Source organism: Streptomyces sp. NPDC001880, from assembly GCF_053594575.1.
In genome coordinates this window covers 1-114,073 of sequence record NZ_JBSFET010000011.1, presented here as the reverse complement: position 1 = coordinate 114,073, position 114,073 = coordinate 1, and the positions used below count along the sequence as shown (strand labels likewise).

The following is a 114,073-nucleotide window of genomic DNA, read 5'->3' as shown; positions in this document are numbered from 1 at the left end:
TCGCGACCCCGCGCGTCGTGCTGCTCTCCGGCGCCGGTGAGCGCCCCTGGGACTTCGTGACGTCCGGTGACCCGCGCACCGTGGCGGACCTGGTGAAGCCCGAGGGGCTGAAGTGGATGGCCTCCTTCGCACAGGGCATCGGCCCCACCCTGGACCTGGTCATCCCCAAGGACGCCTCGGGGCGCCTCACCACACCCACCACCCTGGTCGAGGACGCACACGCCCAGGGTCTGGTCCTGCACCCCTACACCATGCGCAACGAGAACACCTTCCTCCCCGCAGACTTCCGGCGCGGCACGGACCCCAACGCCTACGGTGACGTGTTCGGCGCGTTCCAGGCGTACTTCGCGACGGGCATCGACGGCGTCTTCTCCGACAACCCCGACACGGCCCTGCTCGCCGCGGCGGACTTCGCCGCCAAGTGACAGCCGCGTCAGCACCCGGCCGGGACGTGCCCCGGTCGGGTGGTGCTCGCCCGGTACGGCAACCGGCGGCGGGCGCGGGCGCGTCGGCCGGGGCATGACGCTTCTCGATCTTGCTCCCGCAGGCCCCGCCCCCGCCGCCGCGTCCCTGGTCCGTGCCCTGCACCCGCTGGTCAGCGCCGAGGCCATGGCCGAGGTGGCCGCCTCGGTGACGGGTGCGGCGATCGAACCGGCCGATCTCGAACAGGCCGTCTGGCTGCGGCTGCTGGAACGGCTCGCGGGGGAGGGGCCGCCGGCCGACCCGGCCCGCTGGGTGCGTGATGCCGTACGGGGAGAGGCCCGCAGGGCCCGTCGTACGGCCCGGCACGAACGTCCCTACCGCGACGACACCGCCGCGGACCCGGCCGGCTGCCCCGAACGGCTCGCCCTCGGGGCCGACGAACGCCGGGCGCTGCGGGCGGCGGTGGACCGGCTGCCCGGCAGGTGCGCCCGGCTGATGACGGCGATGCTCGCGCCCAGCGATCCGACCTACCGGGAAATCGCAGGGAAGTTGGGTATGTCACAGGGGAGTTTGGGCCCGATCCGTTCCCGTTGCCTTGGATGTCTGCGCAGAATGCTCGCGGCGGAGGTTGCTGCTCCTGAACTGCGGGGAAAGGAGCGTTAGACAACCGGTGGATCAGGTGGGCGGAGGCATGCGCGGATGGGCATGAGCGTGATCATCTCGACGGCGACGGCACAGGACGCCGAACAGATCTTGAAACTCCAGTACCTCTGCTTCCAGAGCGAGGCGGAGCTGTACGGGAACTACCGGATCGACCCGCTCGTCCAGACCCTCGACTCGCTGCACACCGAAATTGCCACCAACCTGGTGTTCGTGGCGCGGTTGGGTGACGAGGTCGTGGGTTCGGTCCGGGGAGCCATCGGCGCGGACGGCGCGGGGGAGATCGGCAGGCTCTGCGTCCACCCCCGGCTCCAGGGCCACGGACTCGGTGCCCGGCTGCTGCGGGCGGCGGAGTCGGGACTCGCCGACGAGCGGTCGGCCACCCGGTTCCGGCTGCACACCGGTCATCGCAGCGAGAGCAATCTACGGCTCTACCGGCGGGCGGGGTACGCCCCCGTGGGCAACGAGACCGGCCGGGACGGCGTCCTGATGATCCTTCTGGAGAAGGACGCCACCAAGCCCGCGTACGTGGCCAGCGCCTGAACGCCCAGGCACCGCGGCGTGCGTGCGCCAGGCCCCGCGAGCCCGGCGTGATCCAAGCGAAAGACTCTGGGGCCTGTCCGACCCTGATCCGCCGGACGGGCCCTAGGCCTTCCTCGCCCGGCGCAGCCACATCATCCCGGTGATCGGCAGGATCACCGGGATGAACAGGTACCCCATGCCGAAGTCGGACCAGACGGTGGCGTCCGCGAACGCCGACGGCTCCGCCATCGTCCAAGTACCGACGACCAGCACGCCCAGCAGTTCGGCGGCGCAGCACACCAGCGCGGTCCGGCGCGCCTTCTCGCCCCCGCGCACCAGTGAGTACGTGATGAACCCGTACACGAGCGCGGCGACGGCGGACAGCACATAGGCGAGCGGCGCCCTGCCGAAGTCCAGGATCATCTGGACGATGGAGCGGGAGGCGGCCGCGACGGTGAACACCCCGTAGAACCAGACCAGTACCCGGCCGGGACCCGTGCCGAGATCGAAGGGCTGCTTCTCGCCGGTGGCCGCCGCGGGAGTGCGTTCGGTGTCGGTCACGGTCAGTTTCCCCAGATGTCGTAGAGCCGTACTTCGAGTACGGCCAGCACGACCGCGCCCGCCGTCACCGTCACCGAACCCCACCGGGTCCGCTCGGCCAGCGACAGGAAACCGGCCGCGGGCACCGCGAAGAAGGCCCCGATCAGATACGCGATGAAGATCGTCATGCCCTGCTCGGGCCGTTCACCCCCGGAGAGCTGCACGATGCCCACCACCAGCTGGGCCAGCGCCAGCAGTGAGACCACGGCCATCCCGATGAAGTGCCAGTCCTTGGTCGGCTGATCGCGGTACGCGGCGAATCCGCACCAGGCGGAGAGGGCGAGCGCGGCCACGGCGACCGCGACCGTCAGGGCGTCAAGCATGAGCCGAGGGTATTACGGAACGAAAGGCCCCCTGTGTGCGCCCCCGCCGCCGGACCGCGGAGCGGACGGGCGGCAGGGGCGAGGGTCGTGGCATTGGCCACAGGTCGGGGCCGCTCCGGGCCGGTCGCGGATGTGGTCATCGATGCCCTCTCTGCCGTATCGGTGCAGGTCACGGGCGTGCGGGCGGAAGACGAGACGAGCGGCCGAACCGGCTCCCACCACTGTCCACGCCCGTCCGCTATTCGGACAGGCGGATCGGGTGGGACGTTACGTCTGCTTTACTCGGGGCATGACCACGACGAGCAGCCGCATCCTTGCGACCGAGGCGATCACGACGCCCGGTGCTCGTTGTATGTGTCGAATGCGCACCTTCTGAGGGTCCCCCGCTCCTCGCGCCCCGAAGCGAGACCGAGCCCAGCCGTCCGCATCCAGCGGAACGAGCCCGCCCCGGCACCGCCGCCCGGCCACCTGCCGCCCCGAGCCGTGCCGGGACCCCGCTCGGAACGTCCGATCGAAACGTCCGAATCGGTCTCATCAGACGAATGCCCCGTGCCCGGCGGACACTGCGCCGCGCACTCGACAGTGACGGAAACCCTGTGATCACCACTTCGGGCCTCACGAAGGTCTACCAGTCGCGCGGCCGGGAGGTCACCGCCCTGGACGGCGTCGACCTGCACGTCCGCGAGGGCGAGGTGTACGGCGTCATCGGACAGAGCGGCGCCGGCAAGTCCTCCCTGATCCGCTGCATCAACCTCCTGGAACGCCCCACCTCCGGCACCGTGACCGTGGCCGGCCAGGACCTCACCGCACTCGCCGGACGCGGCCGCCGGGCCGGCCGGGAACTGCGCGAGGCACGCAGCCGCATCGGCATGGTCTTCCAGCACTTCAACCTGCTGGCCTCCCGCACCGTCCAGGCCAACGTCGAACTCCCGCTGGAGATCCTCGGCGTCCCTGGGCGGGACCGCTCCCGCAAGGCCCTCGAACTCCTCGGCCTGGTGGGCCTCGCCGACAAGGCCAAGGTCTACCCCGGTCAGCTCTCCGGCGGCCAGAAGCAGCGCGTCGGCATCGCCCGCGCCCTGGCCGGCGACCCCGAGGTGCTGCTCTCCGACGAGGCGACCTCGGCCCTCGACCCCGAGACCACCCGCTCCATCCTCCAGCTGCTGCGCGACCTCAACCAGCAGCTCGGCCTGACCGTCCTGCTCATCACGCACGAGATGGACGTCGTCAAGACGATCTGCGACTCAGCCGCGCTGATGCAGAAGGGGCGCGTGGTCGAGTCCGGCACGGTCGGCGAGCTGCTCGCCACCCCCGGCTCCGAGCTGGCCCACGAACTGTTCCCCGTCGGCGGTACGGCCTCCGGCCCCGAGTGCACGGTCGTCGACGTCACCTTCCACGGCGACGCAGCCGGCCGGCCGGTGATCTCCCAGCTCTCGCGCACGTACAACATCGACATCTCGATCCTGGGTGCCGCTATGGACACCGTCGGCGGCAAGCAGATCGGCCGGATGCGCGTCGAACTGCCCGGCCGCTTCGAGGAGAACGTCGTTCCGATCGGCTTCCTGCGCGAGCAGGGCCTCCAGGCCGAGGTCGTGACGGACGACGGCCCCGCCATCCCCGTGCAGACCCTCGCCCAGCTCACCCAGGAGGTGGCGAAGTGACCTGGTCCGAAATGCAGCCGCTGCTCACCCAGGGGACCATCGACACCCTCTACATGGTGCTCTGGTCCACGGTCGTCACCGTGCTCGTGGGACTGCCGCTCGGCGTCCTGCTGGTCCTCACCGACAAGGGCGGACTGCTTCAGAACACCCCGGTGAACAAGGTCATCGGGGTGATCGTGAACATTGGCCGCTCGCTGCCGTTCATCATCCTGCTGATCGCCCTGATCCCCTTCACCACCTGGATCGTCGGCACCTTCATCGGCCCGACCGCAATGATCGTTCCGCTCTCCGTCGGCGCCATCCCGTTCTTCGCCCGGCTCGTCGAGACCGCCGTCCGCGAGGTCGACCACGGGCTCGTCGAAGCCGTCCAGTCGATGGGCGGATCCATCCCGACGATCGTCCGCAAGGTTCTGCTGCCACAGGCGCTGCCCTCGCTCGTCTCGGGCGTCACCACCACCGTCATCGTGCTCATCGGCTACTCCGCGATGGCCGGCGCGGTCGGCGGCGAAGGGCTCGGCTCCAAGGCCGTCACCTACGGATTCCAGCGCTTCGACAACCGGTTCATGCTCGTCACCGTCGCGTTGCTGATCGTCATCGTGACCGCGATCCAGCTGATCGGCGACCTGGCCGTACGTCTGCTCGCCCGCCGGGGCCGCGCCGCATCCTGAGACTTCCTCGCCGCTCGCAAGCCCGAACTCCTTGTCCGGGCGCACCACCCTCACCACCGGAAAGAGGCACTTTTCGTGCGTAAGAACATCAAGATCACCGCGGCTGCCGCCGCCACCGCCGCCATCGCCCTCGGCCTCACCGCCTGCGGCACGTCGTCCGACCCGGGCGCCAAGGGCGAGACCGGTGCCAAGGCCGACACCTCCAACGCGCTCGTCGTCGCCGCGTCCCCGACACCGCACGCCGACATCCTGGACTTCGTCAGTAAGAACCTGGCCGAGAAGGCGGGCCTCAAGCTGGAGGTCAAGGAGTTCACGGACTACGTCCTGCCGAACACCGCCACCGAGACCGGCCAGGTCGACGCCAACTTCTTCCAGCACCAGCCGTACCTCGACGACTTCAACAAGAAGAAGAGCACCCACCTCGTCCCGGTCGGCACCGTCCACCTGGAGCCCCTCGGCCTGTACTCCAAGAAGGTCAAGGATCTGAAGGACATCAAGGCCGGCCAGACCGTCGCCGTCCCCAACGACACCACCAACGAGGGCCGCGCACTCCAGCTCCTCGCCGAGAACGGCCTCATCACCCTCAAGGACGGCGTCGGCAGCAGCGCCAAGCTGAGCGACATCACCGACAAGAAGGGCCTGGAGTTCAAGGAGCTGGAGGCCGCCACCGTGCCCCGCGCCCTGAACGACGTCGACGCCGCCGTCATCAACGGCAACTACGCGATCGAGGCCGACCTCAAGCCCGCCGAGGACGCCCTCGTGCTCGAAAGGGCCGACGGCAACCCCTACGCCAACCTCATCGCCGTGAAGAAGGGCAACGAGCAGGACCCCCGCGTCCAGAAGCTCGTGAAGCTCCTGCACTCCGACGAGGTCAAGAAGTTCATCGAGGACACCTACCAGGGATCCGTCGTCCCGGCCTTCGGCACCGACGCCAAGTCCTGACACCCGTACAGCATTTGTCCGAGGAGCCCCGGGCACCCCATGCAGGGGGCGCGGGGCTCCGTCGCGCGGACCCGCCCATGCGCGGCATCGGGCCGATGCTGCATGCTGTGCCTTTAACGGTCTTCGGTATGGAGCTGCGCATGAATTCCACCTTTCCGGACATCTCCATCAGCACGGATCGGTTGGTGCTGCGCCCCTTCGACATGGCGGACGTCCCGGCGTACATCGAGATGATGAACGACGAACTCGTCACCGCCTGGACCGAGGCACCCCACCCCTACACCCAGGTCGACGCCGAACGCTGGGTCCGCAGGATCGCCCCCGCCCAGCGCACCACCGGTGACGGCATCGTCCTCGCCGTCACCGAGTTCCTCACCCAGCGGCTCGTCGGCTCGGTCCGGCTCCGCAACACCGACTGGCGCACCCTCTCCACCGAGGTCGCCTACATCACCGCCCCCTGGGCCCGCGGCGAGGGTTACGCCACCGAGTCCGTGCTGGCCGTGGCCCAGTGGCTCTTCCGCGACCAGGGCTTCGAGCGCATCGAACTGCGCACCGCCGCCGACAACACCGCCTCCCAGCAGGTCGCACAGAAGCTCGGCTGCATCAGCGAGGGCGTCCTGCGCAACGCCCGCATAGCGCGCACCCAGACAGAGGACGGCGGCTGGACCGACATCAGGACCGACCTGATCGTCTGGGGTCTGCTCCCCGAGGACCTCGAAGGCGTCGCCGAGCAGCTCGCCGACGCGGGCGGTTACGGCGCCTACAACGACTGGAACTGACCCCTCGAAGGGGTCCTGACACCCCGTTCGCACGGACCGGGTACTCTCACCCTGCCCCACCTCGCCACCATCACCGCCTGCGACAACTCCAGGAGACTGACGACAGATGGCCGATCGGGTCACCGTGATCGGCTGGGACGGCTCACCACTGACGGGAGCGGCCACGGCCGCCCTCTCCGCCGCCACGCTCGTCGCCGGAGCCGCCCACCACCTCGCACTCCCCGAAGTCCCGGCGAACGCCGAACGTATCCGCCTGGGCTCCATCGACCTGGCCGCCCGCCGGATCGCCGGCCACCGGGGCAGCGCCGTGGTCCTCGCCGACGGGGACCCCGGCTTCTTCGGCGTCGTACGCAACCTCCGCGCACCCGAGCACGGCCTGGAGGTCGAGGTCGTCCCGGCCGTGTCCTCCGTCGCCGCCGCGTTCGCCCGCGCGGGAATGCCGTGGGAGGACGCCCGGACGGTTGTCGCCCACCCCCGCACTCTGCGCCGCGCCGTCAACGTCTGCCGCGCCCACCACAAGGTCGCCGTCCTCACCTCGCCCGGCGCGGGCCCCGCCGAACTCGCCCTGCTCCTCGAAGGCGTCCACCGCACCTTCGTCATCTGCGAGGAACTCGGCACCACCCGCGAACAGGTCACCGTCGTCACGTCCGACAAGGCCGCCGACCACATGTGGCGCGACCCCAACGTGGTCATCGTCATCGGCGGCGGCCCCGAACCGCAGGCCAACGGCGCCTGGATCGCCGGCCACCACCCGGCCTACCCCCGTGGCGTACGCGGCTGGGCACTGCCCAGCGAGGCCTATCCGGGCGCCCCCGGGGGGAGCCAGGACAGCGGCGAAGGCGAGTCCCCCGGGCTGCGCGCCGCCCAACTGGCCCGCCTGGGCCCCCGGACCGGCGACCTCCTCTGGGACATCGGATCCGGCAGCGGGGCCCTGTCCGTGGAGGCCGCCCGCTTCGGCGCGGCGGTCCTGGCCGTCGACAGCGACCCGGCCGCGTGCGCGCGTACCGCGGCGGCGGCGCGGGCGTTCGGAGTCCAGCTCCAGGTGGTCGAGGGCCGGGCCCCGCATGTGCTGGAACGGCTGCCGGAACCCGATGTCGTACGGATCGGGGGCGGCGGGGTCCCCGTCGTCACCGCCGTCACCGAGCGGCGGCCGGAACGCATCGTGACCCATGCCTCGACGCGGGACGAGGCCGAGGCGCTGGGCGCCGCCCTGAGCGGAAACGGGTACACCGTCCGCTGCTCGCTCCTCCAGTCCGTCGAACTCGACACGGCCGCATGGTCGGAGCGTGAACGCTCGGTCGTGTTCCTCCTCTCGGCGCTACGCTCCGACCTCGCCCCGTGACCTGGTCGGCGCACAGCGGGAGGTAGGCTGGCCGATCGTTGCACCGCGCCCGGACGTTCGTCGCTTCGTTCGTCAATGTCCGGAAAAGGGGACCGTTTTGGCCCCCGCTGTGGTACGGCAGAACCGGGGGATGCGCGACGTGGCGCAGTCCACAGCGGGCCGTGGCGAAATGGGCTGCCGCGGCGGCGAACGGCCGAGAGAATGCATTATGTCCGCGACCGATTCGTGCCGCGCGGCGAGCCCGCTCGTTCTTGTTGACGAGCGCCGGCGTGCCGTGTTCGGGCGTCCCGGGCGAAGGGCCGAAGGAGCACTGACGATGGGCGAGGGGTACGCATGAGTGACACCGGCCAGATCCCGGGTGAGGGACTGCCGGAGAACGCAGGCACGGTGGAGCAGCCGGGCGTCGCCGCCCCGGATGCCTACGCCTACCTCGCTCCCTCCGAGCATGTCTCCGAGGACGACGACCTTCTCCTGATGCCGAGCCCGCAGGGCGCCTGGAGTGAGCCGCAGGCCGTACCGGCCCCGGGCCAGTACCCCGAGGGTGCCGCCGCCCAGGCGCCGGTGCCGGGACAGGGCGCCTACCAGGCCCCGCCCGTGGCACAGCCCTACGCCCAGCCGGCCGGCGAGACGCCCGCACAGCCCCAGGGACCCGTCCAGGTCCAGGTGCAGGAGCCCCCCGTCCAGACGCAGGTCGCGGATGCGTACGCGGCCCAGCAGGCGGTCGCGGAGCCGCTGCCCGAGACCGGCCAGGGGACTCATGAGTCCGGCGGCCGTGACTCCGGTTCGGTCGACCTGAGGGGCGTACGCATCCCGTCGCCCGCCCCGGCCCCCGCTCCTGCGGCCCAGCCCCAGGCGCCGGTGCGCCGGCCGCTGCACCGCGGCCCGGTCGCGGCCGACGGCTCGCCGTCGTACGGCGGGACGCCGACCGGCGGAGTGGTGCGTTCGCTCGCCGACCGTGGTCCCGCGGGAGCGCCCCAGGCGCAGGCCCGGCCCCAGGCCCCCGCGCGGCACGCCGGTCCGCCGACCACCGGCCCGGAGTACTTCGAGATGCCGGCCGAGGATGCGTCCGCGCTGCCCGGCCCGCAGCTCGGGGAGATCCTGCCGCAGGGCGGCAGCCCGTGGGCGGCCCAGGCACCGCAGCCGGAGGCCGCACCGGTGGCGGCAGAACCGGTCGTCGCGGAACAGGCGGAACAGGCCGTCGTGGAGCCGGTCGCTCCGGAGCCCGTCGCCGAGCCGGTTCAGGCCGCTCCGGTCGTGGAACCGGAGGCCGTGGTCGCTCCGGCAGCCGAGCCGGTACCGGCCGTGGCCGGGACGCCGGCCGAGGCCCCCGTCGAAAATCCCGCGGATGTTTCCGCCGACGCGGGGACGTCCCCCGAAGCGGTCGCGCCGCAGGACACCGCGGAAGCCGTTCCCATGGGCCAGTTCGTGCCCGTGGAGGGTTCGGTGCCGACGACTCCGCACCTGGCGCCGAATCCGGCTCCGGCGCCCGTCGCCGAGCAGCCCGTCGAGACGCAGCCCGCCACCGGCCCCGAGGCCGAGCGTGGGCCGATCGCCGTGGAGCCCGTGCAGGCACCTCAGCCGGAGATCGCGGAGGCCGGGCAGGCGGCGGAGGCCGGGGGAGCCGTCGTGCCCGCCGCGCATGCCGAGCCGGTCGAGCCCGCCGCGAACGCCGTGAACGCCGTGGCCACCGTGCCCGCCGCGCATGCCGAGCCGGTCGAGCCCGCCGCGAACGCCGTGCCCGTCGAGCCCGTCGTGAATGCCGAGCCGGTCGAGCCCGTCGCGAATGCCGAGCCGGTCGAGCCCGCCGCGAACGCCGAGCCCGCCGAGCCCGTCGTGAATGCCGAGCCCGCCGACGCTTCCACGCCGGCCCCCGTCGTCCCCGTCCCCGTTCCCGTCTCCGAGGCCGAGGTTCGGACGGTGCCCCAGCCGGAGGCCGAACAGGGCCCGGAGGTCATCGAGACCCCGGACGTCACGGTCCCCGCGGACAGCGTGGAAGCCGCCCCGCTCGCGGAGCCCGCAGCGGCGGCGACCGTGGCGACGGATGCCCCTGAGGCCGGACACATGGAATCCGTACAGCCCGAGGCACAGCCCCAGGAGCCCGCCGAGGAGCCTTCGGCCCCCGAGCGGGACGCCGTTGAAGCGGAGGCGTCCGAGGCCGACGAGGCCGCGGTCCCCGCAGGCCCGCCTGCCCCCGGCTACGACGACGCCGAGCGCGAGGCGGTGCTCCGCGTCATGCGTGAGCGCCGCGACATCCGCAACGGCTTCCGCAGCGACCCCATCCCGCACGAGGTCCTGCTCCGCGTCCTCGAAGCCGCGCACACGGCGCCCAGCGTCGGCCACTCGCAGCCCTGGGACTTCGTCGTCATCCGCTCGGCGGAGACCCGTCGCTCCATGCACGAACTGGCACAGCGTCAGCGCGACGCCTACGCCAAGTCGCTGCCCAAGGGCCGGGCCAAGCAGTTCAAGGAACTGAAGATCGAGGCCATCCTCGACACCCCGGTGAACATCGTCGTCACCGCCGACCCCACCCGCGGCGGCCGGCACACCCTGGGCCGGCACACCCAGCCGCAGATGGCCCCGTACTCCTCCGCGCTCGCCGTCGAGAACCTCTGGCTCGCCGCGCGCGCCGAGGGACTCGGTGTCGGCTGGGTCAGCTTCTTCGACGAGCGCGAGATGGTCCGCGCCCTCGGCCTGCCCGAGCACCTCGAAGTCGTCGCCTACCTGTGCGTCGGTTACGTCGACGAGTTCCCCGAGGAGCCCGAGCTGATGCAGGCGGGCTGGTCCAAGCGCCGCCCGCTGTCCTGGGTCGTCCACGAGGAGACGTACGGCCGCCGCGCCCTGCCCGGCGAGGAGCCGCACGACCTGCTGCAGGAGACCATCTCCAACATCCGTCCGCTCGACGCCAAGGCGCTCGGCGAGGCATGGGAACGCCAGAAGCGGATGACCAAGCCGGCCGGCGCGCTCGGCATGCTGGAGATCATCTCGGCGCAGTTGTCCGGGCTCTCCCGGATGTGCCCGCCGCCGATCCCGGAGCCCGCGGCCGTCGCGATCTTCGCGGGGGACCACGGGGTGCACGCCCAGGGCGTCACGGCCTGGCCGCAGGAGGTCACCGGCCAGATGGTCGCCAACTTCCTCGGCGGCGGCGCGGTCTGCAACGCCTTCGCGGCCCAGGTCGGCGCCGAGGTGTGTGTGGTCGACGTCGGCGTGGCCGTGGAGCTGCCCGCGACGCCCGGCCTCCTTCCCCGCAAGGTGCGCGCCGGAACGGCCGACTTCACCACCGGCCCCGCGCTCACCCGCGAAGAGGTGCTCGCGGCGATCGAGGTCGGCATCGAGACCGCCCGCGATCTGGTCGCGGCGGGCAACAAGGGCCTGCTCATCGGTGAGATGGGAATCGCCAACACCACGGCGTCGGCCGCGCTGATCTGTGTGTACACGGGCATGGACCCGGCCGAGGTGACCGGTCGCGGTACCGGCATCAACGACGAGATGCACGCCCGCAAGGTGGACGTGGTCCGCCGCGCCCTCGAACTCCACCAGCCCGACCCCTCCGACCCGATCGGTGTCCTGGCAGCGGTCGGTGGCCTGGAGCACGCCGCGATGGCCGGCTTCCTGCTGGGCGGCGCCTCGCTCCGTACGCCGGTCGTCCTCGACGGCGTGAGCGCGGGAGCCGCGGCCCTGGTCGCCCGGGCGATCGCCCCCGAGGCCCTGGCCGCCTGCATCGCGGGCCACCGCAGCGCCGAGCCCGGCCATGTGGCCGCGCTCAACAAGCTGGGCCTGCGCCCGCTGGTCGACCTCGACCTCCGCCTCGGCGAGGGAACGGGTGCGCTGCTGGCGCTCCCGATCGTGCAGAGCGCGGCACGCGCCATGCACGAGGTCGCGACGTTCGACTCGGCAGGCGTGACGGAGAAGTAGACCGGGGCCCGGGGGCTCTGCCCCCGAGTCCCCCGTTCCTCAAGGGGGTTGGTGACCCGGCCTCGTCGGCGTTTCAGGCGCGGGGTCGGGGGCGGAGCGCCGGTTACGGGACAGGGCGGAGCGGGGGAGGCCCACCGCAGGCGCCCACTCCCGCCACCGCAGCCCGGCCCACCCCCACCCCGTATCGTGGACCCGCGCCCCACGAAACCGCACGTCAGAGCCGCTCCACCGCCGCAGCGGCCCGTACTTCGCATCGCACGAGGAGTCCGCACCGCCATGGCCGAGCACGCCGATCACCCCGCGTACCCCGTCGGACTGCGCCTGAGCGGGCGCCGCGTCGTCGTCGTCGGCGGCGGCCAGGTCGCGCAGCGCCGCCTCCCGGCGCTCATCGCGGCGGGCGCCGACATCACCCTCGTATCGCCGTCCGCGACCCCGTCCGTCGAGGCGATGGCCGACGCCGGAGAGATCCGCTGGGAACGCCGCCAGTACCAGGACGGGGACCTTGCCGACACCTGGTACGCACTCATCGCCACCGACGACGACGCCGCGAACGACGCCGCGTCCTTTGAGGCCGAGCGCACCCGCACCTGGTGCGTGCGCAGTGACAACGCCGATGTGGCCACAGCCTGGACCCCGGCCACCGGCCGCAGCGAGGGCGTGACCGTCGCCGTCCTCTCCACCGACGCCCAGGGCCGCGACCCCCGCCACTCCGCCGCCGTCCGCGATGCCATCGTCGAGGGACTTCGCGACGGCACGATCGCCGCCCCGCAACACCGCACCCGGCCCACCCCCGGCGTCTTTCTGGTCGGCGGCGGCCCCGGCGACCCCGACCTGATCACCGTGCGCGGCCGCCGTCTCCTCGCCGAGGCCGACGTCGTCATTGCCGACCGGCTCGGCCCGCGCGATCTGCTCGACGAACTGCCGCCGCACGTCCAGGTGATCGACGCGGCGAAGATCCCGTACGGCCGCTTCATGGCGCAGGAGGCGATCAACCAGGCGCTCATCGAGCACGCCAAGGCCGGCAAGGCCGTCGTACGGCTCAAGGGGGGCGACCCGTTCGTCTTCGGCCGGGGCATGGAGGAGGCCCAGGCGCTCGCCGCCGAAGGCATTCCGTGCACCGTTGTCCCCGGCATCTCCAGCTCGATCTCCGTACCCGGCGCGGCCGGGATCCCCGTCACCCACCGCGGGGTCGCCCATGAGTTCACCGTCGTCAGCGGTCATGTCGCGCCCGACGACGAGCGTTCGCTGGTCGACTGGTCGGCGCTCGCACGACTGCGGGGCACCCTCGTGCTGCTGATGGCCGTCGACAAGATCGGCGCCATCGCGAAGGCCCTCGTCGCCCACGGCAAGTCCCCGGACACTCCGGTCGCCCTGGTCCAGGAGGGCACCACGGCATCCCAGCGTCGCGTCGACGCGACACTGGCGACCGTAGCCGAACGGGCCGCCGCCGAAGACGTACGCCCCCCGGCCGTCGTCGTCATCGGCGATGTCGTCACGGTCGGTACCGGCGCCGCACCGCTTCCCGCGGAGTAGCCGACCGGGACACCGCCCGCACCCCCGCCGAGTAACCAGCGGTAACGGATCTTCTCCCGAGCCGTTGGCACCACACACCGGACAAGGCAGTATCGAACCCGTGGCTGATCTCATCACCGTCGACGACCCCGACGACCCCCGCCTGCGCGATTACACCGGGCTGACCGATGTCGAACTCCGGCGCAGGCGGGAGCCTGCCGAGGGCCTCTTCATCGCCGAGGGCGAGAAGGTGATCAGACGCGCCAGGCATGCCGGGTACGAGATGCGGTCGATGCTGCTCTCGGCGAAGTGGGTCGACCTGATGCGGGACGTCATCGACGAGGTCCCGGCCCCGGTGTACGCGGTCAGCCCCGAGCTCGCCGAGCGCGTCACCGGCTACCACGTCCACCGCGGTGCGCTCGCCTCGATGCAGCGCAAGCCGCTGCCGACCGCCGAGGAGCTGCTGACGACGGCCCGCCGGGTGGTCGTCATGGAAGCCGTCAACGACCACACCAACATCGGGGCGATCTTCCGCAGCGCCGCCGCCCTCGGCATGGACGCCGTCCTGCTCTCCCCGGACTGCGCCGACCCGCTCTACCGGCGCTCCGTCAAGGTCTCGATGGGCGCGGTCTTCTCCGTCCCCTACGCCCGCCTCGGCACCTGGCCCAAGGACCTGGAGACCGTACGGGAAGCGGGCTTCAGGCTCCTCGCGCTGACCCCGGACGAGAAGGCGGGCAGCATCGACGAGGCGGCACCGCACCGGATGGACAAGGTGGCGCTGATGCTGGGCGCCGAGGGCGACGGGCTGTCCACCCGGGCCCTGGTAGCCGCCGACGAATGGGTACGCATCCCGATGGCGCACGGCGTCGACTCGCTGAACGTGGGAGCGGCCGCGGCGGTCGCGTTCTACGCGGTGGCATCGGGCCGCCCGGAGAACTGACCGGCTACGGGAGCTGCCGGTCCCGGTGCGGGATCTCGACCTGGGTCTGGGACCGGGTCTCGTACCGGCCCGGATCAGTGCCCAGCCCGCGGGACGGTCCCTGGCAGCCCTGGGCCGCTGCGATGCCGAGCGCCACCAGCAGCGTCACCACCACGAAGACGACGAGCCGCTGCCGCAGCAGCCGCGGATTTGCGGGCCGCAGCCCCGCCGACGTCGGACGGGTCCCGGGCCGCGTGCCCGGCCGGCCGTTCGCCCCGTTCGTACCCTGCGGACGCCTGCCGGACCGGGTGGTGCCCCGCGTCGGCTGCTGTGGACGGGGGCGCGAACCACCGGTCCGGGGCGCCCCGGACCGCGACGACGAGGACGGCCTGCTGCCCTGGGGCTGCTTCTGCTTGTGCTTCTGCTGACGGGGTGCGGGAGGTGCCGCGCGCCGCGTCTGCTGCTCGGTGTACGGACCGCCGAGGCGGCCGGTCGGCCGGTCCACTTCCTGCGCCGAACGCTGCACGGGCGGCCGGCTCTCGTGCAGCCCCTGCGCCTCCCGCGCCGCGATCTCCTTGAGCCGCATCGAGAGTTGGAGCGTGCTGGGCCGCTCCCCGGGATCCTTGGCCAGACAGGCACTCACCAACGGTGCGAGTGCGTCGTGCACATCGTGCAACTGGGGCTCCTCGTGCACCACGCGGTACAGCATCACCTCGGAACTGCCGTGCCCGAAGGGCGAATCGGCCATGGCCGCGTACGCCAGCGTGGCACCCAGCGAGAACACGTCGGTCGCGGGCGTCACGGCCGCGCCGCGCACCTGCTCGGGCGCGAGGAATCCCGGCGAGCCCACCGCCGTACCGACATGGGTGAGGGTGGAGGCCCCGGTCGCCCAGGCGATCCCGAAGTCGATGATCCGGGGGCCCTTGGGGGAGAGCAGGATGTTCGACGGCTTCAGGTCGCGGTGGACGACACCGGCCTCGTGCACCGCCACCAGGCCCTCGGAGAGCGCGGCCCCGATCGAGGCGACCTCGGCGGCCGACAGCGGTCCCTCCTCGGCCACCTTGTCGTGGAGCGAGGGCCCCGGGACGTACTGCGTGGCGAACCACGGACGGTCCGCCTCCAGGTCCGCGGCAACCAGGCGCGCCGTGCAGCCGCCGCGGATCCGCCGGGCGGCGGACACCTCGCGCGCGAACCGGGAGCGGAACTCCTGGTCCTCCGCCAGATCCGGGCGGATCACCTTCAGCGCCACCCGCTGTCCCCGTCGGTCCGAACCCAGGTAGACGACACCCATGCCGCCCGCCCCGAGCCGCCGGTGCAGCCTGAACGAGCCGACGACACGCGGGTCCTCGCGCCGGAGCCGCATCATCGCCATGTCTGCCCATCCCCGCTGCCTGGTCCGCCTGACGAGGCACAGCTTACGTACCCGGCGCCCGGGGCGCTCAGAGGCCGCGCCCTCACCGCTCGATCGATTGTCGGTGCGCGGCGCGGCCCATGACGGGGCGACGCGTCCGGAGCGGATTCCGCGCCGGACGCGTCCGGACGCCAAGGCGGTTGCGGCGAAGGGAGGTTGGAGCCGCGTCGGCCGGGCCGGCGGTACGGTGAGGATCCCGGCCGGCACGGACGCGAGCGGCCTCCACCGGCACACCGGGGCCGACGGCCGCGGACCGGGGAGCGCGGGGGTGAGCGAGGTCACGGCGGCCGCGGCCGTACGCACCGTGGGCCACGCCGTCCAACGACTCCGGCGTCGCGGTAAGTTCGCCACACCCCTCCGGGATGTCCCCGGGATCAGACGCCCGATCTCCACCCTGGGGAGTACATCCACGCCCTGCGGCTCATCCTCCGGGAGGCCCGGCAATCGGTACGCGGGCATGACGCCCCGCGCCCCGCGCCTCCCTAATGTTGAGGTCGAGCGGCGGGCGCAGCACTCGTCCCCGAGGTCACTCGCCCGCCGCCCCATAGCGAGTCAGGAGAGGAACCATGGCGGACACGGCAACGCGGACAACGATCCGCACGGGACGCAGGGTCCACGCCTCGTTCGGCAGCCGCCCGTCGTCCGGCACCCGCCACCCACTGGTGGCGACGGCCATGGTTCTTCCTCTGGCGGCCCTGCTTGTAGTTGTCTTCGGCGGCTGGGACGCAGTGGTCACACAGGCGTCGTCCGTGGGCATGATGCTGGGGCGCTGAGCGGCGCCCCGGGTCCGGAAGAGCGGTCCGGACCGGGACATCCGGCCAACAACCCCGTGGGGACGGGGGTGCGGCGGACGGCAGCGTTTGTCCGGTCAGCTGGGGAGCTGACCGGACATCGCGCTGTCCGGGCCCGTTCACGTCGTACGCTCGACGGCGGGCCCGGTGCGGACCGGCCGCCCGTACCTGTTCGCCACCGGGGGAGACCGTGACCACCGCAGTCGTACGCGCGCTGGGCGCCCTCGCCCACCGAGCCGCCCACGCCCACCCCGAGGACCCCTGCGCCTGCCCGCCCCCGACCGTGCTCGCGGACCGTGCGGACGGCACGGTGGTCCGCAGCGGGGCCGTCGTCGCCAAGGCCCATGCCCCGGGTACGGACACCCCCGGCCTGCTCACCCGCCTCAGTCTCGCGAACGATCCACGCCTCACCGGCATCCTGCTCGCCCCACTGGAACCCCGCCCCGCCGCACCTTTCGACGACCGCCCGGTCACCTTGTGGCCCCACGGCCGCCCCGTCGACCCCGGCGACCCCGACGCCGCCCCGTGGGAAGAGACCGCCGCGCTGCTGGCCGGGCTGCACCGGACCCCGGCCCCGGCCTCCCCCGCGCTCCCGCCCATGCGGGGTCCCGCGAAGGCCGCGCTAGCCGTCGCCCGGATGCGCGCTGCCCGGCCGGCCGACCCGGCCACCGCCCCTGTACTCGAAGCCTGGCACGCCCTGCCGGCCTGGGCCCGCGACGAGGCCGCCGCCCCCGCGCACCGCTCACACTTCCTCTGCCACGGCGATCTGCATCTCGGCCAGATCGTCCGCCACCCTGCCCCGCACGGACCCTGGCTGCTCATCGACGTCGACGACGCCGGTCTCGGCGACCCCGCCTGGGACCTCGCCCGCCCCGCCGCCTGGTACGCGGCCGGGATCCTGCCCCCCGAGATCTGGCTCCGCTTCCTGGACACCTATCGGGCGGCGGGCGGCCCCGCCGTACGCGCCGAGGGCGACCCCTGGCCGGAACTGGATGTGCCGGCCCGCGCCCTGACCGTTCAGGCCGCCGCGCTGGCGTTCGCCAAGTCCGCGACGGAGGACCGGACTCCGGATGAGGTGGAGCGGGCGATGATCGATGCCTGTGCCCGAATCGCATCCCTCCCGCCCGAATTGGGCGCCGAACACTCGTCGTAGGCTGAACCGACCGTCGGCGGGCATGAATTCCGGCGACGGCGACCCGACGGCGAGGAGTGAGCCGAACCATGCAGTGTCCCAAGTGCCACGCACAGATGCACACGTACAACCGCAACGGCATACAGATCGAGCAGTGCAGCGGCTGCCGGGGAATCTTCCTCGACTACGGCGAGCTGGAGTCCCTCACCCGCATCGAGGCGCAGTGGGCGCAGCAGGCTCCGCCCGCCCCGCCGGCCCCGCAGGCCTACCCGACCGCCCCGGCACCCGCCTGGGGCGCCCCGCAGCACCACGGCGGCCACTACCGGCACAAGAGCTTCGGCCGCATGCTCTTCTCGTCCTGAACGGGCCGACACCGGCGAGTGCCTGACCGCGGGCCCGGACACCTTCCGTCCGGGCCCGCGGTGCGTCCGTACCGACGTCCGTGCACCGGAGCACGACAAAGCCCCGGTCGTCGGAACGACCGGGGCTCTGACTGGTGCGCGATACTGGGATTGAACCAGTGACCTCTTCCGTGTCAGGGAAGCGCTCTCCCGCTGAGCTAATCGCGCAGGGTGAACCTGCGTGTACTGCGTGCGCGATACTGGGATTGAACCAGTGACCTCTTCCGTGTCAGGGAAGCGCTCTCCCGCTGAGCTAATCGCGCGGGGGATCCTTGCGGATCAGTGGACGATACTGGGATTGAACCAGTGACCTCTTCCGTGTCAGGGAAGCGCTCTCCCGCTGAGCTAATCGTCCTTGGAGGTGGAGACGGGATTTGAACCCGTGTAGACGGCTTTGCAGGCCGTTGCCTCGCCTCTCGGCCACTCCACCACGAGCGGGGGTTCGGGAAGATCCCCCACCTTGTGCGAGCGGACGACCAGGTTCGAACTGGCGACCTCAACCTTGGCAAGGTTGCGCTCTACCAACTGAGCTACGTCCGCTTGTCCTTCCCGGTCCGCTTGCGCGTCCCGGCGACGTGTTGAACTCTAGCGGATTCCCGGGCCAGTACAAAAACGCGTTTGTGCAGCGTGCTGAGGTGCGCTCGCCCCGGCGCAGGTCATCGCACGCCGCCCTAGACTCAACGACGTGCACGACCTAGCTCCGATGGCCCGCTTCGGCGGCCTCGTCGCGTCCGATCTGCAGGATGTGACCAGTGATCCCGCAGCCCTCGAATCGACCGGCTTCTGGGCCGTCTCCGCCGACTTCGAGGGCCGCCTCGTCTGCGCGCGTTTCGGCTCCGTGCGTACGGGGGCGGTGCCGGCCCCCGTGCCGGGCGCGTGGCACGGCCCCGCGGCAGGTGACTGGACCTCGTCGCTGGACCGCGTCGCGTACGTCGCGGGCGTGCGGCGGATCCGCGAGTACATCGCGGCGGGCGAGGTCTACCAGGCCAACCTCTGCCGGGTGCTGACCGCGCCACTGCCCGACCCGGCTGCCGCGGACGTCGACGCGCTGACCGCACTGCTCGCCCGCGGCAACCCCGCCCCGTACGCAGGCACGATTCGGCTTCCGAGGCACGGCGTGGAGATCGCCACGGCGTCGCCCGAGCTCTTCCTGAAGCGGCGTGGCCGGACCGTCGAGTCGGGACCGATCAAGGGCACCGGCCGCACCGAGGCGGACCTGCTGGAGAAGGACCACGCCGAGAACGTGATGATCGTCGACCTGGTCCGCAACGACCTGGGCCGGGTCTGCGCCACCGGATCGGTCACCGTCCCCGACCTCTGCGTGGTCGAGAAGCACCCCGGCCTGGTCCACCTCGTCTCCACCGTGCGCGGAGAGCTCGCCGAGGACGCGGGCTGGCCCGAACTCCTCGGCGCGGCGTTTCCGCCCGGCTCCGTCACCGGGGCACCCAAGTCCAGCGCCCTGCGGATCATCGAGGAGCTGGAGACCGCACCGCGCGGTCCCTACTGCGGAGGCATCGGCTGGGTCGACGCAGACCGCCGCACCGCGTCGCTCGCCGTCGGCATACGTACCTTCTGGATCGACCGCACCGGCACCGTTCCGGTCCTCCGCTTCGGTACCGGGGCCGGCATCACCTGGGGCTCCGACCCGGAACGCGAGTGGGACGAGACCGAACTCAAGGCGTCCAGACTGCTCGCTGTAGCGTCGGGCGCCCACGAAGCAACCGGAAGGACCGCGTGATGAGGATTTGGGTCAACGGCGGACTGCACGATGCCGAGGACGCCAGGGTGTCCGTGCTGGACCACGGACTCACCGTGGGGGACGGCATCTTCGAGACGGTCAAGACCGTCGACGGCAGGCCCTTCGCCCTCACCCGCCATCTCGACAGGCTGACCCGCTCCGCCCGCGGCCTCGGACTTCCCGATCCCGACCTCGACGAGGTCCGCCATGCTTGCGCCGATGTCGTCGACGCCAACCCGATGCCGCTCGGCAGGCTGCGCATCACCTACACCGGAGGACTTTCCCCGCTCGGCTCCGACCGTGGCAGGACCGGCCCGAGCCTTGTCGTCGCCCTCGGCGAGGCGGCCCGCCGTCCCGACACGACCGCGGTGATCACCGTTCCCTGGACGCGCAACGAACGCAGTGCACTGGCCGGGCTCAAGACCACTTCGTACGCCGAGAACGTCGTCGCCCTCGCCCGGGCCCACGAGCACGGCGCCTCGGAGGCGCTCTTCGCCAACACGGTCGGGCAGCTCTGCGAAGGCACCGGGTCCAATGTCTTCGTCGTTCTCGACGGACAGCTGCACACCCCGCCGGTCGCCTCCGGCTGCCTCGCCGGGATCACCCGCGCGCTGGCCGTGGAGTGGACGGGCGCGCAGGAGACCGAGCTGCCGTTCGACGTCCTGGAGCGGGCCGAGGAAATCTTCCTCACCTCCACCCTGCGCGATGTGCAGGCCGTGCACCGGGTGGACGGGCGGGAGCTGCCCGGCGGGATCGGACCGGTGACCGCCAAGGCCATGCGGATCTTCGACGAGCGGGCCGGAAGCGACCTCGACCCGTAAATCGGGGTGACGGACCGGGGTGGAGCGGATAGAACAACTGCGATGACCACCACCCTCCGGCCGAACGGGCCGATCCAGGAAGGCGCCGACGGCGCGAAGAGCCGCACGTACGACGTGTGCGACAACGGGCGGTCCGTCGGTTCCGTCGAGATAGGCACCGACGCCGCGTTCGGCAGCACCACCGGTGCGCTGCGTTCCCTGAACATCGAGGAACCGAGCCGGCGGCGGGGCCGCGGCACCATCGCCGTGCTCGCCGCCGAGGAGGTGCTGCGCGGATGGGGCTGCGGCCTGGCGCGCCTGTCGGTACCGGGGGGCAACGAGGGGGCCGGGCGCCTGGCGGCCGCACTCGGCTACACCGAACGCAGCCGCAACATGCTCAAGGACCTCGGCCCGACGGCCCCCGCTCTCCCGGACGGCGCCGAGGCGAGGGAGATGAACGCCGAGGAGTTCGCGGCCTGGCGGCGCACCAGCGTCGACACGTACGCCCAGTCCTGGATCGACCAGGGCGTCCCGGCCGAACACGCCATGCACAAGTCCCGGTCCGACCATTCCCGTAACCTGCCGGACGGGCTGGACACCGAGGGCATGTACTTCCACGTCCTCGTCGCCGGGGGCACGGTCGTCGGCCATGTGTGGGTGTCGGTGCGCGAGGGCGACGACGGCGGGACGACCGGGTTCGTCTTCGACGTCGAGGTGGACGAGGAGCACCGGGGCCGCGGACACGGGCGTGCCCTGATGCGGCTGGCGGAGCACATCACCCTGGCCGCAGGCTCCCGGCGCCTCGGACTGCACGTGTTCGCCGCCAATACGCCCGCCCTGCGGCTGTACGAGTCGCTCGGCTACCGGACGACTCAGTACAACCTGGCCAAGGACCTCTGAGGGACGGGCCGCTCAGCCCTGCTCGGCGAGCAGCCGGTCGGCGATCTCCTCGATCCGTTCGCGCAGCCCGTCCTGGCTCCTGCCGCCGTCCAGCCGCTCCTCGCCGATCACATACGTCGGGGTGCCGGTGACCCCGATCGCCTTGCCCTCGGCCTGGTCGGCGTCGACGATCAGCATGTGGCGTCCGTCGATCAGGGCGGTGTCCATCTCCTCGGCGTCCAGGCCGAGTTCCCGCGCCACCTCGACGAGCAGCGGTTCGCCGGCGCGGGCGAGATCGGCGGTACGGGCGAGCACCGCCTCGATGTACGGCCAGTCCTTGCCCTGGGCGGCGGCCTCCTCGGCGGCCTGCGCGGCAGCGTAGGCGTGCTTGTGCTTCTCCAGCGGGAAGTGGCGCAGCCGCACGTCCAGCCGGTCGCCGTACTTGGCCCGCAGGGCGTGCACATCGGTGAGGGCCTGGTGGCAGTCGGGGCACTGGAGCTCGCACCAGACGTCGAGGACGACGGGGGTCGCAGGGGTGGAATCGCTCATGCGGTCAGTCTCCCAGGGCCCGCGCGAGCCTCCCAATCGGCACCCGTCCCGCCGTGGCCCGGTACTGCCCGACGCACCGCCGATCGGCACCTGGGGAGGATCCCGGCCCTGAAATGTCCCTGATGCGGTGCCGGATCGTGGCCACCGGGCCGGTCACCGGTGCAGGATGGAAGGGACGTTTCCCCTGCGCCTGGAGGCACCGATGCTTGCCGAGACCATCTGCTCCGCGGCGTCCGCGGCGGGCCTGGGCATCGCCGCCGTCACCGCTTGGCGAAAGCGCTTCCTGGCCGCGACCCGGATCGCCGCCTACTCCCTGGTCCCGATCGCACTGGTGCTGACCGGGATCGTGGACTGGGTCGCCGGAATCGCCTTCAAACCCAGTGTCTGGCTCGGTTTCGGGCTGCTCGGGGTGGCCTGGCTGCTGTTCGCGACCACTCGCGCCATCGAGCGCCGCAGCGGCGGCACCCGCAAGGAGCGCAGGGCCGCCGCACGGGCGGCGCAGGGCGAGGCGGTCGCCCCCGCGGCCTCGGCGCCCTCGCTGGGGGCAGGGCTCCCGGAGTCCCAGGCGCGTCCGAAGGCGAAGTCCCGGCAGCAGCCCGCCGCCCCGGGCGAGGACTTCAGCGACATCGAGGCCATCCTGAAGAAGCACGGCATCTGATCTCTGTCCCCTGCCCTGTGGCCCGGAGAGCTGTCGCAGGGCGCCGTCCGTACGATGGGGACACGTCGCGGACCGGTGTGGCCGAAGCCATCAGTGGGGCAGGGCGAGTGGGGCGTGTGGCAGGGATCAAGGATGTGGCCCGGCAGGCCGGGGTCTCCGTGGGCACCGTGTCCAACGTGATCAACCGGCCCGAGGCGGTGCTGCCGGAGACCCGCGCCCGGGTGCTCGCCGCCATCGAGGAACTCGGTTACGTGCGCAGCGAGTCGGCGCGCCAGCTGAGGGCGGGCCGCAGCCGGATCATGGCCCTGCTCGTCCTCGACATGGGCAACCCCTTCTTCGTGGACGTGGCCCGTGGTGCCGAGCGCGCCGCCCGCGGGGCCGGCCTCGGCGTCATGGTCTGCAACAGCGACCAGAGCCCGGCGGAGGAGGCCGAGTACCTCGGGCTCTTCGCCGAACAGAGGGTCTGCGGAGTCCTGGTCACCCCGGCCGACGCGACCGGCCGGAACCTGGAGGCGTTCAGCCGTCACCGGATCCCCTTCGTGCTGGTGGACCGGGTGGCGCCCGGCGCGGGGACCTGTGCCGTCTCCGTCGACGACGTCCGCGGCGGCGCTCTCGCCGTGGGGCATCTGGTCTCGGCCGGGCACCGCTCGGTGGCGTACGTCAGCGGCCCGCGCGGCCTCCATCAGATCCGGGACAGGCGCGAAGGCGCGCTGTCGGCACTCGCCGACGCCGGGCTCCCGCCCGAGGTGCTCGTGGAGATTCCCACCGACCGTCTGGACGTGGCGGCGGGCCGCGATGCCGGGGCCCGGCTGCTCGGCCTCGTGCCCCGGCCGACCGCGGTGTTCTGCGCCAATGATCTGCTCGCCCTGGGGGTGCTCCAGGCGCTCTACGCGGCGGGTGTCGGGGTACCGCACGAGATCGCCATCGTCGGCTACGACGACATCGAGTTCGCCGCCGCCGCTGTCGTACCGCTCACCTCGGTTCGCCAGCCCGCGGTCGTGATGGGCAGGATGGCCGCGGAGCTCCTGCTGGAGGAGTCGGACGACGAGGAGGGCACCCATGAGCACCGCAGTGTGGTGCTCCAGCCGGAGCTCGTGGTGCGTGCCTCCAGTTCTCAGCCGCACTGAGACCGCGGAGCCGTACCGAAAATGTGGCGGCCGATCGGACGCCGGAGCGAATTCTGAGCGCCCGGTGTGGGTGAACTCCCGGTACAAGAAGGTGCGTTGATCGCCAACAGGGCCTCGGGTGAGTCATGATCGTCCCGAGATGGTGGACACCTCCCGGGGCGATGCCCCCGCAACTCCTGCCGAAGAGCCGCGCGGCTGCCTCTTCGCGCTTTCCCAGCCCCCTCTGATGATCTTCCTCGCGGTGGTCGGCAGTCTTCTGCTGATGGCCGCGTTGCATGATCTCTTCATGCTGTGAACGGTCAGCCGGCCGCTTCCTTGCGGCGGGCCCGGTACGCGGCCACATGCAGACGGTTGCCGCAGGTGCGGCTGGAGCAGTAGCGGCGGGAGCGGTTCCGGGACAGGTCGACGAAGGCGTGCCGGCAGTCCGGTGCCTCGCACCGCCGCAGCCGTTCCAGCTCGCCCGCCACCACGATGAAGGCCAGGGCCATGCCGCAGTCGGCCGCGAGGTGGTCGGCGATCGACGCGTCGGGTGCGAAGTAGTGCACATGCCAGTCGTAGCCGTCGTGATCGCTGAGCTGCGGTGTCGTGCCGGCGGCGGCGACGAGGGCGTTGACGAGCGCGGCGGCGGTCCGGGCGTCGTCCGTCGCGAAGACCTCGGCGAAGCGCATGCGTACGTCCTGTACGGCCCGCAGATCCTTCTCGTGCAGCTCGCCCACGCCGCTGATGCGATGGCGCCGCGCGAAGTCGTACAGCGCTTCGATGCCGGCGAGACCGTCGCTCCGCTCGCCTTCCGGCTGCCCGCTCGTCGGCGGTTCGCTCTCCGGTGCGGTGTTCAACAGGTCGACCACCGTGTCGAGGGCGATCCGGGTGTCGTGGGGGATCAGCACGCTTTCGCTCCCTGCCTCCGGCGGGCGGGTCTCCGCCGATGCGGGCTGACTCTACTGGCTCGCCCGGAGAGCACAGGAGCCCGAGAGGGCCTGTGAGGGGCGGGGGGAGCGGATACCGGCCACGGGTGGGCACTGTTTGGCCGGTGGGTGCCTGTCCGGGGCGTGAGCGGGGCGTCACGGGCTCCCGGGGGTGCGCGCCGACGCCGTCACCACGGTGGATTCCGTGATGACGGCGTCGTTGTCACCGTATGAGGTTTTCCGCGCGGCGCCGTCTCCCCGAGTCGGACGGCGCCGTGCAGCTCTCGGCCTGGCTCAGCTCTCGGCCAGGATGTGCGAGAGCTCCGTATCGAGGTCGAAGTGGCGATGCTCGGTGCCCGGCGGGACCGCGGCGTCGGTCCGCTTCAGGAACGACTCCAGGGCCCTCGCCGGGGCTTCGAGCAATGCCTCGCCCTCAGGGGAGCTCAGCGCGATGCAGACGACGCCCTGGCCGTGACTACGGGATGGCCAGACGCGGACGTCTCCGGTGCCGGTGGGCCGGTGCAGCCCCTCGGCAAGGAGGTCGCGGGCGAATACCCATTCGACCGTCTCCTCCGCTCCGGTATGGAAGGTGGCGTGCACGGCATACGGATCGGCCGTGTCATACCGCAGGCCCGCGGGAACAGGCAGTGAGGACTCGCTCGACACAACGAGGCGCAGGTGCAGCTCGCAGCTGACCGTGGTGTTCATAAGCGCCAGGGCCTTTCGCTCAGTGTGCGCTCGGGGATTCGCACGTCGGCGAAATCGACATGCCACCTACGGTGGCGTTGTAAACCCCTCTGACCTTTTTGTGTTCCTTCAGGTAGCTCGTACGGCGGTGTGTAACTTTCGGTTATGCGGCCATTCCGGTGATGAAGGCCGTTCCGGTAGGTTGGCTCCCATGAATGCGGAGCGTGACGCGCGGGACGGGGGCGCCGGACCGGCGGCATCGGGGTCCGGTGCGGGGGACAGGGCGGACGGCGTGACGGGTGAGGTCACCGAGGGTGTGACCAAGGAGCGAGAGCTCGGCTCCCGGGCGCCCGGGTTCATCAGGGCGTCCAGGGCGCTGCACCTGAGCTGGCAGGTCGGCGTCTTCGTCGTCGGCTTCGCCGTGGTCGTGGCGGGCGTCATCATGCTGCCGCTGCCCGGCCCCGGCTGGGTGGTGATCTTCGGCGGCATGGCGATCTGGGCGACCGAGTTCGTCTGGGCGCAGCTGGTGCTCCGCTGGACCAGGCGGAAGGTCACCGAGGCCGCCCAGCGGGCACTGGACCCCAAGGTCCGGCGGCGCAACATCATCCTCACCTCGGTCGGGCTGGTGATCATCGCGGTGCTGGTGGGGATCTATGTCTGGAAGTTCGGCATCACCATGCCGTGGAAGATCCACGAGTGACCCGGGGGTGGTCATGGGGTGCCGCTGACATGGGGTAATGTTTGGCCTGCGCCCGGGCGATTAGCTCAGTGGGAGAGCGCTTCGTTCACACCGAAGAGGTCACTGGTTCGAACCCAGTATCGCCCACCCCGGGCGGAGGGCCCGTGAGACCGTAGAGTCTCGCGGGCCCTCCGCGTTTCCCACGTTCCGTCGGCTCTTCAGGTTCCGTCCGGACATCTCGGAGATTCACAAGCGCTTTCGTGAACGATTCAATCCGGGGGCGGCCGGCGGACGGGATCCGCTAATCGAGCAGGCGTATCCGGATATCGCGGCCGGGTGGACTTCGGCGGCCACGGGAATTCCCGCAAAGGGATCGGCTGCCGGTATCCGCGGGCAATGCTCCGGCAGTTCGCGAACTCCTGCCGGGAAATGCCGAGGGAGCGGCCGTCGGCGCGAACTGCTCGATTTCTCGGGCGAGTTCACCCAGGCCGCTCCCGGGCGGTTCGTGCGACGCACCGTCAGTGCATCCGGCCCACCGTCTCCTTCAGCCGCCGTGCGTCGCGCAGTCGTTGCTCGTACGTCGCCCCGACCACCAGCAGCAGCATCCCGGCCAGCGCCGGCGGCAGCCAGCGGGGGAGTGCGCCGACGACCTGGACCACGTACGGGGCCAGTTCGTGCACGGCGTCCATGGCCAGCACCGCGCCGCCGAGCAGCAGCAGTGCCTGGAGCCGCAGCCGGGCTCCCACCAGTGTGATCACCAGGGCCGCCGCGCCGAGCAGCAGCGGGCGCGGCCAGTGCGGATCGGCCCAGGCCGCGAAGAGGCTCGGGACCAGCGTCGCCGCGAGACCCGCCCCGTACGCCGTCCACGACGACGCCTCCGGGTCGCGGCGCCGGCGCAGGACACCGACCGCCAGGGCGGGCACCGTCACCGGCAGGGTGTACGCCTCCGGGGCCGACACCCCCGAGGTCGAGAGCCGCACCCAGCTCGCCAGGACGAAGAGCGCCACAGCCAGGCATCCGGCAACCGGCCGGCGCTCGGCACGTACGGCCGTGCCTGCCGCCAGCACCCCGCTCAGCGCCAGCACCAGCGCCAGGAACGGCAGGTCCGGCACCGCCATGACCACTGCCACCGCAGCCGCCGCGGCTCCTGTCAGCTCGACCGGAAGGGCCACCGGGCGGCCCCGAAGTCGGAATCCGAGCAACACCGTCAGCCCGGGGACGAGCAGCATGAACAGTGCCGCCCGGTCCCCGGCCGGCCCCAGCGAAGCCCCGGCCGCCAGGGCGAGCACCGCCCCGCACACCACGGCTCCGCACGCCGGCACCGCCTGAGCGATCCTCAGCGCCCGTACCGCACGCACCGCCCCGGAGTCCGGCAGCGCCCGTGCGGCCCGCGCCGCGGCGCCGTCGAGGAGCACCGCGACCGCCCCGAGCGCCGCCAGCAGCACCGCGAACACCGCGTACGTCGTGGCCTCGGCCGCGAGCGAGAGGAACCCCGTGCTCACCGCGCCGGCCAGCCCGCACACCAGCGCGGTCGTCCCCACCGCGCCCGACCCGTGCTGCAGCGCCCGTACCGCCACCGCCAACGCCGCGACGGCCAGCACCGACTGCGCCAGGACGGCCGCCGCGTACGACAGCCCCAGCGACGCGGGCGACGCGGTGAGCCCCGCCCAGCAGAGGGCCACCGCGGCGGCGCCCGCCGCACCCCGCCAGGCCGCACCCGGAGAGAACACCGGCTCCGCCGCCCGTACCAGCCGGTCCCACGACCGGTGCGCCAGACCCAGCAGAGCGGCCGCCATGAGCAGCGCCACCGGGGCCCCGGCCGGGTGGGACCACGCGAGCCCCTCCGTACCGAGAGCGTCTCGGACACCGTCCGGAGCACCGGACCACACGCGGGCCAGCTGCGACACCGTACCCATCAGCGACAGGCCGACCGGCGGCGCCGCGGACAGCACCGCGGCCGCGGTCACCGCCAGCGAGGCCCACACCACGCCCTGTCCGACCGGGCGCGGCAGCGGTGCGCGCGGCGCGGCCAACAGCACCGCGCCGCACAGCAGATACACCGGCGCCGACCAGCCCCAGTCCATCCCGGCGTGCAGCACACCACCCACCGCGGCCACCGCGCACAGCCCGGCCAGCACACCGCCCGCCACCGCGAGACCCGTGGGTGCACGCCACGCCCCGGACAGCGCGAGCGCCGCGCCCGCGAGCAGCAGCGCGGCCGGCGCCAACGCCTCCGGCGCCGATCCGGCGGACACCGACTGCGACAGAGCCACCAGCAGTCCCAGCAGGCCCGTCGTCCAGCAGCCGATACATGCCGTCACCCGGACCGCGAGGCCCGGACCCCACAGCGCGATCGCGCAGTCCAGCGCCGCCGTCAGCAGCAGCGCCCAGCCGAACACCGAGGCACCCGCCCCCGCCGACCAGGCCCACAGCAACAGCGGCAGCTGAGCGCTCACCACCGCCAGCGGCAGCGGCAGCCGCAGCCTGCCGAGCAGCAGCCCGTACCCGCCCCACAGCACCGCCAGCACCGCCGAGGCGACCGCGGCGAAACCGGCGCCACCGGCCTCCGGTACCGCCACCCGGTGCAGCGCGTAGGCGTCGAGGATCATCAGTACCGACGCCAGGGCGCCGATCGACTCGGCGGTCGCGCAGAGCCCGCGGCGCAACAGCACGGCGGGAGCGGCGAGCGCCGCGAGCGTCACCACGGCGAGCACCGCCGAGCGGCCGGAGATCCCCATGTGGCCCCAGCTGACCAGGGTGAACGCGATCGCCGCGACCGTCAGCAGCAGACCGCCCAGGGTGAGCAGCACGTTCTGCGCACTGCGCGGACCGGCCTGCCCGGCAGGAGGCCCGAAGGGAGCCGCGAACGGGGCCGACGGCCCGAACGGGGCGGCCGACTGCGGCACCGGGGGTCCGGCGGGTGGCGTCAGCACACTCAGCAGCCAGGCACGGCGGACCAGCAACTGTGAGCGGCGGGCGTCCAGCCGGGCCAGTTCGTGATCGAGGAGCGCCAATTCCTCGGCGGGTGGCGGCACATGTTCCATGGACGCGAGTGTGGTGCGAGCCACAGTCTCGGACATGCGCTCGGATACTCAGTTCCCCGGCTGAGTACGCGCAGACTGGGGCCATGGACTGGAGCCACTACCGATTTGTGAGTATCTGGGACCTTCCTGCACCGCCCGACGCCGTGTACGGGATCCTCGAACGCGCCGAAGACTACCCGCGGTGGTGGCCACAGGTCCGCCAGGTCACCTCGGTCGACGGGACCAGCGGCACCACCCGCATCCGCTCCTTCCTCCCGTACGACCTCGTCATGACCGTCCGGGAACGCCGCCGCGACCCCCGGGCCGGGGTCATCGAGGCGACGCTCAGCGGCGATCTCGACGGTTGGGTCCGCTGGACGGTCACCCCGCACGGCGGCGGCAGCCGGGCCGTCTACGAGCAGGAGGTCGACGTGCGCAGGCGGCTGATGCGGCTCCTGGCGGTGCCCGGACGCCCGGTGTTCCGGGTCAATCACGCCCTGATGATGCGCGCCGGACGGCGAGGTCTCGTGGCCAGGCTGGAAGGAGTTTGAACCGGACCCGCCGGGCCCTGTATGGTTCAACCCGTTCCCGGGCGATTAGCTCAGTGGGAGAGCGCTTCGTTCACACCGAAGAGGTCACTGGTTCGAACCCAGTATCGCCCACCCGGAGGAAGCCGGTCCGTCAGCAGAATCGACGGACCGGCTTCTGTGTGTCCGGAGCGCGTGGTGTCCGGAACGTGTGCGGAAGCGGCGGCGGGCGCCGGGGCCGCGGGCTCCTGGCATCCGGTCACGCCGCGGCGGGCAGACCCGGGCGCAGTGGCCAGGCCGGATCCACCGTCTCCACCGTGCCGTTCTTCGCGAACCACGCCTGGAGTCCACGCGCCTGCGCCGCGTGCCACACGGCCTGCAGGGTGTGCAGCTCCGGCGGGGTCAGCCGTTCCAGGCGCGACGAGAACCGCCGCCCCACCGCCCGTACCAACTCCAGCGAGGCCGCCGCGTCGGCCGCCGCGTCATGGGCGCCGTCGAGCACCACGCCGTACAGCTCGCACAGATCGGTGAGGGTTCGCCGCCCCTTGCGGTAGCGGTCCAGATGCTTGTCGAGCACGCGCGGATCGAGCACGCACAGCGGGGAGTTCTGCAGATACGCCCCGAGGGACGAGGCGCGATGACGCTTCAGCTCGCGGTCCAGCAGCGTCAGGTCGAACGGCGCGTTCATCACCACCAGTGGGCGTCCGGCCGCGCACTGCTCGGCCAGCGCACGGGCTATCTCCTCCACCACAGGCGCGGGCCAGCGGCCGTTGCGCCGGAGGTGATCGTCGGTCAGACCGTGGATCTCGGTCGCCCCGACGGGCACCGGTACCCCCGGATTGACCAGCCAGCGGGTGACGCGCATCCGCCCGCCCGCCGCGTCCTGGACGACCAGGGCGGCCGAGACGATCCGGTCCCCCTCGACGTCGACTCCTGTTGTCTCGGTGTCAAATGCGGCCAGCGGCCCGTCGTACCAGTGCGTCATCCCCGAACTCCTCGTGCCCGAACGGCAGATGGTGTGATTCCCCTGCCCGGTTCGGTGATACCCGCGCCCTTTGCCGGATACGCCGTTTGCGGGGTGTCCCGTGCGGTACAACACGGGTGAGGGGAGCGGAAGTTGTCCGTCACCCGGCACCGGAGAACCGATCGGCACAGCCCGGAAGGCACACGCAGCCATGGCGCTCGCGCAGCCCGAACCGAGCGGGCTGCTGTCCCAGCGGACCGAACCGCTGCGCGGCACACTCGCAACCACCGCCTGCATGGAGACCCTCCAGGTGGGCTATCTGCACGCGGTCGCGGCCGCGGCGGGGTGCTCCCTGTCGCAGCCCTTCCCCGACAACGGCATCGACTGGCACGTCAGCCACGGAGCCCCCGGCCATGCCGTGGACGACGAGGTGACCATAAAGGTGCAGCTCAAATGCACCTACCAGATCCCGCCGCACCCGCCGGGACCGACGTTCGCCTTCACGCTCGACAACGCCCACCTCGTGAAGCTCGCCCGGACCCCCGTGTCGGTGCACAAGATCCTCGTCGTGATGATCGTGCCGCGCAGCCAGGACGACTGGCTGCGCGCCGGACACGACCGGCTCGACCTGCGGCACTGCTGCTACTGGACCAATCTGGCCGGCCACGCGGTGACGGGCCGGTACCGGACCACCGTGCGGATCCCGATCTCGCGCATCTTCGACGACCGGGCGCTCTGCGAGATCATGACCCGCGTAGGGGCGGGAGGGAGGCCCTGATGCACCGGCCGATGGACGCGTACGCCGACGGAACGATCCCGTCGGCCACCCGCCCGCACCCCGCCGAATCCGCGGGACCGTGGCCCGACGCCGCCCGGCCGCCCGGGGACATCCCCGACCCCGCCCGCGTCGACCCCTCCGTCCTCGCCGCCCTGCTGGGCCGGCACGGCTGGCAGCGCCGCGGCGGGGCGGCCGCACGCTACAGCCGCTGGACCCCGCCGGGACCACCGGCCCCGCCAGGGGGCGGGACGAGCCTCCTGGTCCCCGACACCACCGCCTTCCCCGACAGCGAGGACCTCCTCGTCGAGGCACTCACCGCGCTCGCCCGCAGCGCCGTCCCCTCCGCCCGCGAGGTCCTGGTCTCCCTCGCCGTGCCCAGCGACGAGATCCGCTGGTGGCGCGAGGTCCCCGAACCGTTCGCGGGAGCGGCGGGCGCGGCCGGCTGGACGAGGGCCGAGCGGCTGCACACCGCCGCCCGGCAGATACTGCTCGCAGGCGCCCTCGCCGTACGGGGAAGCACCGGCTACCACGGCGCCCGCCACCGCCGCAGGGCCCGGGCGGCGCTCGAAGGCATCCTCGTCGGGCCCGCTCCCGGCGGCCGTGAACTCGCCGCGTTCGTGCCGGTGGAACCGGGCCGCGCCGTCGCCGTACGCCTCTACCGGGCCCTGCACGCCACCCGCGAGGCGGTGGACTATCAGCGGGCCACCGGCGGCTTCGAAGCCTTCGACACGGCCGTCGAGGCGGGCGTCAGCCGGGAACTGACCGAGGCGGTCGTCGCGCTGGTCCGGGGCTCGGAGGGGGCGGGGATCGCTCTGGAGTGGGCACCCGCCGCAGGAACCCCCGAGGGCTGCCCGGCCCGTCCCGAGCCGGTGGAGTTCTCACCGGGCGATCTGCCCGCCCTGCGCCGGGCGGGCGCCCGCTACCTGCGGGACGAGCCCGCCATGGCGGTTCGGATCACCGGCGCCGTCGTCCGCATGCGCCGACCGGCACCGAGCGGCGCCGGGATCGTGCGGCTGCGGGTGCTGGCGGGCGCCGAGGTGCCGCACGTACGGCTGGAGCTGGACGAGGAGGCGTACCGGATCGCCGGGCACGCCCATCTGGTGGGGCTGCCGATCCGGGTGGAGGGCAGGCTGGAGAGCCGCGGCGGCTTCCGGCGGCTGACCCGGACCTCGCACGTCGTGCCCGTGCAGGTCGACGAGGCGGAGCGGGACCGGCTGATGAAGTCCCTCCAGGAGAACGTCGACCAGTTCGAGGAGGCGTGCACCGGCGAATAGGCCCGTGGGGGAGGGGCCAGCGGGGGAGCGGGCGGGATTCGTGCTCGGCCGTTTCGCAGAGGGGGCCTGCGGCTCGGTACGATTCGTATCGCACGTGCACCACGAACGCGTGCGTACCCCCTGAGTCAGGAGAGACCGGTGTCAGACGTCCGTGTGATCATCCAACGCGATTCCGAGCGGGAAGAGCGCGTGGTGACGACGGGCACTACGGCAGCCGAGCTCTTCCCCGGCGAGCGCACCGTCGTCGCCGCCCGGGTCGCCGGTGAGCTGAAGGACCTCGCGTACGCCGTCGCCGACGGCGAGGTCGTCGAGCCCGTCGAGATCTCCTCCGAGGACGGCCTGAACATCCTGCGGCACTCCACCGCGCATGTGATGGCGCAGGCCGTGCAGCAGCTCTTCCCCGAGGCCAAGCTGGGTATCGGCCCGCCGGTCAAGGACGGCTTCTACTACGACTTCGACGTCGAGAAGCCGTTCACTCCCGAGGACCTCAAGGCCATCGAGAAGAAGATGCAGGAGATCCAGAAGCGGGGGCAGAAGTTCTCCCGCCGGGTCGTGACGGACGAGGCGGCCCGCGAGGAGCTGGCGGACGAGCCGTACAAGCTGGAGCTCATCGGCATCAAGGGCTCCGCTTCCTCGGACGACGGCGCCGACGTCGAGGTGGGCGGCGGCGAGCTGACCATCTACGACAACCTCGACCCGAAGACCGGCGACCTGTGCTGGAAGGACCTCTGCAGGGGTCCGCACCTGCCGACCACCCGGTTCATCCCGGCGTTCAAGCTGATGCGCAACGCCGCGGCGTACTGGCGGGGCAGCGAGAAGAACCCGATGCTCCAGCGCATCTACGGCACCGCGTGGCCCACCAAGGACGAGCTGAAGGCCCACCTGGAGTTCCTGGAGGAGGCCGCCAAGCGCGACCACCGCAAGCTCGGCAACGAGCTGGACCTCTTCTCCTTCCCGGACGAGATCGGCCCCGGTCTCGCGGTCTTCCACCCCAAGGGCGGCATCATCCGCCGCACCATGGAGGACTACTCGCGCCGCCGCCACGAGGAGGAGGGCTACGAATTCGTCTACTCCCCCCACGCCACCAAGGGCAAGCTCTTCGAGAAGTCCGGCCACCTGGACTGGTACGCCGACGGCATGTACCCGCCCATGCAGCTCGACGACGGGGTGGACTACTACCTCAAGCCGATGAACTGCCCGATGCACAACCTGATCTTCGACGCGCGCGGCCGCTCCTACCGTGAGCTGCCGTTGCGCCTCTTCGAGTTCGGCACGGTGTACCGGTACGAGAAGTCCGGCGTGGTGCACGGCCTGACCCGCTCGCGCGGCTTCACGCAGGACGACGCGCACATCTACTGCACCAAGGAGCAGATGGCCGAGGAGCTCGACCGTACGCTCACCTTCGTCCTGAACCTGCTGCGCGACTACGGCCTGACCGACTTCTACCTGGAGCTCTCCACCAAGGACCCGGAGAAGTTCGTCGGCTCCGACGAGATCTGGGAGGAGGCCACCGAGACGCTGCGCCAGGTCGCCGAGAAGCAGGGTCTGCCGCTGGTCCCGGACCCGGGCGGCGCCGCGTTCTACGGCCCGAAGATCTCGGTGCAGTGCAAGGACGCCATCGGCCGCACCTGGCAGATGTCGACCGTGCAGCTCGACTTCAACCTCCCGGAGCGCTTCGACCTGGAGTACACCGGCCAGGACGGCACCAAGCAGCGCCCGGTCATGATCCACCGAGCCCTGTTCGGTTCCATCGAGCGCTTCTTCGCGGTGCTCCTGGAGCACTACGCCGGTGCGTTCCCGGTGTGGCTGGCCCCGGTCCAGGCGGTCGGCATCCCGATCGGCGACGCGCACATCCCCTACCTCCAGGAGTTCGCGGCCCAGGCCCGGAAGAAGGGGCTGCGGGTCGAGGTGGACGCCTCCTCCGACCGGATGCAGAAGAAGATCCGGAACCAGCAGAAGGCCAAGGTGCCTTTCATGATCATCGCGGGTGATGAGGACATGGCCAACGGCGCCGTCTCCTTCCGCTACCGGGACGGATCGCAGGAGAACGGCATCCCGGTCGAGGACGCCATCGCCAAGATCCAGAAGGCCGTCGAGGACCGCGTCCAGGTCTGACCGGCACACAGCAGGAGGCCCCCGGAGAGCTTGGGTTCCAACGGTCCTCGCAACAACCGCGAATTGCGGGAGTTGCCACGACCACCGGAACCCAAGGAGCTACTCGCTCTCCGGGGGCCTCTTCTCGTCCTCCCGGGTGAAGACCTGCACCAGCCACGACGAGAACGACCCCGTCACCGCCCCCAGCAGCGCCAGCCCGCAGGCCATCAGGCCCGAGGCCACGATCCGGCCGACAGCCGTGATCGGCACCGCGTCCCCGTACCCCACGGTCGTCAGCGTCTCGCACGCCCACCACGCCGCGTCACCGAAGGTACGGATCGACGCCCCCGGCACCTCGTGCTCCTGGTTGTACACGGTGAGCGCGGCGGAGAAGCCGAGCAGCAGGGCGGTCGCCCCGGCGTAGGCGATCACGCGGGCGTACAGGCTCAGCCGCGGCTGCTCCCGTCGGTGCTGGACCGCGGTGTAGACCCGGATCAGCCGCAGCGGCCGCAGCAGCGGAAGCATCAGCACCACCGTGTCCAGCCAGTGCACCCGCACGAAGCGCAGACCGAGGCCGCTGAGCCGGATCCGTACGGCGTAGTCCGCCGCGAAGATCAGCCAGGTGGCGCCGACCAGGGCGAGGGCGATGTCCCGCCAGGGCTCGGCGTCCGAGGGGGCGAGCACGCGGACCGCGTAGCCGAGCAGGAAGAGCAGCGAGGCGCCGAAGAGCGGCACTTCCGTGCGTTGCTCCCAGCGCCGGAGGCGAAGAGGGGCGGAGTCGGCGGACTGGTCGCTCATCACCTCAGCATCGCCGGACGCCGACGGGTGTGGCCCCGGCGACACGCCCCCCGGGAGCGAAGCAATATGCTGATCGCCATGACGAGTGAGCCGGAGCAGCAGATCGGAGTGGGGACGCCCGACGCGTTCCAGCGCCTGTGGACGCCCCATCGGATGGCGTACATCCAGGGCGAGAACAAGCCGACCGGTCCGGAGGCCGGCGACGGCTGTCCGTTCTGTGGGATCCCGTCGAATTCGGACGAGGACGGGCTCGTCGTCGCGCGTGGCAAGCATGTCTACGCCGTGCTGAATCTGTACCCGTACAACGGCGGGCATCTGATGGTGGTGCCGTACCGGCATGTCGCCGACTACACGGAGCTGGACGGCCCCGAGACCATGGAGCTGGCCGATTTCACCAAGCGGGCGATGGTGGCACTGCGGGCGGCCTCGGGGGCGCACGGCTTCAACATCGGCATGAACCAGGGCTCGGTGGCGGGGGCCGGCATCGCGGCCCATCTGCACCAGCATCTGGTGCCGCGCTGGGGTGGCGACACCAACTTCATGCCGGTGGTCGGACACACGAAGGTGCTGCCGCAGCTGCTCGCCGACACCCGCAAGATGCTGGCCGACGCCTGGCCCGTCGACTGACCGGCCGCCGCTTTTTGACGGGGCCGCCCCGGCTGCTGCTTCCTGCCGGGGCGGCCTTCACGCGTCCGGGCGGCGGCTACGCGTCGTAGACGTCGGCCTTGCGCGGGGTCGGATCCTGGACCAGGCCGCTCAGCACCATCGAGCGGTTGCTGAAGCGCTCGGTGTCGACGCCGTTCTCGTCGAGAACACGCAGGGCGGCGCTGTGGACGGCGCGCAGGACGGGAGTGGCGGCACGCATCGCGTCGTCCGCCATGAAGCGGTGTCGCCACGGCTTCTCGGCCCAGGCATGACGCAGGCCGAAGGGCTCGGGCAGGGCGATCTTGCCGCCCAGGTAGTCCAGCAGCGGTGGGTACCAGGTGAACGGGGCGCGCAGGGCGAGGCGGACGACCTCGCTGGACTCGACCAGCGGGAGCGTGATGTCACGGGTCTCCCAGAACCGGACGGTCTTGTTGACCGTCTTGGTCTTGGCCGCGGGCTTGCTCGTGAAGAGCGAGTGGACCGGCCCCAGCGCGTGTCCGGTGACCTCGATGCGCAGGGTTTCGTGGAGCACCGTGACCGTGATCATCATCGTGATGATCAACTGGCCTTCCCAGAGGGTGAACTGGACGCCCAGATAGTGCCGGTCACCGCTGCCGAACTGCTGGTGGTTGCAGATCCGCTGTATCTCGTGCGGCTTGACCTGGAAGGTGGCGACGTCCTCGCCGTCGGGGCGGGAGACCGAGTCGGCGTTCTCCCCGACGGGGGACACGATCCAGTGGGTGACCGAGGGGGTGGGGAACCCCCCGGTGTTCAGCGGGCCGCGCTCCAGCACCTTGAGCTGGTCGTGGATGGCCCGTACCAGGTCCCAGCTGCGGAACTGGTGGAACTCCTTGCCGGGCTCCTTGGGGACGAGCTCCTCGGCGAGCTGCCAGCTGCCCCAGCGGGTGCCCATGCCGAGGATTCCCTTGGGGCCCGCGTAGAACACCGAGTTGGACTGCTGCTCGGCGGACAGCTTCTCCAGGCCCTGGCGGAGCGCCTCGCGGGAGGTCTCGTTGGGGTTCTTCGGCACGGCCTCGGGGATCTTGGCGATGACGCCGCCGCCGGAGAGCAGCCCTTCCCAGCGGGCGCGCATGTCCTTGGCGGAGGACTCGGCGATCCGTTTGGCGATGAGCCAGCCGATCACGGGGGCAATGATCATCAGGCGGACATAGAGCGCCAGGAATCCGTTGAGCGGCAGCCTGATCAGGAAGATCAGCGCCACGATGCCGATGATCGGGAGCAGGGCGGCGCCCAGGCCGGAGAGAGCCTTGTCCTTGGTCTTGCCGAGGAGGTCGCGCAGACGGAACGCGAGGATCCACAGGATCATGCCGGGCAGGAAGAGGAAGCCGAACAGAGCGGTGACGGCGGTGAGTTTGGTGTCGCGGCTCTTGCGGAGGCGGGTCGCGGACAGGCAGTGCTCGACGACGGTCTGCGGGTCGGTCCCGAAGGACTGGATGAGGGCCTTGCGGGCGCCGCCCAGCATGCGTTCCTGCACGGCGCGGGAGAACGCCTCGCCGAGATTGGGCTTGAAATAGTCGGACTTGAAAAGCTTGGAACGGCCCGCCTTGACTTCGGACTTGTGCCATTCGCTGTTGGCGTCAAGGATCTTCTCCACCGGACTGTCGCGGTACGCGGCGGAGGCGAGGGCGTTCGTCGCCACCGCCTGTCCGCCCGAACCCTGGAGCGGGATCTGCGCTCCGGGAGAAAAATCGAATCCGTCGCTGGCCACTGTCGCCCCCACTCGCCGCCGAGGAACTGCTCCTGCGGCTGTTTCCCAACTGCCGTGCCCGGCACACCTTCTGAGCTGGGACCAAAGCGTATCGTCCGGATCGCTGCGCCGCCCGCCCCTGTGGACAAAGGCGGGCGGCATGGCTGGTCATGAGTCGTTCGGGTTGTTCTTCTGCTGCTCCCGGACGCGTTCGGCGAGTTGCGGGGGCATGGCTTCGTGCCGGGCGTACGCCCGGTCGAAGCGGCCGGCGCCGTGGGAGAGGGAGCGCAGGTCGACCGCATACCTGCCGATCTCCATTTCGGGTACCTCGGCCCGCACGAGGGTGCGGCCGGGGCCGGACTGCTCGGTACCGATCACTCTGCCGCGCCGCCCGGACAGATCGCTCATCACCGGCCCGACATAGTCGTCCGGGACCAGCACCTGGATCTCGGCCACGGGTTCGAGGAGTTGGATACGGGTGTCCGCGGCGGCCTCGCGCAGGGCCAGGGCGCCCGCCGTCTGGAAGGCGGCGTCGGAGGAGTCCACCGAGTGGGACTTGCCGTCCCGCAGCGTGACGCGTACGTCGACGAGCGGGTGCCCGGCAGCGACCCCGCGGGCGGCCTGGGCGCGCACGCCCTTTTCGACGGACGGGATGAACTGGCGGGGCACCGCCCCGCCGACCACCTTGTCGACGAACTCGATGCCCGAGCCCGGGGGCAGCGGCTCCACGTCGATCTCGCAGATGGCGTACTGCCCGTGGCCACCGGACTGTTTCACATGCCGCCCACGCCCGGTCGACGGGGCGGCGAAGGTCTCGCGGAGCGACACCTTGTGCGGTACGGCGTCGACCTGGACGCCGTAGCGGCTGCGCAGCCGGTCCAGCGCCACGTCCTGGTGGGCCTCGCCCAGGCACCACAGGACCACCTGGTGGGTGTCCTGATTCTGTTCGAGGCGCATGGTGGGGTCCTCGGCGACCAGCCGGGTGAGCCCCTGGGAGAGCTTGTCCTCGTCCGCCTTGCTGTGCGCCTCGATGGCGAGCGGCAGCAGCGGGTCCGGCGAGGTCCAGGGGTCCATCAGCAGTGGAAGGTCCTTGTCGGACAGGGTGTCCCCGGTCTCGGCGCTGCCCAGCTTGACGACGCAGGCCAGATCTCCGGCGATGCACTCGGTGAGGGGACGCAACTGCTTCCCGAACGGGGAGGAGAGCGCGCCGACGCGTGCTTCGGCCTCGTGGAAGGGCCGGGTCTCGTGACCGGGCTCGGTGAGGCCGTGGCCGAACACATGGACGGTCTCGTCGGGGCGCAGGGTGCCGGAGAAGACGCGTACCAGTGAGACCCGGCCCACGTACGGGTCGGAGGCCGTCTTGACCACCTCGGCGACGAGCGGGCCGTCCGGGTCGCAGGTCAGGACCGGCCGCGACGCACCGTGCAGCGGGGTGACGTCGGGGAGCGGGCGCTCCAGCGGGGTCGGGAAGCCGCCGGTGATCAGGTCCAGGAGCTCGACGGTGCCGATGCCCTGGCGTGCGTCGTCGGCGGCGGGTGCCGCGGTGAGCACGGGATGGAAGGCGCCCCGGGCGACGGCGCGCTCCAGGTCGTCGACGAGTGTCCCGACATCGATCTCGGCGCCGCCGAGATAGCGGTCCATCAGGGTCTCGTCCTCGCTCTCGGCGATGATCCCCTCGATGAGCCGGTTGCGGGCCTCCTGGAGCGTCGTCCGCCCGTCCGGGGCGGGCGGGTTCTCCTGCCGTGCGCCCGAGGAGTAGTCGAAGATCCGCTGGGTGAGGAGGCCGGTGAGGCCGGTGAGCGGGGCGTGTCCGTCGGCGCCCTCGGGGCCGAGGACGGGGAGGTAGAGCGGGAGCACGGCGTCGGGGTCCTCGCCGCCGAAGATCTCGCCGCAGATCCGGGTCATCTCGTCGAACGAGGTGCGTGCCGTGTCGAGGTGGGTGACGACGATGGCGCGCGGCATGCCGACGGCCGCGCACTCCTCCCACACGGCACGGGTGGCGCCCGCCACCGCGTCGGCCTCCTGGGCCGCCGAGACGACGAACAGGGCCGCGTCCGCCGCCCGCAGACCGGCCCTGAGCTCCCCGACGAAGTCGGCGTAGCCGGGAGTGTCCAGCAGATTGATCCGGTACCCGTCCCATTCGACGGGGACCACGGAGAGTTGTACGGAGCGTTGCCGGCGGTGCTCGATCTCGTCGTAGTCGGAGACGGTGGCACCGTCCTCGACCCGGCCGGCCCGGTTGACCGCGCCCGCCGCCTGTGCTAGGGCCTCGACGAGGGTGGTCTTTCCGGAGCCGCTGTGGCCGACCAGCACCACATTCCGTATGGATGAGGGCCGGCCGGCCGTCGCTGCCCTGCCGGCGGCCCCGGTGTGCGCGTATGCCTTGTCGCCCATGATGCGTGCCTCCCGAGTAGGGGTGCGAAGCGGAGGGAATACCGACGCGATGTGGGGAGATGTGTACGGGCACTGGGGAGCCGCCGCGGCGGCTGCGGAGGCGCCCGCGGTAATTCGAGCTTTCCACTCGGGCCAGGTCGCGTCCATACATGGCACGGCGCCGCGCGAGGCCGGGTGCCCGGACGGTGCAGTCCGGCGGGCGTGACTACGATGGGCCAGCCGGTGGCCGAAGGGGCCGCTCGGCCCACCGACCCTCGGGAAGGCCATGCTGAACAAGTACGCGCGTGCATTTTTCACGCGTGTCCTCACACCGTTCGCCGCACTGTTGCTCCGTCTCGGCGTGAGCCCTGACGCGGTCACTCTGATCGGTACGGCCGGGGTGATGGCAGGTGCGCTGGTCTTCTTCCCGATGGGGGAGTTCTTCTGGGGCACGATCGTCATCACGGTCTTCGTCTTCTCCGACCTCGTCGACGGCAACATGGCACGGCAGGCCGGTATCTCCAGCCGCTGGGGCGCCTTCCTGGACTCGACCCTGGACCGGGTCGCCGACGGAGCGATCTTCGGCGGGTTCGCGCTCTGGTACGCGGGCAACGGCGACGACAACGTGCTCTGCGCTGTCGCGATCTTCTGCCTGGCCAGCGGCCAGGTGGTCTCGTACACCAAGGCGCGCGGCGAGTCGATCGGGCTGCCGGTCGCGGTCAACGGTCTCGTCGAGCGCGCCGAGCGGCTGGTGATCTCGCTGGTCGCGGCCGGAGTCGCGGGCCTGCACAAGTTCGGGGTCCCCGGGGTCCAGGTCCTGCTGCCGATCGCGCTGTGGATCGTCGCCGTGGGCAGCCTGATCACGCTGGTGCAGCGGGTCGTGACCGTGCGTCGCGAGTCCGCGGAGGCCGACGCCGCCGAGGCCGCCGCAGCCGGCCCGGGGAGCGGGACCGCACAGTGAGCGACGACCCCGGGGAGGCGCGGACCGGACTGCGGGACCGACTGACCGATGGGCTGTACGGGCTCGGCTGGACCGCCGTCAAGAAGCTCCCAGAGCCGGTTGCCCGGACGCTCTTCCGCACCATCGCCGACCAGGTGTGGAAGCGGCGCGGCAAGAGCGTGCTGCGGCTGGAGTCGAATCTGGCACGGGTCGTGCCGGGGGCGTCACCGGCCCGGCTGGCCGAGCTCTCCAGGGCCGGCATGCGCTCGTACATGCGCTACTGGATGGAGTCGTTCCGGCTGCCCACCTGGAGCCCGGAGCGGATCAGGGCTTCCATAGAGGTGACCGACGCGCACCGGCTGACCGACGGCCTCGACACCGGCCGCGGCGTCATCCTCGCCCTGCCGCACCTGGCCAACTGGGACCTGGCGGGGGCCTGGGTCACCACCGACCTCAAGGTGCCCTTCACCACGGTCGCCGAGCGGCTCAGGCCCGAGACGCTGTACGACCGGTTCGTGGCCTACCGCGAGGGGCTCGGGATGGAGGTCCTGCCGCACAGCGGCGGCGCCGCCTTCGGCACCCTGGCGCGCCGGCTGCGTGCCGGTGGGCTGGTCTGTCTGGTCGCCGACCGCGACCTGTCCGCCTCCGGCGTCGAGGTGACGTTCTTCGGCGACACCGCGCGGATGCCCGCCGGGCCCGCGCTGCTGGCCCAGCAGACCGGTGCGCTGCTGCTGCCCGTTACGCTCGGCTACGACGACACGCCCGTGATGAAGGCGCGCGTCCATCCGCCGGTCCAGACACCCGAGTCAGGCAGCCGCACCGAGAAGACGTCCTCGATGACACAGGCGCTGGCCGATGCCTTCGCCGTCGGAATCGCCGAGAATCCGGAGGACTGGCACATGCTGCAACGGCTCTGGCTCGCCGATCTGGAGCCCCGGGAGGACACGACGTGAAGATCGGCATCGTCTGCCCGTACTCCTGGGACGTACCGGGCGGTGTGCAGTTCCACATCCGCGACCTGGCCGAGCACCTGATCCGGCTGGGGCACCAGGTGTCGGTGCTGGCGCCCGCCGACGACGAGACACCGCTGCCGCCGTACGTGGTGTCGGCGGGCCGTGCCGTGCCCGTCCCGTACAACGGCTCCGTCGCCCGGCTGAACTTCGGCTTCCTCTCGGCCGCCCGGGTGCGCCGCTGGCTGCACGACGGCACCTTCGACGTCATCCATATCCACGAGCCGACCTCGCCGTCGCTGGGGCTGCTCGCCTGCTGGGCCGCGCAGGGGCCGATCGTCGCCACCTTCCACACCTCCAACCCGCGCTCCCGGGCGATGATCGCCGCGTACCCGATCCTGCAGCCCGCGCTGGAGAAGATCAGCGCGCGGATCGCGGTGAGCGAGTACGCGCGCCGCACCCTGGTCGAGCACCTCGGCGGCGACGCGGTGGTCATTCCGAACGGGGTGGACGTCGGCTTCTTCGCCCAGGCCGAGCCCAAGCCCGAGTGGCAGTCACGAGGGGCGCGAAGCACTGTCGCGGGCGGGACGATCGGCTTCATCGGGCGCATCGACGAGCCCCGCAAGGGCCTGCCGGTCCTGATGAGGGCACTGCCCGCGATCCTCGCCGCCCGCCCGGACACCAGACTGCTGGTCGCCGGCCGGGGCGACGAGGAGGAGGCCGTCGCCTCGCTGCCCGAGGCGATGCGCAAGCGGGTCGAATTCCTCGGCATGGTGAGCGACGAGGACAAGGCGCGACTACTGCGCAGCGTCGATGTGTACGTCGCGCCCAACACGGGCGGCGAGAGCTTCGGGATCATCCTGGTCGAGGCGATGTCGGCCGGCGCCCCGGTCCTCGCCAGCGATCTGGACGCGTTCGCCCAGGTGCTGGACCTCGGCGCGGCGGGTGAACTCTTCGCCAACGAGGACGCGGACGCGCTGGCCGCGGCGGCGATCCGGCTGCTCGGCGACCCGGAGCGGCGTGCGGAGCTGCGCGAGCGCGGCGCCGCGCACGTGCGGCGGTTCGACTGGTCGACGGTCGGGGCGGACATCCTCGCGGTGTACGAGACGGTGACGGACGGTGCGGCCTCGGTGGCGGCCGACGAACGCACGGGCCTGCGCGCGCGGTTCGGCCTGGCGCGGGAGTAGCGGACCGGGGGCCGAGGTCCGGGCCCGCACCCGGACCGCCACGTCGTCGGCGCCCCGACGGTAGCCTTGCCGCCCGTGATCGAAACCCTCATCTGGATCGCCGTCGCGGTCGTCGCGATCGGCATGTACCTCAGCTGGACCGCCGGGCGGCTCGACCGGCTGCACACCCGCATCGACGCCGCACGGGCCGCCCTCGACGCGCAGCTGCTGCGCCGTGCGTCGGTCACCCAGGAGCTGGCCACGTCCGGTGTCCTCGATCCGGCCGCGTCCATCGTCCTGTACGAGGCCGCGCATGCAGCCCGCCAGGCGGAGGAGGAGCACCGCGAGGTCGCCGAGAGCGAGCTGAGCGCCGCGCTGCGGGCGGTCTTCGGTGAGACGGCACAGGTGGAGGCCGTGAAGGAGATCCCCGGCGGTGAGGAGGCGGCGTCCGAACTCGCCGCCTCCGTGCGCCGCGTCCCGATGGCCAGGCGGTTCCACAACGACGCGGTGCGCGCGGCGCGTGCGCTGCGCAGGCACCGCAAGGTGCGGTGGTTCAGGCTGGCCGGGCACGCCCCGTTCCCGCTGGCCTTCGAGATGGACGACGAACCCCCGGTGGCCCTTGCGGACCGCCCCGTCAGCTGACCGGACGGCCGTATTCGCGCGTGACGGGGGCCACATTCCGCTCCGTACGTGTTCAAAACGATCCACCGGCCTTCCATTGGCCCTTGCAGTGGCCTGTTCCCGGAGAGTTTGCTCAGCTCTGCACCAACCAGCGCTTTTCAGCAACTTTTTCTCCGAGTGAGGTCGATCCATGTCCACGCTTCCCACCACCCCGCAGTCCGCCGACTCCCCGGCCACGGGCACCGCGCGCGTCAAGCGCGGCATGGCCGAGCAGCTCAAGGGCGGCGTGATCATGGACGTCGTCAATGCCGAGCAGGCGAAGATCGCCGAGGACGCGGGCGCCGTGGCCGTCATGGCCCTGGAGCGGGTGCCGGCCGACATCCGCAAGGACGGCGGCGTGGCCCGGATGTCGGACCCGAACATGATCGAGGAGATCATCGAGGCCGTCTCCATCCCGGTGATGGCGAAGTCCCGTATCGGCCACTTCGTCGAGGCCCAGGTTCTCCAGTCCCTCGGTGTCGACTACATCGACGAGTCCGAGGTCCTCACCCCGGCCGACGAGGTCAACCACAGCGACAAGTTCGCCTTCACCACCCCGTTCGTCTGCGGCGCCACCAACCTGGGCGAGGCCCTGCGCCGGATCGCCGAGGGTGCGGCCATGATCCGCTCGAAGGGCGAGGCCGGCACCGGCAACGTCGTCGAAGCCGTCCGCCACCTTCGCCAGATCAAGAACGAGATCGCCCGCCTGCGCGGCTACGACAACAACGAGCTCTACGCCGCCGCCAAGGAGCTCCGTGCCCCGTACGAGCTGGTAAAGGAGGTCGCGGAGCTCGGCAAGCTGCCCGTCGTGCTGTTCTCCGCCGGCGGTGTCGCCACCCCCGCCGACGCCGCGCTGATGCGCCAGCTCGGCGCCGAGGGTGTCTTCGTCGGCTCCGGAATCTTCAAGTCCGGCGACCCGGCCAAGCGCGCCGCCGCGATCGTGAAGGCCACCACCTTCTACGACGACCCGAAGATCATCGCGGACGCCTCCCGGAACCTGGGCGAGGCCATGGTCGGCATCAACTGCGACACCCTGCCCGAGGCCGAGCGCTACGCCAACCGTGGCTGGTAATCACTGATGAGCGACACCCCTGTGATCGGAGTCCTGGCCCTCCAGGGCGACGTACGGGAACACCTGATCGCCCTGGCCTCGGCTGACGCCCTGGCCAGGCCGGTCCGGCGTCCCGAGGAACTCGCCGAGGTCGACGGCCTGGTCATTCCCGGTGGAGAGTCCACCACGATGTCCAAGCTGGCCTCTCTCTTCGGCATGCTGGAACCGCTGCGTGAGCGGGTGCGGGACGGAATGCCCGTCTACGGCACCTGCGCCGGAATGATTCTGCTCGCCGACAAGATCCTCGACCCGCGCTCGGGCCAGGAGACGGTGGGTGGGATCGACATGATCGTGCGCCGCAATGCCTTCGGGCGGCAGAACGAGTCCTTCGAGGCGGCCGTCGAGGTCGCCGGCATCGAGGGCGGCCCCGTGGAGGGCGTGTTCATCCGCGCCCCCTGGGTGGAGTCGGTCGGCGCGCAGGCCGAGGTGGTGGCGGAGCACGGCGGCCACATCGTCGCCGTACGTCAGGGAAACGCCCTGGCCACGTCATTCCACCCGGAATTGACCGGAGACCACCGCGTTCACGCATTGTTCGTGGACATGGTGCGCGCAGTCGGCTGACGCGATCCCGGTAGGATCTCTCGGGTTCGAATCGTTTTTGGTGACGCGAAGGAGAAGGCAGATGTCCGGCCACTCTAAATGGGCTACGACGAAGCACAAGAAGGCCGTGATTGATGCCAAGCGCGGCAAGCTCTTCGCGAAACTGATCAAGAACATCGAGGTCGCGGCCCGCACCGGCGGTGTGGACCCCGAGGGGAACCCGACCCTCGTGGACGCGATCCAGAAGGCCAAGAAGAGCTCCGTACCGAACAAGAACATCGACTCCGCGGTCAAGCGCGGTGGCGGTCTCGAAGCGGGCGGCGTCGATTACCAGACGATCATGTACGAGGGTTACGGCCCGAACGGTGTCGCGATGCTCATCGAGTGCCTCACCGACAACCGCAACCGCGCCGCCTCCGACGTGCGTGTGGCGATGACCCGCAACGGCGGCTCGATGGCCGACCCGGGTTCGGTCTCGTACCTCTTCAACCGCAAGGGCGTCGTCATCGTCCCCAAGGGCGAGCTGACCGAGGACGACGTCCTGGGTGCCGTGCTCGACGCGGGTGCCGAGGAGGTCAACGACCTCGGTGACACGTACGAGGTCGTCAGCGAGGCCACCGACATGGTCGCGGTCCGCACCGCGCTCCAGGAGGCGGGCATCGACTACGACTCCGCCGAGGCCAACTTCCTGCCCACCATGCAGGTCGAGCTGGACGAGGAAGGCGCGCGCAAGATCTTCAAGCTCATCGACGCGCTGGAGGACAGCGACGACGTGCAGAACGTCTTCGCCAACTTCGACGTCTCGGACGAGGTCATGGAGAAGGTCGACGCCTGAGCCGCGCCCAGCGCAGTCTTCACGGACGGGCCGACGGGGACACACCCCGTCGGCCCGTCGCATTGTCAGTGCGAGCCGATAGCCTGCGGGAACAGTTGACCGATCGGTAGGGAGGGGGCGTCCCATGCGGGTGCTGGGCGTGGACCCGGGGCTGACCCGGTGCGGTGTCGGCGTCGTCGAAGGCGTCGCCGGCCGCCCCCTGACCATGCTCGGCGTGGGCGTCGTCCGCACCCCGCCCGACGCGGAGCTCGGCCCCCGGCTGGTCGCCATCGAGCGCGGCATAGAGGAATGGCTCGACGAGCACCGGCCCGAATTCGTCGCCGTGGAGCGGGTGTTCAGCCAGCACAACGTCCGTACGGTCATGGGCACCGCCCAGGCCAGCGCCGTCGCCACGCTCTGCGCGTCGCGCCGCGGCATTCCCGTCGCCCTGCACACACCGAGCGAGGTCAAGGCGGCCGTCACGGGCAGCGGCCGCGCCGACAAGGCGCAGGTCGGCGCCATGGTCACCCGGCTGCTGCGGCTCGACGCCCCGCCGAAGCCGGCCGACGCGGCCGACGCCCTCGCCCTCGCCATCTGTCACATCTGGCGTGCCCCCGCCGTCAACCGCCTCCAGCAGGCACACGCGGCAGCCGCCGCGGCCGCCACCCGGCGCGTTTCCCGTACACCCGCAGTTCCCGTCCGGAAGGTCACCCGATGATCGCCTTCGTCAGCGGCCCCGTGGCCGCACTCGCCCCGACCACGGCCGTGATCGAGGTCGGCGGCATCGGCATGGCCGTCCAGTGCACGCCGAACACCCTCGCCGGCCTCCGGATCGGCCAGGAGGCCAGGCTCGCCACCTCCCTCGTGGTACGGGAGGACTCGCTGACCCTCTACGGCTTCGCCGACGACGACGAGCGGCAGGTCTTCGAGCTGCTCCAGACCGCCAGCGGGGTCGGGCCCCGGCTCGCCCAGGCCATGCTCGCCACCCACAATCCCGACGCCCTGCGCACCGCGGTCGCCACCGGCGACGAGAAGGCGCTCACCGCCGTCTCCGGCATCGGCAAGAAGGGCGCACAGAAACTCCTCCTCGAACTGAAGGACAGACTCGGCGAGCCCGTCGGCGCCCACATCGGCCGGCAGGGCATCGGCACCGCCGTCACCTCCTCCTGGCGCGATCAGCTTCAAGCAGCTCTGATCGGCCTCGGCTACGCCACCCGCGAGGCCGACGAGGCGGTCACCGCCGTCGCCCCCCAGGCCGAGGCGGCCATCGCCGAGAACGGGCAGGCCCCCGTGCCGCAGCTGCTGCGCGCCGCACTGCAGACCCTCAACCGCGCGCGCTGACCGGAGCGCGACACCCCGGGGAACACCCCGACGCCGGGCCGGGCACCGCACGGCACCGAAACACCCGAGGCGGGACAGACTGAATGAACTGGGACGAGACCGGACCCGACACCGACGAGCGGCTCGACGAGCGCCTCGTCCATGCCGACGCGGACGGCGAGGACACCGCGGTCGAGGCAGCGCTGCGGCCGAAGGACCTCGACGAATTCGTCGGCCAGGAGAAGGTGCGCGAACAGCTCGACCTGGTCCTCAAGGCGGCCCGGGCCCGCGGCGCCACCGCCGACCACGTCCTGCTCTCCGGCGCCCCCGGCCTCGGCAAGACCACCCTCTCCATGATCATCGCGGCCGAGATGGGCGCGCCGATCCGGATCACCTCCGGCCCCGCCATCCAGCACGCGGGCGATCTCGCCGCGATCCTCTCCTCCCTCCAGGAGGGCGAGGTCCTCTTCCTCGACGAGATCCACCGCATGTCGCGGCCGGCCGAGGAGATGCTCTACATGGCGATGGAGGACTTCCGGGTCGACGTCATCGTCGGCAAGGGCCCCGGCGCCACCGCCATCCCGCTGGAACTCCCGCCCTTCACCCTGGTCGGAGCCACCACCAGGGCCGGACTGCTGCCGCCGCCGCTGCGCGACCGCTTCGGCTTCACCGGCCACATGGAGTTCTACGCACCCACCGAGCTGGAACGCGTAGTTCACCGCTCCGCCCGCCTCCTCGACGTGGAGATAGACGCGGAAGGCGCCGCCGAGATCGCCGGCCGTTCCCGCGGCACCCCCCGCATCGCCAACCGGCTGCTGCGCCGCGTCCGGGACTACGCCCAGGTCAAGGCCGACGGACGGATCGACCGCCCGGTCGCCGCCGCGGCCCTCGGGGTCTACGAGGTCGACGCCCGCGGCCTCGACCGGCTCGACCGCGCGGTGCTCGCCGCCCTGCTGAAGCTCTTCGGCGGCGGACCCGTCGGGCTGTCCACCCTCGCGGTCGCCGTGGGGGAGGAGCGCGAAACCGTCGAGGAGGTCGCAGAGCCCTTCCTGGTCCGGGAAGGGCTGCTGGCCAGGACGCCGCGGGGCCGGGTCGCGACGCCTGCGGCCTGGGCCCATCTGGGTCTCGTACCTCCGCAGCAAGGCGGAAAGGGACAACAGGGCCTGTTCGGGGCGTGATGTGTCACAGGTTGACCGGAGCAGGAACCACACCGCGAGTCCGGGCGTTGTTCCATCGATGCGGACTCGCTTAGACTCCGCCGATGCCGCCCTTACAGGTCGGTGTACCCACCCCCGTAGATACAGGCCGCCTTCCAACGCGGTCGTGCGAAGGAAACTCGTCCCGTGAATCTCGTGACCCTCCTCCCCTTCATCGTGCTCATCGGGGCCATGTTCCTGATGACGCGGTCCGCCAAGAAGAAGCAGGCGGCCGCCGTCCAGATGCGCAACGAGATGCAGCCCGGCACCGGCGTCCGGACGATCGGGGGCATGTACGCCACCGTCAAGGAGGTGCACGACGACACGGTTCTCCTTGAGATCGCGCCCGGCGTCCATGCCGTCTACGCCAAGAACGCCGTCGGCGCCGTCCTCGACGACGCGGAGTACAACCGCATCGTCCATGGCGACGACGAGAGCGGCCTCGACCTCGACGGCACGGTCGTCCCCGACGACGCCTCCTCGCTGACCGAGGCCGGCACCGACGCGGACGAGGCGGACGACGCCCGGATCGACCTGGGCAAGAAGGTCGACGAGGCCGAGCCGAAGGACGCCGAGTCCGGCGAGAAGTCCGAGGGCAAGGACGACGGCGAGGCCGACGCGAAGTAGCCCACGCCCGGGGAATGCCGTGAGCCCACCGGCGTCCGGCATTCCCCGGTCCGTGCGATCTTCTGCGGGGGCGGGTCCTCACTACACTTCGTGGCCGCTCCGACGCGTACCCGGCGCGGGGCGGTTGGACAGGGAGAAACGAGAAGGTGGCAGCACCGAAGAAGAGCCGGGGGCCGGCCGGCGGTCAGGGGAGGCCGGGGCGTTCCCTGGCCCTGATCCTGATCGTCATGGTCGCGCTCACCGGCGGGATGTTCCTGGTCGATCAGCCGACCCCACGGCTGGGCATCGACCTGGCGGGCGGCACGTCCATCACGCTGGAGGCGCAGAGCGAGCCGGGGCAGGAATCGGCGATCAACAAGACCAACATGGACACGGCTGTCGAGATCATGGAGCGCCGTGTCAATGGTCTTGGTGTCTCCGAGGCCGAGGTCCAGACACAGGGCGATCGCAACATCATCGTCAACATCCCCAAGGGCACGGACTCCGCCCAGGCCCGAGAGCAGGTCGGCACCACGGCCAAGCTCTACTTCCGGCCGGTGCTGACCGTCGCCCAGGGCACGCCCACCCCGATGCCCAGCGCCTCGTCGTCCGGCAAAGCCACCCCGTCCGGCAGCCCGAGCGCCCCCACCGCGGACAAGGGGAAGACGTCGGCGACGCCCAGCGCGAGCGCCACCACCCAGGGCCGCGCGGTCACCGGCGCCCTCAAGACCGACTCCACGCCCACGCCGAAGTCGAGCACCACGCCCAAGGCCGACGGCACGCCGTCGGCATCCGCGGCCGACGAGGCCGCCGCGGCCAAGCTGCAGAAGCAGTTCGCGGCGCTCGACTGCTCCAGCAAGGCATCCCGCGCCGAGGCCGCACGGGGGGCCAAGCCCACCGACACGGTCGTCGCATGCAGCTCCGAGGGTGACGCGAAGTACGTCCTCGGCCCGTCCGAGGTGTCCGGCACCGAGGTCGACAACGCCAAGGCCGGCTTCGACCAGCAGCGCGGCATGTGGATCGTCAACATGGAGTTCACCAAGCAGGGCTCCAAGCAGTTCCAGACGATCACCAAGAAGCTCTCCGCGCAGCAGCCCCCGCAGAACCAGTTCGCCATCGCCCTGGACGGCGAGGTCGTCTCCGCACCCCAGGTGAACACCACGCTCAGCGGCAGCGCCGAGATCTCCGGCAGCTTCACCCAGCAGTCCGCCGAGGACCTGGCCAACGTGCTCTCCTACGGTGCGCTCCCGCTCTCGTTCAAGGAGCAGAGCGTCACCACGGTCACCCCCGCGCTCGGTGGCGAGCAGCTCCAGGCCGGTCTGATCGCCGGTGCCATCGGTCTGGCCCTGGTGGTCATCTACCTGGTCGCGTACTACCGGGGTCTCGCCTTCATCGCGCTCCTGAGCCTGATGGTCTCCGGTGTCCTGACCTACACGATCATGTCGCTGCTCGGCCCGGCCATCGGCTTCGCCCTCAACCTCCCGGCGGTCTGTGGCGCCATCGTGGCCATCGGCATCACCGCGGACTCCTTCATCGTGTACTTCGAGAGAATCCGCGACGAGATCCGCGACGGCCGTACGCTCCGCCCGGCCGTCGCGCGTGCCTGGCCGCGCGCCCGGCGCACCATCCTGGTCTCCGACTTCGTGTCGTTCCTCGCCGCCGCCGTGCTCTTCGTCGTCACTGTCGGCAAGGTCCAGGGTTTCGCCTTCACGCTGGGCCTCACCACCCTGCTCGACGTGGTCGTGGTGTTCCTCTTCACCAGGCCCCTCATGACGCTGATGGCCCGTAGGAAGTTCTTCGCCAGCGGTCACCCGTGGTCCGGCCTGGACCCGAAGCGGCTCGGCGCCAAGCCGCCGCTGCGCCGCTCGCGCCGTGTCCACGCCCCCACTGACCCGAAGGAGGCGTGAGATGTCGCGACTCGGCACTCTCGGCGCCCGTCTCTACCGCGGCGAGGTCGGCTACGACTTCATCGGCAAGCGCAAGATCTGGTACGGGATCTCGATCCTGATCACCATCACGGCCATCGTCGGCCTGGCGGTCAGCGGCCTGAACATGGGCATCGAGTTCAAGGGCGGCGCGGTCTTCACCACCCCGAAGACCAGCGTCACCGTCGCCGAGGCGGAAGACCTGGCCACGGAGGCCTCCGGCCACCAGGCGATCGTCCAGAAGCTCGGCAACGGCAGTCTGCGCATCCAGATCACCGAGGTCGACACCGCGAAGTCCGACGAGATCAAGGACAAGCTCGCCAAGGACCTCGACGTCCCGGCGGAGAAGATCGCCGCAGACCTGGTCGGCCCCAGCTGGGGCGAGCAGATCGCCAGCAAGGCCTGGACCGGCCTCGGCATCTTCATGGTCCTCGTGGTGATCTACCTGGCCATCGCCTTCGAATGGCGCATGGCCATCGCGGCCCTGGTCGCACTGATCCACGACATCACCATCACCGTCGGGGTCTACGCCCTGGTGGGCTTCGAGGTCACCCCGGGCACCGTGATCGGTCTGCTCACCATCCTCGGTTACTCGCTCTACGACACGGTTGTCGTCTTCGACAGCCTCAAGGAGAGCACGGTGGGGATCACCAAGCAGACCCGCTGGACGTACAGCGAGATCGCCAACCGCTCCATCAACGGCACGCTGGTCCGGTCCATCAACACCACCGTCGTGGCGCTGCTGCCGGTCGCCGGTCTGCTGTTCATCGGCGGCGGGGTTCTCGGCGCCGGCATGCTGAACGACATCTCCCTGTCGCTCTTCGTCGGCCTGGCCGCCGGTGCGTACTCCTCGATCTTCATCGCCACCCCGCTCGTCGCCGACCTCAAGGAACGCGACCCGCAGATGAAGGCCCTGAAGAAGCGGATCCTCGCCAAGCGCGCGGCAGCCGCAGCCAAGGGCGAGTCCGCCGAGGACGACCCCTCGGACGACGGCTTCCCGCAGGACGCCGCCCCCGCCGCCGCGGTCGTCGGCCAGCGCCTGCAGCCCCCCAGGGGCCACGGCCGGACCCCGGGGAAGCGCCGATGACCAGCACCACCGACAGCACCCGCGAGCTCCTGCTCAGCAGGATCCGCGACGTGCCGGACTACCCGAAGCCGGGCGTGCTGTTCAAGGACATCACCCCGCTGCTCTCGGACCCGACGGCGTTCGCGGCCCTCACCGACACACTCGCGGAGCTGTGCGTACGGCACCGCGCCACGAAGGTGGTCGGCCTGGAGGCGCGCGGCTTCATCCTGGCCGCCCCGGTCGCGGTACGGGCCGGGCTCGGCTTCGTACCCGTCCGCAAGGCGGGCAAGCTGCCCGGAGCCACGCTCAGCCAGGCGTACGAGCTGGAGTACGGCACCGCCGAGATCGAGATCCACGCGGAGGACCTGTCCGCAGACGACAGGATCATGGTCATCGACGACATCCTCGCCACCGGCGGCACCGCCGAGGCCTCGCTGGAGCTGATCCGGCGGGCCGGTGCCGAGGTCGCGGGCGTCGCGATCCTCATGGAGCTCGGCTTCCTGCCCGGACGGGCCCGGCTGGAGCAGGGCCTGCGGGGCGCGCCGCTGGAGGTTCTGATCACGGTCTGAGCAGCAGCGGCCGTACGCGGCAGCGCAGCGGATCGTACGGACAGGACGGGCACCCGGGAACAACCGGGTGCCCGTCCCGTGTTGTCAGGAGTCCCACGGTCCCCGGGGGAGGACCGGCCGCAGGGTCGATACGATGGCCTCTCCGGGTACCCGGATCCGCACGAGGAGCGCTCTTGCCAGACGAGGCCCAGCCAGTCGCCGCCCCGCAGCCCGACGAGCCCGCGGCGGCCTCAGCCACGCCCGGGAAGAAGCAGCCCGCGGACAAGCCGAAGCCCCCGGCCCCCGATCCCGGCAAGGGCCCGGACCGGGCGGGCGCCCCGGCAGCCGGGGGAGCACCCGCTTCCGCCGCACAGCCGGCCGCACCCGCCTCCGCGGCCGCGTCGGCCCCGAAGCCCCCCGCGAAGCCCGCGGCCAGGCCGGTGCCGTCGAGCGCCCCCACGACACGCTCCGGCGGTTCGTCCAACCGGGTGAGGGCCAGGCTGGCCCGCCTCGGCGTGCAGCGCTCCAGCCCGTACAACCCGGTGCTCGAACCGTTGCTGCGCATCGTCCGCAGCAACGACCCCAAGATCGAGACGGCCACACTGCGCCAGATCGAGCGGGCCTACCAGGTCGCCGAGCGCTGGCACCGCGGCCAGAAGCGCAAGAGCGGCGACCCGTACATCACGCATCCGCTCGCCGTCACGACCATCCTCGCCGAGCTGGGCATGGACCCGGCCACGCTGATGGCCGGGCTGCTGCACGACACGGTCGAGGACACCGAGTACGGCTTGGACACCCTGCGCCGGGACTTCGGCGACCAGGTCGCCCTGCTCGTCGACGGCGTCACCAAGCTGGACAAGGTCAAGTTCGGCGAGGCCGCCCAGGCCGAGACCGTACGCAAGATGGTCGTCGCCATGGCCAAGGACCCCCGGGTCCTCGTCATCAAGCTCGCCGACCGGCTGCACAACATGCGCACCATGCGCTACCTCAAGCGGGAGAAGCAGGAGAAGAAGGCCCGCGAGACGCTTGAGATCTACGCCCCGCTGGCGCACCGCCTGGGCATGAACACCATCAAGTGGGAGCTGGAGGACCTCGCCTTCGCGATCCTCTACCCCAAGATGTACGACGAGATCGTGCGTCTGGTCGCCGAGCGGGCCCCCAAGCGCGACGAATACCTCGCCATAGTGACCGACGAGGTCCAGGCCGACCTGCGCGCAGCCCGGATCAAGGCCACCGTCACGGGACGGCCGAAGCACTACTACAGCGTCTACCAGAAGATGATCGTGCGGGGCCGGGACTTCGCCGAGATCTACGACCTGGTGGGCATCAGGGTCCTCGTCGACACCGTCCGCGACTGCTACGCGGCGCTCGGCACCGTCCACGCGCGGTGGAATCCGGTCCCCGGCCGGTTCAAGGACTACATCGCGATGCCCAAGTTCAACATGTACCAGTCGCTGCACACCACGGTGATCGGTCCCAGCGGCAAGCCCGTCGAGCTGCAGATCCGCACCTTCGACATGCACCGCCGAGCCGAGTACGGCATCGCCGCGCACTGGAAGTACAAGCAGGAGGCCGTCGCGGGCGCCTCCAAGGTCCGCACCGACGTCCCCAAGAACACGGGCGGCGGCCGGAGCCAGGACACCGTCAACGACATGGCATGGCTGCGCCAGCTCCTGGACTGGCAGAAGGAGACCGAGGACCCCGGCGAGTTCCTGGAGTCGCTGCGCTTCGACCTCTCCCGCAACGAGGTCTTCGTCTTCACGCCCAAGGGCGACGTCATAGCGCTGCCCGCGGGGGCGACCCCGGTCGACTTCGCATACGCGGTGCACACGGAGGTCGGCCACCGGACGATAGGAGCACGGGTCAACGGGCGGCTCGTACCGCTCGAATCGACGCTGGACAACGGCGATCTGGTGGAGGTCTTCACCTCGAAGGCGGCCGGCGCCGGGCCCTCCCGGGACTGGCTGGGCTTCGTCAAGTCCCCCCGCGCCCGCAACAAGATCCGCGCCTGGTTCTCCAAGGAGCGCCGCGACGAGGCCATCGAGCAGGGCAAGGACGCCATCGCGCGCGCCATGCGCAAGCAGAACCTGCCGATCCAGCGCATCCTGACCGGCGACTCCCTGGTCACCCTCGCCCACGAGATGCGCTATCCCGACATCTCGTCCCTGTACGCGGCGATCGGCGAGGGTCATGTCGCGGCCGCCGGAGTCGTGCAGAAGCTGGTCCAGGCGCTCGGCGGCGAGGACGAGGCCAACGAGGACATCGCGGAGAGCTCGCCGCCCTCGCGCAGCCGCGGCAAGCGCCGGTCCAACGCCGATCCGGGCGTGGTCGTCAAGGGCGTCGAGGACGTCTGGGTCAAACTGGCCCGCTGCTGCACACCCGTCCCCGGCGACCCGATCATCGGCTTCGTCACCCGGGGCAGCGGCGTCTCCGTGCACCGCGCCGACTGTGTCAACGTCGACTCGTTGTCGCAGCAGCCGGAACGCATCCTGGACGTCGAGTGGGCGCCGACCCAGTCCTCGGTCTTCCTGGTCGCCATCCAGGTCGAGGCCCTCGACCGGTCCCGGCTGCTCTCGGACGTCACCCGCGTCCTGTCCGACCAGCACGTCAACATCCTGTCGGCGGCCGTCCAGACCTCCCGTGACCGGGTGGCCACCTCGCGCTTCACCTTCGAGATGGGCGACCCGAAGCACCTCGGCCACGTGCTGAAGGCGGTGCGGGGCGTGGAGGGCGTCTACGACGTCTACCGGGTGACCTCGGCCCGCAGGCCGTGACACAGACGAAAAGGGGCTCCCGTACGCCATGTACGGGAGCCCCTTTCCTGTGCGGTGCGTGCCTCAGGGCCTCAGCCGCCGAACTCCTCAAGGCCCTTGAGCGCCTGGTCCAGCAGCGCCTGCCGGCCCTCGAGCTCCTTGGCCAGCTTGTCGGCGCGGGCGTTGTTGCCCGAGGCGCGGGCCGTGTCGATCTGCGTACGCAGCTTGTCCACGGCCGCCTGGAGCTGACCGGTCAGGCCCTCGGCGCGCGCCCGCGCCTCGGGGTTCGTCCGCCGCCACTCCGACTCCTCGGCCTCCTGGAGCGCCCGCTCCACCGCGTGCATCCGCCCCTCGACCTTCGGGCGGGCGTCACGCGGTACGTGGCCGATGGCCTCCCAGCGCTCGTTGATGGCCCGGAACGCGGCCCTGGCCGCTTTCAGGTCCTTCACCGGCACCAGCCGCTCGGCCTCGACCGCGAGCTCCTCCTTGAGCTTGAGGTTCTCGCCCTGCTCCGCGTCCCGCTCGGCGAAGACCTCGCTGCGGGCGGCGAAGAAGACGTCCTGGGCACCGCGGAAGCGGTTCCACAGATCGTCCTCGGCCTCGCGCTGGGCGCGGCCCGCCGCCTTCCACTCCGTCATCAGGTCGCGGTAGCGGGCGGCGGTGGCCCCCCAGTCCGTGGAACCGGAGAGCGACTCCGCCTCGGTGACCAGCTTCTCCTTGGCCTTGCGGGCCTCCTCGCGCTGGGCGTCCAGCGATGCGAAGTGGGCCTTGCGGCGCTTGGAGAACGCCGAGCGGGCGTGCGAGAAGCGGTGCCACAGCTCGTCGTCGGACTTGCGGTCGAGCCGAGGCAGGCTCTTCCACGTGTCGACGAGCGCACGGAGCCGCTCGCCCGCGGAGCGCCACTGCTCGCTCTGTGCCAGCTCCTCGGCCTCGGCGACCAGCGCCTCCTTGGCGTGCTTCGCCTCGTCGGTCTGCTTCGCCTTCTGGGCCCTGCGCTCCTCACGCCGCGATTCGACCGTCGCGACGAGCGCGTCGAGCCGCTTGCGCAGCGCGTCGAGGTCACCGACGGCGTGATGCTCGTCCACCTGCAGACGCAGATGCTCGATGGCGGTCGTCGCGTCCTTCGCCGACAGGTCGGTGGTCTTCACCCGCCGTTCGAGGAGGCCGATCTCGACCACAATGCCCTCGTACTTGCGCTCGAAGTAGGCCAGAGCCTCCTCGGGGGAACCCGCCTGCCACGATCCGACGACCTGCTCGCCGTCGGCTGTCCGCACGTACACGGTGCCGGTCTCATCGACACGGCCCCACGGGTCGCTGCTCACAGCGCCTCCTCCACCTGATGCCCGCGAGAGGGTTCGCCCCTCTGGCATCGTCCACAGTTTCCTGGGGCGGGCAGCGCCCGCCCTGCACAACGCCAATCTAGGCGACCGGCCGCCCGGCTGTCCGCACTCAGCGCCGCCGAAAAAAATCCGGCCCGCGCCCGTCGTCACCGGACGGCCCGGTCAGGCCGCCCCGAGCCGGTCACGACTTGTCGACGGCGGCCTTCGAGATGTTCACTGCCTTCTTCGGCGCACCGTCGGGGGCGCCGCCCTCCGCGCCCGCCGCACCGATGTCCTTGACGGCCTTCAGCGAGGCGTCGTCCATCGTGCCGAACGGGGTGTAGGTGGGCGGCAGCTTGCTGTCCTTGTACACCAGGAAGAACTGGCTGCCACCGGTGTGCGGCTGGCCGGTGTTCGCCATCGCCACCGTGCCCGCGGGGTAGGTGACCGTGCCGTCCTGGCCGGCCTTGCCCAGCGCGGTCAGGTTCTCGTCCGGGATCGTGTAGCCGGGGCCGCCCGTGCCGTCGCCCTTGGGGTCGCCGCACTGCAGGACGAAGATGCCCTGCGTGGTGAGGCGGTGGCACTTCGTACCGTCGAAGAAGCCCTTGTCGGCCAGCGACTTGAAGGAGTTCGTGGTGCGCGGCGTCTTCCCCGCGTCCATCGTGAACGCGATGTCGCCCTGGCTCGTCTTGAGCGACATCGTGTACTCGGCCTTCTTGTCGATCTTCATCGCGGGCTCGGGCGCCTCGCTCTCCTTCGGCGACGCGCTCTCCGAAGGGCTCGCGCTCGCGGAGGCGTCCGCCTTGTCCTTCTTGCCGTCGCCGTCGAGGGCGAGATAGGAGCCCACACCGATGACCGCCACCACGGCCACCGCGGACGTGATGATGATCGTCAGCCGCCTCGTCCTGCGGCGGGCCTCCTCCCGGCGCTGCTGCTGCCGCTCGAACTTCTCCCTGGCGAGCTGCCGCCGCCGCTGATCGCTGCTGACCACCGGGTGATCTCCTTGTAGGTCGTGTGATGAGGCCTTGGCTGCCCCGTACCGTATATGGGTTAGCTGTGGAATGAGGAGCGCCGGTAGGCTCTGAACTGCCGCGACCTTCTCAGTCGCAATCCGCCGTCGGACGACCATTAAGGACGATCGTGCTCATTGCCGGGTTCCCCGCAGGGGCCTGGGGGACCAACTGTTATCTGGTCGCCCCGGCCGCAGGCGAGGAGTGCGTGATCATCGACCCGGGCCACCAGGCCGCGGCCGGAGTCGAGGAAGCGCTGAAGAAGCATCGGCTGAAGCCCGTCGCCGTCGTACTGACCCACGGCCACATCGACCATGTCGCCTCGGTCGTCCCGGTGTGCGGCGCGCACGACGTCCCCGCCTGGATCCACCCGGACGACCGGTACATGATGAGCGACCCGGAGAAGGCCCTCGGCCGCTCCATCGGGATGCCGCTCATGGGCGAGCTGACGATCGGGGAGCCGGACGACGTCAAGGAGCTGAGCGACGGCGCCCTGCTGAAGCTGGCCGGTCTGGAGTTCGGTGTCGCGCATGCGCCCGGCCATACCAAGGGGTCGGTGACGTTCAGGATGCCCGAGGCCGCGGATGTTCCGCAGATCCTCTTCTCGGGCGACCTGCTCTTCGCCGGCTCCGTCGGACGCACCGACCTGCCCGGTGGCGACCACGCCGAGCTGCTCGAGTCGCTGGCCCGTGTGTGCCTGCCGCTCGACGACTCGACCGTGGTGCTGTCCGGCCACGGCCCCCAGACGACCATCGGCCGCGAGCGCGCCTCGAATCCGTATCTGCACGGTATGGACGCGCCCCGACGAGGAATGTGACGAGAGACATCCCGTGAGCACTTTCAAGGCCCCCAAGGGCACGTACGACCTGACCCCGCCCGACTCCGCCAAGTACCTCGCGGTGCGCGAGGCCATCGCCGCGCCCCTGAAGAACTCCGGCTACGGCTATATCGAGACCCCCGGCTTCGAGGACGTCGCCCTCTTCTCGCGCGGTGTCGGTGAATCCACCGACATCGTGACCAAGGAGATGTACACCCTCACGACCAAGGGCGGTTCCCAGCTGGCACTCCGCCCCGAGGGCACCGCCTCCGTGCTCCGCGCCGCACTGGAGGCCAACCTCCACAAGCTCGGCAACCTGCCCGTGAAGCTGTGGTACTCCGGCTCGTACTACCGCTACGAGCGCCCGCAGAAGGGCCGTTACCGGCACTTCTCGCAGGTCGGTGCCGAGGCGATCGGCGCCGAGGACCCGGCGCTGGACGCCGAGCTGATCATCCTGGCCGACCAGGCGTACCGCGCGCTCGGCCTGCGGAACTTCCGCATCCTGCTCAACTCGCTGGGCGACAAGGAGTGCCGCCCCGTCTACCGGGACGCGCTCCAGGGCTTCCTGCGCGAGCTCGACCTGGACGAGGAGACCCGCCGCCGCATCGAGATCAACCCGCTTCGGGTCCTCGACGACAAGCGGCCCGAGGTGCAGAAGCAGCTGGCCGGCGCCCCGGTGCTGCGCGACTACCTCTGCGACGCCTGCAAGGCGTACCACGAGGAGGTGCGCGACCTGCTCTCCGCGGCAGGTGTGGTGTACGAGGACGACGAGAAGCTCGTCCGCGGCCTCGACTACTACACCCGCACCACCTTCGAGTTCGTCCACGACGGACTCGGCTCGCAGTCCGCGGTGGGCGGTGGCGGCCGCTACGACGGTCTGTCCGAGATGATCGGCGGACCGGCGCTCCCGTCGGTCGGGTGGGCGCTCGGCGTGGACCGTACGGTGCTCGCGCTGGAGGCGGAGGGCATCGAGCTCGAACTGCCCGCCGCCACCAGCGTCTTCGCGGTGCCGCTCGGCGAGGAGGCCCGCCGGGTGCTCTTCGGCGTCGTCACACAGCTGCGCCGCGAGGGCGTGGCTGCGGACTTCGCGTACGGGAACCGCGGCCTCAAGGGCGCGATGAAGAGCGCGAACCGGTCGGGAGCCCGCTTCACGATCGTCGCGGGCGAGCGGGACCTGGCCGAGGGCGTCGTCCAGCTCAAGGACATGGAGTCCGGTGAGCAAACGCCCGTACCCCTGAACGACGTGGCCGGGACGATCCGCGAGCGTCTGGCCTAGGTGTTCTGCCCCGGGGTGGCCGGCGGGCGGATGCCCGTTCCGCCGGTCACTTCCCGGGCAGCCATCGCGTCAACTCGGCGTGTTTGGATTCACCCTCCCGGGCGATGTTGGTGCGGGAGGTCAACGGCGGTCGGTGCGGGCCGTACCGGTGCTCGGCACCGGTACGGCCCCCTCGGCACGACTGCCGCGGCCGTGCTCCTCCCTGGCCTGTCCGGCGCCTGGATCCCGACGTCTTCGCCCTGTCCGATCCCAGGTCCGGGGCGTCGACGGCGGACAGTTGGCCCCGGCGCTTCCTCAGACCGCGTACCTCCGTCGCGAGTTCGGCCGTCGCACGAATCTCTTTCGGACTTCTGAGTTCCGGGTCGGCCGTGCGCAGACCTTGAGCACACCTTTATGTCCATCGAACAGAGGACCGGTGCCGTCGTGCGGCACAATGTCCGTGCCCAGCAGGCCACTCACTGATGGAACGGCGATATGACGACTGCAGCGGTTGACCAACCCTCCTCCGAACAGGACGAGGACGGCGGGAACAGGACCATCGGCGGCAGTCGGGCGCTGGCGCTGCTGCTGGTGATCACCGGCGCTGCCGGACTCTTCGCCGCCTGGATCATCACGATCGACAAGTTCAAGCTGCTGGAGGACCCCAACTTCACACCGGGGTGCAGCATCAACCCTGTTGTCGCGTGCGGCAACATCATGACGAGCGAGCAGGCGTCCGCCTTCGGCTTCCCGAACCCGATGCTCGGCATGGCCACCTACCCCGTGATCATCGGGATCGGACTGGCCCTGCTCGCGGGCGCCCGTTTCCGCAGCTGGTACTGGCTCGGGATGAACGCCGGCACTCTGTTCGGCGTCGGCTTCTGCACCTGGCTCCAGTACCAGTCGCTCTACGAAATCAACTCGCTCTGCCTCTGGTGCTGCCTGGCCTGGGTCGCCACGATCTTCATGTTCTGCTACGTCACCACGCACAACATCAAGCACCGGATCATTCCCGCGCCGAACTGGCTGCGCAACGGCCTGACGGAGTTCCACTGGGTTCCCCCGGTCCTGTGGACAGGCATCATCGGCATGCTGATCCTGACCCGCTGGTGGGACTTCTGGACCGGCTGACCGGATCGCCCGTCCTCCGGGGCGACCGGTCCCGGCAGGGATGTCAGCGCCGTGACATAGGCTTCAAAACGTGGAGCCCGACCTCTTTACCGCAGCCGCCGAAGACCGCCAGGAGAAGGACCCGTCCAGCAGCCCACTGGCTGTCCGGATGCGCCCGCGCACCCTCGACGAGGTCGTCGGCCAGCAGCATCTGCTCAAGCCGGGCTCGCCGCTGCGCCGCCTTGTCGGCGAGGGGAACGGCGGGCCGGCGGGCCCGTCGTCGGTGATCCTCTGGGGCCCGCCCGGCATCGGGAAGACCACCCTGGCGTACGTGGTCAGCAAGGCCACCAACAAGCGCTTCGTGGAGCTCTCCGCGATCACCGCGGGCGTCAAGGAGGTCCGCGCCGTCATCGACGGCGCCCGCCGCGCCACCGGTGGCTACGGCAAGGAGACCGTCCTCTTCCTCGACGAGATCCACCGCTTCTCCAAGGCACAGCAGGACTCCCTGCTCCCGGCCGTGGAGAACCGCTGGGTGACGCTGATCGCGGCGACCACCGAGAATCCGTATTTCTCGATCATCTCGCCCCTGCTCTCCCGCTCACTGCTGCTCACCCTGGAATCGCTGACCGACGACGATCTGCGCGGACTGCTCGGGCGCGCTCTGGCCGACGAGCGCGGGCTCGGCGGCGCGGTGACGCTGCCGGAGGAGGCCGAGGCGCATCTGCTGCGGATCGCGGGCGGCGACGCCCGCCGGGCGCTGACGGCACTGGAGGCCGCGGCCGGTGCCGCGCTGTCCAAACAGGAGAAGGAGATCAGTCTCCTGACCCTGGAGGAGACCGTCGACCGCGCGGCCGTCAAGTACGACCGGGACGGCGACCAGCACTACGACGTGGCGAGCGCGCTCATCAAGTCCATCCGCGGTTCCGACGTGGATGCCGCGCTGCACTATCTGGCCCGGATGATCGAGGCGGGGGAGGACCCCCGTTTCATCGGACGGCGGCTGATGATCTCGGCCAGCGAGGACATCGGCCTCGCCGACCCCACGGCGCTGCCCACCGCCGTGGCGGCCGCCCAGGCGGTTGCCATGATCGGTTTCCCGGAGGCGGCGCTCATCCTGAGCCATGCCACCATCGCCCTGGCCCTCGCCCCCAAGTCCAACGCGGCGACGCTTGCGATCTCCGCCGCCCAGGAGGACGTACGCAACGGGCTCGCGGGCCCCGTCCCGCCCCATCTGCGCGACGGCCACTACAAGGGCGCCGCCAAGCTGGGCCACGCCCAGGGCTATGTGTATCCGCACGACGTCCCCGGCGGGATCGCCGCCCAGCAGTACGCACCGGCCGCGGTCCGCGACAAGCACTATTACCGGCCCACGCGCTACGGCGCGGAGGCGCGCTACGCCGATGTGGTGGAGCGGGTCCGCGAGCGGCTCGGCCGCACGGCCGGCGACGGCGGCTCCGGGCCGTCCGAGAGCTGAGGGCGGGCGGCCGCCGCGTCCCCGTTCAGTGCTCCGCCGCCTCGAAGAGGGTGTACATGGCCTGGCGCAGTTCGCCGATGTCCCGCACCGGAGCGGGGAACTCGAAGCGCGCGTCGTAGCACCGCCCCCCGGCCTCGCGCAGCCGCAGCCGCAGCCCGTACCGGTCCAGCGCGAGCGGCACGACGGACGGCAGATGGGCCGGGCAGCGACCGGCCGCCCGTTCGCCCAGCAGCCCGCACAGCGAAGCCACCTGCTCGCCGTGGACCGCGTGCAGATGCTGCAGCAGCTCCGTCTCGTACCCGGCCAGTGGATCGGGCTCCGCGTCCCGGAATTCCTCCGGCCCGACCTCCTGCGCGCCCCAGAGGTCGTCGATGTACGCCTCGTTCGTCTCCAGCCGGAGCATCGTCCGGCCGGGCCCGGCCATGCCGGGTACCGTGGTGAGCCGGCCCGAGACCCACGCGCGGCCGCGGATCCGGTGCGGGACGGAGACCGGGGCGACGTCCGTGATCTCCAGCACAGCGGTCGGCCCGTCGTCCTCGGCGTGCGTCGCTGCCCGTGCGACCTGGGAATCTGCAGGGAGTTCCAGGAACAGATCCCCGTCCGGACCGACACTTCTGGTCACCGGCATCAGCCGGTCCGAGTCGGTCTCGTCCAGCCCGGGGACGAGCAGCACCGACGAGCAGGTATTCTGTACGAGAGTTCGTGTGCGCTCGGCTGCTGACGGCATCCGAGTGGTTTCAAGCCCGCTGGGACGCGGCTGACCACGATCTGATCGGTCCTCCGTCGTATCGGCACCCCGAGAGGTGTCGACGCTGTCAGTGCTGTCCGTGATGTGACTGGTGTTCCCCGGGCGAGACATGCGATCTCCTCAAGTAAGGTGAGCCTAACCTAACCTACATCGGAGGTCTGGAGAACGTGCCTAACCAGTCGCGTCCCAAGGTCAAGAAGAGCCGCGCGCTCGGCATCGCACTGACGCCGAAGGCCGTCAAGTACTTCGAGGCCCGCCCCTACCCGCCGGGCGAGCACGGCCGGGGTCGCAAGCAGAACTCGGACTACAAGGTCCGTCTGCTGGAGAAGCAGCGTCTGCGCGCCCAGTACGACATCAGCGAGCGCCAGATGGCGCGCGCGTACGACCGCGCCAAGAAGGCCGAGGGCAAGACGGGCGAGGCGCTGGTCGTCGAGCTCGAGCGCCGTCTCGACGCGCTGGTCCTGCGTTCGGGCATCGCCCGCACCATCTACCAGGCCCGTCAGATGGTCGTGCACGGTCACATCGAGGTCAACGGTGGCAAGGTCGACAAGCCGTCGTTCCGCGTCCGTCCCGACGACATCGTGATGGTCCGCGAGCGCAGCCGCGACAAGCACCCCTTCCAGGTGGCCCGCGAGGGTGGCTACGCCCCCGACGGCGAGACCCCGCGCTACCTGCAGGTGAACCTGAAGGCCCTGGCCTTCCGCCTTGACCGGGACCCGAACCGCAAGGAAATCCCCGTCATCTGCGACGAGCAGCTCGTCGTCGAGTACTACGCCCGCTGATCCGGGCGTAGCCGCTCTCACCAGCGCTCAGGCCCGCCCCTCCCGGACGTACGGGAGGCGGCGGGCCTCCGCGTTCTCCCAGCGGGCCGGTGGCGTTCCCGGCCGTCGCTCCGGAGTCTCCCGGCGGTTTGCCGGATCGCTCGCCAGAGCCCTGGCCACTGCCGCGTCCGTATCCAGTCGGCCGCCCGTGCACAGCCCCGACTCGTATCGGGCGTCGCCCAGCTCCCGCCGCGCCAGCTCCTCGCAGCGAGCCCGTGGCTGCCCGTAGTGCGTCGATCCGAACAGCGGCAGCCCCACCGACGGCCAGATCCGGTCGGCCGCCCCCTGGAGCACCGCCGCCTCCGCCGCATCGCCTTCGACGGCCGTGACCAGCGCCAGCAGCTCCAGGGCGAGCACCGTTCCGAGCAGATCGTGGAAGGTGTGGCTGATCGCCAGCGACTGCCCGAGAAGTTCCCGGGCCCGGTCCGGCCGGCCGCGCTGCAATGCCGCGAAGGCCAGCACGTACAGTGCGTACGACAGCGCCCACCGCTCCCCGTGGTCCTCGCAGATCTCCCTGACCTCTTCGCAGATGGCGGCCGCCCCGTCCAGGTCCCCGTGGAATCCGACCGCCATCGCCAGCTCGATCTGGGCCATGAGGACATTGCTGTTCAGCTCGCCGAGCTCCCGGTAGCGACGCAGCGCGTCGCCCAGCAGCTCCTGAGCCCGCGTCATGTCGTCGGTCACCAGCGCCAGACATCCCGTTCGGTGCACCGCGTACGCGAGCGCCGTGGAGTCGCCGGCCCGCTCCGCCTCGTCCCGGCACTCCTGCAGTGCGGAGACCGCACCGATCGGGTCGCCCTGGAGCACCGCCACGTACCCGAGCACCCACAGCGCCTTCAGCCGCGAGGAGTCGTACGGGGTCTCCTCCTCCAGCACGTGGTCCAGCCAGTGCCGGCCCTCCGAGAGCCGCCCGCAGCCCACCCAGAGGAACCACAGGGTGCCCGCCAGGTACTGCGCGAGATGGGCCTCGTCCGGGCTCTCCAGTGAGAACTCCATCGCCCGCCGCAGATTCGGCAGCGCGCTCTCGGCCCGGGCCGCCACATCGGCCTGCCGCGGGCTGAACCAGTCGAGCTCGCACCAGGTCGCGAGCCCCAGGTACCAGTCCCGGTGGCGGCGCCGCAGCCGGTCCGTGTCGTCGGTGGCCGCCAGCCACTCGGCGCCGTACTCCCGGACCGTGTCCAGCATCCGGTAACGGGCGCCGTGCGCCGAGTCCTCGCGCAGCACGACGGACTGCGCCAGCAGCCCCGAGAGCACATCGAGGACCGACTCGGCCGGCAGATCGGCGCCGCTGCAGATGTATTCGACGGCCTCCAGGTCGAACTGCCCGGCGAACACCGAGAGCCGCGCCCAGAGCAGTCGCTGCTCCGGGGCGCAGAGTTCGTGGCTCCAGCCGATGGCCGTGCGCAGGGTCTGGTGGCGCGCCGGCGCGCTGCGGCTCGAACCGGTCAGCAGCCGGAAGCGGTCGTCCAGGCGTTGTAGCACCTGGACGGCGGACAGGGCGCGCAGCCGCCCGGCGGCCAGTTCCAGGGCGAGCGGGATTCCGTCCAGGCGGCGGCACAGTTCGAGGGTGGTCGCGCGGTTGTCGTCGGTCAGCCGGAAGTCCGGCCGTACGGCGACGGCCCGCTCCGTGAAGAGCAGCATCGCGTCCTCGTCCGTCATCGGAGCGAGCGGGAACACGAGCTCCCCGTCCAGCTCCAGCGGCAGCCGCCCGACGGCCAGGACCCGCAGCCCCGGGGCCCGGCGCAGCAGTTCCCGTATCAGTTCGGCGCAGGCGTCCACGAGGTGTTCGAAGCCGTCGACCACCAGTAGGAGCCGGCGTCCGGCCAAGTGCTCGACGAGGGTCGTGCGGGGTGGCCTGGTGGTGTGATCGGTGAGCCCGAGGGCGTCGACCAGGGTGTGTTCCAGCAGTTCGGGGTCGTGGATGTCGGAGAGCTCGGCCATCCGGACACCGTCGCAGTACCGTTTCTCCAGAAGCGCGGCGATCCTGGAGGCGCAGCGGGTCTTGCCCACGCCGCCCACGCCGACCATGGTGACGAGCCTGGACTCGTCCAGTAGCTGAGCGAGACGGACGAGATCGTTCTCGCGTCCCACGAATCTGTTCAGTTCCGCCGGGAGGCTTCCGAAGGTGGTGGGGGCACTCGGACCGTGGGGGGACGGAATGGGGCGCTGGGGGCGTCGCATGAAACACGCAGAGTACTGGCAAGGCAGCTCTCCGTACAATCTCCTTATGGCAACGCCCGCCCCTCCCGCCGGTAATGCGGTACGGGGCGAGACCACCGGCGCGATAGGCTCAAGGAACGACGACCGGCCGTTGCGACGGCCGTCGGCGGACCGAGCAGAGACTGACAGAGACAGTACAGAGACAGCGACAAGCTAGAGAGCGGTGCACTGTGTCCGGTGGAGAGGTGGCCGGGATCCTGGTGGCCGTCTTCTGGGCGATCCTGGTTTCGTTCCTCGCCGTCGTGCTGGTGAGGCTGGCCCAGACGCTCAGGGCGACCACCAAGCTCGTGGCGGACGTGACCGAGCAGGCCGTCCCGCTGCTCGCCGACGCCTCCGCCACCGTGCGGTCCGCGCAGACCCAGCTCGACAAGGTCGATGCGATCGCGTCGGACGTCCAGGAAGTCACCTCGAACGCCTCCGCACTCTCCACCACCGTCGCCTCGACCTTCGGCGGCCCGCTCGTCAAGGTCGCCGCGTTCGGCTACGGGGTGCGGCGGGCCATCGGTCGCAAGGCCGCCCCCGAACCGGAACCCGCCCGCCGTTCGGTGATCGTCGGCCGCACCGTGCCGTCCGCGCGCGGCAGGAAGCGCAACGGCAGAAGCTCCCGCGGATCGAAGGACTGACGCAGCCATGTTCCGCCGTACGTTCTGGTTCACCGCCGGTGCCGCCGCCGGTGTCTGGGCCACCACGAAGGTCAACCGGAAGCTCAAGCAGCTGACCCCCGAGAGCCTCGCGGCGCAGGCCGCCGACAAGGCGATCGAGACGGGGCACAAGCTCAAGGACTTCGCCCTGGACGTCCGCGAGTCCATGGCCCGCCGCGAAGCCGAACTGGGCGAGGCGCTGGGTCTGGCGGCACCGGTCGACCAGGACCTCCCGGTCCGGCCGCACTTCGTCATCGAGGCGTCCGAGCCCGTCGGACCCGGCAGGTCTCCAGAGGCCACCCAATACCGCAAGCTCCCCTACACGTCGTACAACCGGAATGAGGACCACTGATGGAGTCGGCTGAAATTCGTCGCCGCTGGCTGAGCTTCTTCGAGGAGCGCGGTCACACCGTCGTCCCTTCGGCGTCGCTCATCGCGGACGACCCGACTCTGCTGCTCGTCAACGCGGGCATGGTTCCCTTCAAACCGTACTTCCTCGGTGAGACGAAGCCGCCCGCCCCGCGCGCCACCAGCGTGCAGAAGTGCGTGCGTACGCCGGACATCGAAGAGGTCGGCAAGACCACCCGACACGGCACGTTCTTCCAGATGTGCGGCAACTTCTCCTTCGGCGACTACTTCAAGGAAGGGGCCATCAGCTACGCCTGGGAGCTGCTCACCAACTCCGTGGCGGACGGCGGCTACGGCCTCGACCCCGAGCGGCTGTGGATCACGGTCTACCTCGACGACGACGAGGCCGAGCAGATCTGGCGCGAGAAGATCGGCGTTCCCGCCGAGCGCATCCAGCGCCTGGGCAAGAAGGACAACTTCTGGTCCATGGGTGTCCCCGGACCCTGCGGTCCCTGCTCCGAGATCAACTACGACCGCGGCCCCGAGTTCGGTGTCGAGGGCGGCCCCGCCGTCAACGACGAGCGGTACGTGGAGATCTGGAACCTGGTCTTCATGCAGTTCGAGCGTGGCGCCGGTGACGGCAAGGAAGACTTCCCGATCCTCGGCGACCTGCCGTCGAAGAACATCGACACGGGTCTGGGCCTGGAGCGCCTCGCCATGATCCTGCAGGGCGTACAGAACATGTACGAGACCGACACCCTGCGCGTCGTCATGGACAGGGCGACCGAGCTGACCGGTGTCCGCTACGGCGACAAGCACGACTCCGACGTCTCGATGCGTGTGGTCGCCGACCACATCCGTACCTCCGTGATGCTCATCGGTGACGGCGTGACGCCGGGCAACGAGGGCCGCGGCTACGTGTTGCGCCGCATCATGCGCCGCGCCGTCCGCAACATGCGCCTGATGGGTGCCGAAGGACCGGTCGTCAAGGACCTGGTCGACGTCGTGATCGAGACGATGGGGCAGCAGTACCCGGAGCTGATCACCGACCGCAAGCGCATCGAGACCGTCGCCCTCGCCGAGGAGGCCGCCTTCCTCAAGGCGCTCAAGGGCGGCACCAACATCCTCGACACCGCCGTCACCGAGACCAAGGCCGCCGGTGGCAGGGTCCTCGCCGGAGACAAGGCGTTCCTGCTCCACGACACCTGGGGCTTCCCGATCGACCTCACCCTGGAGATGGCCGCCGAACAGGGTCTCTCGGTGGACGAGGAGGGCTTCCGCCGCCTGATGAAGGAGCAGCGGGAGCGCGCCAAGGCGGACGCCCGCGCCAAGAAGACCGGTCATGCCGACCTGTCCGCCTACCGCGAGGTCGCCGACAACTCCGGCACCACCGACTTCACCGGCTACACCGCCACCGAGGGGGAGTCGACCATCGTCGGCCTCCTCGTCGACGGGGTGTCCTCCCCGGCCGCGTCCGAGGGCGACGAGGTCGAGGTCGTGCTCGACCGCACCCCGTTCTATGCCGAGGGCGGCGGCCAGATCGCCGACCAGGGCCGGATCAGGCTCGACACCGGCGCCGTCATCGAGGTCCGCGACGTCCAGAAGCCGGTCCCCGGCGTCCACGTCCACAAGGGTGTCGTCCAGGTCGGTGAGGTCACCGTCGGCGCTCCGGTCTTCGCCTCGATCGACGTCAAGCGCCGCCGCGCCATCGCCCGCGCCCACTCCGCCACGCACCTCACGCACCAGGCCCTGCGCGACGCGCTCGGCCCGACGGCCGCCCAGGCCGGTTCCGAGAACCAGCCCGGCCGCTTCCGCTTCGACTTCGGCTCGCCGAACGCCGTTCCCGGCTCGGTCATGACCGACGTCGAGCAGAAGATCAACGACGTGCTCTCGCGCGAACTCGACGTCCAGGCCGAGGTCATGTCGATCGACGAGGCCAAGAAGCAGGGTGCCATCGCCGAGTTCGGCGAGAAGTACGGGGAGCGGGTCCGGGTCGTCACCATCGGGGACTTCTCCAAGGAGCTCTGCGGCGGTACGCACGTCCACAACACCGCCCAGCTGGGTCTGGTGAAGCTGCTCGGCGAGTCGTCCATCGGTTCCGGTGTGCGGCGTATCGAGGCTCTCGTCGGCGTCGACGCGTACAACTTCCTCGCCAAGGAGCACACGGTCGTCGCCCAGCTCCAGGAGCTGGTCAAGGGGCGTCCCGAGGAGCTCCCGGAGAAGATCGCCGGAATGCTCGGCAAGCTGAAGGATGCCGAGAAGGAGATCGAGAAGTTCCGCGCGGAGAAGGTCCTCCAGGCCGCCGCCGGACTGGCAGAGTCCGCCAAGGACGTACGCGGCGTCGCCCTGGTCACCGGCCAGGTCCCCGACGGCACGTCCGCCGACGACCTGCGCAAGCTCGTTCTCGACGTCCGTGGCCGCATCCAGGGCGGCCGCCCGGCCGTCGTGGCCCTGTTCACCACGGCGAACGGCCGCCCGCTGACCGTCATCGCGACCAACGAGACCGCCCGCGAGCGCGGTCTCAAGGCCGGTGACCTGGTCCGCACCGCGGCCAAGACCCTCGGCGGCGGTGGCGGCGGCAAGCCCGACGTCGCCCAGGGCGGCGGCCAGGACCCGGAGGCCATCGGCGCCGCCGTGTCCGCCGTCGAACGCCTCGTCACCGAGACGGCGTGACGACGGGGATGACGCAGATGCGCCGCGGTCGCCGTCTCGCGATCGATGTCGGGGACGCCCGGATCGGGGTCGCCTCGTGCGACCCCGACGGGATCCTCGCCACGCCGGTGGAGACCGTTCCGGGACGTGATGTCCCGGCGGCCCACCGGCGGCTCGGGCAGATCGTCGAGGAGTACGAGCCGATCGAGATCATCATCGGCCTGCCGCGGTCCCTCGGCGGCGGTGAAGGACCCGCCGCGGCCAAGATCCGGCTCTTCGCGCAGGAGGTCGCACGCGCGGTCGCACCCATTCCGGTGCGGTTGGTGGACGAGAGGATGACCACAGTGACGGCCAGTCAAGGGCTGCGCGCTTCGGGCGTGAAGTCCAAGAAAGGCCGATCCGTCATCGACCAAGCTGCCGCTGTGGTGATCCTTCAGAACGCTCTGGAGTCCGAACGAGCGTCGGGCAGGGCCCCCGGCGAAGGCGTCGAAGTGGTGGCCTGATCGCGATACGGTAACGTTCCGCGCGATGCGGCGGTGCTTCGAACAAACACCGCACAGCAAGAGACGGAGTGTCGTCTCGCGGCTCTAGGGGATCGATGACTGAGTATGGCCGGGGCCCCGGCTCCGAACCGTGGCATCCCGAGGACCCCTTGTACGGGGACCAGGGATGGGGAGGGCAGCAGTCTTCCCACGGCCAGAGCCAGTACGGCGGCCGGCAGCAGCCCTACGATCCGTACGCTCAGCAGCAGGCGCACGACCCGTACGCCCAGCAGCAGTATCAGCAGCAGCCCGACTACGCGGCCCCGCAGGACCCGTACGCGCAGCAGCCCCAGCAATCCCAGCAGCCGCAGTACGACAACGGCGGCTGGGACACCGGGCAGCAGTCGACCGCGATGCCGTACGACCCCCAGTCGGCGGCCGACCCGTATGGCGGAGGGCAGGGCGCTTACGGCGAGACGCACGACTACTACGGCACGCCGGAGGCCTACCCGCCGCCGCAGCCCCCGGGTCGTCGTGAGGCCGCTCCCCAGCAGGCCCCGACCCAGAGCCCGGACTGGGACCCGGAGGTCCAGCCGGAGGAGACCCACCCCTTCTTCACGGGCGCCGACGACGACCGTGACGGCAGGGACAAGGACGCCGACGACGGGTACGACGACGACCCGCGTGAGTCACGCCGCGGCAGCCGGGGCGGCAACGAGCGCCGGGGCAAGGGCAAGAAGAAGAGCCGCAACGGCTTCGCCTGCCTGGTGGTCTCGCTGGTCCTGGTCGGTGGCCTCGGCGGAGTGGGCTACTTCGGTTACTCGTACTGGCAGGACAAGTTCGGTGCGGCGCCCGACTACGAAGGCAGCGGCTCGGGGTCGGTCGAGGTGGAGATCCCCAAGGGCGCGTTCGGGTACGACATCGGCAACATCCTGAAGAAGCAGGGTGTGGTCAAGAGCGTCGACGCGTTCGTCTCCGCGCAGAACGAGAACCCCAAGGGGAAGTCGATCCAGGCCGGGGTGTATCTCCTCCACGAGAAGATGTCGGCGGCCGAGGCCGTGAAGATGATGGTCGACCCGAAGAGCCAGAACCTTCTGGTGATTCCCGAGGGCACCCGCAATGTCGACATCTACGGGATGGTCGACGAGAAGCTGCGCCTCAAGAAGGGAACGACCAAGGGAATTGCCACGTCCAAGGCTTCCGACCTCGGTCTGCCCGACTGGGTGAGCAACGACAAGGACATAAAGGACCCGCTGGAGGGATTCCTGTACCCGGCCGCCTATCCGGTCACCAAGGAAACCAAGCCGGAGACGATCCTGAAGAAGATGGTCTCCCGAGCCAACGAGGAGTACGAAAAGGTCGACCTTGAGGGAACGGCCAAGAAGTACAACCTGGACGGCCCTTGGCAGGTCCTCACCGTCGCCAGCCTGGTCCAGGCTGAAGGCCTCACACACGACGACTTCCGTAAGATGGCTGAAGTCGCCTACAACCGCTTGGAGCCGGACAACACGGTCACGAACCGTAAGCTTCAATTTGACTCCTCGTTCAATTACCTCAAGAACCAGAGCAAGATCAAGATCGGGTCGAGTGAGATCCTGAGCAATCCGGACCCGTACAACACCTATTACCACGAGGGCCTTCCACCGGGCCCGATCAGCAATCCGGGCGACGAAGCCCTGCGGGCAACGCTCAATCCCACTCATGACGGGTGGATGTTCTTCATCTCGCTCGACGGCAAGAAGACCGATTTCACCAAGACGGCCGCCGAGCACGAGAGGCTCAACAAGAAGTTCAAGGAACAGCATGGCCTCGAATGACGGGCCCCGCCGGGCGGCCGTCCTCGGCTCGCCCATCGCGCACTCGCTCTCCCCGGCGCTGCACCGGGCCGCGTACGCCGAACTCGGCCTCACCCACTGGACGTACGACCGGTTCGAGGTCGACGAGGCCGCGCTCCCCGGCTTCGTCCAGGGGCTCGACTCCACCTGGGCCGGGCTCTCGCTGACCATGCCGCTCAAGCGGGCGATCATTCCGCTGCTGGACTCCGTCAGCGAGACCGCGGCGTCGGTGGAGGCCGTCAACACCGTCGTCCTCACCGAGGACGGCCGGCGCAGGGGCGACAACACCGACATTCCCGGGATGATCGCCGCGCTGCGCGAACGCGGGGTGGAGAAGGCCGAGTCCGCCGCCGTCCTGGGTGCCGGGGCGACCGCCTCGTCGGCGCTCGCCGCGCTGTCCGGGATCTGCACGGGACCGGTCACGGCCTACGTCCGCAGCCGGGAGCGGGGCCAGGAGATGCGCGGCTGGGGCGAACGCCTCGGCGTGGACGTCCGGATCGCCGACTGGGCGGAGGCCGAGCAGGCGCTGCACGCCCCGCTGGTCGTCGCCACCACCCCGGCCGGTGCCACGGACGCCCTGGCCACCGTCGTGCCGGAGCGGCCCGGCACGCTCTTCGATGTGCTGTACGAGCCCTGGCCCACCGGCCTCGCCGCCGCCTGGACGGCCCGAAGCGGCGCAGTGGTCGGAGGTCTCGATCTTCTGGTGCACCAGGCCGTCCTCCAGGTCGAGCAGATGACGGGCCGCACCCCCGCACCGCTCGCGGCCATGCGGCGGGCCGGGGAAGAGGCGCTCGCCGCCCGCTGAACCCTCGGGCCCGCCGCGTGATCCGTCCGTCTGCTGGACGGGCGACCGGTTCGGGCCTCCGGTCGTGGGAGGATCGAAGGCGGCGGGCCAGGGCCGCGCACCCGGTCGCGCCGTCGCAGTTCCAGGCGCGAGCATGAGGAGCACCGTTGAGCAGGTTGCGCTGGCTGACCGCGGGGGAGTCGCACGGCCCCGCACTCGTGGCGACGCTGGAGGGTCTTCCCGCCGGCGTCCCGATCACCACGGAGATGGTGGCGGACGCACTCGCCCGGCGGCGGCTCGGCTATGGCCGCGGTGCGCGGATGAAGTTCGAGAAGGACGAGGTCACCTTCCTCGGCGGGGTGCGCCACGGCCTCACCATGGGCTCCCCGGTCGCCGTGATGGTGGGCAACACCGAGTGGCCCAAGTGGGAGCAGGTCATGGCGGCCGACCCGGTCGACCCCGCCGAGCTGGCCGAACTGGCTCGCAACGCCCCGCTGACCCGCCCGAGGCCCGGCCACGCCGACCTCGCGGGCATGCAGAAGTACGGTTTCGACGAGGCCCGGCCGATCCTGGAGCGCGCCAGCGCCCGGGAGACGGCGGCCCGCGTCGCGCTCGGTGCCGTCGCGCGGTCCTACCTCAAGGAGACCGCGGGCATCGAGATCGTCAGCCATGTCGTCGAGCTGGCCGCGGCCAAGGCGCCCTACGGCGTCTACCCGACGCCCGCCGACGTCGAGCGGCTCGACGCCGACCCGGTGCGCTGCCTGGACGCCGGCGCGAGCAAGGAGATGGTCGCCGAGATCGACCAGGCCCACAAGGACGGCGACACCCTCGGCGGCGTCGTCGAGGTGCTGGCGTACGGGGTGCCCGTCGGCCTCGGCTCGCACGTCCACTGGGACCGCCGTCTCGACGCGCGCCTCGCCGCCGCCCTGATGGGCATCCAGGCCATCAAGGGGGTCGAGGTCGGCGACGGCTTCGACCTGGCCCGGGTCCCCGGCTCGAAGGCGCACGACGAGATCCTGGTCACCGAGGACGGCATCAAGCGGGCCTCCGGCCGTTCCGGCGGCACCGAGGGCGGCCTGACCACCGGCGAGCTGCTGCGGGTCCGTGCCGCGATGAAGCCCATCGCCACCGTGCCGCGCGCGCTCGCCACCGTCGACGTCGTTACCGGTGAACCCGCCAAGGCCCACCACCAGCGCTCCGATGTCTGTGCCGTTCCGGCCGCGGGGATCGTCGCCGAGGCGATGGTCGCGCTGGTCCTGGCCGACGCCGTCGCGGAGAAGTTCGGCGGCGACAGCGTCGCCGAGACCCGACGCAATGTGCAGTCGTACCTCGACCACCTCCAGATCCGATGAGCGGCCCGCTGATCGTCCTCGTCGGACCGATGGGCGTCGGCAAGTCCACGGTCGGTGAGCTGCTCGCCGGCCGGCTCGGCACCAGCTACCGGGACACCGACGCGGACGTCGTGGCCGCGGCCGGCAAGCCGATCCCGGAGATCTTCTACGACGAGGGCGAGGAACACTTCCGGGAGCTGGAGCGACAGGCGGTGCACACCGCCCTCGCCGAGCACACCGGTGTCCTCTCCCTCGGCGGCGGCGCCGTGCTCGACGACACGACCCGCGCCCTGCTCGCCGGCCGCCCCGTCGTCTACCTCTCGATGGACGTGGAGGAGGCGGTCAGGCGGGTCGGCCTGAACGTCGCCCGCCCGCTCCTCGCGGTCAACCCGCGCCGGCAGTGGCGCGAGCTGATGGACGCCCGCCGTCACCTGTACACCGAGGTGGCCCGGGTGACCGTCGCCACCGACGAGCGCACCCCCGAAGAGGTCGCCCAGGCGGTCCTCGACGCACTGGAACTGCCGGAGGACGGCCCCGTCGCCCCCGGCCGGGAGAACACACCATGACCGAGCAGGGCCCCATCCGCATCCAGATCGCAGGCAGCGCGGGCACCGACCCGTACGAGGTGCTGGTCGGCCGACAGCTGCTGGGCGAGCTGCCCGCGCTTGTCGGCGACCGTGCCAAGCGCGTCGCGGTGCTGCACCCCGAGGCGCTCGCCGAGACCGGTGAAGCGGTCCGCCAGGACCTCGCCGAGCAGGGCTACGAGGCCATCGCGATCCAGCTGCCGAACGCCGAGGAGGCCAAGACCGTCGAGGTCGCGGCGTACTGCTGGAAGGCGCTCGGCCAGACCGGCTTCACCCGCACCGACGTGATCGTCGGCGTCGGCGGCGGAGCCACCACCGACGTGGCCGGATTCGTCGCGGCGAGTTGGCTGCGCGGGGTGCGCTGGATCGCCGTGCCGACGACGGTGCTCGGCATGGTCGACGCGGCCGTCGGCGGCAAGACCGGCATCAACACCGCCGAGGGCAAGAACCTCGTCGGCGCCTTCCACCCGCCGGCCGGGGTCCTCTGCGACCTCGCGGCGCTGGACTCGCTGCCCGTCCACGACTACGTCAGCGGCATGGCCGAGGTCATCAAGGCCGGCTTCATCGCGGACCCGGCCATCCTCGACCTCGTCGAGGCGGACCCGGAGGGCGCCCGTACGCCGGCCGGACCGCACACCGCCGAGCTGATCGAACGCGCCATCAGGGTCAAGGCCGAGGTCGTCTCCAGCGACCTCAAGGAGTCCGGACAGCGCGAGATCCTCAACTACGGCCACACCCTGGCCCACGCCATCGAGAAGAACGAGCGCTACAAGTGGCGGCACGGCGCGGCCGTCTCGGTCGGCATGGTCTTCGCCGCCGAGCTGGGCCGCCTGGCCGGACGCCTGGACGACGCCACCGCCGACCGGCACCGCACCGTCCTGGAGTCCGTCGGACTGCCGCTCACCTACCGCGGCGACCAGTGGCCCAGGCTGCTGGAGAACATGAAGATCGACAAGAAGTCCCGCGGCGATCTGCTGCGCTTCATCGTTCTCGACGGCCTCGGCAAGCCCACCGTCCTGGAGGGGCCCGACCCGGCCGTGCTGCTCGCCGCCTACGGGGAGGTGTCGGCGTGACCCGCCGGGTGCTCGTCCTCAACGGGCCGAACCTCGGCCGGCTCGGCTCCCGCGAGCCGGATGTGTACGGCGCCACGTCCTACGCCGGACTCGTCGAGACCTGTCAGGCGCTCGGCAAGGAGCTCGGCTTCGACGTCGACGTGCGCGAGACCAACGACGAGGGCGAACTGATCCGCTGGCTCCACGAGGCCGCGGACGGTTCAATTCCGGTCGTTCTCAACCCGGGTGCCTTCACCCACTACTCGTACGGGATGCGGGACGCGGCGGCCCAGCGCACCGCCCCGCTGATCGAGGTGCACATCTCGAACCCGTACGCACGGGAGGAATTCCGCCACAACTCCGTGGTCGCGCCGGTCGCCACGGGGACCGTGGCCGGATTCGGCATCGGCTCCTACCGCCTCGCGCTGCGCGCCCTGGCGGACGAGCTGACCGACTGACGGACCGGATTTCCCCGGCCGACCGGGCACCGTGGCGCGTCCCCGACCGTTGTCCCAGCGGCGGCCGGGGACGGTACGGTTGCCGTTCCACCAGCGCCAGTTGCCTGTACGAGACGGAGTGGCACCGGATGCAGCACGCAGTGGGGGCCCCGCTGCCGCCGCCCCAAGGCCCCGGAAACGGACCTGTCGGCTGGTCGCACCAGGCCCAGCACCCCGGCCACCCCGGTCCGCCGGGGCCGCCGCCCACCATCCCTCCCACGCCCGGTGGGTGGAGCGGGCCGGCCCCGCAGCATGCCCCGGGGCCTCCCGCCAGGGAGACCACGGGACACGTCCAGCTGCCGCCCGGCGGCCCCGTCCCCCTGCCCGCACCACCCGCCGAGCCCGGCACCGGCAGCGCGACCCTCGCCGTCCTCCTGATCGGTCCCGCGGGCGCCGGCAAGACCACCGTGGCCAGGCTCTGGGCCAGCCGCCGCCGGGTGCCCACCGCCCATGTCAGCCTCGACGACGTCCGTGAATGGGTCTGCTCAGGTTTCGCCGACCCGCAGTCCGGGTGGAACGACCACTCCGAGGCCCAGTACCGCCTGGCCCGCCGCACCTGCGGCTTCGCCGCCCGCAACTTCCTCGCCAACGGCATCTCCTGCATCCTCGACGACGCCGTCTTCCCCGACCGGCCGGTCGTCGGCCTCGGCGGCTGGAAGCGCCATGTCGGCCCCGGCCTCCTGCCCGTCGTCCTGCTGCCCGGTCTGGAGATCGTGCTGGAGCGCAACGCGGCCCGCAGCGGCAACCGCCGCCTCTCGGACGAGGAGGTCGCCAGGATCCACGGCAGGATGGCCGGCTGGTACGGCTCCGGCCTGCCGATCATCGACAACTCGACGTACGACGTGGAGACCACCGCCCGCGTCCTGGACGACATACTCGCCCGCTCCATAACCAGCCCCCCGGCCTGGTGAACCACGGCCGGACGGGTGTTCCGGGCCGGTGACGGGACCGGCGGCCGCCCCCCGGTCGGATGCGCTGACCGAGCAGGCCCGCGCCACCGCTCGTAGGCTCGTGACATGTCAGAGGTGTACGCCGTCCGCCGCGGGCTGCTCCGCGACCGGTGCGCCGCCGTCGGATCCGCGGCCGCTCTGGTCTCCCGCCCCGCCAACGTCCGCTATCTCGCGGGCGGGGCGCCCCCGGGTGCCGTGCTGCTGCTCGGACCCGGCGGGGATGTCCTGCTCTCCCCCCGGGCCCCGAGCGGCGATCCCGCCGACGGCCGCACGGACGAACAGCTGCGGCTGTCCCTGCTGCCGGGCTCCGACGGCGATCCGGTGGTCGCGGCCGCCGATCTGGCCGCCTCCTCGGGCGCGGAGTCCCTCGCTGTCGAGGAGCACCATCTGACGGTCTCCCGCCACCGGGCCATGGGCTCGGTCGCCCCGCGCCTGAGACTGGCCGATCTCGGTGCCACCGTCGAGCAGCTGCGGGTGGTCAAGGACGAGGAGGAGATCGCCTGTCTGCGGATCGCCGCCGAGATCACCGACCAGGCCCTGGGCGAACTCCTGGAATCCATCCTGGTGGGCCGCACCGAACGGCATCTCGCCCTGGAGTTGGAGCGCCGCCTGGTGGATCACGGCGCGGACGGCCCCGCCTTCCCCACCTCGGTCGCCACCGGCCCCAACTCCGGCCAGGGACGCCACCGCCCCTCGGACCGCCGGGTCGAGGAGGGAGATTTCCTCTCCGTCTGCCTGGGTGCGAACTATCGCGGATACCGCTGCGAGATCGGCCGCACATTCGTCATCGGTACGACACCCGCCGACTGGCAGATCGAGCTCTACGACCTGGTTTTCGCCGCTCAGCGGGCCGGGCGCGAGGCCCTGGTGCCGGGCGCCGCCTACCGCGACGTGGACCGCGCGGCCCGGTATCTCCTGGACTCCGCGGGGCACGGCGGGGGCCTGGCACCCTGGACCGGGCACGGGGTGGGACTCGAAATCGACGAGGATCCGCAGTTGGCACCTGCGGCCATGGGTAAACTGGACGCTTGTGTGCCGGTCACCGTCGAACCGGGGGTCCACCTCCCGGGCCGGGGCGGGGTCCGGATCGATGACACGCTCGTCGTGCGCCCCGAGGCGGACGGCGGACCCGAGCTACTCACCATTACGACCAAGGAGCTGCTCGCGCTCTAGCGCGCATCCTCGGTCGTTCCACCAGCTTCAGTCCAGGAGATTCCGCAACCGTGGCTTCCACGAACGACCTCAAGAACGGCATGGTGCTCAAGCTCGACGGGGGCCAGCTCTGGTCCGTCGTCGAGTTCCAGCACGTCAAGCCCGGCAAGGGCCCGGCTTTCGTGCGCACCAAGCTCAAGAACGTGCTCTCCGGCAAGGTCGTCGACAAGACGTTCAACGCCGGTGTGAAGGTCGAAACGGCCACCATCGACCGTAGCGACATGCAGTTCTCGTACATGGACGGCGAGTACTTCGTCTTCATGGACATGGACACCTACGACCAGCTCATGGTCGACCGCAAGTCCGTCGGCGACGCCGCCAACTTCCTGATCGAGGGCTTCACCGCCTCCGTGGCGCAGTACGAGGGCGAGGTGCTCTACGTCGAGCTCCCGGCCGCCGTCGAGCTCGTCATCAAGGAGACCGAGCCGGGCGTCCAGGGCGACCGCTCCACCGGTGGCACCAAGCCCGCCATCCTGGAGACCGGCTACCAGATCCAGGTCCCGCTCTTCATCACCACCGGTGAGAAGGTCAAGGTCGACACCCGCACCAGCGACTACCTCGGCCGGGTGAACAGCTAACCGTGGCTGCCCGGAACAAGGCCCGCAAGCGAGCCTTCCAGATCCTCTTCGAGGCCGACCAGCGCGGCGAATCCGTGCAGACGGTGCTCGCGGACTGGGTGCGGCACTCGCGGGCCGACACTCGTCAGCCGCCGGTCACCGAGTACACGATGGAGCTCGTCGAGGGGTACGCGCAGTACGCGGACCGGATCGACGACCTCATCGTGACCTACGCGGTGGACTGGGAGATCGACCGCATGCCGGTCGCCGACCGGAACATCCTGCGGCTCGGTGCGTACGAGCTGATCTGGGTGGACGGCACCCCGGACGCAGTGGTGATCGACGAGGCGGTCCAGCTCGCCAAGGAGTTCTCCACCGACGACTCCCCGTCCTTCGTGAACGGGCTGCTGGCCCGCTTCAAGGACCTCAAGCCGAACCTGCGCCGCGAGCAGTAGCCGACGGCGGCGTTCAGCCGACGAAGGGCCCATGGTCACCGGACCGTGGGCCCTTCGGCATGCGGCGGACCGGCACGCACGGCCCGTCGCGCACCAATCGCCACACACGAAAAAGCCGTGCCGACGCGGGCACCCGGAGGAGTGAACCCGCGCCGAACACGGCGGCACGTTTCTTCAGTGGGGCCTCAGCCCTCTTCGTGGGCCACGGCGCGACGCGCGTCGGCGTCCAGCACGCCCCAGCTGATCAGCTGCTCCGTGAGCACCGACGGCGACTGGTCGTAGATCACGGCCAGTGTGCGCAGGTCGTCCTGGCGGATCGAGAGCACCTTGCCGTTGTAGTCACCGCGCTGGCTCTGGATCGTCGCCGCGTAGCGCTGCAGCGGACCGGCCTTCTCCGGCGGGACGTGGGCGAGACGCTCCAGGTCCAGGACCAGCTTCGGCGGCGGCTCGGCGGCCCCTCCGGGCGTCGTGCCGGGCAGGAGCTCCTGCACCGGGACCCCGTAGAAGTCCGCGAGCTCGGCCAGGCGCTGCACGGTCACGGCACGGTCGCCGCGCTCGTACGAACCGACGACGACGGCCTTCCAGCGACCCTGGGACTTCTCCTCCACGCCATGGAGGGAGAGGCCCTGCTGGGTGCGGATGGCACGGAGTTTGGCCCCGAGCTGTTTTGCGTATTCGCTGGACATAAGGCTCCCCGGACGCTGGGACATTTCGCGGCTCCGCCGCGTTGCTGGTAACTCACTGTGAGGTTACGCAGCGTTACTTGGATGCGTCAAGCCGAATGGTCCGGACCCACACCTCCCGGGGGTGGGATCAGAGGCCGGCGCAAGCCCTGGTAACGTGGTTGACGCAATTTCGACGTCCTTTAAGGTCCGTCCCGTGAGGCGGAGAAGGAGGTCCGTTTCTTATGGACGCACAGCACGAAGCCACCGGCAATGCGGCACGCCCCGTTCTGGAGGCTCCCGACATCGCCCGGGTGCTGACCCGGATCGCCCACGAGATCGTCGAACGCGCCAAGGGTGCCGACGACGTGGTGCTCCTCGGCATTCCGACGCGGGGCGTCTTCCTCGCCCGCCGGCTCGCCGAGAAACTGGAAGAGATCACCGGCGGGAAGATGCCGGTCGGCTCCCTCGACATCACCATGTACCGCGACGACCTGAGGCTGCGCCCGGCGCGCGCCCTGGCCCGCACCGACATCCCCGGCGAGGGCATCGAGGGCCGCCTGGTCGTCCTCGTCGACGATGTCCTCTTCTCGGGGCGCACGATCCGCGCCGCCCTCGACGCCCTGGGCGACATCGGCCGCCCCCGTGCGGTGCAGCTCGCGGTCCTCGTCGACCGCGGTCACCGCGAACTCCCGATCCGTGCCGACTACGTCGGCAAGAACCTCCCCACGTCGCTGCGGGAGACGGTCAAGGTCCAGCTCGCCGAGGAGGACGGCCGGGACGCCGTGCTGCTCGGTGTCCAGCGGACCGCCGCGACGGGCGAGCAGTAGCCGCGCCACACCCGTACGGCCCGGCCCCCAGCCCGTGCGGCCGCTTCCGCGCGCCCGCATGCCTGAACCCCTCCAGCCTCCGGAGAACACCCAGATGAAGCGCCACCTCATCTCGGCCGCCGATCTCACCCGCGACGACGCCGTCCTGATCCTCGACACCGCCGAGGAGATGGCCAGGGTCGCGGACCGGCCGATCAAGAAGCTCCCGACCCTGCGCGGCCGTACCGTCGTCAACCTCTTCTTCGAGGACTCGACCCGTACCCGCATCTCCTTCGAGGCGGCCGCCAAGCGCCTGTCCGCCGACGTCATCAACTTCTCCGCGAAGGGCTCGTCCGTCTCCAAGGGCGAGTCGCTCAAGGACACCGCGCTGACCCTGGAGGCGATGGGCGCCGACGCCGTCGTCATCCGGCACGGCGCCTCCGGAGCCCCGTACCGCCTCGCCACCTCCGGCTGGATCGACGGCGCCGTCGTCAACGCCGGTGACGGCACCCACGAGCACCCCACCCAGGCTCTCCTGGACGCCTTCACGATGCGCCGCCGGCTGGTCGGCGCCGACAGCGGACTCGGCCGGGACCTCGAAGGCCGCCGGATCACCGTTGTCGGCGACATCCTGCACAGCCGGGTGGCCCGCTCCAACGTCCACCTGCTCAACACCCTCGGCGCCCACGTCACCCTGGTGGCCCCGCCGACCCTCGTCCCGGTCGGTGTCGAGCAGTGGCCTTGCGAGGTCAGCTACGGCCTCGACGAGGTGCTGCCGAAGTCCGACGCGGTGATGATGCTGCGTGTGCAGCGTGAACGGATGAACGCCGCGTACTTCCCGACCGAGCGCGAGTACTCCCGCCGCTACGGCCTGGACGGCGACCGGATGGCGAAGATGCCCGGGCACGCCGTCGTCATGCACCCCGGCCCGATGGTGCGCGGCATGGAAATCACCGCCGAGGTCGCCGACTCCGACCGGTGCACGGCCGTCGAGCAGGTCGCCAACGGCGTCTCGATCCGTATGGCCGTCCTGTACCTGCTGCTGGGCGGGTACGAATCCGCCGCCCCGTCCCGTACCGAGGAGAACAAGTAACCATGAGCAAGATCCTTATCCGCGGCGCGAAGATCCTCGGCGGCGAACCCCAGGACGTCCTCATCGACGGCGAGACCATCGCAGAGGTCGGTACGGGCATCGAGGCCGGTGACGCACGCGTCGTCGAGGCCGAGGGCCAGATCCTGCTGCCCGGCCTGGTCGACCTCCACACCCACCTGCGCGAGCCCGGCCGGGAGGACTCCGAGACCGTCCTCACCGGCACCAAGGCGGCGGCCGTCGGCGGCTTCACCGCCGTGCACGCCATGGCCAACACCTTCCCGGTCGCCGACACCGCCGGTGTCGTGGAGCAGGTCTGGCGGCTCGGCAAGGAGTCCGGCTACTGCGACGTGCAGCCGATCGGCGCCGTCACGGTCGGCCTGGAGGGCAAGAAGCTCGCCGAGCTCGGTGCCATGCACGACTCGGCCGCCGGGGTGAAGGTCTTCTCCGACGACGGCAAGTGCGTCGACGACGCGGTGATCATGCGCCGCGCGCTGGAGTACGTGAAGGCCTTCGACGGCGTCGTCGCCCAGCACGCCCAGGAACCCCGCCTCACCGAGGGCGCCCAGATGAACGAGGGCGTCGTCTCCGCCGAACTCGGCCTCGGCGGCTGGCCCGCCGTCGCCGAGGAGTCGATCATCGCCCGCGACGTCCTGCTCGCCGCCCACGTCGGCTCCCGGGTGCACATCTGCCACCTGTCGACCGCCGGTTCCGTCGAGATCGTCCGCTGGGCCAAGTCCAAGGGCTGGAGCGTCACCGCCGAGGTCACCCCGCACCACCTGCTCCTCACCGACGAGCTCGTACGCTCCTACAACCCGGTCTACAAGGTGAACCCGCCACTGCGCACCGAGGCCGACGTCATGGCCCTGCGCGAGGCGCTCGCCGACGGCACCATCGACTGCGTCGCCACCGACCACGCCCCGCACCCGCACGAGGACAAGGACTGCGAGTGGGCCGCCGCCGCCATGGGCATGGTGGGCCTGGAGACCGCACTGTCCGTGGTCCAGCAGACGATGGTCGACACCGGACTGATCGACTGGGCGGGTGTCGCCGACCGGATGTCCTTCCGTCCGGCCGCCATCGGCCGGCTCGACGGACACGGCCGGCCCGTCTCGGCGGGCGAACCTGCCAACCTCACCCTGGTCGATCCGGCTTACCGTGGTGTCGTGGACCCCGCGGGCTTCGCTTCCCGCAGCCGCAACACTCCGTACGAGGGGCGCGAGCTGCCGGGCCGAGTCACCCACACCTTCCTGCGGGGCCGCGCCACGGTCGTCGACGGGAAGCTCGCGTGACATCACTCACCCCCCTGCACCTCCAGCTCGCCGCCGAGCAGAAGTCGGCCGAAGTGACCGACTGGGCCGAGCGCATCAGCTGGGTCATCGGACTGCTCGTCCTCATCGCCTTCCTCTACTGGCTGATGCGCCAGGGATGGAAGTGGCGGGGGAGCCTCCAGTCCGGCCTGCTGGAACTCCACACCACCCCGGAGGGGTTCGCGGACGGCGAGAAGCTGCTCGCGCTGACCGGCCGGTACCACGCCTCGACCACCGCCGGGCAGTGGCTCGACCGGATCGTGGCCCACGGCCTCGGCACCCGCAGCCGCGTCGAGCTGACCCTGACCGAACAGGGCCTCGACGTCGTGCGCCCCGGCGCGGCCGACTTCTTCGTGCCGGCCGCCGCACTGCGCGAGGCCCGGCTCGACAAGGGCATCGCGGGCAAGGTCCTCCCCGAGGGCGGCCTGCTGATCATCACCTGGGCCCACGGCGACAAGCTGATCGACTCCGGCTTCCGCTCCGACCGCTCGGCCGAGCACCCCGCCTGGGTCGAGGCCATCAACCAACTCACCAGAACTACGGAAGGCACCGCACGATGACGATCTCCACCCGGGGAGCCGCCAAAGCTCCCGCCGTACTCGTCCTGGAGGACGGCCGCGCCTTCCGCGGCCGCGCCTACGGGGCCGTGGGGGAGACCTTCGGCGAGGCGGTTTTCTCCACCGGCATGACCGGATACCAGGAGACGCTGACCGACCCCTCGTACCACCGCCAGGTCGTCGTGATGACCGCCCCGCACGTCGGGAACACCGGGGTGAACGACGAGGACCCCGAGTCCGGACGGATCTGGGTCTCCGGTTACGTCGTCCGCGACCCCGCCCGGGTGCCCTCCAACTGGCGCTCGCAGCGCTCGCTGGACGAGGAGCTGGAACGCCAGGGCGTCGTCGGCATCAGCGGCATCGACACCCGCGCCCTCACCCGCCACCTGCGCGAGCGCGGCGCCATGCGCGTCGGCATCTTCTCCGGTGACGCCGTCGCCGACGAGGCCGCGCTGCTGGCCCGGGTCAGGCAGGCACCCGAGATGGTGGGCGCCGACCTCTCCGCCGAGGTCGCCACCAAGGAGACGTACGTCGTCCCCGCGATCGGCACCAAGAAGTTCACCGTCGCCGCCATCGACCTCGGCATCAAGGGCATGACCCCGCACCGGATGGCCGAGCGCGGCATAGAGGTGCACGTGCTGCCCGCCACCGCCACTCTGGAGGAGGTGTACGCGGTCGAGCCCGACGGCGTGTTCTTCTCCAACGGCCCCGGCGACCCGGCCACCGCAGACCACCCGGTCTCCGTCATGCAGGGCGTCCTGGAGCGGAAGACCCCGCTCTTCGGCATCTGCTTCGGCAACCAGATCCTGGGCCGCGCCCTCGGCTTCGGCACCTACAAGCTGAAGTACGGCCACCGCGGCATCAACCAGCCCGTGCAGGACCGCACGACCGGCAAGGTCGAGGTCACCGCGCACAACCACGGCTTCGCCGTCGACGCACCGCTCGACAAGGTGTCCGAGACGAAGTTCGGCCGTGCCGAGGTCTCCCACGTCTGCCTGAACGACCAGGTCGTCGAAGGGCTCCAGCTCCTCGACCAGCCGGCCTTCAGCGTCCAGTACCACCCCGAAGCAGCCGCGGGTCCGCACGACGCCGCGTACCTCTTCGACCGTTTCGTATCCCTGATGGAGGGCCAGCGTGCCTAAGCGCTCCGATATCCAGTCCGTCCTGGTCATCGGCTCCGGCCCGATCGTCATCGGCCAGGCCGCCGAGTTCGACTACTCCGGAACCCAGGCATGCCGCGTCCTCAAGGCCGAGGGCCTGCGCGTCATCCTGGTGAACTCCAACCCGGCGACGATCATGACCGACCCGGAGATCGCCGACGCCACGTACGTCGAGCCGATCACCCCCGAGTTCGTCGAGAAGATCATCGCCAAGGAGCGCCCCGACGCGCTGCTCCCGACCCTGGGCGGCCAGACCGCGCTCAACACCGCGATCTCCATGCACGAGAACGGTGTCCTGGAGAAGTACGGCGTCGAGCTCATCGGCGCCAACGTCGAGGCCATCAACAAGGGCGAGGACCGCGACCTCTTCAAGGGCGTCGTCGAGGCCGTCAACGCCAAGATCGGCCACGGCGAGTCCGCCCGCTCGGTCATCTGTCACTCCATGGACGACGTCCTCGCGGGCGTCGAGACGCTCGGCGGCTATCCCGTCGTCGTCCGCCCGTCCTTCACCATGGGCGGTGCCGGCTCCGGCTTCGCCCACGACGAGGACGAGCTGCGCCGCATCGCCGGACAGGGCCTCACGCTCTCGCCGACCACCGAGGTGCTCCTGGAGGAGTCCATCCTCGGCTGGAAGGAGTACGAGCTGGAGCTGATGCGCGACAAGAACGACAACGTCGTGGTCGTCTGCTCCATCGAGAACTTCGACCCGATGGGCGTCCACACCGGCGACTCGATCACCGTCGCCCCGGCGATGACGCTCACCGACCGCGAGTACCAGCGGCTGCGCGACATCGGCATCGCGATCATCCGCGAGGTCGGCGTCGACACCGGCGGCTGCAACATCCAGTTCGCCGTCGACCCGGCCGACGGCCGGATCATCGTGATCGAGATGAACCCGCGCGTCTCCCGCTCCTCCGCGCTCGCCTCGAAGGCCACCGGCTTCCCGATCGCCAAGATCGCCGCCAAGCTGGCCGTCGGCTACACGCTCGACGAGATCCCCAACGACATCACCGAGAAGACCCCGGCCTCCTTCGAGCCGACCCTCGACTACGTCGTCGTCAAGGCCCCCCGGTTCGCCTTCGAGAAGTTCCCCTCCGCCGACTCCACCCTCACCACCACCATGAAGTCGGTGGGCGAGGCCATGGCGATCGGCCGGAACTTCACCGAGGCGCTCCAGAAGGCGCTGCGCTCGCTGGAGAAGAAGGGCTCGCAGTTCTCCTTCACCGGTGAGCCCGGCGACAAGGCCGAGCTGCTGGCCGATGCGGTCCGCCCGACCGACGGCCGGATCAACACCGTCATGCAGGCGATCCGGGCCGGTGCCACCCAGGAAGAGGTCTTCGACGCCACGAAGATCGACCCCTGGTTCGTCGACCAGCTCTTCCTGATCAAGGAGATCGCCGACGAGCTCGCCGCCGCCGACGAGCTCGGCCCCGAGCTGCTCGCCGAGGCCAAGCGGCACGGCTTCTCCGACGCGCAGATCGCCGACATCCGCAGCCTGCGCGAGGACGTCGTGCGCGAGGTGCGGCACGCGCTGGGCATCCGCCCGGTCTACAAGACGGTCGACACCTGCGCCGCCGAGTTCGCCGCGAAGACGCCGTACTTCTACTCCAGCTACGACGAGGAGAGCGAGGTCGCATCCCGCACCAAGCCCGCGGTGATCATCCTTGGCTCCGGCCCCAACCGCATCGGCCAGGGCATCGAGTTCGACTACTCCTGCGTCCACGCCTCCTTCGCGCTGAGCGACGCGGGCTACGAGACCGTGATGGTCAACTGCAACCCGGAGACCGTCTCCACCGACTACGACACCTCCGACCGCCTGTACTTCGAGCCGCTGACGCTTGAGGACGTGCTGGAGATCGTGCACGCGGAGACGCTCGCCGGCCCGGTCGCCGGTGTCGTCGTCCAGCTCGGCGGCCAGACCCCGCTGGGCCTGTCGCAGGCGCTCAAGGACAACGGCGTGCCGGTCGTCGGCACCTCGCCCGAGGCCATCCACGCCGCCGAGGACCGCGGCGCCTTCGGCCGAGTCCTGGCCGAGGCCGGGCTCCCGGCCCCGAAGCACGGCACGGCCACCACCTTCGACGAGGCCAAGGCCATCGCCGACGAGATCGGTTACCCCGTCCTCGTACGCCCCAGCTACGTGCTCGGCGGCCGCGGCATGGAGATCGTGTACGACGAGGCGCGGCTCTCCTCGTACATCGCCGAGTCCACCGAGATCAGCCCCACCCGGCCGGTCCTGGTCGACCGCTTCCTCGACGACGCGATCGAGATCGACGTAGACGCGCTCTACGACGGCACCGAGCTCTACCTCGGCGGCGTCATGGAGCACATCGAGGAAGCCGGCATCCACTCCGGCGACTCCGCCTGCGCGCTGCCCCCGATCACGCTCGGCGGCCACGACATCAAGCGGCTGCGGGCCTCCACCGAGGGCATCGCCAAGGGCGTCGGCGTACGCGGGCTGATCAACATCCAGTTCGCCCTCTCCGGCGACATCCTCTACGTCCTGGAGGCCAACCCGCGCGCCTCGCGCACCGTCCCCTTCACCTCGAAGGCGACCGCGGTCCCGCTCGCCAAGGCCGCCGCCCGCATCTCGCTGGGCGCGACCATCGCCGAGCTGCGCGCGGAGGGCCTGCTCCCGGCGAACGGCGACGGCGGCACCCTCCCGATGGACGCGCCGATCTCCGTCAAGGAGGCCGTCATGCCGTGGTCGCGCTTCCGCGACATCCACGGCCGCGGCGTCGACACCGTCCTCGGCCCGGAGATGCGCTCCACCGGCGAGGTCATGGGCATCGACTCGGTCTTCGGCACGGCGTACGCCAAGTCGCAGGCCGGCGCCTACGGCCCGCTGCCCACCAAGGGCCGCGCCTTCATGTCGGTCGCCAACCGCGACAAGCGCTCGATGATCTTCCCGGCGCGTGAACTCGTCGCCCACGGCTTCGAACTGCTCGCCACCTCCGGCACCGCCGAGGTCCTCAAGCGCAACGGCATCAACGCCACGATCGTGCGCAAGCAGAGCGAGGGCGTGGGACCGCAGGGTGAGAGGACCATCGTCCAGCTGATCCACGACGGCGAGGTCGACCTCATCGTCAACACGCCGTACGGGACGGGCGGCCGCCTCGACGGCTACGAGATCCGTACCGCGGCCGTGGCCCGGTCCGTGCCGTGCCTGACGACGGTCCAGGCGCTCGCAGCCGCCGTCCAGGGCATCGACGCGCTCACCCACGGAGGCGTCGGCGTCAGTTCCCTCCAGGAACACGCGCAACACCTGATCGCGGCCCGCGACTAGGGCGTGTGTCGAAAGTCCCGCCTGGTCGGGGGTGTCCGGCACCTCCCCCAAGCTCTCGGCTTCGCTCGAGCAGGGGAGACCCCATCGCTCCGGACACCCCCGGCCCCGCCCTCCGGGCGGACGACGCCACTTTCGAAACGCGCCCCAGCAGACCGGCAGGGGGACACCGGAAACGGTGTCCCCCTCTGTGTGAGGACACTCCCGATGTACAAGTTCTTCTTCCGGCTGGCCTTCAAGCGGATGGACCCGGAGCAGGCCCACTACCTGGCCTTCCGGTGGATCCGCCTCGCCGTCCGTATCCCCGTGCTGCGCACCTTCGTCGCCGCCGTGCTCGCGCCCCGGTACAAGGAACTGCGCACCGAGGCCCTCGGCCTGCGGATGCACGGCCCCTTCGGCCTCGCCGCCGGTTTCGACAAGAACGCCGTCGCGATCGACGGCATGTCGATGCTCGGCTTCGACCACATCGAGATCGGCACGGTCACGGGCGAGCCACAGCCCGGCAACCCCAAGAAGCGCCTCTTCCGCCTCGTCGCGGACCGCGCGCTGATCAACCGCATGGGCTTCAACAACGAGGGCTCGGCCGCCGTCGCCGCCCGGCTGGCCGCCCGTAGGCCGGTCTTCCGGACCACGGTCGGCGTCAACATCGGCAAGACGAAGGTGGTGCCGGAGGCCGAGGCGGCCGCCGACTACGTGAAGTCCACCGAGCGCCTCGCCGCCCACGCCGACTACCTGGTCGTGAACGTCTCCTCGCCCAACACCCCGGGGCTGCGCAACCTCCAGGCCACCGAGGCACTGCGGCCCCTGCTCGGCGCCGTGCGCGAGGCGGCCGACCGTGCCGTCTCCGGGCGGCGCGTCCCGCTGCTCGTCAAGATCGCTCCGGACCTCGCGGACGAGGACGTCGACGCGGTCGCCGACCTCGCGGTCGAGCTGGGTCTGGACGGCATCATCGCGACCAACACCACCATCGCCCGCGACGGCCTCGGCCTGAAGTCCTCGCCGTCCCTGACCGGTGAGACCGGCGGGCTCTCCGGAGCACCCCTCAAGGCACGCTCCCTGGAGGTGCTGGCCCGCCTCTACGAGCGCGTGGGCGACCGGATCACCCTGGTCGGTGTCGGGGGCATCGAGAACGCCGAGGACGCCTGGCAGCGCATCCTGGCCGGTGCCACGCTCGTCCAGGGCTACAGCGCCTTCATCTACGAGGGACCGTTCTACGCCCGCGCCATCCACAAGGGCCTGGCCGCGCGCCTGGCCGCTTCCCCGTACGCCACCCTCGCCGAAGCCGTCGGCGCAGAAACCAGGAAGGCCACCGCATGAGACCTGAACCGTTCGGCGCGCGTCTGCGCCGCGCCATGGACACCCGCGGCCCGCTGTGCGTCGGCATCGACCCGCACGCCTCGCTGCTCACCGCCTGGGGCCTGAACGACGACATCGCCGGGCTCGAACGCTTCACGCGTACGGTCGTGGAGGCACTGGCCGACCGGGTCGCCGTGCTCAAGCCGCAGTCCGCGTTCTTCGAGCGCTTCGGCTCGCGCGGCATCGCCGTCCTGGAGAAGGCGGTCGAGGAGTCACGGGCGGCCGGCGCGCTCGTGCTGATGGACGCCAAGCGCGGCGACATCGGCTCCACCATGGGCGCCTACGCGGCGACCTACCTGGAGAAGGACTCGCCGCTGTTCTCGGACGCGGTCACCGTCTCGCCGTACCTCGGCTTCGGCTCGCTGCGCCCTGCGCTCGACGCCGCGGTCCTGTCCGGCGCGGGCGTCTTCGTGCTCGCCCTCACCTCCAACCCGGAGGGCGCAGAGGTGCAGCGCGCCACCGCCGCCGACGGCCGTTCACTGGCCCAGCTCATGCTCGACCACATGGCCGCCGAGAACGAGGGGATGACCCCGCTCGGCTCCGTCGGCGCGGTGGTCGGGGCCACGCTCGGGGACGCGGGAGCGAACCTGGCGATCAACGGCCCGCTGCTCGCTCCCGGGATCGGTGCGCAGGGTGCGACGCCCGCGGATCTGCCCGGCGTGTTCGGCGCCTCGGTGGGCAATGTGGTGCCCAGCGTGAGCCGCGGCGTACTGAGCCGGGGGCCGGACGTGGCGGGGCTGCGCGAGGCCGCCGAACGGCTCACGGACGAGATCAGGGTCGCCGTGACGGGTAGGTGACCATGCCACGTAACAGGGTGTTGACTCTTTCCTGACCAAAAAACTCGGTCGTTATGCCTGAAATGTCCCAGTCGGTCGAGGCTGACCAGGACTTTTCGTTGGTTCTCGCTGACTCCGGCGGCCTTGGCCGCTAGTCTCCGTCGAGAGCCGACGTACACAAGTTGTCCGTCGCTCACCTGGTGTGGAGCATTCAGCTTCCTCACCGGTCCGTATCCGACAGATCGACATCCGAGGTGACGTAGGCGTGGCTCTTCCGCCCCTTACCCCTGAACAGCGCGCAGCCGCGCTCGAAAAGGCCGCCGCGGCTCGCCGGGAGCGGGCCGAGGTCAAGAATCGACTCAAGCACTCCGGCGCCTCCCTCCACGAGGTCATCAAGCAGGGCCAGGAGAACGACGTCATCGGCAAGATGAAGGTCTCCGCCCTCCTGGAGTCCCTGCCGGGCGTGGGCAAGGTCCGCGCCAAGCAGATCATGGAGCGGCTCGGCATCTCCGAGAGCCGCCGGGTCCGGGGTCTCGGCTCCAACCAGATCGCATCCCTGGAGCGCGAGTTCGGCGGCAGTGCCGCCTGACGTTCTCAGGCACTCCTGAGAACCTGGATAATCGCTCCATGGCTGCAACATCCCGGGGGACGTCCCCCGTACCCCCGGACGTACGTCCGCGGCTGACCGTGCTCTCCGGCCCCTCCGGGGTCGGCAAGAGCACGGTCGTCGCTCATATGCGCAAGGTCCACCCCGAGGTCTGGCTCTCGGTGTCGGCGACGACCCGCAAGCCGCGCCCCGGTGAGCGCGACGGTGTCCACTACTTCTTCGTGGACAACGAGGAGTTCGACAAGCTGATCGCCAACGGCGAGCTGCTGGAGTGGGCCGAATTCGCGGGCAACCGCTACGGCACGCCGCGCCGCGCCGTGCTCGACCGCCTGGAGGCGGGCGAGCCGGTGCTGCTGGAGATTGATCTCCAGGGTGCCAGGCTGGTCCGGCAGTCGATGCCGGACGCGCAGCTGGTCTTCCTGGCCCCGCCGAGCTGGGAGGAGCTGGTCCGCCGGCTCACCGGCCGCGGGACCGAGGCGCCCGAGGTGATCGAACGCCGGCTCGGCGCCGCCAAGGTGGAACTGGCCGCCGAGGCCGAGTTCGATACGACGCTGGTCAACACCTCCGTCGAGGATGTGGCCCGTGAGCTGCTAGCCTTGATGCTGGAGATTTCCGGGCAACGCGGCGACAGCGACTGACGAAGTCGGCGCACGGGCCACTGCGGATCTCCGCACCGTCAAAGATTTCTTTGATCGTTACCCCCTTCGGAAGGCAGAGAGTGTCCTCTTCCATCACCACGCCCGAGGGCATCATCAACCCGCCGATTGATGAGCTCCTCGAGGCCACCGACTCGAAGTACAGCCTCGTGATCTACGCCGCCAAGCGTGCGCGCCAGATCAACGCGTACTATTCGCAGCTCGGCGAGGGTCTCCTGGAGTACGTCGGTCCGCTCGTCGACACCCACGTGCACGAGAAGCCGCTCTCGATCGCGCTCCGCGAGATCAACGCGGGCCTGCTCACCTCCGAGGCCATCGAGGGCCCCGCGCAGTAAGCAGGAATTGCACCTTCACCTCAGGCCCGGCGGCCACGGCTGCCGGGCCTGAGGTGTGTCCGGGGCGACAGCGTCGGACCACCCCCTGTGAGGCAGCATGGGGGTGTTCGTATCCGAGTGCGGGGAGACACGCAGTGGACAAGCCGAAGGTCGTTCTGGGGGTCAGCGGGGGCATCGCCGCGTACAAGGCGTGCGAACTGCTGCGCCGGCTGACCGAGTCCGGTCACGACGTGCGCGTCGTACCGACCGAGTCGTCGCTGCGCTTCGTGGGAGCGGCCACCTGGTCGGCGCTCTCCGGCCACCCGGTCGCCACCGAGGTCTGGAACGACGTCCACGAGGTGCCGCACGTCAGGATCGGGCAGGGCGCCGATCTGGTGGTCGTCGCCCCCGCCACCGCCGACATGCTCGCCAAGGCGGCCCACGGCCTCGCCGACGACCTGCTCACCAACACGCTCCTCACCGCCCGCTGCCCGGTCGTCTTCGCGCCCGCCATGCACACCGAGATGTGGGAGCACCCCGCCACCCAGGAGAACGTCGCCACCCTGCGCCGCCGGGGCGCCGTCGTCATCGAGCCCGCCGTCGGCCGGCTCACCGGCGTCGACACCGGCAAGGGCCGGCTGCCCGACCCCGGGGAGATCTTCGAGGTCTGCCGCCGGGTGCTGGCCCGCGGGCCCGCCGAACCCGACCTGGCCGGCCGCCACGTGGTCATCAGCGCCGGTGGTACGCGCGAACCGCTCGACCCGGTGCGCTATCTCGGCAACCGCTCCTCCGGCAAGCAGGGCTACGCCCTGGCCCGCACCGCGGTCGCCCGCGGCGCCCGGGTCACCCTCGTCGAGGCCAACACCGGACTGCCCGACCCGGCCGGCGCCGACGTGCTGCACGCGGGGACCGCCATGCAGCTCCGCGAGGCCGTGCTGAAGGCCGCCGCGGACGCCGACGTGGTCGTGATGGCGGCGGCGGTCGCCGACTTCCGACCCGCCGAGTACGCCACGGGGAAGATCAAGAAGAAGGACGGCCAGGAGCCCGCTCCCATCCCGCTCGTCCGCAACCCCGACATCCTCGCCGAGGTGGCCGGCGAACGCGCCCGTCCGGAGCAGGTCGTCGTCGGATTCGCCGCCGAGACCGACAACGTCCTCGCCAACGGCCGGGAGAAGCTCCGCCGCAAGGGCTGCGACCTCCTCGTCGTCAACGAGGTGGGGGAGCGCCGGACCTTCGGCTCCGAGGAGAACGAGGCGGTCGTGCTCTCGGCCGACGGCGGTGAGACCCAGGTGCCCCACGGACCCAAGGAAGCGCTCGCCGACACGGTCTGGGATCTCGTGTCGTCGCGTCTTCGATGAAATTCCTGCGCCACGCCCGTACCCGGTCCGAAACCCTTGAAATATGGGCGTAAATGGCCTTGTCCAAGGCGGCGCGGCCCGCGCCGGCGGGCCGTGCCGCAGGTCACAGAACTCCCAAAGGGCGAGACATGCTGTCCGCCGAGCGAAAGCGACCGATAAACTGGGGCCGGATTGTGCCGGGCGCAGCTCCCGGCCGTCCGCCAAATGATCAGCCAGCAGCCGCTGCAACCCCAGGGAGCGATGTGTCCCGCCGTCTCTTCACCTCGGAATCCGTCACCGAGGGCCACCCCGACAAGATCGCTGACCAGATCAGCGACACCATTCTCGACGCGCTGCTCCGCGAGGACCCCCGGTCCCGCGTCGCCGTCGAGACTCTGATCACCACCGGTCTGGTGCATGTCGCGGGTGAGGTCACGACCAAGGCCTACGCCGACATTCCGACCCTCGTACGCAACAAGGTCCTGGAGATCGGCTACGACTCCTCGAAGAAGGGCTTCGACGGCGCCTCCTGCGGCGTCTCGGTGTCCATCGGGGCACAGTCTCCCGACATCGCGCAGGGTGTCGACACCGCGTACGAGAAGCGGGTCGAGGGCGATGAGGACGAGCTCGACAAGCAGGGCGCCGGCGACCAGGGCCTGATGTTCGGCTATGCCTGCGACGAGACGCCCGAGCTCATGCCGCTCCCGATCCACCTGGCGCACCGGCTCTCCCGCCGGCTCTCCGAGGTCCGCAAGAACGGGACCATCCCGTACCTGCGCCCCGACGGCAAGACCCAGGTCACCATCGAGTACGACGGCGACAAGGCCGTCCGTCTCGACACGGTCGTCGTCTCCTCGCAGCACGCCAGCGACATCGACCTCGACTCGCTGCTCGCACCCGACATCCGCGAGTTCGTCGTCGAGCACGTGCTCGGGCAGCTGATCGAGGACGGCATCAAGCTGGACACCGACGGCTACCGGCTGCTGGTCAACCCGACCGGGCGCTTCGAGATCGGCGGCCCGATGGGCGACGCCGGCCTGACCGGCCGCAAGATCATCATCGACACCTACGGCGGCATGGCCCGCCACGGCGGCGGCGCCTTCTCGGGCAAGGACCCGTCGAAGGTGGACCGCTCGGCCGCGTACGCCATGCGCTGGGTCGCCAAGAACGTGGTCGCCGCGGGTCTCGCCGCCCGTTGCGAGGTGCAGGTCGCGTACGCGATCGGCAAGGCGGAGCCGGTCGGTCTGTTCGTCGAGACGTTCGGCACCGCCGCCGTCGACACCGAGAAGATCGAGCACGCCATCGGCGAGGTCTTCGACCTCCGCCCGGCCGCGATCATCCGCGACCTCGATCTGCTCCGCCCGATCTACGCCCAGACCGCGGCCTACGGCCACTTCGGCCGGGAGCTTCCCGACTTCACCTGGGAGCGCACCGACCGCGTGGACGCGCTGCGCGCGGCGGCCGGACTGTAGGACCGCCGCCTTTCGTCCGTACGCCGGGGCCCGGACACCGCACGCGGTGTCCGGGCCCCGGCACGTCCGGCCTGCAGTACTGCCGCACCCGGGCCGCTGTCCGTGGTGTCTGGTAGGAATGTGGCTGTGAGCAGCGACAACGAGCGATCCGCGGACTCCCGGGACGGGGCCCCGGAGCAGCTTGCGCTGATCCGGGAGACGGTGCGCAGGGCCAAGGTGCCACGGGCCAAGCCGCGGACCTGGCGCGGCGCCGCGCTCGCCGGCCGGCTGCCCGTCGCCCGGGTGCTGGTCAACAAGGGCCTGCTCCATCTCGACCAGTACTTCGACTACGCGGTGCCCGAGGAGCTCGACGCCGAGGCACAGCCCGGAGTGCGGGTGCGGGTGCGCTTCGGGGCCGGGGGACGCAATGTGCGCGGCGGCCGGCGCGAGGGCGGCGGGCTGATCGACGGCTTCGTCGTCGAGCGGCGCGCCGAATCGGACTACCCGGGCGCCCTCGCGGCGCTCGCCTATGTCGTGTCGCCCGAACCGGTGCTGGGGCCCGAGCTGCTCGCGCTCTCCCGCGCCGTCGCCGACCGGTATGCCGGCAGCCTCGCCGATGTGCTCCAGCTCGCCGTGCCGCCCCGGAACGGCAGGGCCGAGTCCAGGCCCTCGCCCGAGCCGCTGCCACCGCCGCCCGCCCCGCCGGCGGGGAGCTGGGAGCGGTACGCGCAGGGGCCGGCGTTCCTGCGGGCGCTGGCCGAGGGCGGCGCGCCCCGGGCCGTCTGGACCGCGCTGCCCGGACCCCACTGGCCCGAGGAGATCGCCAGGGCCATGGCCGCGACCCTCGCATCGGGGCGCGGCGCCCTCGTCGTCGTCCCCGACGGCCGGGCCGCGGCGCGGGTGGACACCGCCCTCACCGGGCTGCTCGGCCCGGGGCACCACGCGCTGCTGACCGCCGACTCCGGACCGGAGAAGCGGTACCGGGAGTGGCTCGCCGTGCGGCGCGGCTCGGTGCGGGCGGTCGTCGGGACCAGAGCGGCGATGTTCGCACCCGTCACCGATCTCGGTCTGGTCGCCGTCTGGGACGACGGGGACGCAAGCCACAGCGACGACAACGCCCCCTTCCCGCACGTCCGCGAGGTGCTCGAACTGCGGGCCGCGCACGGCCGGTGCGCGTTCCTGCTCGGCGGCACGAACTGCACGGTGGAGGCCGCTCAGCTGGTGGAGAGCGGCTGGGCACTGCCGCTGCGCGCGGACCGGCAGCAGCTGCGGATCGCGGCGCCCCTGGTGCGCACGGTCGGCGACGGGGAGCTGGCGCGGGACGGTGCCGCGAGGGCCGCGCGGCTGCCCAGCCTGGCCTGGCAGACCGTACGGGACGGGCTGCGCAGCGGCCCCGTCCTGGTCCAGGTGCCACGCCGCGGCTATGCGCCGCGGCTGGCCTGCGAGCGCTGCCGCGAGCCCGCCCGCTGCCGGCACTGCGCCGGCCCCCTCCAGGCGCCGGACCAGCGGGGGCTCGACTGCGCCTGGTGCGGGCGGGCCGAGACCGCCTGGCACTGCGTCGCCTGCGGCGGTGACCGGCTGCGGGCCCGGATCGTCGGTGCCCGCCGGACGGCCGAGGAGCTCGGCCGGGCCTTTCCCGCCGTGCCGGTGCGGACCTCCGGCCGTGACCACATCCTCGACTCGGTGCCGGACGTGCCCGCACTGGTCGTCAGCACTCCCGGCGCCGAGCCCGTGGCCGAGGGCGGCTATGCGGCCGCGCTGCTCCTGGACGGCTGGGCGATGGTCGGCCGCCCCGATCTGCGGGCGGGCGAGGAGGCGCTGCGCCGGTGGACGGCCGCGGCCTCGCTGGTTCGGGGGCAGCCGGAGGGCGGCACGGTGGTGGTAGTCGCCGAGCCCACGCTGCGCCCGGTACAGGCCCTGGTGCGCTGGGACCCGGTCGGACACGCCCGCCGTGAGCTGGCGGAGCGCGCCGAGCTCGGCTTCCCCCCGGTGTCCCGGATGGCCTCGGTGACCGGTGCGCCTCAGGCGCTGGCGGCCTTTCTGGCGGCGGCCGAGCTGCCGCCGGAGGCCGAGGTGCTGGGCCCGGTCCCGGTGCCGGCCGACGGACCGGGCAGGCCCCGCAGGCCCGGGGACGCACCGCCCGGGGAGTCCTGGGAGCGGGCGTTGCTCAGGGTGCCGCCGGGCAGCGGGGCGGCGCTGGCGGCCGCGCTGAAGGCCGCGCAGGCGGCGCGGATGTCCCGGGGCAGTGGTGAGCAGGTCCGGATCCGGGTGGATCCGCTGGACATCGGGTGACGGCGAGACCATGAGGCTGCCCCGCCGTGCGTCGAGCGCGGCGGGGCAGCGATGGACGGGGCGGTCAGCCGTTGCGTGGGCCGGGGAAGGCTCCGGGGCGCAGGTCCTCGCGCCGTGTCGGGCGGTCCGCCGACGGCTGCGGCGGCATGGAACGGGCGGCGGGTACGGCGGGCAGCGCGGGCGTGCTGCCGGAGCCGGGTACGACGGGCAGGGTGCGCGGCACCGAGGTCTCCCCGGCGGCTTCGGCCGTCCCGGGCTGCCGGGCGTTGCGGCGTGCGCCGTAGCGGCGGTGCACCGCCTGCTTGGTGACCCCGAGCGCGGAGCCCACCGCGTCCCAGGAGAAGCCCAGCGAGCGGTCGAAGTCGACCGCGGCGGTGACCAGGGTCTCGACGCTGTCGCGCAGTTCCTGGGCCAGCCGCACAGTGGGGGCCGGGGCCCTGCCGTAGACGACAAAGCCCGTGGACGGGCCGGAGCGGCGCGGACGGTAGACGTTGCCCAGTTGGGCGGTGAGCGTGCGCAGCGCGTCCACCTGCCGCCGGACCCGCTCGATGTCCCGCACCAACAGATGCAGACTGGCCCTCGCTTGGGCGTCGTGGGTTGCGTGGTCGGCCATGAAGAAGCCTCTCGAACCGGCGTTGAAAGGGATCGGGCCGCACGTGGCGGCTCGCTTCGGTCAATCTCTCTTGACCAACGCGTCAGCCGTGGATCTGGTCACGCACCAGGGGCGCGTGCGCCTTTCAACGGAGCGCACGGCCATGCGTACGCCCCCCGCCCGCCCGGCCCATAGACTTGTGCGTTGCTCGTCACCGCACGTTCCGGCCCGAGAGGCAGTCAGCCACCCATGAAGCTCGTCTTCGCAGGCACCCCCGAGGTAGCCGTACCAGCCCTGGACGCCCTGATCGCTTCCGACCGGCACGAGGTGGCCGCCGTCGTGACCCGGCCCGACGCCCCCGCCGGGCGGGGGCGTCGGCTGGTCGCCAGCCCGGTCGCCGAGCGCGCCGAGGAGGCCGGTATCGAGGTGCTCAAGCCCGCCCGGCCGCGCGACGAGGACTTCCTCGCCCGGCTGCGGGAGATCGCCCCGGACTGCTGTCCGGTCGTCGCCTACGGGGCGCTGCTTCCCAAGGAGGCGCTCGCCGTACCCGCCCGCGGCTGGGTCAACCTCCACTTCTCGCTGCTGCCCGCCTGGCGCGGCGCGGCCCCCGTGCAGCACGCGGTCATGGCCGGGGACGAGGTGACCGGCGCCTCGACCTTCCTGATCGAGGAGGGGCTCGACTCCGGCCCGGTGTACGGCGTCCTCACCGAGGAGGTGCGTCCCACCGACACCAGCGGTGATCTGCTCACCCGGCTGGCGTTCGCCGGTGCGGGGCTGCTCGCCGCGACGATGGACGGCATCGAGGACGGCACGCTGCACGCCGTGCCGCAGCCGGCGGACGGCGTCACCCTCGCCCCGAAGATCACCGTCGAGGACGCACAGGTGCAGTGGTCGGCGCCCGCACTGCGCGTCGACCGGGTGGTGCGCGGCTGCACGCCCGCCCCCGGGGCCTGGACGCTCTTCCGGGGAGAGCGGCTGAAGCTGATCCAGGCGGTGCCCGTCCTGGACCGCGTCGACCTGGCGCCCGGCGAGCTGTCCGCGGCCAAGAACAACGTCTACGTGGGCACCGGATCGCACGCCGTCGAGCTGCTCTGGGTCCAACCGCAGGGCAAGAAGCCGATGCGGGCCGCGGACTGGGCCCGCGGCGTGCGGATCGTCCACGGCGAGCTGCTGGGGATCTGAGGCCCTGCGCCGGCGGGGCGGCGACGTAGGCTGGGAGGGTTCGCCCCCTCACCGTCAGCGGAGCACCTTTCACGTGAACGACCAGCAGCGTCGCCGTCCCGCCAAGCCGCATCGCCGCCCCAGGAAGGACCCGGTCCGGTTCCTCGCCTTCGAAGCCCTCAGGGCCGTCGACGAACGGGACGCGTACGCCAACCTCGTCCTGCCCCCGCTGCTGAAGAAGGCACGCGCCAAGGGCGACTTCGACAACCGGGACGCGGCGCTGGCGACGGAGCTCGTCTACGGCACGCTGCGCCGCCAGGGGACGTACGACGCGATCGTCGCGGCCTGCATCGACCGGCCGCTGCGCGAGGTCGACCCGCCGGTCCTGGACGTGATCGACATGGGCGTGCACCAGCTGCTCGGCACCCGTATCCCCACCCATGCCGCGGTCTCCGCCAGCGTGGAGCTGGCCCGGGTGGTGCTCGGTGAGGGACGGGCCAAGTTCGTCAATGCCGTGCTGCGCAAGGTCTCCGCGGACGACCTCGACGGCTGGGTGGCCCGGGTGGCGCCGTCGTACGAGGAGGACCCCGAGGACCACCTCGCGGTCGTGCACTCGCATCCGCGCTGGGTCGTCTCGGCCCTGTGGGACGCGCTGGGCGGCGGCCGGGCCGGGATCGAGGACCTCCTCGAAGCGGACAACGAACGGCCGGAGGTCACCCTGGTCGCCCGCCCCGGCCGCTCCACCACCGACGAGCTGCTCACCGCCCTCGGCGACGAGAACGGCCTGCCGGGCCGCTGGTCGCCCTATGCCGTGCGGATGGCGGAGGGCGGCGAGCCCGGTGCGTTGACCGCCGTGCAGGAGGGCCGGGCCGGGGTCCAGGACGAGGGCAGCCAGCTGGTGGCCGCCGCCCTCGCCAACGCGCCGGTGGAGGGCAGCGACGACCGCTGGCTCGACGGCTGCGCGGGCCCCGGGGGCAAGGCCGCCCTGCTCGCCGCGCTCGCCGCGGAACGGGGCGCAGCCCTGCTGGCCGCCGAGAAGCAGCCGCACCGCGCCCGGCTCGTCGAGCGTGCGCTGGCCGGCAACCCGGGCCCGTACCAGGTGATCACTGCCGACGGCACCCGCCCGCCGTGGCGGCCCGGCAGCTTCGACCGGGTCCTGATGGACGTGCCGTGCTCGGGCCTCGGCGCCCTGCGCCGCCGCCCGGAGGCACGCTGGCGGCGCCGCAAGGAAGACCTGGAGAACTTCGCCCCGCTCCAACGCGCCCTGCTGCGCGAGGCGTTGAAGGCAGTACGGGTCGGCGGCGTCGTCGGCTACGCGACCTGCTCGCCGCATCTCGCGGAGACCCGGGTCGTCGTCGACGACGTGCTCAGGGGCCGGGGCGGCCGGCCCGTCGAGGCCGAGTGGGTGGACGCCCGCCCGCTGATGCCGGGCGTGCCCGCGCTGGGCGACGGCCCCGATGTCCAGCTGTGGCCGCATCTGCACGGCACGGATGCGATGTATCTGGCCCTGCTGCGGCGTACCGCCTGAGAGCCTGGCGGGCGACCTCGGATCGGGATGGCGGGCGTGGTCCGATGCGTGCGATTCCAAGGCGGAGGAGGGAGTCGGACGGGGGCTCCCCTGTGCGAGCGGAGCCGAGAGCTCGGGGGAGGAGCGTCGTCGACCGACGACAACGCGGGCAGCGTGCCGTGCCGGACCACGCCCCGCCCGGTCGGAGACCGCCCGCCAGGCTCTGAACCGGCCGATGTGGCCCATGGCCTCCCGAAGCGCCTGCCGCGGGCCGAAACGCCCGTATCGAGCGGTCGGGGCGCCCGGATCGCGCGAACTGTAATGATCCCGTGAGGCTTTGGCCCGCACCGGGGCGGGGAAGCGGCGCGGAACATGGCAGGCTTGGGACATGGCCCAGATCAACCCCAGCATCCTGTCCGCAGACTTCGCCCGCCTCGCCGAGGAGGCGAAGGCGGTCGAAGGCGCCGACTGGCTCCACGTCGATGTGATGGACAACCACTTCGTGCCCAATCTGACCCTCGGCGTGCCGATCGTCGAATCGCTCAGCCGGGCCACAGAGACGCCGCTGGACTGCCATCTGATGATCGAGGACCCCGACCGCTGGGCGCCCCGGTATGTCGAGGCGGGCGCCGGTTCCGTCACGTTCCACGCGGAGGCCGCGGCGGCCCCCGTACGGCTGGCGCGGGAGATCCGGGCCAAGGGTGCCCGTGCCTCCATGGCGCTCAAGCCCGCGACGCCCATCGAGCCGTACGAGGACCTGCTCCCCGAGCTCGACATGCTGCTGATCATGACGGTGGAGCCGGGCTTCGGCGGCCAGGCCTTCCTGGACATCATGCTGCCGAAGATCCGCCGCACCCGTGAGCTGATCTCCAAGCACGGGCTCGAACTGTGGCTCCAGGTCGACGGCGGCGTCTCCGCCTCCACCATCGAGCGGTGCGCCGAGGCCGGCGCGGATGTCTTCGTCGCGGGTTCGGCGGTGTACGGGGCGGCGGACCCGGCCGAGGCGGTGCGGGCCCTGCGTGCCCAGGCCGACGGGGCGATCGCGTCGGCGGCCTGGGCGTGCGGCCACTGACACCGCAATCGACGCTCGTCGCCGATTGCGGGTCGGCCGGGCCAGGGGCAGATGAACGCGGTCCGACGGGACCGGTCAGGGAACGCCGGATCTGACAGGATGAACGGCGTATCGAGAGTGTGAACAGCAGTGAGGAGAACGCGGTGTCTGCAATGTCGGCGGGCCGGTCCGCCCTGCGGATGGGGCCCGCGGAGCTGGTGCAGGCGGCGGCCATGGCCCGCCGCTTCTACCTCGAGGGAAAGTCGAAGATCCAGATCGCCGAGGAATTCGGCGTCAGCCGCTTCAAGGTGGCCCGCGTCCTGGAGACGGCTCTTGAGCGCGACCTCGTACGGATCGAGATCCGTGTCCCCGCCGAGCTGGATGCCGAGCGTTCCGACGCGCTCCGCGCCCGCTACGGGCTGCGTCACGCGGTCGTCGTCGAGTCCCCGGCCGAGGAGCAGGACGACGCACCGGACCCGGAGAACCTGGGCGAGGTCGCGGCCGATCTCCTCGGCGAACTGGTGAACGAGGGTGATGTGCTCGGGCTGGCCTGGGGCCGGTCCACCATTCACATGGCCGCGGCGCTCGACCGGCTGCCGCCCTGTACGGTCGTCCAGCTCACCGGGGTGTACGACGCGGGGACGGCCGAGCGCGGCTCCGTCGAGGCGGTCCGGAGGGCCGCCCAGGTGTCCGGCGGCGAGGCCCACCCCATCTACGCCCCGATGCTGCTGCCCGACCCGGCCACGGCCGCCGCGCTGCGCCACCAGACCGGCATCGCCCGCGCCTTCGAGTACTTCGACAAGGTGACGGTCGCGGCGGTCTCGATCGGCTCCTGGGAGCCGGGCATCTCGACCGTCCACGACATGCTCAGCGACGAGGAGCGGGCGCACTACGCCTCGCTCGGTGTCGCGGCGGAGATGTCGGCGCACCTCTTCGACACCGAGGGCCGGCGGGTCGGCCGGGACCTGGGGGAGCGGTGCATCACGGTCGAGGCCGACCGGCTGCGCCGGATCCCCGAGGTGGTGGCGATCGCGGGTGGTCAGCGCAAGGCCGCGGCGATCGGGGCGGTGCTGAGGTCCGGGCTCGTCACCAGCCTGGTGACGGACACGGCGGCGGCCGACTATCTGCTGACGGAGTCGGCGGCACCGCAGCGGCCGGCGCTGGAGCGGGCCGACCCGGACGGGGACTGAGCGGCCCGGCAACCGCCCGGACACGCAACCGCCCGGACGCAACCGCCCGGACAGCGCGAGCGCTGTCCGGGCGGTTCCGGTTCGCAGTGGCCTCAGTCCCGGACCACGCCCAGGACCGTCGCCTCCAGATACTCCTCCGGCTCCTTGTACTGACTCACATCGGCCGGGTTGTAGCGAGGGGTCTGCCGCGACCAGTCGAGATTGCCGCGCATCCAGCTCCGCATTCCGTCCAGGTACGGCGAGAGCATCCAGGACCGCTGCGGGTACGCGGACAGCAGCTCGGACTCGGCGCTGAGGAAGCGCTCCGTCTCCGCCGTGATCCGGGCACAGACGTGTTCGAGCGCCTCCCGCTCGCCGTAGCCGCGATGGTGACGGACCAGATGGACGAGGTTGTGGATCTCGCCGAGCACCTGCTCCTTCTCGTACGAATACACGTCGTTGGCCCAGCACACGACGTTGCACGAGGCTTCCAGCGCGGTGATGAACCGGGAGTCGTTGTGGATCGACTCGGGAGCCTCGATCCCGGCCACGATCTCTATCAGGTCCATGCAGACATGTATCGCTCCGGTGTGACGGCGCTTGGCTATGTACGTCTCCTCGGACGGCACCACGCCGGCGGCCCGGTTGCCCGCCTCCCACGTTGTGGTCGTCCTGAGGTACGTGGTGAGGTGCCAGCCGAACCGGGTGCGCCAGTGCGGGGCGGCGGCCGGCGTGGTCCGCTCCCACAGATCGGCCAGGGCGACCACGGCGGCGGGCAGCTGCCCGGCCGGCAAGGTGCCCGGGACGTCGTCCTCGATCACGGCCCGCATCAGCTCGACCACGTCGCGCACCCGCTCGGGGCTGCGGCCGAGATGGCCGTCGTCGAGCTGGTCGTCGACGAGAAACAGCCATACGAACCAGTCGGCGACGAGATCGAGATTCTTGCCGTCCGCGGTCGGATACACCATGCCGACGAATGCCCCGAAGTCCGCCTGCACGAAGCGGTCCCTGGCTGAATCACGGTGTACCAGACCGGTGTTGCGTGTCCATTCGTCGAGGTGGACTCGGGTGTGCCCGACGTTCAGGTTGGTTCGCTGGGGGAACGGGCAGTAAATGTCCGGTAGTTCGCTCTCCACGGGTGGGTCGTGATCCTCTCCGGTCGTACGTGTGACGGAAGTTGTGACCCTTCCGGCTGTTCCTCCGGGGCGTAGACAAGACCCACGGGACCTGCGGGTTTGAAGCTACCGGACCCCTTGTCGCCAGGTCCAGGGCAGATGATCGTGAATGATTTTCCTGTCCCCGGGTAAGGTCCGCGGGCAAGGCAGGTTCTGCTTGCCGAGGACTCCCGCCCGGTTCCTTTGGAGGAACGTACGGACGCGGGTGTCCTTTGTTGTGCCTTCGTAGCGGCGACCTGCTCCGTTTCGTGTGAAAAAATGAGCGTTATGCGTTTTCTTGAGCCCGGTACTGGTCGTTACACAGACTCCCCCTCGGTCCCGTACGACCTCACGTACGACGACGTCTTCATGGTCCCGGGTCGTTCGGCGGTCGGTTCCCGCCAGGGTGTCGATCTCTCCTCGCCCGACGGCACCGGCACCACCATCCCGCTCGTCGTGGCGAACATGACGGCCATCGCGGGCCGCCGGATGGCCGAAACGATCGCCCGTCGCGGTGGGCTCGTCGTCATCCCCCAGGACATCCCGATCGAGGTCGTCACCGACGTCATCTCCTGGGTGAAGACACGACACCTGGTGCTCGACACACCGATCGTGCTGGCCCCGGGCCAGACGGTCGCCGACGCCCTGTCGCTGCTGCCGAAGCGCGCGCACGGAGCGGGTGTCGTCGTCGACGAGGAGCAGCGGCCCCTCGGTGTCGTCACCGAGCACGACCTGACAGGTGTCGACCGCTTCACCCAGCTCTCCGAGGTCATGTCCAAGGACCTGGTGCTGCTCGACTCGGACATCGACCCGCGCGACGCGTTCAACAAGCTGGACGGCGCCAACCGCAAGCTCGCCCCCGCGGTCGACGCGGACGGCCGGCTCGTCGGCATCCTCACCCGTAAGGCCGCGCTGCGCGCCACCCTGTACACCCCCGCCACCGACGCCGGGGGCAGGCTGCGGATCGCCGCGGCCGTCGGGATCAACGGCGATGTCGCGGGCAAGGCCAAGCAACTCCTCGACGCGGGCGTCGACACGCTCGTCGTGGACACCGCCCACGGCCACCAGGAATCCATGATCAACGCGGTCCGGGCCGTCCGCGCGCTCGACCCGCAGGTCCCGATCGTCGCGGGCAACATCGTCGCCGCCGAGGGTGTGCGCGACCTCATCGAGGCCGGCGCGGACATCATCAAGGTCGGTGTCGGCCCCGGCGCCATGTGCACCACCCGGATGATGACCGGTGTGGGCCGGCCACAGTTCTCCGCCGTTCTGGAGTGCGCCGCCGAGGCGAAGAAGTACGGCAAGCACGTCTGGGCGGACGGCGGTGTCCGGCACCCGCGCGATGTGGCCATGGCACTTGCCGCCGGTGCGTCGAACGTGATGATCGGTTCCTGGTTCGCCGGTACGTACGAGTCGCCCGGCGACCTCCAGCAGGCCGCCGACGGCCGCTTCTACAAGGAGTCCTTCGGCATGGCGTCCGCGCGCGCCGTGAAGAACCGAACCTCGGACGAGTCCGCCTACGACCGGGCCCGCAAGGCGCTCTTCGAGGAGGGTATCTCCACCTCGCGGATGTTCCTCGACCCGACCAGGCCCGGCGTCGAGGACCTGATCGACTCGATCATCGCGGGCGTCCGCTCCGCCTGCACCTACGCCGGTGCGGGCTCCCTGGCGGAGTTCGCCGAGAAGGCGGTCGTCGGGGTGCAGAGCGCCGCCGGATACGCCGAGGGCAAGCCGCTTCACGCCAGCTGGAGTTGATCCCGTAGTACCGCAACGCCGGTGCCCCCCCGGGCCGTTCGTGCCGGGAGGGGCATCGGCGTTCTCGGGTGCTTCCGCCGGAGGGAACGGATGTCCGGTTCAGGACCTCCGCAATCCACCAATTGCTGTTCCTCCTAAGTAACATGAATCCCAATCAACTGCCCGTTCCTCTGCGGTAAGGGATCTCATGTCCTTCTTCACCGACCTGGCCCATCAGTACATCGACGGAGAGTGGAGGCCGGGCAAGGGGTCCTGGGACATCATCGACTTCAATCCGTACAACGGGGAGAAGCTCGCCTCGATCACGGTCGCCACGGCCGACGAGGTGGACCAGGCCTACCGGTCCGCGCAGGACGCCCAGCGCGCCTGGGGCGAGACCAACCCGTACGCCAGGCGGATGGTGCTGGAGCGGGCGCTGCGCATCGTCGAGGAGCGGGAGTCCGAGATCGGTGACGCGATCGTCGCGGAGCTGGGCGGCACCCGGCTGAAGGCGGCCTTCGAGCTGCATCTCGCCAAGGAATTCCTGCGGGAGTCGGTCCAGCTCGCGCTGCGGCCCACCGGGCAGATACTTCCCTCGCCGACCGAGGGCAAGGAGAACCGCGTCTACCGGGTACCCGTCGGTGTCGTGGGCGTCATCAGCCCCTTCAACTTCCCCTTCCTGCTGTCGCTGAAGTCGGTCGCCCCCGCCCTGGCGCTCGGCAACGCGGTGGTGCTCAAGCCGCACCAGAACACCCCGGTCTGCGGCGGCACGCTGGTGGCGAAGGTGTTCGAGGAGGCCGGGCTGCCGGCCGGCCTGCTCAACGTCGTGGTCACCGACATCGCCGAGATCGGCGACGCCCTGCTGGAGCACCCCGTTCCGCAGGTCATCTCCTTCACCGGCTCGGACAAGGTGGGGCGGCACGTCGCCACGGTCTGCGCGGCGAACCTCAAGCGCGCCGTGCTCGAACTCGGCGGCAACAGCGCACTGATCGTCCTCGACGACGCCGATCTGGACTACGCCGTGGACGCGGCCGTGTTCAGCCGGTACGTGCACCAGGGCCAGGTCTGCATGGCCGCCAACCGGATTCTGGTCGACCGGGCGGTGGAGAAGGAGTTCACCGAGAAGTTCGTCGCCAAGGTCGCCTCGCTGCCGGTCGGCGACCCGGCCGACCCGGAGACCGTGATCGGCCCGCTGATCAACTCCTCGCAGGCCGAGGCGATTTCCTCACTCGTCGAGCAGACCGTGGCGGCCGGTGCGACGGCTCTGCTGCACGGCCGGACCGAGGGTAATCTGGTGAGCCCGTCCGTGCTGACCGGGCTGGCCGCCGATTCCCCCGTCCTGTCCCAGGAGATCTTCGGGCCGGTCGCGCTGGTCGTGCCGTTCGACGGCGAGGACGAGGCGGTACGGATCGCCAACGACACCCCCTACGGACTGAGCGGCGCGGTGCACACCGGCGACATCGAGCGCGGTGTACGGGTCGGGCAGCGCATCCACACCGGCATGATCCACATCAACGACGGCACGGTCCACGACGAGCCGATCGTCCCCTTCGGCGGCGAGAAGAGCTCCGGCCTCGGCCGGCTGAACGGCGACGCGATGGCCGAGGCCTTCACCACCCAGAAGTGGATCTCGGTGCAGCACGGCCGCTCGCAGTTCCCGTTCTGACCGGTCACGCCCTGCGGTGAGCGCGCCCGGCAGGGCGCGCCGTGGTCTACTTCGGGAGCGGCCCGTGCCGCCCCCGAAACCGGCCATCGCAGAGAAGTGAACCGCCCGAAGTGCGCCTGAACGACCTCGACGAACGCATCGTCCACGCCCTCGCCGAAGACGCCCGGCGCTCCTACGCCGACATCGGCGCGATGATCGGACTGTCCGCCCCCGCCGTGAAACGCCGGGTGGACCGGCTGCGCGCCGAGGGCGCCATCACCGGCTTCACGGTCCGGGTGGACCCGGCGGCGCTGGGCTGGGAGACCGAGGGATTCATCGAGATCTACTGCAGCCGCAACACCTCGCCGGAGGCGATCAAGCAGGGGCTCGCGCGCTATCCGGAGATCGCGTCGGCCTCCACGGTGACGGGGGAGGCGGACGCGATCGTGCAGGTCTTCGCCGCGGACATGCGCCACTTCGAGCAGGTCCTGGAGCGGATCGCGGGCGAGCCGTACGTGGAGCGGACGAAGTCCGTGCTGGTGCTGTCGCCACTGCTGCGGCGGTACTCCTCGGGCGCGCCGGAATAGGTCCGGCGCGGCGGGCCGGGTGAGACCGGGGTCACCCTTTTGACCTGCGCAGACGCCCCGCGCAATGAATCGCCGCGCACGGCCGTCGGCGCGCAACGGATCGACGGTGTACGCGCAACACTCGCGCCTTGTCCGGTGCGAGCGGCGGACCGTACCTTCGATACGTCCCCGCCAGCCCGCACCGTTCGAGGTCAGCCATGCCGCCGTTGCGCACCGCCCTGCTCCAGAACTCCGGACGACCCGGGCACGTGGCCGAGAACATCGAGGTGCTCGACGGTGCCGCGCGGCGGGCGGCGGATGCCGGGGCGCGGCTGCTGGTCTGCCCCGAACTCTTCCTGACGGGATACGCGATCGGGGCCGATGTGCCGCGGCTGGCCGAGCCGGCCGACGGGCCGTCCGCCCTGGCCGTCGGCGAGATCGCCGCACGGCACGGGCTCGCCGTCCTCTACGGCTACCCGGAGCGTGCGGGCGAGCAGATCTTCAACGCCGCCCAGCTCATCGGCCCGGACGGCACGGCACTCGCCAACTACCGCAAGACCCACCTCTTCGGCCGCTTCGAGCAGGAGTGGTTCACCTCGGGCGAGCAGAGCGTGGTTCAGGCCGAACTGGACGGCGTACGCATCGGGATCATGATCTGTTACGACGTGGAGTTCCCGGAGAACGTCCGCGCCCACGCCCTCGCGGGCACCGATCTGCTCCTGGTGCCCACCGCGCAGATGCACCCCTTCCAGTTCGTCGCCGAGTCCGTCGTGCCGGTCCGGGCCTTCGAGAACCAGATGTACGTGGCGTACGTCAACCGGAGCGGCCCGGAGGGCGAGTTCGAGTTCGTCGGGCTGAGCTGCCTGGCCGGTCCCGACGGCACCGTCCGCAGCCGCGCCGGACGCGGCAAGGAACTGGTCGTCGGCGAGATGGACCCCGCGCTGCTGAGCGCCTCGCGCGCCGCCAACCCGTATCTGCACGACCGCCGCCCCGGTCTGTACGGCTCCCTCGTCTGAGCCGACCTCCCCGTTCCACATCTTCACCCGCGCAAGGAGTCCGTACCCCATGACGTCCACGGTGCCCAACGCCGTCCAGCACACCGACGCCACCGAGCCGATCACCATGTTCGGGCCGGACTTCCCCTACGCGTACGACGACTTCCTGGCACACCCCGCCGGGATCGGGCAGATACCCGCGACCGAGCACGGCACCGAGATCGCCGTCATCGGCGGCGGGCTCTCCGGCATCGTCGCCGCGTACGAGCTGATGAAGATGGGACTCAAGCCCGTCGTCTACGAGGCGGACCGGATCGGCGGCCGGCTGCGCACCGTCGGCTTCGAGGGCTGCGATCCGCAGCTCACCGCCGAGATGGGCGCGATGCGCTTCCCGCCGTCGTCCACCGCGCTCCAGCACTACATCGACCTGGTCGGCCTGGAGACGAAGCCGTTCCCCAACCCGCTCTCCGCGGCCACCCCGTCGACCGTCGTCGACCTCAAGGGCGAGTCGCACTACGCGCGGACCATCGACGACCTGCCGCAGGTCTACCGCGATGTGATGGACGCCTGGAACCGCTGCCTGGAGGAAGGCGCGGACTTCTCCGACATGAACCGCGCGATGCGCGAGCGCGATGTGCCACGCATCCGGGAGATCTGGGCGGAGCTCGTCAAGAAGCTCGACAACCAGACCTTCTACGGATTCCTCTGCGACTCCGACGCCTTCAAGTCGTTCCGGCACCGGGAGATCTTCGGTCAGGTCGGCTTCGGCACCGGCGGCTGGGACACCGACTTCCCCAACTCCATCCTGGAGATCCTGCGCGTCGTCTACACCGAGGCGGACGACCACCACCGGGGCATCGTCGGCGGCAGTCAGCAGCTCCCGCTGCGGCTCTGGGACCGCGAGCCGCAGAAGATCGTCCACTGGCCGCTCGGCACGTCGCTGTCCTCGCTGCACAGCGGCGAGCCGCGCCCTGCCGTGACCCGGCTGAACCGCACCGCCGGCAACCGGATCACCGTCACCGACGCCACCGGCGACATCCGCACCTACCCGGCCGCGATCTTCACCGGGCAGTCCTGGCTGCTGCTCTCGAAGATCGACTGCGACGAGGCGCTCTTCCCGATCGACCACTGGACGGCGATGGAGCGCACCCACTACATGGAGTCGTCCAAGCTCTTCGTGCCCGTCGACCGGCCGTTCTGGCTGGACAAGGACGCGGCCACCGGGCGGGACACCATGTCGATGACGCTCACCGACCGGATGACCCGGGGGACGTACCTCCTGGACGACGGACCCGACCGGCCCGCCGTCATCTGCCTCTCGTACACTTGGTGCGACGACAGCCTGAAGTGGCTGCCGCTGTCCCCGAACGAGCGCATGGACGTCATGCTCAAGTCACTCGGCGAGATCTACCCGGACGTCGACATCAGGAAGCACATCATCGGCAACCCGGTGACGGTGTCCTGGGAGAACGAGCCCTGGTTCATGGGGGCGTTCAAGGCCAACCTGCCGGGTCACTACCGCTACCAGCGGCGGCTGTTCACCCACTTCATGCAGGACCGGCTGCCCGCCGACCGCCGGGGTCTGTTCCTCGCGGGCGACGACATCTCCTGGACGGCCGGATGGGCCGAGGGCGCCGTACAGACCGCGCTCAACGCCGTCTGGGGCGTGATGACCCAGCTCGGCGGCGCGACCGATGCGACGAACCCCGGCCCCGGCGACGTCTTCGACGACATCGCCCCGGTCGAACTCCCGGAGGACTGAGAGGCCTCGCGGCCTCCGCTACGAGGGCCGGCAGACGCTGCGCTGCCGGCCGAGGCCCGAGATCTCGACCTCCATCACATCGCCCGGCCCCAGGTAGGGGAAGCGGCCGGACAGCGCCACGCCCTGCGGGGTACCGGTGTTGATGATGTCGCCCGGCTCCAGCACCAGGTACTGCGACAGATGGTGCACCAGATGCGCCACGCTGAAGATCATGTCCGCGGTGCTGGAGTCCTGCCGCGGCTCACCGTTGACATGGCTGCGCAGCCGCAGCCGCTGCGGGTCGCCGACCTCGTCGGCCGTCACCAGCACCGGGCCGAGCGGGTTGAACGTGGCGCAGCTCTTGCCCTTGGACCACTGACCGCCCGACTCCTCCAGCTGGAAGGCGCGTTCGGAGACATCGTTGCTGACGGCATAGCCCGCGATGTGCGCGGCGGCGTCGGCGGGGGAGTCCAGGTAGGAGGCGCGGCGGCCGATGACGACGGCCAGCTCCACCTCCCAGTCCGTCTTCTTCGAGCCGCGCGGGATCAGCACGTCGTCGTACGGGCCGACGACGGTGTTCGGCGACTTGTAGAAGAGGATCGGCTGCTTCGGCGGCTCGGCACCCGACTCCGCCGCGTGGGCCGCGTAGTTCTGGCCGATGCAGAGCAGCGCGGAGGGCCGGGCCACGGGGGCGCCGATCCGCAGGCCCGTGATGTCGATCTCCGGGAGCACCGGCTCGGCGGGCACCAGGTGCGGGTTGTCGGCGAGCGCGGAGAGGAACGCGCCGTCGATGTCGTCGGTGATGCCGGACAGGTCGTGGTGACGGCCCTCGGGGCAGACGAGGACCGGGCGTTCGTGGCCCGGCTCGCCGATGCGCATCAGTCGCATGAAATGAAATCTCCTGAACGGTACGGGGGTTGGGCAATCGGCCCTCAGGGCCTGTCCGGCGGATCACGGCCGGGGTCAGACCCTGATCCGCCGGACAGGCCCTAATGCAGGCGGGCGAGGGCGTCGGCGGTGACGGCATGGGCCGGGGGGCGCCCGGCGAGCAGCCGCAGTACCTCGTCGACCGCGCTCGCGCCGAGCCGCTGCCGGCACTCGACGCTGCCCGCCGCCTGGTGCGGGGTCAGCAGCACGTTCGGCAGGGAACGGAAGAGGTGGCCGGTGGGCAGTGGCTCGGTGTCGAAGACATCGATCGCAGCGTCCAGCCGGCCCGTGGCCAGCTCGGCGAGGAGCGCGTCCTCGTCGACCAGCCACGACCTGGCGGTGTTCACCAGACCCGCCCCGTCCGGCATCAGCGCCAGCTGCTCGGCGCCGATCATCCGGTGGGTCTCCTCGGTCACCGGCGCGTGCACGGCCACGATCCTGCTGCGCGAGAGCAGGGTCTCCAGGGGTACGGACTCCACCCCGAGCGCCGCGGCGTCCGCGTCGGACAGATACGGGTCGGTGACGCACACCCGCGCGCCCATCGCCCGCACCAGGGCGATGTAGGCGCGACCGGTGCGGGAGGCTCCGATCACGCCGATGCCGCTGCCGTGGATCTCGTGGCGCGGCGGGGCCTCGCTCGCCGCACCCCACTCCAGCCCGTCGCGCAGGGCATGGTCGAAGCGGTGGACGCGGTGGAGCAGCGAGAGCGTGAACGCGAGGGCCACCTCGGCGACCGGGCGGGCCATCTCGTCACCGGCCTGGGTGACCAGGATGCCCCGCCGGAAGACTTCCTCGGTGACATAGGGCGCGACCGCCGAACCGGTGTGCGCCACCAGCTCCAGCCGGTCGGCCGACGCCAGGAGCCCGGCGTCCACCTTGGGCGCCCGCCACGAGGTGATCAGCGCGCGGGCGCCGGGCAGCGCGGCCGCGACCGCCGCCCGGTCGGAGTGGTCGTCGACCACGGTGAGTGCGGCCGCCCGCTCCAGCTCACGCCACACCCCGGCGGTGAAGAACTGGGCCCGCAGCTCCGGCGGGACGGCGACGACCACCCGGGAACGGCCGGCAGGGTCAGGAGAGCCAGGCATCGAGGTGCTCCGCAACGAAGGCGTCATCGGTCAGCCAAGGGTAGGCCGCGGCCACCCGGCTGATCTCCTCGGCCTGGCCGGGCGAGAGCGTCTCGGCAGGGTCCAGGCACCGGATGTTCGCCAACAGGCCTTGACGGCGCAGCACTTCGTGCACCCCGGCGATGCAGCCGCGGAACGCGCCGCGCACATCGAAGACCGCGCTGTTGGCGTCGGTCAGCTCCGGGCGCCGGGCCAGGCAGCGCACCATCGCCTCGTGGTCCCCGCCGCGCGCCCTGCGGACGTCGTCCAGGAGGGTCACCGCGGAGCCGGTCCACACGGCCCACTGGCCGAGGAGCCCGCCCGCGAACCAGCGCGGACGGCCGCCCGCCGTCTCGTACGGGGTGAGCAGATCGCCGATGATGTCGTCGTCGTTGCCGGTGTACAGCGCCACCTCGTCGGCCCGGTCCGCGGCGGCCACGGCGCGTACGACATCGGCGGTGCGGTAGCGGTCGAACGGGGCGATCTTCACCGCGACGGTGTTCGGCAGATCGGTGAAGGACGACCAGAAGTGCGGGGACAGATAGCGTCCGCCGACGGCCTCCTGGAGGTAGAAGCCGATCACCGGCAGCACCTCGCCGACCGCCCGCGCCCGCTCCAGCAGCCCCTTCTCGTCCGCACCGGGCACGGCCGGGCTGAGCAGCACCGCGTCGTAGCCGAGCTCGGCGGCGGTCTCGGCCTCCGAGACGGCCTGTGCCGTGTAGCCGCAGGCGCCGGCGACCTTGACGAACGGACGGCCGGCCTCGGCGTCGATCGTCTCGGCGGCGAGCTCCAGGACCGGCCGGAACAGACCGACCTCCGGTTCGCGGATCTCGAACTGGGTGGTGTGCACGGCGACGGCGACGCCGCCCGCGCCCGAAGCGAGGTAGTAGCGGGTCAGCGCACGCTGCCGGCGCTCGTCGAAGGAGCCGTCGTCGTGCAGGGCGAGCGGGTGCGCGGGGATCACGGCACCGCGGGCGAGCGCGTCCAGGGCGGGGGCCGGCACGAGGGAGTGAGTGGACATGGAGTGGATCAGAACCTTCCGTCACGGACCTGGAACTTGGTGGGCTTGCCGGACAGTGGCAGCCCGCGGCGCAGCCAGTCGGCCTGCCACTCGACGAGGG

Annotated in this window: 104 protein-coding genes and 7 tRNA genes (1 of these 111 cut by a window edge); 85 read left to right on the top strand and 26 right to left on the bottom strand. The window is 70.9% G+C overall.

Going from position 1 to position 114,073, the window contains the following annotated elements; genetic code table 11:
• From ACWCQ6_RS09810 to ACWCQ6_RS09800, 3 genes are all read left to right on the top strand, one after another.
• Positions 1–425, top strand: the 3' end of a protein-coding gene (locus tag ACWCQ6_RS09810) for a glycerophosphodiester phosphodiesterase (RefSeq protein ID WP_451087253.1). It extends 748 nt beyond the left edge of the window; 425 of the gene's 1,173 nt are visible here — the last part of the coding sequence; the start codon falls outside the window, past its left edge; its stop codon occupies positions 423–425.
• Positions 426–519: 94 nt separating this feature from the next.
• Positions 520–1,086 carry a sigma-70 family RNA polymerase sigma factor gene (locus ACWCQ6_RS09805; protein WP_451087251.1) on the top strand — a complete coding sequence of 189 codons (567 nt, stop codon included), beginning with the start codon at positions 520–522 and terminating at the stop codon, positions 1,084–1,086.
• Between the two features lie 36 nt (positions 1,087–1,122).
• Entirely contained in the window at positions 1,123–1,626 is a 504-nt protein-coding gene (locus ACWCQ6_RS09800) for a GNAT family N-acetyltransferase (RefSeq protein WP_451087249.1), read from the top strand.
• A 102-nt stretch (positions 1,627–1,728) separates the two neighbouring features.
• Here the strand turns inward: ACWCQ6_RS09800 and ACWCQ6_RS09795 are convergent, their stop codons facing one another.
• Both ACWCQ6_RS09795 and ACWCQ6_RS09790 read right to left on the bottom strand, forming a co-directional pair.
• Complete coding sequence (locus ACWCQ6_RS09795; protein ID WP_451087247.1) at positions 1,729–2,166, bottom strand: hypothetical protein; 438 nt, start codon at positions 2,164–2,166, stop codon at positions 1,729–1,731.
• Positions 2,167–2,168: 2 nt separating this feature from the next.
• Positions 2,169–2,528, bottom strand: a complete 360-nt coding sequence (locus tag ACWCQ6_RS09790; RefSeq protein ID WP_451087245.1) for a hypothetical protein — start codon at positions 2,526–2,528, stop codon at positions 2,169–2,171.
• Between the two features lie 596 nt (positions 2,529–3,124).
• Here ACWCQ6_RS09790 and ACWCQ6_RS09785 point away from each other — a divergent pair.
• The 8 genes from ACWCQ6_RS09785 to ACWCQ6_RS09750 all read left to right on the top strand — a co-directional run bounded on the left by ACWCQ6_RS09785 (position 3,125) and on the right by ACWCQ6_RS09750 (position 14,281).
• The gene (locus tag ACWCQ6_RS09785; RefSeq protein WP_451087243.1) at positions 3,125–4,186 is read left to right on the top strand and encodes a methionine ABC transporter ATP-binding protein; all 1,062 of its coding nucleotides are present in this window, start codon (positions 3,125–3,127) and stop codon (positions 4,184–4,186) included.
• On the top strand, positions 4,183–4,854 hold the full coding sequence (locus ACWCQ6_RS09780) for a methionine ABC transporter permease (protein WP_451087241.1): 672 nt from the start codon (positions 4,183–4,185) through the stop codon (positions 4,852–4,854). Before ACWCQ6_RS09785 ends, ACWCQ6_RS09780 begins: the two co-directional genes overlap by 4 nt.
• 75 nt (positions 4,855–4,929) lie before the next feature.
• Positions 4,930–5,796, top strand: a complete 867-nt coding sequence (locus ACWCQ6_RS09775; RefSeq protein WP_451087239.1) for a MetQ/NlpA family ABC transporter substrate-binding protein — start codon at positions 4,930–4,932, stop codon at positions 5,794–5,796.
• A 140-nt stretch (positions 5,797–5,936) separates the two neighbouring features.
• The gene (locus tag ACWCQ6_RS09770) at positions 5,937–6,575 is read left to right on the top strand and encodes a GNAT family N-acetyltransferase (RefSeq protein WP_451087238.1); all 639 of its coding nucleotides are present in this window, start codon (positions 5,937–5,939) and stop codon (positions 6,573–6,575) included.
• 106 nt (positions 6,576–6,681) lie between these two features.
• The gene (gene cbiE / locus ACWCQ6_RS09765) at positions 6,682–7,917 is read left to right on the top strand and encodes a precorrin-6y C5,15-methyltransferase (decarboxylating) subunit CbiE (protein ID WP_451087236.1); all 1,236 of its coding nucleotides are present in this window, start codon (positions 6,682–6,684) and stop codon (positions 7,915–7,917) included.
• Positions 7,918–8,250: 333 nt separating this feature from the next.
• Positions 8,251–11,829 (top strand): nicotinate-nucleotide--dimethylbenzimidazole phosphoribosyltransferase, encoded by a 3,579-nt coding sequence (gene cobT, locus ACWCQ6_RS09760; protein ID WP_451087234.1) that lies wholly within the window; start codon positions 8,251–8,253, stop codon positions 11,827–11,829.
• A gap of 276 nt (positions 11,830–12,105) precedes the next feature.
• Positions 12,106–13,362 (top strand): uroporphyrinogen-III C-methyltransferase, encoded by a 1,257-nt coding sequence (cobA, locus tag ACWCQ6_RS09755; protein WP_451087232.1) that lies wholly within the window; start codon positions 12,106–12,108, stop codon positions 13,360–13,362.
• A 100-nt stretch (positions 13,363–13,462) separates the two neighbouring features.
• Positions 13,463–14,281 carry a TrmH family RNA methyltransferase gene (locus ACWCQ6_RS09750; protein WP_451087230.1) on the top strand — a complete coding sequence of 273 codons (819 nt, stop codon included), beginning with the start codon at positions 13,463–13,465 and terminating at the stop codon, positions 14,279–14,281.
• Between the two features lie 4 nt (positions 14,282–14,285).
• Here ACWCQ6_RS09750 and ACWCQ6_RS09745 read toward each other — a convergent pair whose 3' ends face one another.
• Entirely contained in the window at positions 14,286–15,632 is a 1,347-nt protein-coding gene (locus tag ACWCQ6_RS09745; RefSeq protein ID WP_451087228.1) for a serine/threonine-protein kinase, read from the bottom strand.
• Between the two features lie 605 nt (positions 15,633–16,237).
• On the opposite strand from ACWCQ6_RS09745, the gene ACWCQ6_RS09740 reads away from it, so the two are divergent.
• From ACWCQ6_RS09740 to ACWCQ6_RS09730, 3 genes are all read left to right on the top strand, one after another.
• Positions 16,238–16,444, top strand: a complete 207-nt coding sequence (locus ACWCQ6_RS09740) for a hypothetical protein (protein ID WP_451087226.1) — start codon at positions 16,238–16,240, stop codon at positions 16,442–16,444.
• Between the two features lie 208 nt (positions 16,445–16,652).
• Positions 16,653–17,615 (top strand): aminoglycoside phosphotransferase family protein, encoded by a 963-nt coding sequence (locus tag ACWCQ6_RS09735; RefSeq protein ID WP_451087224.1) that lies wholly within the window; start codon positions 16,653–16,655, stop codon positions 17,613–17,615.
• Between the two features lie 68 nt (positions 17,616–17,683).
• Entirely contained in the window at positions 17,684–17,956 is a 273-nt protein-coding gene (locus ACWCQ6_RS09730) for a TFIIB-type zinc ribbon-containing protein (RefSeq protein ID WP_451087222.1), read from the top strand.
• A 132-nt stretch (positions 17,957–18,088) separates the two neighbouring features.
• On the opposite strand, the gene ACWCQ6_RS09725 is transcribed toward ACWCQ6_RS09730, so the two are convergent.
• The 5 genes from ACWCQ6_RS09725 to ACWCQ6_RS09705 form a co-directional block, all read right to left on the bottom strand.
• A tRNA-Val gene (locus ACWCQ6_RS09725) sits at positions 18,089–18,163 on the bottom strand.
• Positions 18,164–18,186: 23 nt separating this feature from the next.
• Positions 18,187–18,258, bottom strand: a tRNA-Val gene (locus tag ACWCQ6_RS09720).
• Between the two features lie 20 nt (positions 18,259–18,278).
• A tRNA-Val gene (locus ACWCQ6_RS09715) sits at positions 18,279–18,350 on the bottom strand.
• Position 18,351: 1 nt separating this feature from the next.
• A tRNA-Cys gene (locus ACWCQ6_RS09710) sits at positions 18,352–18,425 on the bottom strand.
• 37 nt (positions 18,426–18,462) lie between these two features.
• Positions 18,463–18,535, bottom strand: a tRNA-Gly gene (locus ACWCQ6_RS09705).
• A gap of 163 nt (positions 18,536–18,698) precedes the next feature.
• On the opposite strand from ACWCQ6_RS09705, the gene ACWCQ6_RS09700 reads away from it, so the two are divergent.
• The 3 genes from ACWCQ6_RS09700 to ACWCQ6_RS09690 are packed head-to-tail and all read left to right on the top strand — an operon-like array spanning position 18,699 to position 21,433.
• Entirely contained in the window at positions 18,699–19,733 is a 1,035-nt protein-coding gene (locus ACWCQ6_RS09700) for a chorismate-binding protein (RefSeq protein WP_451087332.1), read from the top strand.
• Positions 19,733–20,554 carry an aminotransferase class IV gene (locus tag ACWCQ6_RS09695; protein ID WP_451087220.1) on the top strand — a complete coding sequence of 274 codons (822 nt, stop codon included), beginning with the start codon at positions 19,733–19,735 and terminating at the stop codon, positions 20,552–20,554. Before ACWCQ6_RS09700 ends, ACWCQ6_RS09695 begins: the two co-directional genes overlap by 1 nt.
• Positions 20,555–20,596: 42 nt before the next feature.
• The gene (locus tag ACWCQ6_RS09690) at positions 20,597–21,433 is read left to right on the top strand and encodes a GNAT family N-acetyltransferase (protein ID WP_451087218.1); all 837 of its coding nucleotides are present in this window, start codon (positions 20,597–20,599) and stop codon (positions 21,431–21,433) included.
• Positions 21,434–21,445: 12 nt separating this feature from the next.
• Here the strand turns inward: ACWCQ6_RS09690 and ACWCQ6_RS09685 are convergent, their stop codons facing one another.
• The gene (locus ACWCQ6_RS09685) at positions 21,446–21,961 is read right to left on the bottom strand and encodes a DsbA family protein (RefSeq protein WP_451087216.1); all 516 of its coding nucleotides are present in this window, start codon (positions 21,959–21,961) and stop codon (positions 21,446–21,448) included.
• A gap of 202 nt (positions 21,962–22,163) precedes the next feature.
• Between ACWCQ6_RS09685 and ACWCQ6_RS09680 the strand changes: the two genes are divergently transcribed.
• From ACWCQ6_RS09680 to ACWCQ6_RS09670, 3 genes are all read left to right on the top strand, one after another.
• The gene (locus ACWCQ6_RS09680; protein ID WP_451087214.1) at positions 22,164–22,619 is read left to right on the top strand and encodes a hypothetical protein; all 456 of its coding nucleotides are present in this window, start codon (positions 22,164–22,166) and stop codon (positions 22,617–22,619) included.
• Between the two features lie 116 nt (positions 22,620–22,735).
• Positions 22,736–23,746, top strand: coding sequence for a LacI family DNA-binding transcriptional regulator (locus ACWCQ6_RS09675; protein ID WP_451087212.1), 1,011 nt, complete (start codon positions 22,736–22,738; stop codon positions 23,744–23,746).
• Between the two features lie 139 nt (positions 23,747–23,885).
• Positions 23,886–24,041, top strand: a complete 156-nt coding sequence (locus ACWCQ6_RS09670) for a hypothetical protein (RefSeq protein ID WP_177328061.1) — start codon at positions 23,886–23,888, stop codon at positions 24,039–24,041.
• Between the two features lie 4 nt (positions 24,042–24,045).
• Here the strand turns inward: ACWCQ6_RS09670 and ACWCQ6_RS09665 are convergent, their stop codons facing one another.
• Together ACWCQ6_RS09665 and ACWCQ6_RS09660 are read right to left on the bottom strand one after the other, a co-directional pair.
• Positions 24,046–24,633, bottom strand: coding sequence for a CGNR zinc finger domain-containing protein (locus ACWCQ6_RS09665; RefSeq protein WP_451087210.1), 588 nt, complete (start codon positions 24,631–24,633; stop codon positions 24,046–24,048).
• Positions 24,634–24,945: 312 nt separating this feature from the next.
• Positions 24,946–25,359, bottom strand: coding sequence for an SsgA family sporulation/cell division regulator (locus ACWCQ6_RS09660; RefSeq protein ID WP_003959770.1), 414 nt, complete (start codon positions 25,357–25,359; stop codon positions 24,946–24,948).
• A 190-nt stretch (positions 25,360–25,549) separates the two neighbouring features.
• Between ACWCQ6_RS09660 and ACWCQ6_RS09655 the strand changes: the two genes are divergently transcribed.
• A complete protein-coding gene (locus tag ACWCQ6_RS09655) occupies positions 25,550–26,038 on the top strand; it encodes a TIGR02611 family protein (RefSeq protein ID WP_451087208.1) in 489 nt (162 codons plus the stop codon).
• A gap of 54 nt (positions 26,039–26,092) precedes the next feature.
• Positions 26,093–26,164: transfer RNA gene (locus ACWCQ6_RS09650), tRNA-Val, on the top strand.
• A 371-nt stretch (positions 26,165–26,535) separates the two neighbouring features.
• Here ACWCQ6_RS09650 and ACWCQ6_RS09645 read toward each other — a convergent pair.
• Positions 26,536–29,061, bottom strand: coding sequence for an SCO7613 C-terminal domain-containing membrane protein (locus ACWCQ6_RS09645; protein WP_451087206.1), 2,526 nt, complete (start codon positions 29,059–29,061; stop codon positions 26,536–26,538).
• A gap of 83 nt (positions 29,062–29,144) precedes the next feature.
• Between ACWCQ6_RS09645 and ACWCQ6_RS09640 the strand changes: the two genes are divergently transcribed.
• Positions 29,145–29,591, top strand: coding sequence for an SRPBCC family protein (locus tag ACWCQ6_RS09640; RefSeq protein WP_451087204.1), 447 nt, complete (start codon positions 29,145–29,147; stop codon positions 29,589–29,591).
• Positions 29,592–29,630: 39 nt separating this feature from the next.
• Positions 29,631–29,702, top strand: a tRNA-Val gene (locus ACWCQ6_RS09635).
• Between the two features lie 124 nt (positions 29,703–29,826).
• Here ACWCQ6_RS09635 and ACWCQ6_RS09630 read toward each other — a convergent pair.
• On the bottom strand, positions 29,827–30,552 hold the full coding sequence (locus tag ACWCQ6_RS09630; protein WP_451087202.1) for an exonuclease domain-containing protein: 726 nt from the start codon (positions 30,550–30,552) through the stop codon (positions 29,827–29,829).
• A gap of 190 nt (positions 30,553–30,742) precedes the next feature.
• Here ACWCQ6_RS09630 and ACWCQ6_RS09625 point away from each other — a divergent pair, with 190 nt between their 5' ends.
• The 3 genes from ACWCQ6_RS09625 to thrS all read left to right on the top strand — a co-directional run bounded on the left by ACWCQ6_RS09625 (position 30,743) and on the right by thrS (position 34,698).
• Positions 30,743–31,309: a DUF4365 domain-containing protein gene (locus ACWCQ6_RS09625; RefSeq protein ID WP_451087200.1), complete on the top strand. Its 567-nt coding sequence runs from the start codon at positions 30,743–30,745 to the stop codon at positions 31,307–31,309.
• On the top strand, positions 31,309–32,583 hold the full coding sequence (locus ACWCQ6_RS09620; RefSeq protein ID WP_451087198.1) for a hypothetical protein: 1,275 nt from the start codon (positions 31,309–31,311) through the stop codon (positions 32,581–32,583). Before ACWCQ6_RS09625 ends, ACWCQ6_RS09620 begins: the two co-directional genes overlap by 1 nt.
• A 138-nt stretch (positions 32,584–32,721) precedes the next feature.
• A complete protein-coding gene (gene thrS, locus ACWCQ6_RS09615; protein ID WP_451087196.1) occupies positions 32,722–34,698 on the top strand; it encodes a threonine--tRNA ligase in 1,977 nt (658 codons plus the stop codon).
• 99 nt (positions 34,699–34,797) lie between these two features.
• On the opposite strand, the gene ACWCQ6_RS09610 is transcribed toward thrS, so the two are convergent.
• Complete coding sequence (locus tag ACWCQ6_RS09610; protein WP_451087194.1) at positions 34,798–35,475, bottom strand: potassium channel family protein; 678 nt, start codon at positions 35,473–35,475, stop codon at positions 34,798–34,800.
• 66 nt (positions 35,476–35,541) lie between these two features.
• Here ACWCQ6_RS09610 and ACWCQ6_RS09605 point away from each other — a divergent pair, with 66 nt between their 5' ends.
• Positions 35,542–36,102: an HIT family protein gene (locus ACWCQ6_RS09605; RefSeq protein ID WP_451087192.1), complete on the top strand. Its 561-nt coding sequence runs from the start codon at positions 35,542–35,544 to the stop codon at positions 36,100–36,102.
• Positions 36,103–36,178: 76 nt separating this feature from the next.
• On the opposite strand, the gene ACWCQ6_RS09600 is transcribed toward ACWCQ6_RS09605, so the two are convergent.
• A complete protein-coding gene (locus ACWCQ6_RS09600; protein WP_451087190.1) occupies positions 36,179–37,849 on the bottom strand; it encodes a hypothetical protein in 1,671 nt (556 codons plus the stop codon).
• A gap of 147 nt (positions 37,850–37,996) precedes the next feature.
• Complete coding sequence (locus ACWCQ6_RS09595; protein ID WP_451087188.1) at positions 37,997–40,222, bottom strand: elongation factor G-like protein EF-G2; 2,226 nt, start codon at positions 40,220–40,222, stop codon at positions 37,997–37,999.
• A gap of 265 nt (positions 40,223–40,487) precedes the next feature.
• On the opposite strand from ACWCQ6_RS09595, the gene pgsA reads away from it, so the two are divergent.
• From pgsA to ACWCQ6_RS09520, 15 genes are all read left to right on the top strand, one after another.
• A complete protein-coding gene (gene pgsA, locus ACWCQ6_RS09590; protein ID WP_451087186.1) occupies positions 40,488–41,162 on the top strand; it encodes a phosphatidylinositol phosphate synthase in 675 nt (224 codons plus the stop codon).
• The gene (locus tag ACWCQ6_RS09585; protein WP_451087184.1) at positions 41,159–42,094 is read left to right on the top strand and encodes a phosphatidylinositol mannoside acyltransferase; all 936 of its coding nucleotides are present in this window, start codon (positions 41,159–41,161) and stop codon (positions 42,092–42,094) included. Before pgsA ends, ACWCQ6_RS09585 begins: the two co-directional genes overlap by 4 nt.
• Positions 42,091–43,278 carry a glycosyltransferase family 4 protein gene (locus ACWCQ6_RS09580; RefSeq protein ID WP_451087182.1) on the top strand — a complete coding sequence of 396 codons (1,188 nt, stop codon included), beginning with the start codon at positions 42,091–42,093 and terminating at the stop codon, positions 43,276–43,278. The genes ACWCQ6_RS09585 and ACWCQ6_RS09580 overlap by 4 nt, the downstream gene beginning before the upstream one ends.
• A gap of 75 nt (positions 43,279–43,353) precedes the next feature.
• A complete protein-coding gene (locus ACWCQ6_RS09575) occupies positions 43,354–43,899 on the top strand; it encodes a hypothetical protein (protein WP_451087180.1) in 546 nt (181 codons plus the stop codon).
• A 169-nt stretch (positions 43,900–44,068) separates the two neighbouring features.
• Positions 44,069–44,989: a pyridoxal 5'-phosphate synthase lyase subunit PdxS gene (pdxS, locus tag ACWCQ6_RS09570; RefSeq protein WP_093898403.1), complete on the top strand. Its 921-nt coding sequence runs from the start codon at positions 44,069–44,071 to the stop codon at positions 44,987–44,989.
• Between the two features lie 6 nt (positions 44,990–44,995).
• A complete protein-coding gene (pdxT, locus tag ACWCQ6_RS09565) occupies positions 44,996–45,589 on the top strand; it encodes a pyridoxal 5'-phosphate synthase glutaminase subunit PdxT (protein ID WP_451087177.1) in 594 nt (197 codons plus the stop codon).
• Between the two features lie 61 nt (positions 45,590–45,650).
• On the top strand, positions 45,651–46,403 hold the full coding sequence (locus ACWCQ6_RS09560; RefSeq protein ID WP_451087175.1) for a YebC/PmpR family DNA-binding transcriptional regulator: 753 nt from the start codon (positions 45,651–45,653) through the stop codon (positions 46,401–46,403).
• 124 nt (positions 46,404–46,527) lie between these two features.
• Positions 46,528–47,100 (top strand): crossover junction endodeoxyribonuclease RuvC, encoded by a 573-nt coding sequence (gene ruvC / locus ACWCQ6_RS09555; RefSeq protein WP_451087173.1) that lies wholly within the window; start codon positions 46,528–46,530, stop codon positions 47,098–47,100.
• Complete coding sequence (gene ruvA, locus ACWCQ6_RS09550) at positions 47,097–47,723, top strand: Holliday junction branch migration protein RuvA (protein WP_451087171.1); 627 nt, start codon at positions 47,097–47,099, stop codon at positions 47,721–47,723. The genes ruvC and ruvA overlap by 4 nt, the downstream gene beginning before the upstream one ends.
• An 83-nt stretch (positions 47,724–47,806) precedes the next feature.
• On the top strand, positions 47,807–48,880 hold the full coding sequence (gene ruvB / locus ACWCQ6_RS09545; RefSeq protein ID WP_451087169.1) for a Holliday junction branch migration DNA helicase RuvB: 1,074 nt from the start codon (positions 47,807–47,809) through the stop codon (positions 48,878–48,880).
• 165 nt (positions 48,881–49,045) lie between these two features.
• Positions 49,046–49,525, top strand: coding sequence for a preprotein translocase subunit YajC (gene yajC, locus ACWCQ6_RS09540; protein WP_451087167.1), 480 nt, complete (start codon positions 49,046–49,048; stop codon positions 49,523–49,525).
• Positions 49,526–49,671: 146 nt separating this feature from the next.
• Positions 49,672–51,411, top strand: coding sequence for a protein translocase subunit SecD (secD, locus tag ACWCQ6_RS09535; RefSeq protein WP_451087165.1), 1,740 nt, complete (start codon positions 49,672–49,674; stop codon positions 51,409–51,411).
• A gap of 1 nt (position 51,412) precedes the next feature.
• Complete coding sequence (gene secF / locus ACWCQ6_RS09530; RefSeq protein ID WP_451087163.1) at positions 51,413–52,516, top strand: protein translocase subunit SecF; 1,104 nt, start codon at positions 51,413–51,415, stop codon at positions 52,514–52,516.
• Positions 52,513–53,064: an adenine phosphoribosyltransferase gene (locus tag ACWCQ6_RS09525; protein WP_451087161.1), complete on the top strand. Its 552-nt coding sequence runs from the start codon at positions 52,513–52,515 to the stop codon at positions 53,062–53,064. The genes secF and ACWCQ6_RS09525 overlap by 4 nt, the downstream gene beginning before the upstream one ends.
• A gap of 173 nt (positions 53,065–53,237) precedes the next feature.
• Positions 53,238–55,817 (top strand): RelA/SpoT family protein, encoded by a 2,580-nt coding sequence (locus tag ACWCQ6_RS09520; RefSeq protein ID WP_451087159.1) that lies wholly within the window; start codon positions 53,238–53,240, stop codon positions 55,815–55,817.
• A 71-nt stretch (positions 55,818–55,888) separates the two neighbouring features.
• On the opposite strand, the gene ACWCQ6_RS09515 is transcribed toward ACWCQ6_RS09520, so the two are convergent.
• Entirely contained in the window at positions 55,889–57,118 is a 1,230-nt protein-coding gene (locus ACWCQ6_RS09515; RefSeq protein ID WP_451087157.1) for a DUF349 domain-containing protein, read from the bottom strand.
• Between the two features lie 199 nt (positions 57,119–57,317).
• Positions 57,318–58,106 (bottom strand): peptidylprolyl isomerase, encoded by a 789-nt coding sequence (locus tag ACWCQ6_RS09510; RefSeq protein ID WP_451087155.1) that lies wholly within the window; start codon positions 58,104–58,106, stop codon positions 57,318–57,320.
• Positions 58,107–58,255: 149 nt separating this feature from the next.
• Between ACWCQ6_RS09510 and ACWCQ6_RS09505 the strand changes: the two genes are divergently transcribed.
• From ACWCQ6_RS09505 to ACWCQ6_RS09490, 4 genes are all read left to right on the top strand, one after another.
• Positions 58,256–58,942 carry an MBL fold metallo-hydrolase gene (locus tag ACWCQ6_RS09505; protein ID WP_451087153.1) on the top strand — a complete coding sequence of 229 codons (687 nt, stop codon included), beginning with the start codon at positions 58,256–58,258 and terminating at the stop codon, positions 58,940–58,942.
• Positions 58,943–58,955: 13 nt separating this feature from the next.
• A complete protein-coding gene (hisS, locus tag ACWCQ6_RS09500; RefSeq protein WP_451087151.1) occupies positions 58,956–60,218 on the top strand; it encodes a histidine--tRNA ligase in 1,263 nt (420 codons plus the stop codon).
• Between the two features lie 474 nt (positions 60,219–60,692).
• Complete coding sequence (locus tag ACWCQ6_RS09495; protein ID WP_451087149.1) at positions 60,693–61,328, top strand: vitamin K epoxide reductase family protein; 636 nt, start codon at positions 60,693–60,695, stop codon at positions 61,326–61,328.
• A gap of 70 nt (positions 61,329–61,398) precedes the next feature.
• Positions 61,399–62,781, top strand: a complete 1,383-nt coding sequence (locus ACWCQ6_RS09490; protein ID WP_451087147.1) for a replication-associated recombination protein A — start codon at positions 61,399–61,401, stop codon at positions 62,779–62,781.
• Positions 62,782–62,806: 25 nt separating this feature from the next.
• On the opposite strand, the gene ACWCQ6_RS09485 is transcribed toward ACWCQ6_RS09490, so the two are convergent.
• The gene (locus tag ACWCQ6_RS09485; protein ID WP_451087145.1) at positions 62,807–63,508 is read right to left on the bottom strand and encodes a DUF2470 domain-containing protein; all 702 of its coding nucleotides are present in this window, start codon (positions 63,506–63,508) and stop codon (positions 62,807–62,809) included.
• 188 nt (positions 63,509–63,696) lie between these two features.
• Between ACWCQ6_RS09485 and rpsD the strand changes: the two genes are divergently transcribed.
• Positions 63,697–64,311 (top strand): 30S ribosomal protein S4, encoded by a 615-nt coding sequence (gene rpsD, locus ACWCQ6_RS09480; protein ID WP_072484525.1) that lies wholly within the window; start codon positions 63,697–63,699, stop codon positions 64,309–64,311.
• A gap of 27 nt (positions 64,312–64,338) precedes the next feature.
• Here rpsD and ACWCQ6_RS09475 read toward each other — a convergent pair whose 3' ends face one another.
• Positions 64,339–66,441: an ATP-binding protein gene (locus ACWCQ6_RS09475; RefSeq protein WP_451087143.1), complete on the bottom strand. Its 2,103-nt coding sequence runs from the start codon at positions 66,439–66,441 to the stop codon at positions 64,339–64,341.
• Between the two features lie 314 nt (positions 66,442–66,755).
• Here ACWCQ6_RS09475 and ACWCQ6_RS09470 point away from each other — a divergent pair, with 314 nt between their 5' ends.
• The 14 genes from ACWCQ6_RS09470 (at position 66,756) to nusB (ending at position 79,950) form a co-directional block, all read left to right on the top strand.
• Complete coding sequence (locus ACWCQ6_RS09470; RefSeq protein ID WP_451087330.1) at positions 66,756–67,193, top strand: DUF948 domain-containing protein; 438 nt, start codon at positions 66,756–66,758, stop codon at positions 67,191–67,193.
• Between the two features lie 7 nt (positions 67,194–67,200).
• Positions 67,201–67,563 (top strand): DUF6167 family protein, encoded by a 363-nt coding sequence (locus ACWCQ6_RS09465; protein ID WP_451087141.1) that lies wholly within the window; start codon positions 67,201–67,203, stop codon positions 67,561–67,563.
• Complete coding sequence (gene alaS / locus ACWCQ6_RS09460; protein WP_451087139.1) at positions 67,563–70,232, top strand: alanine--tRNA ligase; 2,670 nt, start codon at positions 67,563–67,565, stop codon at positions 70,230–70,232. Before ACWCQ6_RS09465 ends, alaS begins: the two co-directional genes overlap by 1 nt.
• A complete protein-coding gene (gene ruvX / locus ACWCQ6_RS09455; protein ID WP_451087137.1) occupies positions 70,229–70,714 on the top strand; it encodes a Holliday junction resolvase RuvX in 486 nt (161 codons plus the stop codon). The genes alaS and ruvX overlap by 4 nt, the downstream gene beginning before the upstream one ends.
• A 95-nt stretch (positions 70,715–70,809) precedes the next feature.
• Positions 70,810–72,510, top strand: coding sequence for an endolytic transglycosylase MltG (gene mltG, locus ACWCQ6_RS09450; RefSeq protein WP_451087135.1), 1,701 nt, complete (start codon positions 70,810–70,812; stop codon positions 72,508–72,510).
• Positions 72,497–73,333, top strand: a complete 837-nt coding sequence (locus tag ACWCQ6_RS09445) for a shikimate dehydrogenase (RefSeq protein WP_451087133.1) — start codon at positions 72,497–72,499, stop codon at positions 73,331–73,333. Before mltG ends, ACWCQ6_RS09445 begins: the two co-directional genes overlap by 14 nt.
• 146 nt (positions 73,334–73,479) lie before the next feature.
• Positions 73,480–74,664, top strand: coding sequence for a chorismate synthase (gene aroC / locus ACWCQ6_RS09440; RefSeq protein WP_451087131.1), 1,185 nt, complete (start codon positions 73,480–73,482; stop codon positions 74,662–74,664).
• Positions 74,661–75,209 carry a shikimate kinase gene (locus tag ACWCQ6_RS09435; protein ID WP_451087129.1) on the top strand — a complete coding sequence of 183 codons (549 nt, stop codon included), beginning with the start codon at positions 74,661–74,663 and terminating at the stop codon, positions 75,207–75,209. Before aroC ends, ACWCQ6_RS09435 begins: the two co-directional genes overlap by 4 nt.
• Complete coding sequence (gene aroB / locus ACWCQ6_RS09430) at positions 75,206–76,300, top strand: 3-dehydroquinate synthase (protein ID WP_451087127.1); 1,095 nt, start codon at positions 75,206–75,208, stop codon at positions 76,298–76,300. Before ACWCQ6_RS09435 ends, aroB begins: the two co-directional genes overlap by 4 nt.
• Positions 76,297–76,737 (top strand): type II 3-dehydroquinate dehydratase, encoded by a 441-nt coding sequence (gene aroQ, locus ACWCQ6_RS09425; RefSeq protein WP_114243499.1) that lies wholly within the window; start codon positions 76,297–76,299, stop codon positions 76,735–76,737. The genes aroB and aroQ overlap by 4 nt, the downstream gene beginning before the upstream one ends.
• Positions 76,738–76,865: 128 nt before the next feature.
• Entirely contained in the window at positions 76,866–77,687 is an 822-nt protein-coding gene (locus ACWCQ6_RS09420; RefSeq protein WP_451087125.1) for a Pro-rich N-terminal domain-containing protein, read from the top strand.
• Positions 77,688–77,792: 105 nt separating this feature from the next.
• Entirely contained in the window at positions 77,793–78,899 is a 1,107-nt protein-coding gene (locus ACWCQ6_RS09415; protein WP_451087123.1) for an aminopeptidase P family protein, read from the top strand.
• Between the two features lie 50 nt (positions 78,900–78,949).
• Entirely contained in the window at positions 78,950–79,516 is a 567-nt protein-coding gene (gene efp / locus ACWCQ6_RS09410; RefSeq protein WP_451087121.1) for an elongation factor P, read from the top strand.
• A 2-nt stretch (positions 79,517–79,518) separates the two neighbouring features.
• Complete coding sequence (nusB, locus tag ACWCQ6_RS09405) at positions 79,519–79,950, top strand: transcription antitermination factor NusB (protein ID WP_451087119.1); 432 nt, start codon at positions 79,519–79,521, stop codon at positions 79,948–79,950.
• A gap of 185 nt (positions 79,951–80,135) precedes the next feature.
• Here the strand turns inward: nusB and bldD are convergent, their stop codons facing one another.
• Positions 80,136–80,636 carry a transcriptional regulator BldD gene (gene bldD / locus ACWCQ6_RS09400; RefSeq protein ID WP_014044812.1) on the bottom strand — a complete coding sequence of 167 codons (501 nt, stop codon included), beginning with the start codon at positions 80,634–80,636 and terminating at the stop codon, positions 80,136–80,138.
• Between the two features lie 221 nt (positions 80,637–80,857).
• Between bldD and pyrR the strand changes: the two genes are divergently transcribed.
• From pyrR to ACWCQ6_RS09330, 14 genes are all read left to right on the top strand, one after another.
• Entirely contained in the window at positions 80,858–81,442 is a 585-nt protein-coding gene (gene pyrR / locus ACWCQ6_RS09395; protein WP_451087117.1) for a bifunctional pyr operon transcriptional regulator/uracil phosphoribosyltransferase PyrR, read from the top strand.
• A gap of 94 nt (positions 81,443–81,536) precedes the next feature.
• Positions 81,537–82,514, top strand: coding sequence for an aspartate carbamoyltransferase catalytic subunit (locus ACWCQ6_RS09390; RefSeq protein ID WP_451087328.1), 978 nt, complete (start codon positions 81,537–81,539; stop codon positions 82,512–82,514).
• Between the two features lie 2 nt (positions 82,515–82,516).
• On the top strand, positions 82,517–83,803 hold the full coding sequence (locus tag ACWCQ6_RS09385) for a dihydroorotase (protein WP_451087115.1): 1,287 nt from the start codon (positions 82,517–82,519) through the stop codon (positions 83,801–83,803).
• A complete protein-coding gene (locus ACWCQ6_RS09380; protein WP_451087113.1) occupies positions 83,800–84,381 on the top strand; it encodes a PH-like domain-containing protein in 582 nt (193 codons plus the stop codon). The genes ACWCQ6_RS09385 and ACWCQ6_RS09380 overlap by 4 nt, the downstream gene beginning before the upstream one ends.
• Complete coding sequence (gene carA / locus ACWCQ6_RS09375) at positions 84,378–85,520, top strand: glutamine-hydrolyzing carbamoyl-phosphate synthase small subunit (protein ID WP_451087111.1); 1,143 nt, start codon at positions 84,378–84,380, stop codon at positions 85,518–85,520. Before ACWCQ6_RS09380 ends, carA begins: the two co-directional genes overlap by 4 nt.
• On the top strand, positions 85,513–88,821 hold the full coding sequence (carB, locus tag ACWCQ6_RS09370) for a carbamoyl-phosphate synthase large subunit (RefSeq protein ID WP_451087109.1): 3,309 nt from the start codon (positions 85,513–85,515) through the stop codon (positions 88,819–88,821). Before carA ends, carB begins: the two co-directional genes overlap by 8 nt.
• A gap of 204 nt (positions 88,822–89,025) precedes the next feature.
• Positions 89,026–90,135: a quinone-dependent dihydroorotate dehydrogenase gene (locus ACWCQ6_RS09365; protein ID WP_451087107.1), complete on the top strand. Its 1,110-nt coding sequence runs from the start codon at positions 89,026–89,028 to the stop codon at positions 90,133–90,135.
• A complete protein-coding gene (gene pyrF / locus ACWCQ6_RS09360) occupies positions 90,132–90,971 on the top strand; it encodes an orotidine-5'-phosphate decarboxylase (RefSeq protein WP_451087105.1) in 840 nt (279 codons plus the stop codon). Before ACWCQ6_RS09365 ends, pyrF begins: the two co-directional genes overlap by 4 nt.
• Positions 90,972–91,215: 244 nt before the next feature.
• Positions 91,216–91,539, top strand: a complete 324-nt coding sequence (locus ACWCQ6_RS09355; RefSeq protein WP_014157387.1) for an integration host factor — start codon at positions 91,216–91,218, stop codon at positions 91,537–91,539.
• A 38-nt stretch (positions 91,540–91,577) separates the two neighbouring features.
• Positions 91,578–92,195, top strand: a complete 618-nt coding sequence (gmk, locus tag ACWCQ6_RS09350) for a guanylate kinase (RefSeq protein ID WP_451087103.1) — start codon at positions 91,578–91,580, stop codon at positions 92,193–92,195.
• Positions 92,196–92,275: 80 nt separating this feature from the next.
• Complete coding sequence (gene rpoZ / locus ACWCQ6_RS09345; RefSeq protein WP_003970369.1) at positions 92,276–92,548, top strand: DNA-directed RNA polymerase subunit omega; 273 nt, start codon at positions 92,276–92,278, stop codon at positions 92,546–92,548.
• 134 nt (positions 92,549–92,682) lie between these two features.
• Positions 92,683–93,885, top strand: a complete 1,203-nt coding sequence (gene coaBC / locus ACWCQ6_RS09340; RefSeq protein WP_451087101.1) for a bifunctional phosphopantothenoylcysteine decarboxylase/phosphopantothenate--cysteine ligase CoaBC — start codon at positions 92,683–92,685, stop codon at positions 93,883–93,885.
• 242 nt (positions 93,886–94,127) lie between these two features.
• The gene (metK, locus tag ACWCQ6_RS09335) at positions 94,128–95,336 is read left to right on the top strand and encodes a methionine adenosyltransferase (RefSeq protein ID WP_266735852.1); all 1,209 of its coding nucleotides are present in this window, start codon (positions 94,128–94,130) and stop codon (positions 95,334–95,336) included.
• 126 nt (positions 95,337–95,462) lie between these two features.
• The gene (locus tag ACWCQ6_RS09330; RefSeq protein WP_451087099.1) at positions 95,463–97,607 is read left to right on the top strand and encodes a primosomal protein N'; all 2,145 of its coding nucleotides are present in this window, start codon (positions 95,463–95,465) and stop codon (positions 97,605–97,607) included.
• Between the two features lie 64 nt (positions 97,608–97,671).
• On the opposite strand, the gene ACWCQ6_RS09325 is transcribed toward ACWCQ6_RS09330, so the two are convergent.
• Positions 97,672–98,220, bottom strand: coding sequence for a hypothetical protein (locus ACWCQ6_RS09325; protein WP_451087097.1), 549 nt, complete (start codon positions 98,218–98,220; stop codon positions 97,672–97,674).
• 228 nt (positions 98,221–98,448) lie between these two features.
• On the opposite strand from ACWCQ6_RS09325, the gene fmt reads away from it, so the two are divergent.
• The 4 genes from fmt to ACWCQ6_RS09305 all read left to right on the top strand — a co-directional run bounded on the left by fmt (position 98,449) and on the right by ACWCQ6_RS09305 (position 103,108).
• Positions 98,449–99,381 carry a methionyl-tRNA formyltransferase gene (gene fmt / locus ACWCQ6_RS09320; RefSeq protein WP_451087095.1) on the top strand — a complete coding sequence of 311 codons (933 nt, stop codon included), beginning with the start codon at positions 98,449–98,451 and terminating at the stop codon, positions 99,379–99,381.
• 73 nt (positions 99,382–99,454) lie between these two features.
• The gene (locus ACWCQ6_RS09315) at positions 99,455–100,888 is read left to right on the top strand and encodes an RsmB/NOP family class I SAM-dependent RNA methyltransferase (protein ID WP_451087093.1); all 1,434 of its coding nucleotides are present in this window, start codon (positions 99,455–99,457) and stop codon (positions 100,886–100,888) included.
• A gap of 367 nt (positions 100,889–101,255) precedes the next feature.
• Positions 101,256–101,939, top strand: a complete 684-nt coding sequence (gene rpe / locus ACWCQ6_RS09310) for a ribulose-phosphate 3-epimerase (RefSeq protein ID WP_451087091.1) — start codon at positions 101,256–101,258, stop codon at positions 101,937–101,939.
• 152 nt (positions 101,940–102,091) lie between these two features.
• Positions 102,092–103,108, top strand: a complete 1,017-nt coding sequence (locus tag ACWCQ6_RS09305) for a sugar-binding transcriptional regulator (RefSeq protein ID WP_072484555.1) — start codon at positions 102,092–102,094, stop codon at positions 103,106–103,108.
• A gap of 92 nt (positions 103,109–103,200) precedes the next feature.
• Here the strand turns inward: ACWCQ6_RS09305 and ACWCQ6_RS09300 are convergent, their stop codons facing one another.
• On the bottom strand, positions 103,201–104,223 hold the full coding sequence (locus tag ACWCQ6_RS09300) for a terpene synthase family protein (RefSeq protein WP_451087089.1): 1,023 nt from the start codon (positions 104,221–104,223) through the stop codon (positions 103,201–103,203).
• Positions 104,224–104,529: 306 nt separating this feature from the next.
• Between ACWCQ6_RS09300 and ACWCQ6_RS09295 the strand changes: the two genes are divergently transcribed.
• The 5 genes from ACWCQ6_RS09295 to ACWCQ6_RS09275 all read left to right on the top strand — a co-directional run bounded on the left by ACWCQ6_RS09295 (position 104,530) and on the right by ACWCQ6_RS09275 (position 110,943).
• Positions 104,530–105,996 (top strand): GuaB1 family IMP dehydrogenase-related protein, encoded by a 1,467-nt coding sequence (locus ACWCQ6_RS09295; RefSeq protein ID WP_451087087.1) that lies wholly within the window; start codon positions 104,530–104,532, stop codon positions 105,994–105,996.
• A 187-nt stretch (positions 105,997–106,183) separates the two neighbouring features.
• Positions 106,184–107,641, top strand: coding sequence for an aldehyde dehydrogenase family protein (locus ACWCQ6_RS09290; RefSeq protein ID WP_451087085.1), 1,458 nt, complete (start codon positions 106,184–106,186; stop codon positions 107,639–107,641).
• Positions 107,642–107,751: 110 nt separating this feature from the next.
• Complete coding sequence (locus tag ACWCQ6_RS09285; RefSeq protein WP_189543760.1) at positions 107,752–108,207, top strand: Lrp/AsnC family transcriptional regulator; 456 nt, start codon at positions 107,752–107,754, stop codon at positions 108,205–108,207.
• Positions 108,208–108,404: 197 nt separating this feature from the next.
• Positions 108,405–109,202 carry a carbon-nitrogen hydrolase family protein gene (locus tag ACWCQ6_RS09280; RefSeq protein WP_451087083.1) on the top strand — a complete coding sequence of 266 codons (798 nt, stop codon included), beginning with the start codon at positions 108,405–108,407 and terminating at the stop codon, positions 109,200–109,202.
• A gap of 49 nt (positions 109,203–109,251) precedes the next feature.
• On the top strand, positions 109,252–110,943 hold the full coding sequence (locus ACWCQ6_RS09275) for a flavin monoamine oxidase family protein (protein WP_451087081.1): 1,692 nt from the start codon (positions 109,252–109,254) through the stop codon (positions 110,941–110,943).
• Positions 110,944–110,961: 18 nt separating this feature from the next.
• Here the strand turns inward: ACWCQ6_RS09275 and ACWCQ6_RS09270 are convergent, their stop codons facing one another.
• The 3 genes from ACWCQ6_RS09270 to ACWCQ6_RS09260 all read right to left on the bottom strand — a co-directional run bounded on the left by ACWCQ6_RS09270 (position 110,962) and on the right by ACWCQ6_RS09260 (position 113,973).
• Positions 110,962–111,810 carry a fumarylacetoacetate hydrolase family protein gene (locus tag ACWCQ6_RS09270; protein WP_451087079.1) on the bottom strand — a complete coding sequence of 283 codons (849 nt, stop codon included), beginning with the start codon at positions 111,808–111,810 and terminating at the stop codon, positions 110,962–110,964.
• Between the two features lie 101 nt (positions 111,811–111,911).
• Complete coding sequence (locus ACWCQ6_RS09265; RefSeq protein ID WP_451087077.1) at positions 111,912–112,934, bottom strand: hydroxyacid dehydrogenase; 1,023 nt, start codon at positions 112,932–112,934, stop codon at positions 111,912–111,914.
• Entirely contained in the window at positions 112,918–113,973 is a 1,056-nt protein-coding gene (locus ACWCQ6_RS09260) for a dihydrodipicolinate synthase family protein (protein ID WP_451087074.1), read from the bottom strand. Before ACWCQ6_RS09260 ends, ACWCQ6_RS09265 begins: the two co-directional genes overlap by 17 nt.
• Between the last annotated feature and the right edge of the window lie 100 nt (positions 113,974–114,073).

Excerpts from the sequence above, each read along its gene's own strand:
- ACWCQ6_RS09805 (WP_451087251.1), top strand. The coding sequence starts at position 520 with ATGACGCTTCTCGATCTTGCTCCCGCAGGCCCCGCCCCCGCCGCCGCG.
- ACWCQ6_RS09800 (WP_451087249.1), top strand. The coding sequence starts at position 1,123 with ATGGGCATGAGCGTGATCATCTCGACGGCGACGGCACAGGACGCCGAA.
- ACWCQ6_RS09790 (WP_451087245.1), bottom strand. The coding sequence starts at position 2,528 with ATGCTTGACGCCCTGACGGTCGCGGTCGCCGTGGCCGCGCTCGCCCTC.
- ACWCQ6_RS09770 (WP_451087238.1), top strand. The coding sequence starts at position 5,937 with ATGAATTCCACCTTTCCGGACATCTCCATCAGCACGGATCGGTTGGTG.
- cbiE (WP_451087236.1), top strand. The coding sequence starts at position 6,682 with ATGGCCGATCGGGTCACCGTGATCGGCTGGGACGGCTCACCACTGACG.
- cobT (WP_451087234.1), top strand. The coding sequence starts at position 8,251 with ATGAGTGACACCGGCCAGATCCCGGGTGAGGGACTGCCGGAGAACGCA.
- cobA (WP_451087232.1), top strand. The coding sequence starts at position 12,106 with ATGGCCGAGCACGCCGATCACCCCGCGTACCCCGTCGGACTGCGCCTG.
- ACWCQ6_RS09745 (WP_451087228.1), bottom strand. The coding sequence starts at position 15,632 with ATGGCGATGATGCGGCTCCGGCGCGAGGACCCGCGTGTCGTCGGCTCG.
- ACWCQ6_RS09740 (WP_451087226.1), top strand. The coding sequence starts at position 16,238 with ATGGCGGACACGGCAACGCGGACAACGATCCGCACGGGACGCAGGGTC.
- ACWCQ6_RS09730 (WP_451087222.1), top strand. The coding sequence starts at position 17,684 with ATGCAGTGTCCCAAGTGCCACGCACAGATGCACACGTACAACCGCAAC.
- ACWCQ6_RS09700 (WP_451087332.1), top strand. The coding sequence starts at position 18,699 with ATGGCCCGCTTCGGCGGCCTCGTCGCGTCCGATCTGCAGGATGTGACC.
- ACWCQ6_RS09695 (WP_451087220.1), top strand. The coding sequence starts at position 19,733 with ATGAGGATTTGGGTCAACGGCGGACTGCACGATGCCGAGGACGCCAGG.
- ACWCQ6_RS09690 (WP_451087218.1), top strand. The coding sequence starts at position 20,597 with ATGACCACCACCCTCCGGCCGAACGGGCCGATCCAGGAAGGCGCCGAC.
- ACWCQ6_RS09685 (WP_451087216.1), bottom strand. The coding sequence starts at position 21,961 with ATGAGCGATTCCACCCCTGCGACCCCCGTCGTCCTCGACGTCTGGTGC.
- ACWCQ6_RS09680 (WP_451087214.1), top strand. The coding sequence starts at position 22,164 with ATGCTTGCCGAGACCATCTGCTCCGCGGCGTCCGCGGCGGGCCTGGGC.
- ACWCQ6_RS09670 (WP_177328061.1), top strand. The coding sequence starts at position 23,886 with ATGGTGGACACCTCCCGGGGCGATGCCCCCGCAACTCCTGCCGAAGAG.
- ACWCQ6_RS09660 (WP_003959770.1), bottom strand. The coding sequence starts at position 25,359 with ATGAACACCACGGTCAGCTGCGAGCTGCACCTGCGCCTCGTTGTGTCG.
- ACWCQ6_RS09655 (WP_451087208.1), top strand. The coding sequence starts at position 25,550 with ATGAATGCGGAGCGTGACGCGCGGGACGGGGGCGCCGGACCGGCGGCA.
- ACWCQ6_RS09645 (WP_451087206.1), bottom strand. The coding sequence starts at position 29,061 with ATGGAACATGTGCCGCCACCCGCCGAGGAATTGGCGCTCCTCGATCAC.
- ACWCQ6_RS09640 (WP_451087204.1), top strand. The coding sequence starts at position 29,145 with ATGGACTGGAGCCACTACCGATTTGTGAGTATCTGGGACCTTCCTGCA.
- ACWCQ6_RS09630 (WP_451087202.1), bottom strand. The coding sequence starts at position 30,552 with ATGACGCACTGGTACGACGGGCCGCTGGCCGCATTTGACACCGAGACA.
- ACWCQ6_RS09625 (WP_451087200.1), top strand. The coding sequence starts at position 30,743 with ATGGCGCTCGCGCAGCCCGAACCGAGCGGGCTGCTGTCCCAGCGGACC.
- ACWCQ6_RS09620 (WP_451087198.1), top strand. The coding sequence starts at position 31,309 with ATGCACCGGCCGATGGACGCGTACGCCGACGGAACGATCCCGTCGGCC.
- ACWCQ6_RS09610 (WP_451087194.1), bottom strand. The coding sequence starts at position 35,475 with ATGAGCGACCAGTCCGCCGACTCCGCCCCTCTTCGCCTCCGGCGCTGG.
- ACWCQ6_RS09605 (WP_451087192.1), top strand. The coding sequence starts at position 35,542 with ATGCTGATCGCCATGACGAGTGAGCCGGAGCAGCAGATCGGAGTGGGG.
- ACWCQ6_RS09595 (WP_451087188.1), bottom strand. The coding sequence starts at position 40,222 with ATGGGCGACAAGGCATACGCGCACACCGGGGCCGCCGGCAGGGCAGCG.
- pgsA (WP_451087186.1), top strand. The coding sequence starts at position 40,488 with ATGCTGAACAAGTACGCGCGTGCATTTTTCACGCGTGTCCTCACACCG.
- pdxS (WP_093898403.1), top strand. The coding sequence starts at position 44,069 with ATGTCCACGCTTCCCACCACCCCGCAGTCCGCCGACTCCCCGGCCACG.
- pdxT (WP_451087177.1), top strand. The coding sequence starts at position 44,996 with ATGAGCGACACCCCTGTGATCGGAGTCCTGGCCCTCCAGGGCGACGTA.
- ACWCQ6_RS09560 (WP_451087175.1), top strand. The coding sequence starts at position 45,651 with ATGTCCGGCCACTCTAAATGGGCTACGACGAAGCACAAGAAGGCCGTG.
- ruvC (WP_451087173.1), top strand. The coding sequence starts at position 46,528 with ATGCGGGTGCTGGGCGTGGACCCGGGGCTGACCCGGTGCGGTGTCGGC.
- ruvA (WP_451087171.1), top strand. The coding sequence starts at position 47,097 with ATGATCGCCTTCGTCAGCGGCCCCGTGGCCGCACTCGCCCCGACCACG.
- ruvB (WP_451087169.1), top strand. The coding sequence starts at position 47,807 with ATGAACTGGGACGAGACCGGACCCGACACCGACGAGCGGCTCGACGAG.
- secF (WP_451087163.1), top strand. The coding sequence starts at position 51,413 with ATGTCGCGACTCGGCACTCTCGGCGCCCGTCTCTACCGCGGCGAGGTC.
- ACWCQ6_RS09525 (WP_451087161.1), top strand. The coding sequence starts at position 52,513 with ATGACCAGCACCACCGACAGCACCCGCGAGCTCCTGCTCAGCAGGATC.
- ACWCQ6_RS09495 (WP_451087149.1), top strand. The coding sequence starts at position 60,693 with ATGACGACTGCAGCGGTTGACCAACCCTCCTCCGAACAGGACGAGGAC.
- ACWCQ6_RS09485 (WP_451087145.1), bottom strand. The coding sequence starts at position 63,508 with ATGCCGTCAGCAGCCGAGCGCACACGAACTCTCGTACAGAATACCTGC.
- ACWCQ6_RS09465 (WP_451087141.1), top strand. The coding sequence starts at position 67,201 with ATGTTCCGCCGTACGTTCTGGTTCACCGCCGGTGCCGCCGCCGGTGTC.
- alaS (WP_451087139.1), top strand. The coding sequence starts at position 67,563 with ATGGAGTCGGCTGAAATTCGTCGCCGCTGGCTGAGCTTCTTCGAGGAG.
- mltG (WP_451087135.1), top strand. The coding sequence starts at position 70,810 with ATGACTGAGTATGGCCGGGGCCCCGGCTCCGAACCGTGGCATCCCGAG.
- ACWCQ6_RS09445 (WP_451087133.1), top strand. The coding sequence starts at position 72,497 with ATGGCCTCGAATGACGGGCCCCGCCGGGCGGCCGTCCTCGGCTCGCCC.
- ACWCQ6_RS09435 (WP_451087129.1), top strand. The coding sequence starts at position 74,661 with ATGAGCGGCCCGCTGATCGTCCTCGTCGGACCGATGGGCGTCGGCAAG.
- aroB (WP_451087127.1), top strand. The coding sequence starts at position 75,206 with ATGACCGAGCAGGGCCCCATCCGCATCCAGATCGCAGGCAGCGCGGGC.
- ACWCQ6_RS09420 (WP_451087125.1), top strand. The coding sequence starts at position 76,866 with ATGCAGCACGCAGTGGGGGCCCCGCTGCCGCCGCCCCAAGGCCCCGGA.
- ACWCQ6_RS09415 (WP_451087123.1), top strand. The coding sequence starts at position 77,793 with ATGTCAGAGGTGTACGCCGTCCGCCGCGGGCTGCTCCGCGACCGGTGC.
- bldD (WP_014044812.1), bottom strand. The coding sequence starts at position 80,636 with ATGTCCAGCGAATACGCAAAACAGCTCGGGGCCAAACTCCGTGCCATC.
- pyrR (WP_451087117.1), top strand. The coding sequence starts at position 80,858 with ATGGACGCACAGCACGAAGCCACCGGCAATGCGGCACGCCCCGTTCTG.
- ACWCQ6_RS09390 (WP_451087328.1), top strand. The coding sequence starts at position 81,537 with ATGAAGCGCCACCTCATCTCGGCCGCCGATCTCACCCGCGACGACGCC.
- ACWCQ6_RS09385 (WP_451087115.1), top strand. The coding sequence starts at position 82,517 with ATGAGCAAGATCCTTATCCGCGGCGCGAAGATCCTCGGCGGCGAACCC.
- carA (WP_451087111.1), top strand. The coding sequence starts at position 84,378 with ATGACGATCTCCACCCGGGGAGCCGCCAAAGCTCCCGCCGTACTCGTC.
- ACWCQ6_RS09365 (WP_451087107.1), top strand. The coding sequence starts at position 89,026 with ATGTACAAGTTCTTCTTCCGGCTGGCCTTCAAGCGGATGGACCCGGAG.
- pyrF (WP_451087105.1), top strand. The coding sequence starts at position 90,132 with ATGAGACCTGAACCGTTCGGCGCGCGTCTGCGCCGCGCCATGGACACC.
- gmk (WP_451087103.1), top strand. The coding sequence starts at position 91,578 with ATGGCTGCAACATCCCGGGGGACGTCCCCCGTACCCCCGGACGTACGT.
- ACWCQ6_RS09325 (WP_451087097.1), bottom strand. The coding sequence starts at position 98,220 with ATGGCCGACCACGCAACCCACGACGCCCAAGCGAGGGCCAGTCTGCAT.
- fmt (WP_451087095.1), top strand. The coding sequence starts at position 98,449 with ATGAAGCTCGTCTTCGCAGGCACCCCCGAGGTAGCCGTACCAGCCCTG.
- rpe (WP_451087091.1), top strand. The coding sequence starts at position 101,256 with ATGGCCCAGATCAACCCCAGCATCCTGTCCGCAGACTTCGCCCGCCTC.
- ACWCQ6_RS09305 (WP_072484555.1), top strand. The coding sequence starts at position 102,092 with ATGTCGGCGGGCCGGTCCGCCCTGCGGATGGGGCCCGCGGAGCTGGTG.
- ACWCQ6_RS09295 (WP_451087087.1), top strand. The coding sequence starts at position 104,530 with ATGCGTTTTCTTGAGCCCGGTACTGGTCGTTACACAGACTCCCCCTCG.
- ACWCQ6_RS09290 (WP_451087085.1), top strand. The coding sequence starts at position 106,184 with ATGTCCTTCTTCACCGACCTGGCCCATCAGTACATCGACGGAGAGTGG.
- ACWCQ6_RS09280 (WP_451087083.1), top strand. The coding sequence starts at position 108,405 with ATGCCGCCGTTGCGCACCGCCCTGCTCCAGAACTCCGGACGACCCGGG.
- ACWCQ6_RS09275 (WP_451087081.1), top strand. The coding sequence starts at position 109,252 with ATGACGTCCACGGTGCCCAACGCCGTCCAGCACACCGACGCCACCGAG.
- ACWCQ6_RS09270 (WP_451087079.1), bottom strand. The coding sequence starts at position 111,810 with ATGCGACTGATGCGCATCGGCGAGCCGGGCCACGAACGCCCGGTCCTC.
- ACWCQ6_RS09265 (WP_451087077.1), bottom strand. The coding sequence starts at position 112,934 with ATGCCTGGCTCTCCTGACCCTGCCGGCCGTTCCCGGGTGGTCGTCGCC.
- ACWCQ6_RS09260 (WP_451087074.1), bottom strand. The coding sequence starts at position 113,973 with ATGTCCACTCACTCCCTCGTGCCGGCCCCCGCCCTGGACGCGCTCGCC.